Genomic DNA, 111,044 nt, shown 5'->3' on the forward strand with positions numbered 1-111,044 from the left:
CGGCGTCCTCGGCAACATGATCCTTCTCGCGCTGAAACAGGCCGGCATCGAGGCGACGGACCGCCTCCAGCTCGGCGGCACGCCCGTGGTGCGCAAGGCGATCACCGCCGGCGAGATCGACATCTATCCCGAATATACCGGCAACGCGGCCTATTTCTTCTCCAAGGCCGACGATCCGTCCTGGAAGGACGCGGCCAAGGCCTATGAGGAGGCCAAGAAGCTCGACTACGACGCGAACAAGATCGTCTGGCTCGCGCCCGCCCCCGCCAACAATACCTGGGGCATCGCGGTGCGCGGCGACCTTGCCGAGCCGAACAAGCTCGAGACCATGTCGGATTTCGGCAAGTGGATCGCCGGCGGCGGCAAGGCGAAGCTCGCGGCCTCGGCCGAATTCGTCAATTCGGCGGCGGCGCTGCCGGCCTTCCAGACGACCTACGGCTTCAAGCTCAGCCCGGACCAGTTGCTGACGCTGTCCGGCGGCGACACCGCCGCGACGATCGCCGCCGCCGCCCAGGGCACAAACGGCGTCAACAGCGCCATGGTCTACGGCACGGATGGCGGCATCGCCTCCTCCGGCCTCAAGGTGATGACCGACGACAAGGGCGTCCAGCCGGTCTACCAGCCGGCGCCGATCGTCCGCGAGGCGGTGCTGAAGGCCAATCCCAAGATCGAGGAGGCGCTGAAGCCGATCTTCGCCTCGCTCGACCTCACCACCCTGCAGGAGCTGAACGGCCGCGTGCAGGTCGGCGGCGAGCCGGCCAGCGCCGTCGCCGAGGACTATCTGAAGTCCAAGGGCTTCCTGAAATAGGCTCGGAACGCGCGGCCGCGATGGGCTGGCGGGTCGACAAGCTCGGCATCGTGGCGGCGGCGCTGGCCGGCGTCGCGGTCTTCGCGCTGCCCTTCGCCAGCTTTCGCGCCAACCGCATCGTGCCCGGCCTGCCGAAGCCGCTCTGGGAAGCGCTGCCGGCGCCGGCAGCCGGCGCGACGCTTGTCCTCCTGGGCCTCGTCGTCGCCCTGTCGCTGCCACGCCTGCCGGCGCTGGCGCGGCTTCTCGCCGCGCTGATCGGCCTTGGTGCGCTCGCCGTCGCGATCGGCCTCGCGCCGGGCCATCTCACGCCGCCCGGCAATAGCTATGCCCGCGTTGCGCCGGCCGCCGGCTTCTGGCTCCTTTCCTTCGTGCTCGCGATCCTCGTCGCCGACGCGCTGACACGGCTGCGGCCGCGCCCCGCCGCGCGGCTCCTGATCCTCCTCGTCGTCGCCGGCGCGCTCGGCGGTCTCCTCGCCTCCGGCCTCTGGGACGGGTTGTCGATCCTGAAGGAATATTCGACGCGCGCCGCCAGCTTCTGGCGCGAGGGGCGCCAGCATGTCGCCCTCGCCTTCGGCTCGCTTCTCGCTTCCACCCTCATCGGCATCCCGCTCGGCATCCTGTGCCATCGGCTGCGCCCGTTGCGCGATCCGGTGCTGAATCTCCTGAACGTCGTCCAGACCGTGCCGTCCATCGCGCTGTTCGGCCTTCTGATCGCGCCGCTCGGCTGGATCGCGCTCCATGTGCCGGGCGCCACCGCGCTCGGCATCCGCGGCATCGGCGCGGCGCCGGCCCTCGTCGCGCTCTTTCTCTACTCGCTGCTCCCGGTCGTCGCGAACACGGTCGTCGGCCTCGCCGGCATTCCCCCGGAAGCCGAGGATGCCGCCAAGGGCCTCGGCATGACGAGCCGCCAGCGCCTGTTCCGCGTCGAGCTGCCGCTCGCCCTGCCGGTGATCCTGACCGGCATCCGCATCGTGCTCGTCCAGAATATCGGCCTCGCCACGGTGGCGGCGCTGATCGGCGGCGGCGGCTTCGGCATCTTCGTCTTCCAGGGCATCGGCCAGACGGCGATGGATCTCGTGCTCCTCGGCGCGGTGCCGACGGTGGCGCTCGCCTTCGCCGCCGCCGTGATCCTCGACGCCGCCGTCGAGGCGGCGAGCGACATACCGGCCGGAGGTCCCGCATGATCGAGCTGCGCCATCTAGTGAAGCGCTATGGCGGCGAGACGGTGGTCGACGACGTCTCCTTCGTCATCGAGCCGCGCACCATCGCGGCGGTGGTCGGCACGTCCGGCTCCGGCAAGACGACCGTGATGCGGATGATCAACCGCATGACGGAGCCGACCAGCGGCGAGGTCCTGATCGACGGCGCCGACAACCGCTCGCTGCGCGGCTACGAGCTGCGCCGGCGCATCGGCTATGTCATCCAGAATCATGGCCTTTTCCCGCATCGCTCGGTGGCCGAGAATATCGGCACGGTGCCCGAGCTTCTCGGCTGGGAGAAGAGCCGCATCGCGGCGCGCGTCGAGGAGCTGCTCGACCTGTTCGGCCTCGATCCGAAGCTCTTCGCCAAGCGGCGGCCGAACGAGCTGTCCGGCGGCCAGCAGCAGCGCGTCGGCGTCGCGCGCGCCCTGGCGGCGCAGCCGAACATCCTTCTGATGGACGAGCCCTTCGGCGCGCTCGATCCGATCATCCGCATGAAGGCGCAGGCCGATCTCCTGCGCATCCAGAAGGCGACCGGCACGACCGTGGTGATCGTCACCCACGACATGGAGGAGGCGATCCTGCTCGGCCATCGCATCGCGGTGCTCGATGCCGGCAAGCTGCTGCAATATGCCGAACCCGCCGAGATCCTCGCCCGGCCGGCGACGCCCTTCGTCGAGGAGCTGATCGGCACGGCCGACCGGCCCTTCCGCCTTCTGTCGCTCGGCGAGCTGATGCCGCTGGTCGAGCCCGGCGAGGCGGCCGGCCAGCCGATCCCCGCCGGCGCCAACCGGCGCGACGCGCTGGCGGAGCTTCTCTGGTCCGGGCGCGAGGCGGCGCCCGTCACGGGGGCGGACGGCCGCCGGCTCGGCATCGTGCGCACCGCCCGGCTGGTCTCCGACGCGGCGCGGCCGGCCGGATGACGCGCCCCGCTCTGGTCCTGCGCCTCGTCGCCTTCGCGCTCCTCGTCGCCTTTTTGCTGCACCCGCCGCTCTTCGAGCCGCTTCTGGCACCGCTCGCGGAAAACGGCGCGCCGGCGATCTACAACCAGGGCAGCCTTCTCGGCCTGACGATCGCCCATCTCGAACTCGTCCTGGCGACGACGGTGCTTTCCGCCCTCGTCGCCATCGCGCTAGCGATCCTCGTCACGCGGCCGTTCGGCGCGGATTTCCTGCCTTTGTCGCGCAGCCTCGTGAATATCGGCCAGACCTTTCCGCCGGTCGCGGTCCTGGCGCTGGCGGTGCCCGCCGTCGGCTTCGGCGCGAAGCCGACCTTCATCGCGCTCTTCCTCTACGGGCTCCTGCCGATCTTCGAGAACACGCTGACCGGCCTCACCACCCTGCCGCCGGCGGTGACGGAAGCGGCGCGCGGCATGGGGCTGACCGGCACGCAGCGGCTCCTGCGCGTCGAGCTGCCGCTCGCGATGCCGGTGATCCTCGCCGGCATCCGCCTTTCGGCGGTCATCGGCCTGTCCACCGCGACGATCGGCTCGACGGTCGCCGCCCGCACGCTCGGCGAGGTGATCATCGCCGGGCTCCTGTCGAACAATCTCGCCTTCATCGTCCAGGGCGGCTTGATCGTCGCAACGCTCGCCGTCCTTCTCTACGATGCGCTGGCCGCCCTCGAACGGGGGCTGGCGAAGCGCATGGGCCTTGCCGGCCGGCGCGGCTGAGGAGAGGCGGGATGACGGGCCCCTGGCCGGACGAGCCGGAAATCGCCGCCTTCCAGCGCCGCTGCGACGCCTTCTATCCGCCGGACGCGGTGGCGGCGCCGATCGAGCGCCAGCGCGAATGGTACGACGCGCTCTGCCGGGAGTTCGATGCGCCGCGCCCGCCGGGCCTCGCCGTGGAGGACAGCCGGCGCGGCGGGGTCGCGACGCGCCTCTATCGCCCGGCCTCGGTCGCGGCACCGGCGACCATCCTCTATCTCCATGGCGGCGGCTTCGTCGTCGGCTCGCTCGCCAGCCACGACGCCATCTGCGCCGAGATCGCGGCGGAGACGCAGGCGGAGCTCGTCGCGGTGGACTATCGCCTGTCGCCCGAGCATCGCCATCCGGCGGCGGCCGACGATGCGCTCGCCGTGCTGCGCGCCCTTCTGGCGGAGGGCCGCCGCGTCGTCGTCGCGGGCGACAGCGCCGGCGGCACGCTCGCGGCCGGGCTGGCGCTCCGGGCGCGCGATCTGCGGCTCGGCCCAGTGGTCGGGCAAGCCCTGATCTATCCGGGTCTCGGCGGCGATCTCGTCTCCGGCTCCTATGCCGAGATGGCCGAGGCGCCAGGCCTTTCGAGTGCCGACGTGCGCTATTATCGCGAGCTTCAGGGCGCGGCGGAGGACGATGCCCTCGCCTATCCGCTCCGCGCCGCCGATCTCGCCGGCCTGCCGCCCGCCTATGTCACGGCGGCGCGCTTCGATCCCTTGCGCGACGACGGCCGGCTCTATGCCGCCCGCCTCGCCGCAGCCGGCATCGATGTCGCCTTCCGCGAGGAGCCGCAGATGGTGCATGCCTGGCTGCGCGCCCGCCATACGAGCCCCGGCGCCAAGGCCGGCTTCGCGGCGCTCTGCGCCGGCATCGCCATGCTCGCGCGGCGCTGAGGGCTCAGACCCTCGGCGCGTCCTTCAGCGTGTCGATCAGCCGCAGCGCGTCCGGGCTCGCCCATTCGGCCGGTCCTGTGATAGCCGCGCGGGCGCAGCCCTTGGCATCCACCAGAAGGCTGACCGGCAGGCCGATGGTGATGCCCTTGGCCTTCAGGTCGGTGAAGACCGCCATGGTCTCGTCGCGCAGCAGCGGCAGCGCGGAAAGATTGGTCTCGGCATAGAAGCGCTTCGGCTTCTCGCCGTCGCCGAGATCGACATTGACCGGCAGGACGGCGAAATCCGCTCCGCCCTTCTGCCGCTCCAAGGCGTCGAGCGCCGGCATCTCGGCGCGGCAGGGCACGCACCAGGTGGCCCAGAGATTGACGAGAAGGGACTTGCCGGAAAAATCGGCGAGGCGCTTCGGCTGGCCGTTCTCGTCCTTGAAGGCGAGGTTAGAGGCGTCGAAGGGCGCATCCAGCGGGCGCACCGCCGCCACCTCGCCCTGCGCCGCCCGATCGATCGCGGCGGCGAATGCGGCATCGGCCGGACAGTTGGCGCTCGCCGCGTTGCCAGACCGCGTTTCCCCGACGTATATGCCGACGGCGCCCAGAATGCCGCCCGCGACGAGCGCGAGCCCGGCGATCGCGGCGATCCGGCGTCTCGGCTTGCCCTGCCGTTTCCCATCAGACATCGTTCGCAGGAATCCTTCGAGTAGACTTCATGAACGAGATCACGAGACCCGCCGGCAACGAGATGTGGGGTGGCCGCTTCGCCGCCAAGCCCGCCGCCATCATGCAGGAGATCAACGCCTCGATCGATTTCGACAAGCGCCTTTATGCCGAGGATATCGCCGGTTCCAAGGCGCATGCGGCGATGCTGGCGGCGACGGGCATCATTTCCCCCAGTGACGAGGCGGAGATCCAGCGCGGCCTCGACCTCGTGCTCGGCGAGATCGAGGCCGGGACATTCGCCTTCTCGCGCGAGCGCGAGGACATCCACATGAATGTCGAGGCGCGGCTCGCCGAACTCATCGGCCCCGCCGCCGGCCGCCTCCACACGGCGCGCTCGCGCAACGATCAGGTCGCCCTCGACTTCCGCCTCCATGTGAAGCGCGCCTTCGTCGAGACCGAAGCGGCGCTCGGCCGGCTGATCCTCGCCTTTCTCGACCGCGCTGAGGAGCATGCCGACACGGTGATGCCGGGCTTCACCCATCTCCAGGTGGCCCAGCCGGTGACCTTCGGCCATCATTGCCTCGCCTATGTCGAGATGTTCGCCCGCGACCGCTCGCGCTGCCGCGACGCCATCGCCCGGCTCGACGAATCGCCGCTCGGCGCGGCCGCGCTCGCCGGCACGCCCTTTCCGATCGACCGGCATCGGACGGCGGCGGCGCTCGGCTTCGCCGGCCCGACCCGCAATTCGATCGATTCGGTTTCCGACCGCGACTTCGCGCTGGAATTTCTGTCGACAGCCGCGATCGCCGCCACCCATCTCTCCCGCCTCGCCGAGGAGATCGTGATCTGGTCGACGCCGCAATTCGGCTTCGTGCGCCTGTCGGACGCCTTCTCGACCGGCTCCTCGATCATGCCGCAGAAGAAGAACCCGGACGCGGCCGAGCTGGTGCGGGCGAAGGCCGGGCGCATCACCGGCGCGCTCGTCGCCCTCCTCACCGTGATGAAGGGCCTGCCGCTCGCCTATTCCAAGGACATGCAGGAGGACAAGGAACAGGTCTTCGACGCGATCGATTCCATCGGCCTGTCGCTCTCGGCGGCGACCGGCATGGTGCGCGACCTCGGCGTCGATGTCGCGGCGATGCGCCGGGCCGCCGGCCACGGCTATTCCACCGCCACCGACCTCGCCGACTGGCTGGTGCGCGAGATCGGCCTGCCCTTCCGCGAGGCCCATCACGTCACCGGCCGCGCGGTCGCGCTGGCGGAAAGCACCGATGCCCGGCTGGAGGACCTGCCGCTCGACGTGTTGCGCAGCCTCCATCCGCGCATCCACGCGGGCGTCTACGAGGTCCTGTCCGTCGATGCCTCGGTGCGCAGCCGCCGCAGCTTCGGCGGCACGGCGCCGGAGAATGTCCGGCGCGAGATCGCCGAATGGCGGGCGCGGCTCGGCTAGAGCATCGGCGGGTAACGCGCTAAGAGGAAGGCGGGCGGGCCGCCGCCGGCAGGGGAACAAGGCAAGCGATGCGAACGGGATTGAAGCGGATCGGGCTCGCATTCATGCTGGCCCTTCTCGGCGCGGCGGCGCTTACCGGCTGCGGGCGCAAGAACCTGCCTGTCGCCTCGGGCGGCTCGGTCACCGCGCCGATCGGCGCGCCGGGCTCGACCGACCAGAACGCGCCGCAGAGCCTCGCCAATTTCCAGCGCACCAACCGCGTCACCTCCTCCGGCGGCGACGATCTGCGCATCCTCCCGGCGGAAGTGGCCAAGAATCCGGGCGTTCCGAAGAAGCGCTTCCTCCTGGACGGTCTCCTGAACTGATACGATGAACCATTTCCAATATCAGGACGGCGTGCTCCACGCCGAGAATGTCGATCTGCGCGAGATCGCTTCGCGCCTCGGCACGCCCTTCTACTGCTATTCGACGGCGACGCTGACCCGCCATTACCGCGTCTTCGCCGAGGCCTTCGCCGATATCGACGCCCTCGTCTGCTATGCGATGAAGGCGAATTCCAACCAGGCGGTGATCCGCACGCTGGCGGATCTCGGCGCGGGGGCGGACGTCGTCTCGGGCGGCGAGCTCGCCCGGGCGCTGGCCGCCGGCATTCCCGGTGAGAGGATCATGTTCTCCGGCGTCGGCAAGACGGCGGAGGAGATCGACGCCGCGCTCGCCGCCGGCATCTTCTGCTTCAACGTCGAATCCGAGCCGGAGCTGGACCTGCTCTCGGCGCGGGCGGTCGCGGCCGGCCGCACGGCATCGGTCTCCTTCCGCATCAATCCGGATGTCGACGCGCGCACCCATGCCAAGATCTCGACCGGCAAGAAGGGCGACAAGTTCGGCATCGGCTATGGCCGCGCGCCGGCCGTCTATGCGCGGGCGGCCACCCTGCCCGGCATCCGCGTCACCGGCATCGACATGCATATCGGCTCGCAGATCACCGAGCTCGAACCCTTCGACCATGCCTTCGCCCGGCTTGCCGAACTGGTGGCCGAACTGCGCGGCCAGGGGCACGACATCCACCATGTCGATCTCGGCGGCGGTCTCGGCGTGCCCTATCGCCGCGACAACGCGCCGCCGCCGGAGCCCGACGCCTATGCCGCGATCGTCAAGCGCCATGTGCGCGGCCTCGGCTGCCGGGTGATCTTCGAGCCCGGCCGGCTGCTCGTCGCCAATGCCGGCATCCTCGTCGCCCGGGTGATCTACGTGAAGGACACGGGCGACAAGACCTTCGTGATCCTCGACGCAGCGATGAACGACCTCATCCGCCCGACGCTCTACGAGGCCTGGCACGACATCCTGCCCGTGACCGAGACGGACGCGCCCTATGTCACGGCCGATGTCGTCGGCCCGGTCTGCGAGAGCGGCGACTTCATGGCGAAGGACCGCGCCATGCCGCGCGTCGCGGCCGGCGATCTCGTCGCCCTGATGACCGCCGGCGCCTATGGCGCCGTGCAGTCCGGCACCTACAACACCCGCCCGCTCGTCGCGGAAGTTCTGGTGAAGGGCGCGGATTTCGCCGCCGTCCGTCCGCGCCAGACGATCGAGGAGCTCATCGCGCTCGACCGCCTGCCGCCCTGGCTCGCCGAGCCGGCCTGAGCCTGCCGGACACGCGCATATGATCCGCCGCGACCCGTTAAGGACTCGCGGCGCCTCGCCTTCGCCTCAAAAGCTGCTAGGCTTCCCCTTTGAGACGAGGAAGGCGGACGAATGACGGAGGACGAGCGGCCCGGACGAGGCGACGCGACGGAGCACCGGCTGCGCCAGGCCCGCCGGGCGGCGCGCATGGCGCTTGCTGTCGAGGCCCTGTGGCCGACCGTCTTCCGCCTTCTCTGCCTCGCCGCGCTCTTCCTGATCCTCGCCTGGTTCGGGATCTTCGACCGGCTCGGCCTGTTCCGCTTCGCGCTTCTCGCGCTGTTCCTCGGCGGCCTCGGCTGGATCGGCTGGCGGGCGCGCGGCCTCCGCTGGCCGGACCGCGCGGCGGCCGAAGCGCGGATCGAGGCGGCGAACGGTCTCGCCCATCGTCCGATCCGCAGCCAGAGCGACCGGGCGAGAAGCGAGGACCCCTTCGCCGCCGCCCTCTGGCGCGAGCATCAGCGGCGCCTCGCGGCACGGCTCGGCGAGCTGCGCGCCGGGCGGCCCGAAACGCGCACGGAGCGGCTCGATCCCTATGGCCTGCGCGCCGTCCTGGCGCTGCTTCTCGTCACCGCCTTCGCCTATGCCATGGGGTCCGGCGGCGGACGGATCGCCGACGCGCTGACCGCGCCCCCGCTTCCCGTCCAGATCGCCGCCCGCGTCGATGCCTGGGTGACGCCGCCCGGCTATACCGGCCGGCCGCCGCTTTATCTCACCGGCCAGAATGCCGGTTCGGGCACGATCGAGGTGCCGGCCGGCAGCGTGCTCTTCGTGCGCGTGTCCGACGGCTCCGAGGCGGCGCTGAGCTTCACGCCGGAAGGCGGCGCGCCGCGGCCGGTCGCGCCCGGCACGGGCGAGGCAGCGAAATCCGCCGGCGCCGCGACAGAGGGCACGCCCGCCGCGCCGCCGGCCGGCGCCTTCGAGCTGCCCTTGCGTGAAAGCGGCGCGGCGAAGCTCGCCACCACCTTCTCGACGCTCGGCGACTGGCGCTTCGCCGTCATCCCCGACAAGGCGCCGACCATCGCCTTCGCCGGCGAGCCGATGCGCGGGCGCAACGGCGCGCTCAACCTGACTTACAAGGCCACCGACGATTACGGCATCGTGGACGCGGAGGCCCTCGCGGCCCTTCGCGATCCGCAGGCGCCGACGGCCCATCCGCTCTTCGGGCCGCCCGGCTTCAAGCTCGCCCTGCCCCGGCGAGGCCAGGGCGAGGCCACGGCCCGTTCCTCCACCGATCTCATCGAGAATCCTTATGCCGGTGCGACCGTCACCCTGACCCTCCAGGCCAAGGACGATGCGGGCCAGACGGCGTTCTCCGAGCCGAAGACGATCGTCCTACCGGAGCGGGCCTTCCGCAATCCGCTGGCGCGGGCGGTGATCGAGCAGCGCCGCATCCTGGCGCTCGACGCCAACATGGCGCCGAAGGTGGTGGAGATGCTCGATGCCGTGACGCTGCGCGGCGAGGATTACGGCGTCGCGGCGCGCGATCAGGTGGCACTCCAGGCGGTGCGCAGCCGCATCGCCAATGCCGGCGGCAAGGACGAGATCCTCGTCTCGGCCGTCGACTTCCTGTGGCGCATCGCGCTCGGAATCGAAGACGGCAATCTGTCCGAGGCCGAGAAGCGCCTGAAGGACGCGCAGGATGCGCTGTCGGAAGCGCTGAAGAACGGCGCCTCCGACGAGGAGATCGACAAGCTGATGGCCGAGCTGCGCCAGGCGATGCAGCAATATATGCAGCAGCTGGCGGAGGAGATGAAGAACCGCCCGCCGCTCAACCAGCAGCAGCTTCAGTCCGGCAATGTGCAGGAGATCCGGCCGCAGGACCTCGACCGGATGATGGACCGCATCGAGAATCTGGCGAAGTCTGGCTCGAAGGACGCCGCCCAGCAATTGCTCGCCGAGATGCAGCAGATGCTGGAAAATCTCCAGGCCGCGCGGCCGATGGAGGGCGGCCAGCAGCAGAGCGGCCAGAACCCGATGCAGCAGCAGATGGACAAGCTGGGCGAGATGCTGCGCCGCCAGCAGGAGTTGAAGAACCGCACCTTCGATCTCGGCCGCCGCCAGATGCAGAACCAGGAGGGCATGGAGGGGGAGATGCCCCCCGGCACGGAGAACCAGCGCTCGCAGCAGCAGGGCCAGCCGGGCGGCGAGCAGCCGATGTCGCCGGAGGAACTGCAGCGCCAGCTCGGCGAATTGCAGAAGCAGCAGGGCCAGCTCCAGAAGGATCTCCAGGCCCTGCAGGAGGCCTTGAAGGAACAGGGCCTCCAGCCGGGCGAGGGCTTCGGCGAGGCCGGCAAGGCGATGGGTCAGGCGGAAGGCGCGCTCGGCCAGGGCGACGACGGCGAGGCCGTCGACCGCCAGGGCCAAGCGATGGAAGCCTTGCGCCGGGGCGCGCGCGACATGATGCAGCAGATGCAGCAGGCGATGGGCCAGGGCGAGAATCCGGGCCAGGGCCAGGGCGAAGGCCGGCAGGGCCAGATGAATGGCGGCTATGGGCGCGGCGAGCAGCGCTCCGATCGCGACCCGCTCGGCCGGCCGCGTTCGACCAACGGCCCCGATTTCGGCCAGGACACGCAGGTCCCGGACGAGATCGACACCCAGCGCGCCCGGCAGATCCTCGACGCGATCCGCCAGAGGCTCGGCGATCGGCTCTCGCCGCAGATGGAACGCGACTATTTGGAGCGCCTGCTGAAGACCCCGTAAGGCGCCGGGCCGCGAAGCTCCGGGAGGGACGGTCCCGCGGCGGGACCGGACCATCCTTTCGCGGCGGGGGTTCAGAGATAGGACAGCAACCCGCCGCCGGCCGCCGCCCCGCCGCCGTTGAAGAGACTGAGGATGGGGCTGGCGCCAGTCGTCGCGGCGCCGTTATGGACATCGTAGAGCGCCGAGAACCGCGCGATGAACTTGTCGAGCTTCTTCGGGTCCTTGAAATCCTCGAGCTTCAGCTTCCGCTCCAGAAGCGCGGTCTGCTTGTCCGTGCCGATCTGGGCGAAGCTGTCCGGCAGGCTGAGCGCCGCCATCACGACCTTCATCAGCGCCTTGTCAGCGAGGATGCCGGTGAGCGACGTCACCTCCGGCACCATGCGGCGGAAATAGAGCGCGAGACGGACGCCCTCCTGCCCGTCCTCGCTGGCCTTGGTCTCCAGCGCCTGCAACAGGAACTTGTTGTGCGTGGTGAGCTTCGCCGCCCCGCTCTGGCTGTCCGAGGTCTCGCGCGTGATCCGGCCCGCCGGATCGAAGTTGAAGGCCTGCGCGAATTTCACGTAAGTTTCGCCCTCGCCCGAATAGGCGAAGCTCTTCCTGTCGCCGAGATCGCTGGTCAGGATCTTGCGGATGTCGGTGATCGAGAGCTTCTTGTCGGCCAGACCATAGGCCTTCAGCGCATAGTTCAGCGTCTTCTTGTCGGCGAGGAAGTCGTCCAGCGAGGTCAGCGTCTGGATGGCCTCGAGATAGGCCTTGGTGTCGGTCTTGATCAGATCGAGTTGCGCCTTGTTGGGCTTCTCGCCGAAGCTCGCCTTGTATTTCGTGCCGGTCGCGGCCTGCGCCGCCGTCGATTGGACCAGGAGCGGGCTCGCCGCCTTCCCCTCTCCGTCGAAATTGAAGGCGGCGGCGAATTTGACGAAGCGTTCGTCCTTCAGCTTGTTCACGAAGCTCTTCGGATCGGAAAGATCGCTCGTCAGGACGCGGCGCACCTCGTAGAGCGTCGTCGTCTTCGGGTCGATGTCGAAGGCCTTCAGCGCATAGTTAAGAGCGTCGTGTCCCCAGGGACCGTTCGCCGCGAGGAGATCCGTCACCGAGTTGATCTTCAGCATCAGATATTTGAAGCTGCTCGTCTGCTTGGCATCCTTGGAAGTCGTGACGGCGGTGTAGTTCTTGAAATAGGCTTCCGTCAGCTGCTGTTGCTGGCTCGCCGTCTGGGCGCCACCCGCCTTCGAGTTGCCATGGGCGTCGAAGTTGAAGACGTCCCGCAAATGGGTGAACTGCTCCTTGCGGGCCGCGGTCGTCTTCGGGTCCGACATCATCCGCGTATAGGCGTTCGCGGGACCGATCGAGGGATCGCTGGACAGGATGGCCTTGAAATATTCCGGCAGTTCGAGCGAGGGATCGAAGCCGAAGGCCGTCGCGACATATTCGAAGAGGCGTTTGTCGTCGATCAGCTGATCGACGGTCATGGACTGGCCGGCCACGACCTGCGAGGTGAAATATCCGGTATTGAAGGCTGCGGCGGCCGGATTGGTATTGTTGTCGGTCGCGACGTTGTAATTATAGACGGTCTCGTTGACGAAGCTGGCGCCCTGCGCCGGCTGACCAGGGAGCAGCACGCCATTCACCATCGAGGCGAAGTTGAACTTCTGGGACAGCGTCAGCCATTTCGGATTGGTCAGAGCGGGCGTCGCCGGGAGTTGCCCCATCAGAGCCTGCTTCACGTAATCCTTCGAAACGAGCGTCGGATCGGCGCCGATCGAGGAGACGACGACGTCGAACAGGACCGAATTGTCGAGCAGTTCGTCGACGCTGCCGATCGTGCGGATCGTCGCCTGATAGTAGTTCGTCTTACGGGCTGCCTCGACGCCCTGCCGGATGCGCCGCTCGTCATAGGAATCGACCACCCGTTTCTCCTGGGTGGAGGTCTGGGCATCCTTCTTCTTGTCGTCCGACAGCACCGGAAAATTGAAGGCGGCGGCGATCGTCCGGTACTTCTTGTCGGCAAGCTTGTTGGCGAAGGAATTCGGATCGGAAATGTCGCTGAGCAGCACCTTCCGCATCATGCCCTTGGAGGCGATCTGGTCCTCCAGCCCATAAGCCTTCATCGCATAGATGTAGAGGCGCGTGTTCTTCAGGAAGTCATCGACCGACTTCACCTTGCCGATATTGGCGGCATAGTAGTCGGCGTCCTTCTTGTTGGAGCCCATGGCTTCGATGCGATGCATCGATTTCGTGATGTCGGTCGCGTAATGGCGATAGCCGAGAAGGGTCGAAACCATCCGTCCGCAGGCTCCCTGGGCAACGCCCGTTCAAGTAGCGGCGCGACGCTAGGAACTTTTGGTTGTGCGAGCCTGTGTAGGCGGCTAATCATGCCACGGCGCGAAAGGCGGCGCTCACGAAGGCTCTGCTTCTGCTCGAATTCTTCTTGCCTCGGCAACTGCCCTGCCGGAGCCTCGGGAGCGCATCGCCGGGGAAAGCCGGGCCATGCGCCGCGCGGCAGGAGAGCCGCCGCGCGCATCGTCCTTGCCTCGTTTCGGTCGGTCGTCCGGCCGATGGACGGGAATCAGGCTCGGCTCCGACCTATCGCGTCGGAACGGGCGTCTCGCCGCGATAGTCGTAGAAGCCGCGCCCCGTCTTGCGGCCAAGCCAGCCGGCCTCGACATATTTCACCAGCAGCGGACAGGGCCGGTATTTCGAATCGGACAGGCCGTCATGCAGCACCTGCATGATCGACAGGCAGGTATCGAGGCCGATGAAGTCGGCGAGTTGCAGCGGGCCCATCGGATGGTTGGCGCCGAGCTTCATCGAGGTATCGATCGATTCCACCGAGCCGACGCCCTCGTAGAGCGTATAGACTGCCTCGTTGATCATCGGCACCAGGATGCGGTTGACGATGAAGGCCGGGAAATCTTCCGACACGGTCATCACCTTGCCAAGCGTGTCGACGAAGCGCTTGGCCTCCTCGAAGGTCTCGTCATCGGTCGCGATGCCGCGCACCAGCTCGACGAGCTTCATCACCGGCACGGGATTCATGAAATGGATGCCGAGAAAGCGCTCGGGCCGGTCGGTCGCGGCGGCGAGCCGCGTGATGGAGATGGAGGAGGTGTTCGAGGCGAGAATCGCGCTCGGCTTCAGCGAGGGGCAGATCGCGCCGTAGATGCGGCGCTTCACGCCCTCGTCCTCGGTCGCCGCCTCGATCACGAGATCGGCCGGCGCCAGGGCCTCGACCTCCGTCGCGACGCGGATGCGGGCAAGCGCGGCATCCTTGTCCGCGCCGCTGAGATTGCCGGCCGCGATCTGGCGGTCAAAGGATTTGACGACCGTGGCGAGCCCCTTCTCGGTCCGGTCGGCCGAGAGATCGTAGAGCACCACGTCATAGCCGCCGAGCGCCGCCGCATAGGCGATGCCCGAGCCCATTTGGCCTGCCCCCACCACGCCGACCGTCGCGATCCCTGTCGTCATTCTTCCGCTTCCAAGCAGACGGGCCGTTCGAGTGGCGCCCGGCCTGTTTTCGAACGGATCGCGGCCCGGAGTCAAACCGGTTGGAAGACGTCCAGAAAACCGGTCCGCTCAGCGGCTGGCGCCGGGAACCCAAAGCACGTCGGCGCGGCCCTCGTCATTGGCGATCCGGGCGGCGACGAAGAGATGGTCCGACAGGCGATTGATGTAACGCAGCGCCGGGCCGGAGACCGTCTCCCCCGGCTCGCGCGACAGCGCCACCATCAGCCGCTCGGCGCGGCGCGCGACGGTGCGGGCCAGATGGAGATGGGCCGCCGCCGCATAGCCCGCCGGCAGGACGAAGCTCTTCAAGGGCTGGAGCCGCGCATTCATGCCGTCGATCTCCGCCTCCAGGCGCTGGACTTGCGCTTCGGTCACGGCGAGGCGCTCGTAGCCGAGCGGCTCGCCGGTCTCGGGCGTCGCGAGATCGGCGCCGAGATCGAAGAGATCGTTCTGGATGCGCGCCAGCATGGCGTCCGCCTCGCCCGAGACGGCCAGCCGGGCGAGGCCCAGCGTCGCGTTCGTCTCATCCACCGTGCCGATCGCCTCGACGCGCAGGTCCGATTTCAGCCGGCGCGGCCCGGCGGCGAGGCCCGTCGTGCCGTCGTCGCCGGTCTTGGTATAGATGCGGTTGAGCTTCACCATGGCGCGATCTTTCTCACGAGCCGCGCGAACGCGCATAGAGCAGCGCGATCACGATCACCAGAATGGCGAGGCCCTGGAGCATCACGCGGGCGCGCATCAGGCGCTGCGAGGCATTGCCGGGCCCGCTGCGCATCATGTTGACGAGGCCGGCCAGAAGCACGGCGAGCACCGCCACCATCAGGGCCAGCGCCAGGAAGGACAGGAAACCGGACATCGCGACGCCTCGTTGCGGGCGGGACGTTAGAAAGATCCGCCGGCGAAAGCGAGGCCGATCTTCAGGCGCGGACAGGCGATTCCGCCGGCCTGCGGCGCCGGGTCGCGGCGGCGACGCCGAGCCCGGACAGGCAGAGGCCGAGAAGCTGGATGGGCAGCAGCCGCTCGCCGAAGAGCAGGAAGGCCATCACCGCCGTGGTGCCGGGCACGAGATAGAGGAGTGAGGTCACCCTGGAGACCGCGCCTTCGCGAATCATGTAGAGCAGGATGAAGATCGCGCCGATCGACAGGACCAGCACGAGCCAGACGAGCGCGAAGACGAATTCCGGCGTCCAGTCGATCCGGCCCTCCTCGAAGAGGAGCGCGAAGAGCCCGGCCGGCACGAGCGCGCCGAGATATTGCAGCGTGGTGCCGGTGACGAGATCGACGCCCGCGACATGGCGCTTCTGCCAGATCGTGCCGAGAGAGATCGCCGCCATGCCGCCGAAGGCCGCGAGGAGCGCCGGCGCGCCGAAGCCGGAGGCGCCGGCGAGTCGCGGCTCGATCACCAGCACCGTGCCGAGAAGGCCGAGCAGGAGTCCGAACCATTGCCGGGGCGCCACCGTCTCGCCCAGCATGCCGCCGGCGAGAAAGGCGGTGAGCAAGGGCTGGAGCCCGGCGATCAGCGCCGCGATGCCGGCCGGCAGCCCGTGCCGGACGGCGGAGAAGACGCCGCCGAGATAGAGCCCGTGGATCAGCGCCCCGACGAAAGCGGCATGCAGCGCCGGGCCGCGCGCCGGCCAGCGCGCCCGGCGGGCCAGCGCGAAGGGCGCGAGCAGGAGAAGCGCCAGGAAGAAGCGCAGCGCCAGGAAGGTGAAGGGCTCCGAATGCGGCATCGCATAGCGCGCGCCGATGAAGCCGGTCGACCAGAGGAGCACGAACAGGGCGGGAATGACGGAAAGAAGGCGCGGCATGGCCTGCCTATAGGGCCTGGCGCCGCCCGCTCAAAGGCCGACCATGCGGCGAATGTCCTCGGCTGTCAGGCCGGCGGCGCGAAAGGCGGCGAGCGCGGTGTCGCCGGCGCTCTTCGACAGCTTGCGCCCGTCCGCGCCCAGCACCAGATCGTGGTGGCGATAGCGCGGCACGGGCAGCCCCAGCAGCGCCTGGAGCACCCGATGCACCGAAGTGGAGGGAAGAAGATCGCGGCCGCGCACCACGTCGGTGATCCCTTGCAGGGCGTCGTCCACCGTGACGGAGAGGTGGTAGCTCGTCGGCACGTCCTTGCGCGCCAGCACCACATCGCCCCAGAGCGCCGGCTCGGCCTCGACCTCCATGCCGGATTCGACGAAGGACAGAGGGCCGAGCCGCGCCAGCGCCGCCGCCATGTCGAGCCGCCAGGCGAAGGGCTCGCCCGCCGCGATCCGCTGCCGGCGCTCGTCCTCCGGGAGACGCCGGTCGAGGCCTGGATAGAGCGGCGCGCCGTCCGGGTCGCGCGGCCAGGGCCGGCCCTCCTCGTCCTCGAATCGGGCGGCGAAGGCCTTCACCGCGCCGCGCGTCATGAAGGCCGGATAGGCGAGCCCCTCCCCGGCCAGCGCTTCGAGCGCCGCCGCGTAGTCGGCGAAATGCTCCGACTGGCGGCGGGGCACGCCGTCCCAGTCGAGACCGAGAAAGCGGAGATCGGCCTCGATCCCCCGCTCGAATTCCGCCCGGCAGCGTTCGCGGTCGATATCCTCGAAGCGCAGGAGAAAGCGCCCGCCGGCCTCGCGCGCCAGGCGATGGTTGATGAGGGCGGAACGCGCATGGCCGAGGTGGAGTTCGCCATTCGGGCTCGGCGCGAATCGAAAAACGGGTTGCATCACCTTCAGGGAAGCGCCCAACCCGGCGCGGACGCAAGCGGGACGACGATGAGGAGCATGACGGCATGATCGCGACGGAGGCGGATATCGCCCGGGGCCTCGAGGCCCTGCTCGAACTCGATCCGCGCCTGACGAAAGTTGTGGAGATCGCGGGCGAGGTTCCGCTGCGCCGATCGACGCCCGGGCTCGTCGGGCTGGTGGCGACGGTGATCGGCCAGCAGGTCTCGACGGCGAGCGCGCGGGCGATTCTCGGCCGCTTCGCCGCGCTCGTCGACCTTCGGGACCCGCGGGCGATTCTCGCGGCGGATGACGCGACCTTCCGCGCCGCCGGCCTGTCGCGCGGCAAGGAGCGCACCGTGATCGCGATCGCGGAAGCCGTGCGCGACGGCCGGCTGGACCTCGCGCGGATCGACGGGGCGGCGCCGGCGGAGGCGGTGGGCGAGCTGAAAAGCCTCCATGGCATCGGGGTCTGGACGGCGGAGTGCTATCTTCTCTTCGCCGCCGGCCACCCGGACATCTTCCCGGCCGGCGATCTCGCCCTGCAGGTGGCGGTCGGCCATGCCTTCGATCTCGCCGGCCGGCCGAAGGAAAAGGCGGTGGCGGAGATGGCGGAGGCCTGGAGCCCGCATCGCTCCGTCGCGGCCCGGCTGTTCTGGAAATACTATCACGAGGTTACGCGGCGCGACGCGGCGCCGGCCGAAATCGCGGCCGACAGGACCCGCCTCGCCGCCGAGGCGGCCCTGCCGAAGAAAGCCGACGAGGCTTCACAAAGGCGACATGATAGGACACCATAGATTCCAGACAGTTGATGGGTGGTGTTCGGTAGAGGAGTCGGGGCCTTGACGATCGCAGTGGCACAACAACTTCAGCCGGCCCTGGTCCTCAACGCGGACTTCCGACCGCTCAGCTATTATCCGCTCTCCCTCTGGAGCTGGCAGGACGCGATCAAGGCCGTGTTCCTCGACCGCGTGAACATCCTCGCGGAATACGACCAGTCGGTGCGCAGCCCGAATTTCACGATGCGCGTGCCCTCGGTGGTCTGCCTGAAGGCCTATGTGAAGCCGCCGCGCCACCCGGCCTTCACCCGCTTCAACGTGTTCTTGCGCGATCGCTTCGAATGCCAGTATTGCGGCTCGCCGCACGAACTGACCTTCGATCACGTCATTCCGCGTTCGCGCGGCGGTCTCACCACCTGGGACAATGTCGTCGCCGCCTGTTCCTCCTGCAATCTGAAGAAGGGCGGGATGATGCCGGAGGTCGCCGGCATGGTGCCGCATCAGAAACCCTATCAGCCGACGGTGCACGACCTCCACAATAACGGCCGGCTCTTCCCGCCGAACTACCTGCACGAGAGCTGGCTCGACTATCTCTACTGGGATTCTGAGCTCGATCCCGAATAGGCCCGGTCAGGCTTGGCGACGGCCGGGCTTCGACGCCGCGCCGAGGGCGATCGCCGCCAGGATAGCGGAGGCGACGGCGTTCCAGCCGGCGAAGGAAAGGCCGAGAAAGCGTCCGGCCGCCGTGTCGCAGGCGGGCGGATGCACGGCGTCGATGGACGAGAGGAGATCGCCGGTGAGATCGGCGCCGCCGGCCACGGCGCAATCGGTCGGCCCCGCCCACCAGTGCCATTCGACGCCGGCATGGAAGACGCCGAGATAGAGGCTCCACAGCATCACGAGGCCGATCAGGGCGAGAAGCGCCCGCACCAAGCCGTTCGGCGCGCCGCGATGGGCGAGCGCGAATGTGGCGGCGGCGAGCGGGATGGCGATGTAATAGGGCAGCCGCTCCTTAAGGCAGAGGGCGCAGGGGATGTAGCCGAAGCCGTGCTGGAAGACGAGCGCGCCGCCGACGGTGACAGTGGCGCCGAGGAACAGGAGGGCGGCGGCGAGCGCCTGATGGCGGGACGCCTGCCCCAGGACAATCTTCGCTGCGGTCATCGTCGTTCTTCGGTTGGCGCGAATGCGGCCCTGCCTAGCCGATCGCGAAGCGGAGCGGAAGCCGGCCCGGCCGCGCCCCGATCCTTCGCACTGGACAGGCAAGGCCCGATCATGGCATCTGCGCATCGAGGATCGGGAGACCCGTGGCGTGCCCATGGCTCTCCGTCCCTCCAGGCGGGCGTGGCGGAACTGGTAGACGCGCCGGACTCAAAATCCGGTTCTGGTGACAGAGTGTCGGTTCGATTCCGACCGCCCGCACCATGCTTTTCGCCTCTCCACCATCCCCGATGACAAAGCGCTCAGCCGGCGAAGCCGCCGTCGTCCAGGAACCGGCGTTCTTCGGGCGTCGTCTCGCGGCCGAGGATCGGATTGCGGTGCGGGAAGCGGCCGAAGCGCTGGACGATGTCGCGATGCTCGATCGCGAAGGGCAGATTGTCCGGCCCGATCCGCTCCATCCAGGCGACGCAGTCCTCCTGATCCGCGAGATCCTCCGAATGCATCAGCGGCAGGGCCAGGAACTGGTTGAGATCCCTGTCCAGCCGCTCGGCATCGCCGCGCGAGAGCGCCATGCGCGCGACCGCAAGCGCCTGCCCGTCCGTCGCGAAGGCCTGCGGCGTGCCGCGATGGAGATTGCGCGGGAACTGGTCGAAGACGAGCACGAGCGCCAGCGCGCCCTCCGGCGTCGCGGCCCAGCCGTCCAGTTCGCCGCGCGCGGCCGCCGCATGGAGCTCGGCGAAGCGCTCGCGGATCGCCGCGTCGAAGTCCGGATCGGCCTTGAACCAGCGGTCCGGTCCGGCCTCGCGCCAGAAGGCGATCACGGCTTGCGGATCGGCGGGCAGAGCGGGCATGGCTTCCTCCATGAAGCGCTTCGTCGGCCTCGCAGATAAGACAGGGACGTGCCATGACCAAGGCTGAGGACGGCGCGGCGATGCTCGACCTTCGCGGCCTGCGCTGTCCGCTGCCCGTCCTGCGGACGGAGAAGGCGCTGAAGGCGGCGCCGGCCGGGACGACGCTGGTGGTGCTGGCCGACGATCCGCTCGCCGGCCTCGACATTCCCCATCTCTGCCGGGAGAAGGGCTACGAGCTGCTCGCCGCCGAGGCCCGAGACAGCCATCGGCGCTTCACCCTGCGCAAGGGCGCCTGAGGATCAGCGGGCGCGAAAGCCGGGAATGGCGAGCGGATTGTCGGTGAGCGCCGTCTGGTCGGGCGCGTCGAGCCGCGCCTCGCCGGCGAAGGCGCCGAAGAGATCGCGCAGATAGGTGGTGTCGAGCCCGTCCCCGATCACCACGAGCCGCGTCGAGGGCTCAAGATCGGCCGGCCAGGCGGCGAGCCGCGCCGGGGGATGGAGATAGCCGCGCACGCCGTGGAGGACCAGCGGCTGGTTCGGATGCTCCCGCGTCCGGACGATCGCCTTGAGGCGCAGGAGCCGTTCGCCCTGGGTAGCGGCGAGAATGTCCAGGAATTCGAAGATGGCGGCCTCCGGAAGCGGCGCCCGGTGCTCGATCGCGACGGAGGCGATGCCGTCCGGCCCGTGCCGATGGGCATGCCCGTGATGGGTATGATGATCATGATGATGGTGGTGCCCGTCGCCGCAGGCGGCGTGATCCTCGGCCTCCTCCGCCTGCAGCCAGCGCCGCACATCCGCCCGGCGCGTTTCGGGATCGTAGAGACCGCAATCGAGCAGCACCTCCGCGCCCGCCTCGCCCTGTCCGGCATCGACCATCCGGCTGCGCGGATTGAGCACCCGCAGCGCCCGGCGCAGCCCGTCCGTCGCCTCGGCCGAGGCGATGTCGGTCTTGGTGAGGACCAGCCGGTCGGCGATGGCGGCCTGCCGGCGCGCCTCGACATGGGCCTTCAGATTGGCGGCGCCGTTGAGCGCGTCGACCACGGTGACGACGCCGTCCAGCGCATAGGCCTGGACCAGCGCCGGGTGGCCCATCAGCATCGCGAGGATCGGCGCCGGTTCGGCGAGACCCGTCGTCTCGATCACCACGCGGCGCAGCGGCGCCAGCCTGCCGGTCTGGATGCGATCCACGAGATCGGCGAGCGTATCGGCGAGATCGCCCCGGACGGTGCAGCAGAGACAGCCGCCAGACAGTTCGATCAGCCCGTCCTTGGCCGTCTCGACCAGGAGATGGTCGATGCCGATCTCGCCGAACTCGTTGACGATCACCGCCGTGCCGGCCGCCGCCGGATCGGCGAGCAGGCGGTTGAGCAGCGTCGTCTTGCCGGCGCCGAGAAAGCCGGTCAGCACCGAGACGCGGATCGGCGCCGTCAGGATTGGGGATGCCATGGTCTCTGTCCGGTCAGTTGACGTCGCCGCCCTCGCCCGCCGGCTCGGGCGCGGGCACCGGCGCGGCCGAGGCGCGCGACGCCTCGTCGGCGCGGTCGATATCGGAGGACGCGCCGGGCGGCAACGGCGTCTGCGGATCGGCCGGCACTTCCGGCACGGCCGGGTCCGGCCGCGCGGTCGGGATGGGAATGCCATAGGCGGCGATCAGCGTCGCGCCGGGCGGGATGTCCGCCGTGCCGGCGGCGCCGCCGAGGGCGAGCGGCACGACGGAGGGCGGGCGCGCCATCTCGTGGAGGAAAGGCGAGCCGGAATTGTGCTCGGGGCGCTTGGCCTCCGCCTGGCGCTCGACGGCGCGCTCCTTCTGCCCTTCCGCCGAGCAGATCTCGCGCGAGATGTCGGCGGGCGCGCCACCGCCCTCCGGCAGAGCCGTCACCAGCGTCTGGCTCGCCGCCGGATCGGTGCGGAAGCCGGCCTCCAGGAGATCGGCGATGATCCGGTCGCGGACGATCGGCCCGCTGGCGCCGAGAAGCACGGCGACGAGCGTCCGGCCGTTGCGCGTCGCCGAGCCGACGAGATTGAAGCCGGAGGCGCAGATATAGCCGGTCTTCATGCCGTCCGCGCCGTCATAGCGGCCGAGCAGCGGATTGGTGTTGCGGATGGTCGTCGTGCCGGTCGAGATCGCCTCGGTGCCGAAGAGATCGGTGAAGGCGGGAAATTCGGTGCGGATCCTCGCCGCGAGGATCGCGAGATCCTTGGCGCTCGAATGCTGGCCCTCGCCCGGCAGGCCGTTCGGATTGACGAAATGCGTGTCGCGCATGCCGAGCGCGGCCGCCGCCTCGTTCATCCGGCCGACGAAGGCCTCGACCGAGCCGTCGCCGAGCGCCGTCGCGATGGCGACCGCGACGTCGTTGGCCGACTTCACCAGCATCATGCGCAGCGCCACGTCGAGGCGCATCACCGAGCCCGGGGGAAAGCCCATCTTCGAGGGCGCCTGCCCGGCGGCGAAGCGCGTGATCACCACGGGCGTGTCCAGCGAGGCGGCCTTGGTCTCCAGCGCCTTCAGCGCGACATAGGCGGTCATCAGCTTGGTGGTGGAGGCCGGATACCAGCGTTGCGAGGCGGCGCTTTCCGACAGGACCTTGCCCGTCGCCACGTCGACCACGATGGAGGTCATCGCGGCGGCCGGCGCGGCCGCGAACAGACAGGCGGCGATCGCGAGGCTTGATGCTGCCCTCTTGCCGATCCTCACGGGCGATGCTTCCTTATCCTGGCGGTCCGCCGGCGGGGGCGGGCATAAATACGTTGAACGAGGCTTGCGCGATTATCTCGCCTCTGTGACCTTGCCATGGCAAGCGGCGGGTGCGCGCCGATCATGGATATTTGGTGATTTCGTGAACGAGGCGATGCTGTCCGGTTCGGGCGATGCGCAGGAATGGGAAGAGGTCGCGGCCTGGCGCCGCCATCTCCACGAGCGGCCGGAGCTGCAATACGACACGCACGAGACCGCCGCCTTCGTCGCGGCGCGCCTCGCCGAATTCGGCTGCGACAGCGTCGAGACCGGCATCGGGCGCACCGGCGTCGTCGCGGTCGTCGAGGGCCGGCGGGGCACGGGCCGCACCGTGGCGCTGCGCGCCGACATGGACGCCCTGCCGATCGAGGAGGAGACGGGCCTCGCCCATGCCTCGCGCCATCCCGGCCGCATGCATGCCTGCGGCCATGACGGGCATATGGCGATGCTGCTCGGCGCGGCGCGGCGCCTCGCCCGCGCGCGCGATTTCGCCGGGCGGATCGCCTTCGTCTTCCAGCCGGCAGAGGAAGGCGGCGCCGGGGCCAAGGCCATGCTCGACGACGGGCTGGTGCCGCGCTTCGGCATCGAGGAATTCTACGGCATGCACAACATGCCGGGCCTCGAGGTCGGCGGCTTCGCCACCTGTCCCGGCCCGATCATGGCTTCGACCGACGAGTTCTCGGTGACGATTCGCGGGCGCGGCGGCCATGCGGCGATCCCGCAGCTGGCGATCGATCCGGTGCTCACCGGCGCGGCGCTCGTCCAGGCGATGCAGCAGATCGTCTCGCGCAGCGCCGATCCGCTCGACGCCCTCGTCGTCTCCGTCACCAAGTTCCATGCCGGCTCGGCGCATAACGTCATTCCCGAGACGGCCGAGCTCGGCGGCACGGTCCGCACGCTGGAAGAGGCGACGCGCCGCCTCGCCGAGCGGCGCATCCGCGAGATCGCCGCCGGGGTCGCCGCCGCCTATGGCGCGGAAGCCTGCGTCATCTACAACCGCAACTATCCGGTGACGCGCAACGACGCCGCCAAGGCACGCTTCTGCGCCGGGGTGGCGGAACGGGTGGCGGGCGAAGCGGGCGTCGACCCGAATGTCCGGCCGCTGATGGGCGGCGAGGACTTCTCCTACATGCTGGAAGCGCGGCCGGGCGCCTTCGTCTTCCTCGGCAACGGCGCCAGCGCGAGCCTTCATCATCCGCGCTACGACTTCAACGACGCGGCGATCCCCTATGGCATCGCCTATTGGCAGGCGCTCGCCGCGGAGGCGCTCGGCGTCGATTCCGCTCCCTTGCGCGTCGCCTGAGGGCCGTTGGCTGGATAAGCGTGCCGCCGGTCGCATCCGGCGGCGCCCTCCCCTATCTTCCCGGCGCCCCAGCGGAGTCCTGCCCGATGCGCCTTGCCCTCGCCCTTCTTCTGTCGGTGCTGACCGCCGGCGCGGCGCTCGGCGCCGACAGCGGCAAGACCGATCGGCGTCCGGCGAGTTCGGCCGCCACGGCCCCGTCCGAGGCGGAGGCGGATGGCGCGGTCGCGGCCGGCCCCTTTGGCGGCGAGCTCCAAGGCTTCGACTATCCCTTTCCGGTGAAGGATTTCGCCTTCGCCTCGCAGGGGCTCGACCTGCACATGGCCTATCTCGACGTGCTGCCGAGCGGCAAGCCGAACGGCCAGACGGCGGTTCTCCTCCATGGCAAGAACTTCTGCGCCGCGACCTGGGAAGCGGCGATCGGGGCGCTCAGCAAGGCGGGCTTCCGCGTCGTCGCGCCGGACCAGATCGGCTTCTGCAAATCGACCAAGCCGAAGGGCTACCAGTTCTCCTTCAACCAGCTGGCGCTCAACACGCATCAACTTCTCGAAAGCCTGGGCATCCGGCGGGCCAGCGTGATCGGCCATTCGATGGGCGGCATGCTGGCGGCGCGCTTCGCCCTCGCCTTTCCCGAGACCGTCGACCGGCTGGTGCTCGTCAATCCGCTGGGGCTGGAGGACTGGCAGGCCAAGGGCGTGCCCTATCAGCCGATCGACGCGGCCTATGCGGAGGAACTGAAGACCGGCGCCGATTCGATCCGCGCCTATCAGCGGAAGTTCTATTACGGCGGCAATTGGAAACCGGCCTATGACCGCTGGGTGGCGATGCTCGCCGGCCTTTATGCCGGACCGGACCGCGAGGCCGTCGCCTGGAACCAGGCCCAGACCTCGGACATGATCTTCACGCAGCCGGTGGTGCGGGAATTCTCGCGGATCGAGGTGCCGACGACGCTTCTGATCGGCCAGCTCGACCGCACGGCGCCCGGCGCCGCCCGCGCGCCGCAGGAGATCGCCGCGATGCTCGGCGACTATCCGAAGCTCGGCAAGGCCGCGGCGGCGCTCATTCCGGGCGCCAAACTGGTCGAATTTCCCGATCTCGGCCACGCGCCGCAGATCCAGGCGCCCGAGAAGTTCGACGCCGCCCTGCTGAAGGCCTTGGGCACGAGGGGCGAGTAGACCGGGCCGGTTCGAAAGACATGCGGCGATCGAGGCGCGAAACCTCGATCGGCGCGGCCGTGGAACGGATGGACCTCGCTGTCGCTCGCCACCCCCCTCTGCCTGCCGGCATCTCCCCCTCAAGGGGGGAGATCGAAGCTTCGAGGTTTCGCAATTCCTGCATCCGAAGCGATGTCGGACACCACCGTCCGCGCTTAGCCTGATCTTCCCCCTTGAGGGGGAGATGCCGGCAGGCGGAGGGGGGTGCGAAGGCGCAAGCCTTCGAACCGCGCGGCGGCGAAACGAAAGAGACTATTCCGCCGCCTCGCTCGGGCGCACGAGATAGGGATGTGCCGTGCCGGCTTCGAGGCGGCGCAGCCGGGTTTCCAGGGTGGCGAGACGCTCGGCGGCTTCCTCTTCCGGCGTCAGCTCCTTTTCCTTGGCCCCGACGAAACGGCCGAGGGCCCAGCGCAGGAGGCGCGAGAGATCGTCCATGACGAGATAGAAGGACGGGACCACGACGAGGCTGAGGAGCGTCGAGACGATGACGCCGCCGATGACGGCGATCGCCATCGGCGAGCGGAAGGCGCCGCCCTCGCCGATGCCGAGGGCGGAGGGCAGCATGCCGGCGGACATCGCCATCGAGGTCATGATGATCGGCCGGGCGCGCTTGCGGCCCGCCTCGATCATCGCCGCGCCGCGCTCCATGCCGGCGCGCCGCATCTCGATGCCGAAATCGACGAGAAGGATGGCGTTCTTCGTCACGATGCCCATCAGCATCAGGAAGCCGATCATCACCGGCATCGAGATCGGGTTGGAGGTGAGGATCAGGGCCATCGCGACGCCGCCGAGCGCGAGCGGCAGCGACAGGAGAATGGTGAAGGGCTGGATCACGTCCTTGAACAGGAGGATCAGCACCGTCAGCACCAGCATCAGGCCGAGCACCATCGCGTTGACGAAGCCGCCGACGAGCTCGCCCTGGATCTCCGCGTCGCCCGCCTCGGCGAAGCGCACGGTCGGCGGCAGCTCGGTCGCCGAGGCGATCTCCTTGAAGCGGGCCGTCGCCGAATCGAGGGCCGCGCCGGGCGGCAGGTCGGCGCCGATGGCGGCGCGGCGCTGCCGGTTGAAGCGGTCGATGGCGCTCGGGCCTTCGGCGATCTCGAGATCCGCGACCGCCTGAAGCGGCACGCTGCCGCCATCGGCGGTCGGCACGCGCAGGCTCTTCAGCCGCGCCAGATCCTCGCGGAAGCGCAGGTCGAGCTGGACGCGCACCGGCAGGAGGCGGTCGTCGGCGGAAAGCTTGGCGAGCGCCGCGTCGACATCGCCGATCGTCGCGATCCGCACCGTGTCGGCGATGCCCTGCGTCGTGACGCCGAGCCGCGCCGCCTCGGTCGGGCGCGGGCGGATCTGGAGCTCGGGCCGCGCCAGCGCGCCGGTCGCCGCGACATTGGCGAGCAGCGGATCGCCGCGCAGCGCCATTTCCAGCTTGCCGATCCCCTCCTGCAGGTCGCGGTCGTTGGTGGCGAGAAGGTTGAAGGAGATGTCGCGCTCGCCGCGATCGTTCAGCTTGAAGGCGCGCAGATCCGGGATGGTCGCGAGCTTGGCGAAGACTTCCTTCTCGATGTCGGATTGCGGCCGGTGCCGGCCGCCGATCGCCGGGCGCGGCAGATGGAGGCCGAAGCGGTCGCCGAGGCCGGCCAGGGCGTTCAGCACCGTCTTCGGCAGCGAATGTTCCTTGCGCTCCAGGAGCACGGTCATCGCCGCGCGGCGCACGTCGAGGCTGCCCGTCGGCGAGGTGCCGCCGAGCACGAAGACGTTCGAGACGCCCTCGATGCCGGCCAGAAGGCGGCGCGCGCCTTGCGTCGTCTCGTCGGTCTCGGCGAGCGTCGTGCCGGGCGGCAGTTCGGCCGAGACGACGATGCGCGACACGTCCTCCGGCGGGAACAGGCTGCCCGGAATCTGCATCATGAAATAGAGCGAGACGCCGAGAATGCCGAAGGCCGCGACGACGGTGAGATAGCGCACGCGCAAGGTCGCCCGCACGAGGCCCGTATAGGCGCGCATCACGAGCCCGTCCTTGTCCGCCTCGCCATGCGCGTCCTTGTCGCGCATCAGATAGGCGGCCATCATCGGCGTGATCAGGCGGGCGACGAGGAGCGAGAAGAAGACCGCGATCGCCACCGTCAGGCCGAACTGGCGGAAATACTGGCCCGGAATGCCCGGCATGAAGGACACGGGCACGAAGACGGCGATAATGGTGAAGGTGGTGGCGATCACCGCGAGGCCGATCTCGTCCGCCGCCTCGATCGCGGCGCGATAGGGCGACTTGCCCATGCGGATATGCCGGGCGATGTTCTCGATCTCGACGATCGCGTCGTCGACCAGGATGCCGGTCGCCAGCGTGATGGCGAGGAAGCTGATGAGGTTCAGCGAGAAGCCGAGCATGTCGATCGCCCAGAAGGTGGGGATCGCCGAGAGCGGCAGGGCGACGGCCGAGATCAGCGTCGCGCGCCAGTTGCGCAGGAAGAGCAGCACGACGAGCACGGCCAGCACCGCGCCCTCGATCAGCGTGTCGATCGCCGATTCGTAATTGCCGTAGGTGTAGAAGACGGCGTCGTCGACGAGATTGATCGTCACCTGCGGATGGTCGGCGCGCAGCTTGTCCAGCGTCGCGGCCACCGTTTCGGCGACCGAGACCTCGCTCGAACCCTTCGCCCGGAACACGGCGAAGGTGACAACCGGATTGCCGTCGAAGCGCGAGAACGAGCGCTGCTCCTCATAGGTGTCGCGCACCGTGCCGAGATCGCCGAGCCGCACGAAGCGCCCGTTCGGCAGCGCGATCGCCGTCGCCTCCAGCGAGGCGGCGGAGGCCGCGTCGCCGAGCGTGCGGATCGCCTGCTCGCGATTGGCCACCTGGCCGCGCCCGGAGCCGAGATCGGCATTGGTCTTCACCACCTGCCGGCTGACATCGGCCGCCGTGATGCCGAAGGAATCGAGCTTGGCCGGATCGAGCTCCATGCGGATCTCGCGCGTCGCCCCGCCATAGCGCTCGATCTTGCCGATGCCCTTGCGGCCCTGCAATTCGCGCTTCACCGTGTCGTCGACGAACCAGGAGAGTTCCTCCAGCGTCATCGACGGAGAGGAGACGGCGAAGGTCTGGATCGCCTGCCCCTCGACGTCGATCTTGGAGACGATCGGCGGCTCGACGCTGGCCGGCAGGTCGGAACGGATGCGGTCGATCGCGTCCTTGGTGTCCTGCAAGGCCTGATCGGTCGGGATCTCGATGCGGAATTCGACGCCCGTCGTCGACACGCCGTCGGTGACGGTGGAGGTGATGTTCTTCACGCCGACGACGCCGGAGACGGCGTCCTCGATCTCCTTCGTCACCTGCTTTTCGAGTTCCGCCGGCGCCGCGCCACTCTGCGTCACGACGATCGAGATCACCGGCACGTCGATATTGGGAAAGCGGGTGATCGGCAGCGTCTTGAACGACTGCCAGCCGACGACCAGCAGCAGCACGAAGACGAGGATGGGCGCGATCGGATTGCGGATCGACCAGGCGGAGACGTTCATCACTGGCTCCCTAGCGCTTCGCCTGAAGGCTCAGCGGGTCCTCGGCGAGGACCGGCGTGATCCGGTCGCCCTCGCGCACGAAGGCGCCGGCCTTGGCGACGACACGGTCGCCCGGCTGGAGGCCGGCGGTGACGGTGACGAGGCCGGCATCGCGCGCGCCGAGCGTCACCGGCACCTTGCGGACCTTGTCGCCTTCGAGCTTCAGGACGCTCGGCGCCGTGCCGTCCGCCGTGACGGAGGGCAGCGGCACCGTGACGCCGCTCTGCCGCGCCACGACGATCTCGGCATCGGCATAGATGCCGGGCGGCGTCCCGGGGGCCGCGCCGAGCGCGATGCGCACGATGCCGAGCCGCGTCGTCTTGCCGATCGTCGGTTCGACCAGCCGCACCGTGCCGGCGATCGGCTGGCGCGCGCCGATCGGCGTGACACGGGCCTCCTGGCCGGCGCGGATGCGGCCGATATCGGCTTCCGCCACATCGGCGCGCAGTTCCACCGCGCCGTCGCGGATGAGGGTGAAGAGCGGCTGGCCGGTGGCGGAAGCGACGGCGCCGATCCGGGCATTGCGCGCCGAGACGATGCCGGCCACGGGCGCCTTCACCGCCGTGCGGCGCAGCTTCAGTTCGATATCGGCGATCTCGGCATCCGAGACCTTCAGTTCGGCCTGCGAGACGCGGGCGCCCTGCTGGGCCGCGAGCAGGCGCGCATTGGCCGCCGCCGCCGAGGCCTCGGTCTCCTGCACCTGCGCCTGGCTGATCGTGCCGTTGCCGGCGAGCCGGGCCGTGCGCTCGGCGACGCGCCGCGCCTCGTCGGCATTGGCCTTCGCCTCGGCGATCTGCGCCTCGACCTGGGCGATCGTCGCCTCGGTCTTCGCCCGCGAGGCGAGGACCTGGCTCTTCTGGAGCAGCAGCGCGTCGGAGGACAGCGTCGCGAGGACCTGACCCGCCGCGACGCTGTCGCCGACATCGGCGGACAGGTTCTCGATCGCCAGCCCCTCGATCTCGGGCTGGACGTCGACCTCCTCCACCGGCTGCACCAGACCGGAGGCGATGATGCGGTCGGCGATCTCGCCGGTCTTCGCCTCGACGACGACGATGGAAGGCGCGGCGACGGGGGCGACCGGCGCGGCCGCCGGCACGTCCTCGGCGCGGACGGCGGCGATGCCGGAGGCGGCGACGGCGACCGTCGCCAGCGCGACGCGGATGAGGGCAGACTTGATCATGACGCCACCTTCAGGGGCTGCTCGGCGGCGCGGGCCGAGCCGAGCTCGGATTGCGCCCAGGCGAAAAGACGATCCGTCATCCGGCGCGCCTTCGGCAGAAAGCTCGCTTCGTCCTCGAAGGCGCGCTGGCGGAACAGACTGGAACAGAAAAGCAGCAGGAACTCGGCGACCTCCCCGACGACCGCCGAATCTTCCGCGCCGGGGCCGGCGAGACGGCCGACGAGACGGAAGACATTGTCCTCGATGGACCGGTCCATCTCCGCCTTCACCGCCGCGATCTCCGGGTGGACCAGGGCGGCCGCGTCGATCTGAAGCCAGAGCGCCGCCTCGTCGCGGCTCATGGCGAAGAGGTTCTTGTCGAGAATGGCGCGCATGCCTTCCACCGGATCGGCCGCGTCCAGCGCCGCCGCGAAATCGGCGCGGACATCGGAGGCGCATTGATCGACCAGCGCGGTGACGAGGGCGATCTTGGACGGATAATAGCGATAGAAATTGCCGACGCTCATCCCGGCGCTCGCGGCGAGATCCTGCATGGAGGCGCCGTCAAGCCCCTTGCGCGCGACGGTCGTCGCGATGCGGTCGAGGATCTCGCCCGCCTTGCCCTCGCTGCCGTGCCTGCCCTGCATCATGCCCTTCGCATCCGCCGCCATCGCCGCCGACCTCTCGCCCTGGCGCCTTATAATGAATGAACGTTCATTCACACAAGAGGAGATCGCGTTCCGGCTGACGACGGATCGATGGAAAGCGGCGGCATGCGTCTTAATTTCCGCCTGCGGCGCCGTGCGCGCGACTGACGAAAGGGAACGAGACCCATGCGGATCGAGCCAAGTTTCCTGTTCGACCTCGACGGCACCCTGGTCGACAGTGTCTATCAGCATGTCCTCGCTTGGCAGGAGGCGCTGGACGAGGAGGGCATCGACCTGTCCGTCTGGCGCATCCACCGCAAGATCGGCATGAGCGGCGGGCTGTTCACCAACCAGCTTTTGCGCGAGATCGGCCAGCCGATCACCGAGGAGAAGGTGGAGCGGCTGCGCCATCTTCATTCCGCCGCCTATGACCGGCTGCACCGCCGCATCAAGCCGCTGCCCGGCGCGATCGAGCTTCTGAAGACCCTCACCGATTCGGGGATCAAATGGGCGATCGCCACCAGCGGGCGCATGGAGACGGCGCGCTTCAACCTCGAGGCGCTCGGCGTCGATCCGGGCGCCGTGCCGGTCGTCACGCGCGATCTCGTCAAATATGCCAAGCCCGATCCCGATCTCTTCCTCGCCGCCGCCGAGCGGCTCGGCGTCGACATCCGCACCTCGATGGTGGTCGGCGATTCGATCTGGGACATGCTGGCGGCGCAGCGCTGCCGGGCGCTCGGCGTCGGGCTGCTCTGCGGCGGCTACGGGCAGGAGGAGCTGGAGCGCGCCGGCGCCTATCGCGTCTACGAGGACCCGAAGGATCTTCTTGGCCATCTCGACGAGGTGGGCGGCCGCCGCTGATCGGACCCATGTGCAATCTCTACGCGATCACCACACCGCAAAGCGCGCTGCGCGACTTCGTGAAGGCGCAGAAGGACGTGGCGGGCAACCTACCGTCTCTGCCGGGCGTCTTTCCCGACTATGCCGCGCCCATCGTCCGCAACGGCGAAGACGGCATCGAGCTCGCCAGCGCCCGCTGGGGCCTGCCCTCCCCCGCCTTCGCGCTGAAGAATCGCATCGCCGATCCGGGCGTCACCAATGTGCGCAACGCGGCGAGCCCGCATTGGCGGCGCTGGCTCGGCACGGCCCATCGCTGCCTCGTGCCCTTCAACAGCTTTTCCGAATACGACTCGGTGGCGGGGCACAAGGAGCCGGTCTGGTTCGCCCTGTCGGACAAGCGCCCGCTCGCCTGCTTCGCCGGCCTCTGGACCTCTTGGACCTCCGTGCGCAAGGCCAAGGAAGGCGAGGTCACGGTCGACTGCTTCGCCTTCCTCACCTGCGAGCCGAACCGGGAGGTCGGCGCCATCCATCCGAAGGCGATGCCGGTGATCCTGACCGAGCCGGACGAGCGCGAGGCCTGGCTTCGCGCCGACTGGAAGGACGCCGCCGCCCTGCAACGCCCCCTCCCCGACGGCGCGCTGTCCATCGTCGCGCGCGGCCGGCGGGAGGATGGCGGCGAGGCGGCGGACCAGCCGCGCGACCTGTTCTCGGCTTGAAAGATTCGAAACCTCGAAACCGCCTCCTTCTCCCGAGTCGGGAGAAGGTCGCGGCAGCGGGATGAGGGAGCCGTGGAGCTCCGGCGTCCCTGCCCTACGGCTCCCTCACCCGGCCCTTCGGGCCACCCTCTCCCGGCTCGGGAGAGGGCGGGCGCCTTTGCCTGAAGCGTGGCGTCAGGCCGCCGCGCCCGGCAGGAACCGGGCATCCGCCGCGTCGAGTTCGCGGCGGAGGCGGGTGACGAGGAAGCTCTCTTCCGGCACGCAATTCGCATAGGTCAGCTTCTCGCCCTTGGCGATCGGCCGGGTCACCTTGGCCTTCTCGGCAAGGCCGAGCGGCAGGGCCTGCGCCGCGCGCCCGTCCTCCCAGGTCATGGCGAAGCCGCGATAGTCCGTCTCGCCGATCTTGCCGAGCGTGTCGCCGGGGATAAGATCGCGCTTGGCGACGGCCGCGCATTCGGCGACGGGATAGTCGACGGGCTGCATGTCCGGCATGCCGCGCATCACCGCCTTGATGGCGGAGAGCGGCACTTCGAGGCTCGTCAGGTGGAAGGGGCGGCACAGGGTGTAGCAGGGGCCGGGGCCGACCTTCAGGTCGGTGACGCGCTCCAGGACGCGCGGATGGCGGGGGCGGACGATGGCGAAGACGCCGGGCGCGACGCCCTTGCCGATCGTGTAGTCGACGCAGCCCGGCTTCGACAGGATGCCGCCATCCTCCTTCGCGCAGAGCACCTGCGCCAGATTGTCGAGCGTCGCGGCCGGGCCGTGCATGCCCGGCACGTCCGGCTTCAGGCCGGTGGCATTGGCGATGGCCGTCATCTCGACCATCGTCTTCGAGCCGTCGACGAATTCGACGAGGACGCGCGCGTTCATGTTGCGGCGCGCCGCCTCCTCCTCGAACTCGGCCGGCATCGCGTCGAACTTCAGGGCATTGTTCTTGCCCTTGCCGGCGGCGACGACATCGAAGCCGAGCGCCTGGGCGAGACCGATCAATTCCAGCGTCGCGGCCGGCTCGTCGCCGGCGGCCCCCGTATAGACGACGCCGGCCCGCGCCGCCTCGCGCTTGAGATAGCGGCCGATGGTGATGTCCGCCTCGACATTCAGCATCACCAGATGCTTGCCGTTGCGGAAGGCCTCCAGCGCGATCTCCGTGCCGGTATTCGGATTGCCGGTGGCGTCGATCACCACCTGCACGCGGCCCGAGGCCGCCAGCTCGCGGAAATCCGGGCAATAGGCGGTGCGGCCCGCCTCGATCACGCGATCGATGTCGCGCGCCGTCGCGGCGCCGCTCCAGGCGAGCCCGGCCATCGCCATAGCGGCCTCGACACGGGCCGAGGTGCCGGCGCAGATCGCCCCCAGCCGGACGCCCGGCATCAGGGCGCATTGAACCGCGAGATCGGTGCCCATCTGGCCGGCGCCGACCAAGCCGAGCGTGACCGGCCCGTGCGTTTCCGCATAGGCGGCGAGTTCCGCCGCCAGACCGACCGTCGCAATCGTCATGTCGTTTCTCCGCTTCCTCTTGGAACCGGTCTTACATGACTTGGAGGAAGGCGCGAACGGCTTTCGTCGTCCGGCTACCGTTCGCGCGTGTCGCGGCTGCCGTCGCCGCAGACGCCCCGGCGCCAGTAGGACATGACGAGATGATCCTGGCGCGACCGGCCGAGTTCCTTGCGCAGATAGGCGCGGATGGCGCGGAAGGCGGCGAACTCGGCCGCCGCCCAGACGAAGACCTCGCCGTCCCCCGGCCCGACGGCCGCGCGCGCCGCGTCGAGGAGAAGGTCCGTCGTGCCGGGCGCCGCGCCGCCGCGCGCCAACCATTCGACGGCGACGGAGGCCGGGCTCGGCAGCGCCTGACGCTCCGAGGCACCGGCGATCTCGATGAAGGCGCGCGCCTCCCGGTCCGGCCCGATCTCGGCGAGGATGCGGGCGATCGCCGGCAGGGCCGTCTCGTCGCCGAGGAGCACGAGGCGGCGCGCGGTCGGAATGTCGCCGCCGCCCGGCCCGGTGATGCCGACGACGTCGCCGGGCCGCGCCGAGGCGGCGAAGTCCGACCCCGGCATGCCCTCGCCCTCGTGCAGCACCATGTCGACGTCGATCTCGCCCGCCGCGACATCGATGCGCCGGATCGTATAGACGCGCGAGGCGAGCGCGTCCTCGCCCTCCGGCATGGCGAGCCGCCCGTCCGGGCCGAGTTCCGGCCATTTCGGCGCGGGCCTGTCCTTCGGCGGCAGCAGCAGGCGCAGATGGAGGCCGCCATGGGCGAAGCGGTCGAGGTCCGAGCCGACCAGGGTGACGCGGCGCATATGCGGCGTCACCTGCCGCGCCGCCGCGACGCGCATCTCGCGGAAGAAGGGCGGCACGCGCGCCTCGCAGCCGTCGCCCGTCCAGGCGATGGACGGCGCCGGCCGGGCGAATTCGATCACATGCTCGGCGACGGCCATCTTCATATAGGCGAGCGAGGTCTCGTCCCCCGCCTCGACCGTCACATGCAGCCGGTCCGGCGCCGCCCGCATCGCCGCCTCGCCGTAGTCGGTGGAAAGATGCGCCGACGCCCCGTCGCGCGACACGCTCGCATGTTCGACGAAATGGTCGCAGAGCCGGTCCATCAGCGCCGGCGCCTCGGCATAGGCGAGAAGGGCTTCGGCCTTCAGGCGCGGCGCGCCCGCCATCGCGGCGCTCACCATGTCGCATGCGCCTTGAAGAGGACGCCCCGCCCTTCGATGTAGCCGCAGGCATAGTAGTTCTGGCAGCCGGACACGGCCTTCTCGTCGAAGACATTGGTGACGTTGGCGGAGACGCCCCAATTGGCGCGGTCGTAGCGCAGCGCCGCGTCGACCACGGTCGAATCCGAGACCTTCAGGAAATTCTGGTTGTCGGCGAAGCTGTCGCCGACATAGCGCAGGCCGACGCCGCCGCCGAGACCGTCGAGCGCGCCGTCGCGCACGGTGTAATCCGCCCAGAGTGAGGCCTGCACCTCCGGCACCAGCCAGGGCCGGTTGCCGACGAGCGTCGGATCGACATCGCGGGTGATCTCGAGATCGAAAGCCGTGAAGGCGCCGACCAGCTTCCAGTTGCGGTCGAGATTGACATTGGCCTCCAGTTCCAGGCCCTTCGAGCGGATCTCGCCGACCGCCCGGGGAATGAAGAGCGCATCCGTCTGGAGCGTGTTGCGGCGCGTCAGGTCGAAGAGCGAGGCGGTGAAGACGGCGTCGAGGAAGGTCGGCGCGTATTTGACGCCGACTTCGTATTGCTCGCCCGTCTCCGGCGGCACGCCGTTGCCCAAGGCATCCGTGCCGATCTGCGGGTTGAAGAAGCGCGAGACGCTGACATAGGGCACGACGCCGTTCTTGAACTCGTAGCCGAGACCGGCGCGGCCGCTGAAGGCGCCGTCGTCGCTCACGTAATCCGCCTGCTCGGTGAGAAAGGCGGAGAGCGGCCGACGATCGTCGTTGTCGATGCGGACCTGATCGTAGCGCCCGTTGAGCGTCAGGATGAAGCCGTCGCCGAACTTGGCCTGTTCCTGGAGGTAGAAGCCGACCTGGTTGAGATCGGTCGTGCTGTCGTTATAGGGCGCGCCGAGCGCCGGCAGGCTGTTCAGATAGACCGGATCGCGGGCGCTGAGCGGATTGGCGTAGCCGACCGCCTGGGTCTGGTCGATGCGGAAATACTTGTAGTCGATGCCGGCGAGGATCTGATGGCGGATGGCGCCCGCCTCGAATTCCGCCACCATCCGATTGTCGGTGGTGAGCGTGTCGACCGCCGTGTCATGGCCGAAATTGATGCGCCCGAGAAGGTCGCTGCCGGCCGGCGGCGCGAAGAGCGCCGCGTAGTTGTTCGACAGGTTCGTCGGGTCGGCATAGCCGTAGAAATAGGGACCGTATTCGCGGCGCTCGGCATGGCCGTAGCGCGTGTTGGAGGACAGCGTCAGCCAGTCGGTCGCCGCCGTCTCGAATTCGTAGCCGAGGAGCACCTGACGATTGCGGAACCGGTCGAGATCGGGCTCGGAATAGAAGATGTCGCGGTCGATCCGGCCGAAGGGCGCGTCCACTTCCGTGCCGACATAGGGCAGGAAGCCGGTCGTGTGCCGCTGATCGTCATATTGATAGCTGCCATAGAGGTTCAGCCGCGTGTCGGCATCCGGCTGGAAGGTGACGGTCGGCGCGATGAGGCCGCGGAAATTGTCGGCGAACTCGGTATCCGTGTCGCCGCCCTTCACCTTGCCGAGCAGGCGATAGCTCCAGACGCCGTCCGTCGTGAAGCGGTCGCCGATGTCGAAGGCGCCGTAGCCGTTCGGATCGTCGTCGATGCCGCCCTCGACATAGCGGATGCGCTCGCCATTCGCCCGCTTCGACACGGAATTAACGAGGCCGCCCGGATTGCTGCCGCCGTAGAGCACCGAGGCCGGACCGCGCAGCAACTCGACGCGCTCCAGAAGGAAGGGATCGATGATGAAGCCGCCGAAGGCATAGGAATAGAGATTGAGGCCGTCGAGATAGATGCCGGTCTGCGTGGCGTTGAAGCCCCGGATATAGATCCAGTCCGTGTCGCTGTCGGGCCCGTAGGGCTGGGACAGGACGCCCGGCGTGTAGCGCAGCGCCTCGTCGAGCTTCTGGACGCCGCGATCCTCCAGTTCCTCCCGCCCGATGACGGACACCGACTGCGGCACCTCGACGAGCGGCGTATCGGTCTTCGAGCCGGTGGCGGTGCGCTTGGCGACATAGCCGGTGACCGGGCCGGTGGCGCTCTCGCCGTTTCCGCCCGCGCCCGAGCCGGCGCCGTTATTGGCGGCCGCGTCGATCGTCACCGTGTCGAGCTCGATCGCCTGTTGCGCTTCGGCTTGGCTGGCGAGAACGGCGGACACGGCGCCAAGCGCGACGGACAGGAGAAGGCGGGACGACATCGGCGGACCAGGACTCGAAAAGGAACGGTCGAGACCTAGCGATCTTTAATATGACTCTTCAATTCATCTTTTTGAATCAAGGCGCTTTGCGCCTCCCCTTGTGGCGCCACCGCCACAAAACTGGAACCATTCCAATCGCTTAAGAAAAGCGCCTCGTTCGGCCCGGTCAGGTATTCGATGCCGGCAGGGCGGCGACGGTGGAGATCGATTCGGCGGGTCCGAGATAGGTGTCGACGAGACGGGTGACCTCGGCGTCGCGCTCGCGTCCCGTTTTTCCGCCGATCACCACGACGATGACGCGCTGGCCGCGCCGCTCGGCGCTGGCGACGAGATTGAAGCCGGAATCGCGGATGAAGCCGGTCTTCATGCCGTCGACGCCCTGCACCGTGCCGAGAAGATGGTTGGTGGAGCGATAGGCCTTGCCCTCATAGGCATAGCCGGTCATCGCGTAGAAGGAGGTGAAGCGCGGATGGCTGGCGCGCAGCGCGCGGGCGAGCGTCGCCATGTCGCGCGCCGTCGAGATCTGGCGCGGGTCCGGCAGGCCGTTCGGATTGACGAAGCTCGTGCGCGTCATGCCGATCTGCCGGGCCTTCGTCATCATCAGATTGGCGAAGCCCTCCTTCGAGCCGCCGAGATTCTCCGCCACCACCATCGCCGCGTCATTGGCCGATTTCGTCGCGATGCCATGGGCGAGATCGGAAACGCGGACGCGGCTGCCCGGCTTCAGGCCGAGCTTCGACGGCGCCTGGGCGGCGGCATTCGGCGAGACCAGCATCGTGTCGTCGAGCGAGATCTTGCCGGAATCCACCGCGTCGAAGAGCAGGAACAGCGTCATCATCTTGGTGAGCGAGGCCGGATAGCGCAGCCCGTCCGGGTTCAGCTCGTAGAGGACGCGCCCGGTCTTGTAGTCCATCACCAGTTCGGCCGGCGCCCGCACCTCGGCATAGCCGAGCGCGATGTCCTGCGAGATCGCCGTCTTCGGCGGCACGGGCGACAGGCCCTGGGCGGTGAGCTGCGCGCTCTGGCAACCGCCGAGCGCCGCGCTGGCGGCGAGCGCCAGAAGGAGGGCGCGGCGGGCGATAACGAGCCGGGCGGCGGAAGCGAGAGACATGGAGCGGATCGTCCGAAAGGCTCGGGGAAAGACGGTCCTCGAGCTTTAACCGCTTGTCCTTAAGAGACATTCACCATGCCGGGAAAGGGCGTGGCGGCAACAGGCCGTTCCTCGCTTGCGCCTCGCCAAGGATTGCAGTCTTCCGCCGCTGCCCGTAGCTGTGCGGCCATGACGACCAACGAGACCCGCGCGGCCGGCGGAACCGGCCTTTACGGCCTGCCTCCGCAGGAACTGATCGACCTGCCCGCCGGGGCGCGGCAGGTCTCGCCGCTGCTGCCGGGCGCGGAGCGCCTGGAGGACCTCGCCGATACGAGCCTCGACGCCGCGATCGCCCTCGTGCCGCCCGGCACGATCGAGCGGCGCCATGTCCTCGCCCATCTCCTCAGGGCGCTGCGGCCGGGCGGCTCGCTGACGGCGCTCGGGCCGAAGGACAAGGGCGGCAACCGCATCGCGGCCGAGCTGGAAGCCTTCGGCTGCGAGGCGGCCTCCGACAGCCGCCGGCATTTCCGCATCCTGGAGACGGTCCGGCCGGCCGAGCTTTCCGGCATCGCGGCGGCGATCGCGGCCGGCGCGCCGCGCCGCGACGCGGCGCTCGGACTCTGGACGCAGGCCGGCATCTTCGCCGCCGACCGCATCGATCCGGGCACGCGGCTCCTCATCGACCATCTGCCGCCGCTCGCCGGGCGCGGCGCCGATCTCGGCTGCGGCCTCGGCCTCCTCGGCCGCGCCGCGCTGGCGCAGCCGAAGGTGACGAGCCTCCTGTCGATCGACATCGACCGCCGCGCCGTCGACGCGGCCGAGCGCAATCTCGAAGATCCCCGCGCCGCGTTTCTCTGGGCGGACCTGCGCCAGGAGATCCCCGGCCTCGCCCCGCTCGACTTCGTCCTGTCGAACCCGCCCTTCCACGATGCGGGCACCGAGGACCGCCATCTCGGCCAGGGCTTCGTCCGCCGCGCCGCCGCGCTGCTGCGCAAGGGCGGCAGCGCCGTCATCGTCGCCAACCGGCACCTGCCCTACGAGGCGGTGCTCGCCGAGAGCTTCGCCCGCGTCGCGCTTCTCGCCGAAGGCGGCGGCTACAAGCTCTTCGAGGCCCGGCGATGAAACTTCCCCAGGTCCGGCTCGACCGTCTCCTCGCCAATCTCGGCTATGGCTCGCGCCGCGAGATCCAGATGCTGGCGCGCCAGGAGCGCATCCTCATCGACGGCGCGCCGGTGGAGAATGCGGAAGCGCGGCTGGCCGTCGCGCCGGATCTTTCGAGCCGCATGGTGGTCGACGGCGAGGCGCTCGATCCGCTGCCTGGCATGGTGCTGATGCTCAACAAGCCGCTCGGCGTCACCTGTTCGCACAAGGAGGCGGGACCGCTCGTCTACGGGTTGCTGCCCCCGCGCTGGCGTCGGCGCGATCCGGCGCTCTCCACCATCGGCCGGCTCGACAAGGAGACCTCGGGCCTCCTGCTCCTCACCGACGACGGCGCCCTCCTCCATCGCGTCATCTCGCCGAAGCATCATGTGCCGAAGCGCTATCGCGCCCGCCTCGCCCGGCCGCTGCGCGGCGACGAGGCGGCGGCCTTCGCCGCCGGCACCCTGATGCTGGAGGGCGAGGACAAGCCGTTGCTGCCGGCCCGGCTCGACATCCTCGGGCCATGCGAGGCGAGCGTCACCGTCACCGAAGGGCGCTATCATCAGGTGCGGCGCATGTTCGCGGCGCTCGGCAACCATGTCGAGGCGCTGCACCGCGAAAGCCTCGGGCTCCTGGAACTGCCGGGCGATCTCGAAGCCGGCGCCCATCGCCTGCTCGGCGCCGAGGATGTCGCGCGCATCTTCGCCGCGCCGCCCCTCGCGCCATGAGCGACGATCTCCCGCTCGACCGCGCTTTCGAGCCGCGTCACGGCGAACCGGTGGCGGTGGCGCCCGGCGTCCTGCGGCTCACCGCCCGCAATGCCGGACCCTTCACCTTCCACGGCACGAACAGCTACCTCCTCGGCCATGACCGGCTTCTCCTCGTCGATCCCGGCCCGGACGAGGACGCGCATCTCGACGCGCTTCTGGCGGCGACGGCCGGGCGGCCGGTCGAGGCGATCCTTCTCACCCATACCCATCGCGATCATACGGCGCTGGTCCAACGAGCAAAGGCGCTGTTCGGCGCCCCGGTCCTCGCCGAAGGGCCGCATCGCCCCTCCCGGCCGCCGCGCGACGGCGAGGCGCTGCGACTCGACGCCGCCGGCGATTCGAGCCTCGTCCCCGACCGGCGCCTCGCCGACGGCGAGACCATCGCGAGCGATCTCGGCGCGATCGAGATCGTCGCGACGCCCGGCCACGCGGCGAACCATCTCGCCTTCGCCCTGCCGGGCGGCGTGCTCCTGTCGGGCGATCACGTCATGGCCTGGTCCACCAGCATCGTCGCGCCGCCGGACGGGGCGATGGCCGACTACATGGCCTCGCTCGACAAGCTGCTGGCGCGCAGCGACGATCTCTATCTGCCGGGCCATGGCGGCCCCGTTCGCCGGCCGGCCCGCTTCGTGCGGGCGATGAAGACCCATCGGTCGATGCGCGAGGCGGCGATCCTCGCGGCGCTGCGCGCCGGCGACGGCGAGGCGGCGGCGATCGTCGCCCGCGTCTATCGCGGGCTCGATCCGCGCCTCGCCGACGCGGCGGCGCTGTCCGTCCTGGCGCATCTCGAAGACCTGGTCGCGCGCGGCCTCGTCATCAGCGACGGCCCGCCCGCGCTCGCCGCCCGGTTCCGCCCGAGCTGAGCGCTAGCGCGCGGCCGGCGTCACCGTACCGATCATGGCGGTGTCGACCCGAGCCAGAAAGGTCTCGATGAACCGGCGGTTCTGGCCGAAATCGCGCCCGCCGAAGCGCGAGACCGAGCGCAGATCGAGATAGGCCTGATCCTCGTCCTCGGTGATGCGGATCTCGACATCGCTCGGCAGCCGCAGCACCGGCCCCTCGGCGACCGCCGCGACGCGATATTCGCCGGATTCGGGCTGGTCCAGCGGGTCCGGCGCCTCCGCCGTCTCGTCCTCGTCCGGCGCGATGCGGGGCGTCGGCACCGGGATCTGGCCGAAGCGCGGCGCGGGCGCGGCGGGCGTCGCCGCCTCCGGCTCGTCGGGAACGGGCTTCGGATCGGCGGTCTTCACCTCGGCGACGGTCCAGCCGACATCGCCGAGCACGGTGCGGACGGCTTGATAGACCTGCGAGGCGCGCACCGGAAAGGTGCGCCCCTCGATCACCGCCTCGGGCGGCACGGCGACGACGGCGCCCTCGGCCTCGGCGAGCCCGACGGTCTCGGCCATGTTGGTCGGCGGGCTGCCCAGCGCCAGCGCGCCGGCCAGCGCGAAGGGCGTGGCGACGAGGAGCCCGACGAACAAAGCCGCGAGCGCCGCCTGCCCGCCCGCATGGCCCCGCCGCCAGACGCGCCAGAGACCGGCGCCGGCAAGGGCCAAAGCGAGGGCGACGAAGGCGGCGACCAGGGCGGCCAAGATGCGCAGCGTGGAGAAATCGATGCCGCCGCGCCGGAAGATCACGACGGCGACGACGAGGAGGAGGCCGGAAAAGCAGGCAAGGCGCCGCGCGAAACGGGCAAGGCGCAGGTGCTTGCGCAGATAGTGGCCGGCCATCGCTTTCCCGCCCGATCGCAGAATTCCGAAGCGCTGCCATAGCCGAATTCCGTGCCGCGCCAAAGCGCTGTGCCGAGCCCCTCCCTGGAGGGCGCCTTGATGAGGCCCCAATCCGCCGGCCAATTCCCCGGCTGGTCGTCCCGTTCCGGCGGGCCGACCAGCCAAAGAGACGGGGGATCGAACCCATGCTGAACGACATCGCCGCCGGCGCGCCGGCGCCGCTGGAAGGCTTCGAGGCGGTCGAACTGGAACTCGCGCTCGACCTGCAGGAGCCGAGCCACGGCAATTTCGAGAACTGCGTGCGCAGCGCCGCCGAGATGGTGGGCGGCGAGATGCTGTTCGACATGCCAGCGGACGGCTCGCTGGAGGACGCCTCGCGCATCGCGGCCTTCCGCGTGCCGGGCCCGGCCAACGACCCGCGCATCGTCTTCGCCATTCTCGACGAGGCCGAGGAGCAGATCCGCATCGCCGGGCGCGAGGAGATCGGCGAGCGCTTCTACGGCTTCGCGCAGTCCTTCGTCGGCGTTCTGGAGCGCATCCGCGACAGTCTGGCCGGCACCGGCGAGGCCGGCCGGCCGCAGACGCTCTCGTCCTAGCGGCTATTCCCCCGCGCTCGGCAGGCGGGAGCGGGTCTTGAGGCCCGGCCCCTTCAAGGCGCGCGCCAGGCGAATCGTCGCCTGGGCGGCGGCGATGCGGGCGACCGGCACGCGGAAGGGCGAGCAGGACACGTAGTCGAGGCCGGTCTGCTCGAAGAAGGCGATCGAGGCCGGATCGCCGCCCTGCTCGCCGCAGACGCCGAGCACGATCTCGGGCCGGGTCCGCCGCGCCTTCTCGACGCCGAGCGCGATGAGCTCGCCGACCCCCTCGACATCCACCGACTGGAACGGATCGCGGGCGATGATGCCCTTGCGCTCGTAGGTCGGCAGGAAATTCGCCGCGTCGTCGCGCGAGATGCCGAAGACGGTCTGCGTCAGGTCGTTGGTGCCGAAGGAGAAGAAGTCGGCGCCTTCGGCGATCGCGTCGGCCCGGACGATGGCGCGCGGCAGTTCGATCATCGTGCCGACGCGATAGTCGATGGACCGCCCGCGCTCGGCCATCACCAGCTCGGCCACCTCGTCCACCAGGGCCTTCACATAGTCGAGCTCGGCCTTGAGGCCGACCAGCGGCACCATGATCTCCGGCACCACCGTCGCGCCGGAGCGCTCGCCGGCCTCGATCGCCGCCTCGAAGATCGCGCGCGCCTGCACTTCCACGATCTCGGGATGCGAGATCGCCAGCCGGCAGCCGCGATGGCCGAGCATCGGGTTGAACTCCTCCAGCTTGGCGATGCGCTCGGTGAGGACGCGCGGCTCGATGCCGAACTTCGCCGCGACGTCGGCGATCTCCGCCTCGCCCTTCGGCAGGAACTCGTGGAGGGGCGGGTCGAGCAGGCGGATCGTCACCGGCAGGCCGGCCATGATCTCGAAGAGCTCGACGAAATCGGAGCGCTGGAAGGGCAGAAGCTCGGCCAGGGCGGCGCGCCGCCCTTCCTCGTCCGGCGCGAGGATCATGCGGCGCATGACCGGCACCCGGTCGCCGAGGAAGAACATATGCTCGGTGCGGCAGAGGCCGATGCCCTCGGCGCCGAAGGAGCGCGCGGCGCGCGCCTCGGCCGGCGTGTCGGCATTGGTGCGCACGCCCATGCGCCGCGCCCGGTCGGCATAGTCCATGAGAAGCGCCAGTTCGCCGGCGAGGCTCGGATGTTCGAGCTCGGCGCCGCCCCGGATCACCTCGCCCGACGAGCCGTCGATGGTGATGGTATCGCCGACGCGCAGCACCAGGTTGCCGGCCTTCAGAAGGCCCGCCGCCGGATCGAGCCGCAGCGCCCCCGCGCCGGTGACGCAGGGCTTGCCGATGCCGCGCGCGACGACCGCCGCATGGCTCGTCGTGCCGCCGCGAATGGTGAGCACCCCTTCCGCGACATGCATGCCGTGGATGTCCTCGGGATGGGTCTCGTTGCGCACGAGAATGACGCGCCGCCCTTCCGCGACGCGACGCTGGGCGTCGTGCGGGGTGAAGACGATCTCGCCGCTCGCCGCGCCCGGCGAGGCCGGACGGCCGCGGCCGATCACCTCCAGGCTGTCGCGATGGACGATGGCGGGATGGAGAAGCTGGTCGAGCGAGGCGGGATCGACGCGCAGGATCGCCTCGTCCTCGTCGAGAATGCCGTCCTTCACCAGACCCGTCGCGATGCGCACGGCCTCGGCCGGGCTGCGCTTGGCGATGCGCGACTGGAGAAGGAAGAGCTCGCTGTCGCCGACCATGAAGTCGACTTCCACGGCGTCGCCGACATGCGCTTCGAGCCGCGCGACATGGGCGGCGAGCGTTTCGATTTCGGCCGGAAAGACGATCGAGGCGCGCCCGTCCAGAAAGGCGGCGAGGTCGTGGACCGGCCCGATCTCGCCGAAGCGCATGTCCGCCGCCGCCCGGCCGCCGAGCGCGAACTCGCCGGTGAGCCGCGCCCGGCCGGTCGCGAAATCGCGCGAGCGCGCCCGGCCGGTGCCGGAATTCTGGTCGCGCTCGTTGAAGATCATGGCATGGACCGTGACCGAGAGGCCGGTATTTTCCGGGATCGCGTGGAGGGCGCGGAAGGAGCGCGCGATCGGCGCGCGCCAGGAGGCGAAGCTCGCCTCGACGACGCGCATCAGCTGCTCGATCGGCGTCTGCGGCAGGACGGTGCCCGCCGTCGCCTCGATGAAGGCGTGGTAGCGGGCGATGAGCGCGCGCCATTCGGCCGGACCGCCGGGCTCGGCGCCGCTCCAGCGGCTGGCGCGCTTTTCCGCATCCGCCATGTCCTCGAAATCGGCCGCGTCGATGCCGAAGACGAGGCCGGCGAAGGATTCGATGAAGCGGCGATAGGAGCGGAAGGCGAAGCCGGTATCGCCGAGCTCGGCCGCCAGCGTCTCGACCGTGCGGTCGTTCAGGCCGACATCGAGCACCGTTTCCGCGAGGCCCGGAATGGGGGTACGGGCGCTGGTGCGCACGGCGAGGAGCAGCGGCCGCTCGGTTCCATCGAAGATGCGGCCGGTGACGCCTTCGAGCCAAGCGACCGCCGCGCCGATCTCGACGCGCAGGCCCGGCGGCAGCTCGCCCGTCAGCGCCGCCTCGCGCGAGGCGGCGGAGGCGACGGTGAAGCCCGGCGGCACCGGCAGGTCGAGCGCGGCGAGCAGCGCCAGATTCGCGCCCTTGGAGCCGAGCGCCTCCAGCGCGTCGGCCGGCCGCTCCGCCGCTCCCTGCCGGAATGTATGGACCCGCTTCGCCATCGCGCCGAGCGTCACCCTTCCTGGTCGATCGTCCACCCTTCGCCGACAGGACTACGGAATTTCGCGCCGCCCGCCAATTGCTGCGGCGCAAAATTTCCGGTTCCGCGGCTCAGGAGGCGGCGTCGAGAACGGCGGCGAATTCCGCCGCCGGCATCGCGCCCTCGTAGCGCTTGCCGTTGATGAAGAAGGTCGGCGTCGCCTGGACGCCGAATTGCGTCTCGCCGCGCTGCTGCGTCGCGACGACCTTGGCCTGGAGATCCTTGTCGGTCAGGCAGGCCTTGAAGCTGTCCTCGGTGAAGCCGGCGAGCTTGGCGATGTCGAGCAGCGCCTGGGAGGCGTTCTGCGCCCGCGCCCAGGTCTCCTGCTGCTCGAAGAGCACCTCGACCATCGCGTTGCGCCGGCCGTCCGGCGCGCAGCGCGCCAGCATGAAGGCGGCGACGGCGCGCGGATCGAAGGGGAACTCGCGCAGGATCAGCTTGGCCTTGCCGGTGTCGATATAGTCCTTCTTGATCTGCGGCAGGGTGTTCACCGCGAAGTCGGCGCAATGGCCGCAGGTCATCGAGGCATATTCGACGATGGTGATCGGCGCGTTGGCCTCGCCCATCACGATGTCGGGCAGCGGGCCGGGCTCCATCAGCTTGGCGACATCGACATTGCCCTTGGCGGCCGGCGCCTTGGCGGCCGCGCCGGGCAGCTGTGTCGCGCTCTCCTGGGCGGCGGCCGGCGCGACGGCGGCGCCGAGGACCGCGCCCCCGAGGCCGAGACAGAGCGCCAGAGCGAGAGCGGGGCGCGACGGGCGGAGACGGGACATGGCGGATCGGCCTTCCGGGAGGGCTTCGGATTTCCGCTCTGATTAGGAACTGATTGCGGCGCTGCCAAGTCGTATCGCGACCCGGCGCGTCAAGTTTTCGGGGGCAGCCGGGCCAGCATGCTCGCGGCATAGTCGGCGAGCGCCTGGCGCAGCTTCGGGTCCTCGATCCGCTCCACCAGCGTCTCGATCCGCCGCGCCTCGCTCTCGCCGAGGGCGCGCAGCTTCGGCTTGGCGTCGCGCGGCGGCGCGGCGACCGCCTTCTGCACGATTCGCAGCCGGTCCACCGCATGATGGCCGAGAAAGGCGTTGACGCGCTGCACGATCTCGTCCGCCTCGTGCTGGAGGCGCAGCGCCGAGGCGCCCTCGCAGGCGACGACGAGCGTCGCGGGGCGGAAGGCGTCGTTCGAGCCGGCACCGGGCGGCCAGACCAGCTTTTCCGGCCGCGTCACGCCTTCGAGCCTTTGGCCGACGATCTCGGGCCAGGCGCCGATCAGGCCGATCGTCATGCCGGCCTTCTTGCGCAGGACCGGGTCGAGCAGCGCCTGCGCCGTCTCGCCGACCGGTGCCGGCGGCCTCGGCCGGCGGTTCACCGCGCCCGGCCCGGCCCGGGCGCCGGCACGGAGGCGGCGATGAGCGCCACGGCGAAGGCCCAGACCGCGTCGAGAATGTCGTGGAAGAACATGATGTTCGACAGGCCGGGCACGAGAAAGGCGAGGACGAGTACCAGGGCGGCGGCAAGGCGCCGCGTGCCGCCGACCAGCCGCCGCGCCCGGAACGCCGTCCAGAGCGGCGCGAGAATGACGAGAACGAGAGCCGCGATGCCGACGAGACCGGCGCCGATGCCAACGGTCAGGAAGATATTGTGGAGATGGCTGAAGGAGAAGCCGGCGAAGGCATCGGAATCGAGATAGGGCTCGATCGCCGCCCAATGGGCCTCGCGCCCGTAGCCGAACCAGGGACGGGCCCGGAACGCCTCCATCGCCGCCTCGTACATGGCGCGGCGCAGGTTGAGCGAGGTCGCGGTGTCGACATTGGCGCCGATCAGCGACAGGTCGGACAGCATGGCCTCGATCCGCAGGCGCACCACGGGCGCGACGGCCACCGCCAGCGCGACGAGAACGACGAGGGCGAGCCCCGCCACGGCGGCGCGCAGCGTCGGCGAGCCGCGCCGCCAGAGTTCCGCAAGGCTGCGCCGCCGGGCGAACAGCGCGACGAGAAGGATCGCCGGCAGAGCCGGCCAGGCGCCGCGCATGCCGGACAGAAGCACGGCGAGACAGGCGCCGAGACAGCCGCAGGCGGCGAAGAGGGCCTGGCCGCGCCGTGGCCGGTCGGGCAGCGACAGAAGCGACCAGCCGGCGGCGAGAAGCGCGCAGATCGAGAGCGGCCCCGGATTGCCGGCGAGGCCGGCGACCCGGTCGGCCCGAAGCAGATAGTCGACGAGGCAGATCGGGATCAGCAGGATGCCGCCCGCCGCCGCGCCGAGAAAGGCCGGCGGCAAGCTGTCGCGGAAGCTCGAACAGCGAAGGCGCGGAACGAGCAGGACCGGCAGGGCCAGAAGCGCGAGCTTGCCGAGCTCGTAGCCGGCGAGGCCGAGCGAGAAGCCCGTCGCGAGGCCCTGATGGTAGATGTCGGACGAGGCCATGACCGCGACGAAGAGCAGCATGGAAAGGACGATCGGCAGATCGGACCGCTCCAGGCGAAAGGCGAAACGCCGCAGGAGCATGGAGATCAGCGCCCAGGCGGCGAGCACGGCCGCGACCACGGAGGCGGCCGAGCCGCCGCAGGCGGCGAGCAGGAAGAAGGTGAAGTTCGACAGGCGGTTGCGCCGGCCGAGCCCGTAGCGGCCGGGCTCCAGGAGCAGCCGGCGGAGCTGGGCGGCGCGGCCGCGCGGCGCGGCGATCGGCGCCTTGGCGAGAAGGTCGAGGCCGCTGCGCGGCGGCGCGGCGCCCGGTCTCGTCATGCCACGCTCCGGGCTTCGGCCGCCCTTGCCATCCTCGGCCGCATGGGTTTTCTCGACTGTCTCGGCATGAAGCATTCGATCCGGCGCCACCGCCTGCCGGACGGAGGCGCTTCCTCCCCTGCCGATGCGACGGCGAGACATGCAAGTCAAGTTCGAGAACGACCCGACGCCGTCAGCGGCCACCGTCACCCGGCCGCTTCTCGACTGGTACGACCGGCATGCGCGCGACCTGCCCTGGCGCGTCTCGCCCGCCGACCGGCGGCGCGGCGTTTTGCCCGACCCCTATCGCGTCTGGCTGTCGGAAGTGATGCTGCAACAGACGACGGTCGCGGCGGTGAAATCCTATTTCGCGGCCTTTCTCGCCCGCTGGCCGAGCGTCGAGGCGCTGGCCGCCGCGCCGAGCGAGGCGGTGATGGGCGCCTGGGCGGGGCTCGGCTACTATGCGCGGGCGCGCAATCTCCATGCCTGCGCCAAGGCCGTCGCGGCGGAGCATGGCGGCGTCTTCCCGAACAGCGCGGCGGGTCTGAAGCGCCTGCCCGGCATCGGCGACTATACGAGCGCCGCCATCGCCGCCATCGCCTTCGACGAGCCCGTCGCGGTGGTGGACGGCAATATCGAGCGCGTCGTCTCGCGGCTCTTCGCCATCGAGACGCCCCTGCCCCAGTCGCGCCCGCTCATCCGCCATCATGTCGACGCTCTGACCCCGGCGGACCGGCCGGGTGACTTCGCGCAAGCGATGATGGATCTCGGCGCGACGATCTGCACGCCGCGCCGGCCGGCCTGCATCGTCTGCCCGGCGCAGCCCGTCTGCACCGGGCGGCGGGCCGGCATCGCCGAACGGCTGCCCGCCAAGCTGCCGAAGCGCGCCAAGCCGCAACGGCGCGGCGCGGCCTTCGTCGCGGTGCGCCCCGCCGACGGCGCGGTCTGGCTGCGGCGCCGGCCGGCGGCCGGCATGCTGGGCGGCATGGCCGAGCCGCCGAGCAGTGCCTGGAGCGCCAAGGCGGACGGCGCGCTCGGGCCGGCCGCCGCCCCCTTTCCCGGCGACTGGCGGCGGGTGGGCAGCGTCGCGCACGGCTTCACCCATTTCGACCTGGAGCTCGACGTCTGGCGGACGGAGACGGCCGCGACGCCGGCGGCCGAGGGCTGGTGGTCGGCGCCGGACCAGCTCGGCACGGTAGCGCTGCCGACGCTGATGCGCAAGGCCGTGACGCTCGCCTTGAAGGATAGGAAGGCCTCGACATGATCGACCACGTCGTCTTCGACATCGGCCGGGTGCTGATCCATTGGGACCCGGAGATTCCCTATCGCCGCCATATTCCCGACGATGCGGCGCGGGCGCGCTTTCTCGCCGAGATCTGCTCGCCGGACTGGAATCTGGAACAGGATCGCGGCCGCTCCTGGCGCGAGGCGGAGGACGCGCTGATCGCGCGTCACCCGGACAAGGCGGACCTCGTCCGCGCCTTCCGCCGCGACTGGCGGCAGATGGTGCCCCATGCCTACGAGGCGAGCGTCGCGATCTTCCGCGACCTGATCGCCCGGGGCATCGACGTGACGCTGCTCACCAATTTCGCCGCCGACACCTTCATCGAAGCGTCGGAGCTCTATCCGTTCTTCGCCGAAGCGCGCGGCGTCACGGTCTCCGGCCGGGCGCGGCTGGTGAAGCCCGACCGCGCCATCTTCGATCTCCACGCGGCGAGCTTCGGCCTTCGCCCGGACCGCACGCTCTTCATCGACGACAGCGAGGCGAATGTCGCGGGCGCCCGCGTCGCCGGCTGGCAGGCGGTGCGGTTCACCGATGCCGCCCGGCTCGCCGAGGACCTGGCGCGCCACGGCCTCGCCGTCTCGCAGCCGAAGGGCTGAGAGGCCTCAGCCGCCGGCGCGGGCCAGTTCCTCGCGCACCCGCCGGCGCAGCTCGTCGATCAGCGTCAGCGCCCCGCCGGAGCGCAGGTGCCAGAAGGTCCAGCCGTTGCAGGCCTCGAGCCCCTGCACCTTCGCGCCGAGCCGGTGTATGGAGGCCACCTCCCCGCCGACGGCGACCGTGCCGTCCGCCCGCACCTCGGCCGTCCAGCGGCCGCGCGCGTCGGTCAGCTCGGCGCCCGGCTGCACCAGACCGGCCTCGACCAGGCTGGCGAAGGGCACGCGCGGCTCGCTGCGCTTCGACGGCGCGGCGGCGAGCGTGCCGGCCGCGAGCGGCTCGACGGCGGCGATGCGCGCCTCGGCCGCCTCGATATAGGCGGCCTCGCGCTCGATGCCGACGAAATGCCGGCCGAGGCGCTTCGCCACCGCCCCCGTCGTGCCGGTGCCGAAGAACGGGTCGAGCACCACGTCGCCCGGCTTGGTCGAGGACAGGATGACGCGGGCGAGGAGCGCTTCCGGCTTCTGCGTCGGATGGGCCTTGTTGCCCTCCTCGTCCTTCAGCCGCTCGGCGCCCGAGCAGATCGGGAAGAGCCAGTCGGAGCGCATCTGAAGGTCGTCATTCGCCGCCTTCATCGACTCGTAATTGAACGTGTAGCCCTTGGCCTCCTTGTCGCGCGAGGCCCAGATCAGCGTCTCATGCGCGTTCTGGAAGCGCCGGCCCCGGAAGTTCGGCATCGGATTGGCCTTGCGCCAGACGACGTCGTTGAGGATCCAGAAGCCGAGATCCTGCATCACCGCGCCGACGCGGAAGATGTTGTGATAGGAGCCGATGACCCAGAGCGTGCCGTTCGGCTTCAGGACGCGCCGCGCCGCGAGCAGCCAGGCCCGGGTGAAGGCGTCATAGGCCGCGAAGCTCTCGAACTGATCCCAATGATCGTCCACCGCGTCGACCCGCGACTGGTCCGGCCGGTGCAGTTCGCCGCCGAGCTGGAGATTGTAAGGCGGGTCGGCGAAGATCGCGTCGACGGACCCCGCCGGCAGCGCCTCCATGCGCGAAACGCAGTCGCCCCGAATGATCGTGTCGAGCCAGGGAGCGGGCGCCGTCGCGCCGGCCTCGCGGAGCTTGGAAACGGGGCGAAGACGGGAATTGGCCATGAAGCGACACCGAAACGCGAGAACGAAGCAGTGCGATCATGGTTACCGAACGGGGTAAACAATCGATAAAACCGGACGGGTCTCCGTCGCCGGGCGGCGATTTCCTGTCGACCCGCCGCGCCGCATCCTGTAGGCGGCTCGGGTCCCGCCGCGGGCATTCGCTCCGCGCGGGTCCGTCACGGCCCCGGCACGGGGCTTGCCAGAAAATCGCAAGGCGAAGCCCGCATGTCCTCCCTTTCCCTCGTCATGTTCGATTGCGACGGCGTCCTGATCGATTCGGAGATCCTGGCCGCGCGGGTCGAGGCGGAGATGCTGCGCGACTACGGCTGCGAGCTTTCGCCGGAAGAGCTGGCGCATCGCTTCGCCGGCCTGACCTGGGCGCGCATCATGGAGCTTCTGACCGCCGAGACCGGCATCACCTTCCCCGACGACCTGAAGGACCGGGTCGGCGCCGAATTCGACCGGCGCGCCCCGAAGGAGCTCGTCGCGATCGAGGGCGTGAACGAGATGCTGGACGCGCTCGAACTGCCGCGCTGCATCTGCTCGAACTCGTCCTCGGCGCAGCTGAAGTTCATGCTGTCGCATGTCGGCCTCTGGGACCGCTTCCGGCCCTATGTCTATCCGTCCCGCGAGGTGGGCGAAGGCCATCCCAAGCCCGCGCCGGACGTCTATCTCCATGGCTGCGCCGAGTTCGGCGTGAGGCCGCGCCAGGCGATCGTCCTGGAGGATTCGGTCCATGGCGTCGCGGCGGCGGTGGCGGCCGGCTGCCGCGTGGTCGGCTTCACCGGCGCGTCCCATTCCTATCCGGGCCATGGCGAGGCGCTGAGCGACGCGGGCGCCGAAACGGTGATCGCGCGGCTGAGGGATTTCCCGGCCGTGGTGGAGGCCTTTTCGAGCTGGTCGGGCGACTGACGGCGCCGCCGGCCTCGCGCCGGGCCCCTCCCGCGGCGGGAAAGGCCCGGCGACAGGTCACTTCCGCCGGGACTTCGGCTTGCCGGCCTCGTCCGGCGCTTCGTCGAAGCCGACGAAGACCGAGTAGTTCTTGGCGCTGGGTTCCGGCACGCGCACCATCTCGTCGACATAGGCGAAGCGGCCCGTCGCGCCCTGCGCATAGGTGACGCTCTCGTTGCCCTTGTTCGTGTAGAGGACGTCCGGGCCGCGGGTCACGGCGACGCGGATCGGCAGCACCGCCGTTCCCCCCTGCCCGTTCGGCCCGGTGACGACCCGGCCGGCGACGCCCACCTTCATGCGCAGCTCGCCGTCGACGACATGGCATTCGCGCGTCGTCTGGGTGATCGAGGCGATATATTGCATCGCCTCGCCCTGGCCCTTGCGCAGGATCGAGGTGCCCTCGCGCAGCGTGATCCGCGGGCAATATTCGGGCACGACGCCCTCGGCATCGGCGCTCACCGGCCGGCGCGGCGCGTCGCCGAGATCGGCGGCCCTTTGCGTCGGTCCGCAGGCGGACAGAAGGAACGGCGCGGCCAGAAGCGCGGCGAGGCGGCGACGGACGAGGGGCATCGTGCGTGGTTCTTCCCATATCGTGGCGCCGCGTTCTATAACAGTCCGCCGGGCCGGAGGCGACGGGTGCCGGCAAGGTCCCCGGAGGGCGGGAACCAGCGCGCGGCCGAACGCGGAGTGAACAGCGACGTGAGATATGTGAGTTCGCGGGGCGAGGCGCCGGTCCTCGGTTTTGCCGACGTTCTGCTTGCGGGACTCGCCTCGGATGGCGGCCTGTACGTTCCGGCCGAATGGCCACGCTTCTCGCCGGACGAGATCCGCGCCCTCCGCGACCGCCCCTATGCGGAAGCCGCGCTCGCCGTGTTCCGCCCCTTCGTCGGCGACGAGATCGCGCCGGCCGTTCTCGAGCGGATGGTCGCCGACGCCTATGCCACCTTCCCGCATCCGGCCGTCGCGCCGCTCGTGCAGATCGGGCCGAAGGACTTCGTCCTCGAACTCTTCCACGGGCCGACGCTCGCCTTCAAGGACGTCGCGATGCAGATGCTCGCGCGCCTCATGGACCATGTGCTGAAGGAGCGCGGCCAGCGCGCGACGATCGTCGGCGCCACGTCCGGCGACACGGGCGGCGCGGCGATCGCCGCCTTCGCCGGCTCCGAGCGCACCGACATGTTCATCCTCTTCCCGAAGGGCCGCGTCTCGCCCGTCCAGCAGAAGCAGATGACGACGCATGGCGCGGCCAATGTCCACGCGGTCGCCATCGACGGCAATTTCGACGATTGCCAGGCGATGGTGAAGGCGATGTTCAACGATCAGCGCTTCCGGGCCGAGACGGCGCTGTCCGGCGTCAACTCGATCAACTGGGCGCGGATCATGGCCCAGATCACCTATTACTTCACCGCCGCGCTCAGCCTCGGCGCGCCGGACCGCGCCGTGTCCTTCACCGTGCCGACCGGCAATTTCGGCGATATCTTCGCCGGCTATGCCGCCAAGCGCATGGGCCTGCCGATCGAGCGGCTCGTCATCGCGACGAACAGCAACGACATCCTCGCCCGCGCCATGGCCTCCGGCCGCTACGAGACGGCGGGCGTCACCGCCACGGCCTCCCCGTCCATGGATATCGAGGTCTCCTCCAATTTCGAGCGCCTGCTCTTCGAGGCGGGCGGCCGGGACGCGGCGGATATCCGCCGCCTGATGGCGAATCTCTCCCAGAGCGGCGCCTTCACCCTTCCCGAGGCGACGCTGGCCGCGATCCGGGCCGAGTTCGAGGCCGGCCGCACCGACGAGACCGAAACGGCGACGACGATCCGCGAGGTCCTTGCCAGGACCGGCTATCTCCTCGATCCGCACACGGCGGTCGGCGTCCATGTCGCGTCGGGCCGGACGGGGGCGGAGCCGATGGTCACGCTCGGCACCGCGCATCCCGCGAAGTTCCCGGCGGCGGTGGCCGCCGCCTGCGGCACCTCGCCCAGCCTGCCGCCGAGCCATGCCGGCCTGATGGAGCGCGCCGAGAATTTCGACGAGCTGCCGAACGATCTCGCAACGCTTCAGCGCTATATCGTCGCCCGAAGCCGGGCGATCGCGAAAGGCCGAGCCGCATGAGCGTCGAGATTTCCAAGCTGTCGAACGGCCTCACCATCGCCACCGAGGTGATGCCGGAGCTGGAAAGCGCCGCGCTCGGCATCTGGGTCAAGGCCGGGGCGCGGGACGAGGCGGAGGGCGAGCACGGCATCGCCCATCTTCTGGAACACATGGCCTTCAAGGGCACGTCGCGCCGCAACGCCCGCCAGATCGCCGAGGAGATCGAGGATGTCGGCGGCGAGCTGAACGCCGCGACCAGCGTCGAGACGACCTCCTACTATGCCCGCGTCCTCAAGGAGGACGTGCCGCTGGCGCTCGACATCCTCACCGACATCCTGGTCGATTCCAAGTTCGACGAGGCGGAGCTGGAGCGCGAGCAGCAGGTCATCCTCCAGGAGATCGGCGCCGCCGAGGACACGCCCGACGACATCGTCTTCGACCATTTCCAGGAAACCGCCTTCCGCGACCAGATCATCGGCCGGCCGATCCTCGGCACGCGCCAGACGGTGAAGTCCTTCACGCCGGACCGGCTGCGCGCCTATCTCGCGCGCCATTACACGCCCGAGCGGATCGTCGTCTCGGCGGCGGGCGCCGTCGATCACGACGCCGTGGTGAAGCAGATCGAGGCCGCCTTCGGCACGGCGGTTCCGGCCGTTGAGGGCGAGCCGCGACGCCCGGCCGCCACCTATACCGGCGGCGAGTTCCGCGAGACGCGCGATCTCATGGACGCGCAGATGGTGCTCGGCTTCGAGGGCCGGCCCTACTACGCCCGCGACTTCTATTCCTCGCAGATCCTGTCGCTGATCCTCGGCGGCGGCATGTCCTCGCGCCTCTTCCAGGAGATCCGTGAGAAGCGGGGCCTCTGCTACGCGATCTATTCCTTCCATTGGAGCTTCTCCGACAGCGGCATCTTCGGCGTCCATGCCGCGACCGGCGAGGAGGAGCTCGCCGAACTCGCGCCGGTGATCGCGGCCGAGCTGGCGCGGGCCGGCGAGGGCATCACGGCGCAGGAAGTCGCGCGGGCGCGGGCGCAGATGCGCTCCAGCCTGATGATGAGCCAGGAAAGCCCGGCCTCGCGCGCCGGCCAGATCGCCCGGCAGCTGATGTTCAACGGCGCGATCATCACCAATGCCGAGCTGCTCGACCGCCTCGCGGCGATCGATGCCGACCGGCTGGCCCAGCTCGCCGCCGCCACCTTCCGCGGCAAGGCGCCGACGCTCGCCGCGATCGGCCCGGTCAGCCGGCTGCCGAGCGTCGAGGAGATCGGCGCGGGTCTCGGCGATCCGTCCGCCGGCCCCGGCGCCGCGTCGATCCGCCGCGCGGCGCATCACTGAGGCGCCTGCGGATGGATCGGACACGCCCTGCCGCCGGCTCGCCGGCCGCCGTTCCGCTGCGCTGAGTGGCGGGGCGATGGGCCTGTTCGACGTCTTCCTGTCTCCCGTCGGGCCGGTGCTGCATGGCGAGCGGCTGGTGCTGCGCCTGCCGCAGATGCGCGACTACGACAGCTGGCGCGTCGTCCGCGAGGCGAGCCGCGGCTTCCTGAAGCCCTGGGAACCGCTCTGGTCGCCGGACGAGCTGACGCGGCGGGCCTATCGCCAGCGCATCACCCGCTACCACCAGGAAGCCCAGGATCGCAGCGCCTTCACCTTCTTCCTGCTGTCGCGGGCGGACGAGGCCGTGCTCGGCGGCGTCACTGTCGGCCAGGTCCGGCGGGGGGTCGCGCAATCCTGCACGCTCGGCTATTGGATGGGCGAGGCCCATGCCGGGCAAGGGCTGATGCACGCGGCCGTCGAGCTCCTGAAACCCTTCGTCTTCGACATCGAGGGGCTGCACCGGATCGAGGCGGCCTGCCTGCCGACGAATGCGCGATCGATTCGCCTTCTGGAAAGAGCCGGCTTTCGCCGGGAGGGTTACCTGAAGCAATATCTGAAGATCGCCGGCGTCTGGGAAGACCACTACCTCTACGCCCTCCTGGCGGACGACTGGACGCGCGGCCTGGACGGGGAAGCCGCTTCGGCGCGCGAGCCCAATCCGCCGATCGTGCTGCGCTCCTTCGATCCGGTCGGCCCGTGATGAGCCGTCTCGCCCGGCTCGTCCTCCTCGTCCTCCTCTGGACGGTCTCGGCCCTTCCCGCCTTCGCGCTGGAAGCGGTCGGCATCGCGCGCGACGACGTGGCGATCGACCTGAAACCGGCGGTGGAGATCTATCGCGGGCGCGGCGCCAGTTTCCAGGTCTCGACCGCGCCCGGCGCCGACGGCATCGTGCGCCGCATCGAGATCGAGGCGAACTCGCCGAATTCCTCCGGCGACTGGGCCGTCTTCGCCATCGCCAACAATACCGACGTGCAGATCGACCGGCTGGTCGTCGCGCCGAACTTCCGCCTCGCCGGCTCCGGCGTCATCTGGCCCGATCTCGGTAGCCAGCGCATCGCCTCGATCACCCCGTCCGAGGGCTTCGCGCTGGAGCGCCAGCCGAGTTCGGAGGCCGACGTCTTCCTCGTCACCCTCAATCCTGGCTCCACCGTCACCTTCGTCGCCGAGATGGCCTCGCACGACCTGCCGGAAATCCGGCTCTGGGAGCCGAACGCCTACAAGGACACGATCAACGCCTACACGCTCTATCGCGGCATCGTGCTCGGCATCGCCGGCCTGCTCGCGGTGTTCCTCACCATCCTCTTCGTGGTGAAGGGCTCGGCGATGTTCCCGGCGACGGCGGCGCTCGCCTGGGCGGTGCTCGCCTATATCTGCATCGACTTCGACTTCTGGCAGAAGCTCGTGCCGATCATGCCGGGCGAGGAGCGGGTCTGGCGCGCCGGCACCGAGGTCGCCCTCGCCTTCAGCCTCGTCGTCTTCCTGTCCGCCTATCTGCATCTCAACCGCTGGCACGGGCTCTTCTCGGCCTTCACGCTGCTCTGGCTGGCGGGGCTCGGCGCGCTCGGCGTCGCGGCGGGCTTCGATCCGCCGGTGGCGGCGGGCGTCGCGCGCATCTCGCTCGCGGCGACCGGCATCGTCGGCCTCTGCCTCATCCTCTATCTCGCCGCGATCGGCTTCGACCGGGCGATCATGCTGATCCCGACCTGGCTCCTGATCCTCGTCTGGACCTTCGCCGGCTGGATGACGGTGACGGGCCGGCTGAGCAACGACGTGATCCAGCCGGCGCTCGGCGGCGGCCTCGTGCTCATCGTGCTCCTCATCGGCTTCACCGTGATGCAGCACGCCTTCGCGGGCTCGGGCTTTTCCGGCGGCGCCATTTCCGATCTCGAACGCCGCGCGCTGGCGCTCGCCGGCACCGGCGACGCGATCTTCGACTGGGACGTGACGCGCGACCGCGTCTTCGCCGGCGGCCAGAGCGACGGCATGGAAATCCTGCCCTTCGGCGAGCTGACGGGGCCGGCGCGCGACTGGCTGCCGGTGCTCCACCCCGACGATCGCGACCGCTTCAAGCTGACGCTCGACACGATCCTCGAACATCGGCGCGGCCGCATCGCGCAGGACTTCCGCGTGAAGGGCCGCGAGGGCCATTACCACTGGGTGCAGCTGCGCGCCCGGCCGGTGCTCGGCTCGGATGGCGAAGTGGTGCGCTGCGTCGGCACGATCAAGGACGTCACCGACGAGAAGAAGGCCGAGGAGCGGCTGCTGCACGACGCGCTGCACGACCAGCTCACCGGCCTGCCCAATCGCGAATTGTTCATCGATCGCCTGGACGCGATCGGGGCGCTCGCCGCCGCGCGCCAGGACGTGCGCCCCAGTCTGATGGTGATCGATCTCGACCGCTTCCGGCAGGTGAACGACGATCTCGGCATCGCGACCGGCGACACCATCCTCCTCACCATCGGACGGCGCCTGCGCCGCATCCTGAAGCCGCAGGACACGCTGGCGCGCCTGTCCGGCGACCAGTTCGGCCTGATCCTCGTCTCCGAAAACCAGGTCGAGGCGATCGTCGCCTTCGCCGACAAGCTGCGCGAGGCGATCAAGGCGCCGATCGCCTTCGGCGAGAAGGAGATCGTCCTCACCGGCTCGATCGGCATCACCGGCTGGGCCGAGGTGACGACGCCGGACGAGGCGCTGAAGGAAGCCGAGCTCGCCATGTATCAGGCGAAGCGGCTCGGCGGCGACCGCATCGAGCCCTTCCGTCCGGCGCTGCGCGCCAGTGGCTCAGGCCGGCTGGAGCTCGAATCGGATCTGCGCCGCGCCTTCGGCCGCAACGAGCTGTTTCTCGCCTTCCAGCCGATCGTGCGCCTCGCCGACAACAAGATCGCCGGCTTCGAGGCGCTCCTGCGCTGGAACCATCCGAAGCGCGGCCTGATCTCGCCGGCCGAATTCGTGCCGGTGGCGGAAAGCTCGGGGCTGATCGTCGAGCTCGGCCAGTTCGCCCTCGAAGAGGCGGCCATGCGCCTGTCGGACTGGCACAAGCTGACCAATAGCGAGCGCCTGACGGTCTCGGTCAACGTGTCGAGCCGCCAGCTCATCCGCCAGGATCTCGTCAACGACGTGCGCACCGTGCTCGACCGCTATTCGCTGCCGCCGCGCTCGCTGAAGCTCGAGATCACCGAATCCATGGTGATGGACAATCCCGAACGCTCGGCCCATCTTCTCGCGCGGCTGCGCGAGATGGATATCGGCCTGTCGCTCGACGATTTCGGCACCGGCTATTCCTCACTCGCCTATCTGACGCGCTTCCCCTTCGACACGCTGAAGATCGACCAGACCTTCCTGCGCGGCGAGAACCGGCCGCAGCGGCCGATCATCGTCCAGTCGATCGTCACCATGGCGCGCGAACTGGATCTCGCGGTGATCGCGGAAGGCGTCGAGACGCCGGAGGATGCCGCCAAGCTCCTGGCGCTCGGCTGCGAATACGGACAGAGCTATCTGTTCTCGCCGCCGCTCAGCCACGAGGACGTGCGGCGGCGCCTTACCGAACGTTCCGGCCCGCGCCGCCGGGTGAGCTGAGCCCCGGCGGCCGGCGCCGAGGCGACGTCAGGCGTGCCCGGCCTCGCTGGTGAGGAAGGCCGGATCGATGCCGAGCAGGCCGAGCGCCCGGGTATATTTCTCGTCGAGATTGCGGTCGAAGAGCAGCCAGTTCGGCGCCTTGCAGGTGAGCCAGCCATTGGCGGCGATCTCCTGTTCCAGCTGCCCGGCGCTCCAGCCGGCATAGCCGAGCGCCATCAGCGCCGAATCCGGCCCGGCGCCCTGCGAGATCGCCTTCAGGATGTCGAGCGTCGGGGTCAGCGACACGCCGCCGGCGATCGCCACCGTCGATTCGGAAATGTAGTCGCCGCTATGCAGCACGAAGCCGCGGCCGCGCTCGACCGGGCCGCCCATGCAGACGGACACGTCGCGGGCGTTGCGGGGCAGGCGGATCGCATCCTCCTCCTTCACGATGTCGAGCTGCGCCAGGAGATTGGCGAAGGAGATCGGCTGGGCCTTGTTGACGATGAAGCCCATCGCCCCGTTCGCCGAATGGGCGCAGAGATAGACGACCGAGCGGGCGAAGCGCTCGTCCGCCATGCCCGGCATCGCGATGAGGAAATGGCCTTCGAGCGAGCCGGACTCGTCGGCCGCGTCGGAAGCGAGCGCCGAACGCGCGCCATCCATCACCGACTCGCCATCCTCGGCGTCGTGGGAGGAGAAAAACCGCCCGCGCCTGTCGCCGTCCTCGTCCGTCTTGGCCATCTTGTCCACCGCGCGTCCAGAAACCCTCGGGATGCGAATTCGCATTGCATCATTGGAGGGCGCGGACCGCAAGCGATCAAGTGCGCCCGGCGGCAAGTCTCAACTTTTTGAGCGGCGGACCGTGCTTGCGTGACCACGAAACGCGGCCGCGCGGCTGGACAAGACGCGCTCCGGTCCGGCAAATCGCAGGCGATGCTTCGCTCGCTCCCCGCCCTCGCCTTCGCCGCGCTCGCCCTCGCCACCGCGCCGGCCGTCGCCGGTGCCGTCTTCGCCACGGAAGGCCTGTCGCTGCGCCTCGTCGCGGCTCCGCCGGCGGCGGACGGCCACCGGCGGGCGGTGCTTCTCGTCGATCTCCAGCCCGGCTGGAAGACCTATTGGCTGGATCCCGGCGATGCCGGCATTCCGCCGAAGCTCGAACCCGGCGGGGGCGATGCCGCCGGCACGGTCGCGGCGCGCTTTCCGGCGCCCCGTCGCTTCGACGAAGGCGGGTTGCAGTCGATCGGCTATTTAGCCCCCTTCGCCGTCGCGCTCGACATCGCGGCACCGTCCGGCGGCGAGGCACCGGCCCTCAAGGTGACGCTCGGCCTTTGCCGCGACATCTGCGTGCCCGTCGCTGCCGAGCTTAAGGCCGAGCCGCCGGATGCCGCGGGCCCGGCCCGCATCGACGCCGCCTTTGCCGCCCTTCCCCGGCCGAGTTCGCCCGAGCGGGGCATCGCGGCGCTGCGCCTCCTGCCGGACGGCTCGGCGCTCGAAGTCGCGGTCGCGCCGGCGGATCTGGCCACAGGCGCCGATCTCTTCGCGGCCGCGAAGGGCTGGTCCTTCGGTCCGCCGCGCGAGGCGTCCCGATCGGACGGAGGGGCGCGCTTCATTCTGCCGGTTCTCACCAAGCCGCGCCATGCCGGAACGCCCGTGCCGGTCGAGGCGATCCTTGCCGCCCCCCGCGAAAATTGGCGCGCCGAAACGGTTCTTGCCCTGCCGCCCGGCTGACTCCGGGGCGCGGGGCGCCTATCTTGCCGCAGCGCGGATGGCGCGACGACAGGGGCTTTCCATGACGATATCGATCGGCGACCGCATTCCGAGCGCCACGCTCAAGACGCCGAGCCCGGACGGGCCGCGCAACATCTCGACGGACGAGATCTTCTCGGGCCGCAAGGTGGTGCTGTTCGGCGTGCCGGGCGCCTTCACCCCCACCTGCAGCATGAACCACCTGCCGGGCTTCCTCGATCAGAACGAGGCGATCCGGGCCAAGGGCGTCGGCGAGATCGCGGTTCTCGCGGTGAACGACCATCACGTGATGGCCGCCTGGGAAAAGGCGACCGGCGGCCAGGGCAAGATCCTCTATCTCGCCGACGGCAACGGCGACTTCGTCAAGGCGCTCGGCCTCGATGTCGATCTTTCCGTCGCCGGCCTCGGCACGCGCTCGAAGCGCTTCGCCGCCATCGTCGAGGACGGCGTCCTGACGCTGCTCAATGTCGAGGAGGCGCCCGGCCAGCCGACCGGCAGTTCGGCCGAGGCCATTCTCGCGGCTCTGTGATCGGGCGCGGCGCCGGTCACCGCTTTCGCAACGCTTTTCGTGCTATTCGCTAGCCGGCAAGAGAAACAGGGCGCGGCGACGGCTTTCGATGATCAGTTGGACGGACGACTCCGTTCCCGACAGCGCACCGAAGCAAGGCTCGCCCCTTCGGCGGCTCCGCGCCGCCCTGGGCGGGCGCCTGGCGGGCCTCGCGCCCGTCATGGGCATGGTGCGCGCGACCCTGGCCATCGCGCTCGTTGTCTGCGTCCTCGTCGCGGTCGCGATCTACAACCGCACGGAAGGCGAGATCGCCGCCTCCGTCCGGGCGCCGAGCTTCGCGCCGACGCCCCCGCCCCGGCCGGAACCGGTGCGCCTCGCCCCCGAGGATGCGGCACCGGGTTCCGCCGCAACCGGACCCGCCGCGAGCCCCCTCCTCTCCCTCGATCCGCTGCTGCCCGGCGGCCAGGCCTTTCGCGCCATCCGGCAGCCGAAGCCCGGCGATTTCTGCCGCGACCTCGCCGGCTTCGGCTTCGGCAAGGCGCGCTGGGCCGAAAGCCCGGTCTTTCCCGGCGAATGGGAATGCGCCTCGCCGCTGGTCGTCGAGGGGCGGGACGCCGGTCTCGCCTTTCTCGTCATCCGTGGACGCGACAAGGCGACGCTCGGTAGCCTGATGGTGAAGCTCAATCCCCGGACGCCCGAGGAGAAGGCCCAACTGGCGAGCCTCGCCGATGCCGTCCAGTCCGGCTTCGCGGCGGCGAGCGGACTTATCCTACCGGCGGAGGCCGGCGGCGTGCTCGGCGGCTGGGCGCCGGTGGAGATGGCCGGGATCGGCGGCCGCCTGAAGCTCGTCGCCGAGCATGGCCGGCCGGACAGCCGGGTGCTGAGCCTCGCCGTCCAGCCGCTTCTGACGCGGCCGCGCACCGCCTGCGCCATCGACTGCTATCGGGAGACGAGAGTGCTGGCCGGTCTCGTCGATCCCCGCAAGGTGAAGAGCGTCGGCCGCTGAGCGGTCAGGCGCCGGGCTTGCGCTTGAAGGGCGCCATGGCGAGACGCGCCAGTTCGTCGGCGCGCTCGTTCTCGGGATGGCCGGCATGGCCCTTTACCCAATGGAACGTCACCTCGTGCCGCGTCCGCGCCGCGTCCAGCGCCTGCCAGAGCTCGGCATTCTTCACCGGCTTCTTGTCGGCCGTCTTCCAGCCGTTGCGCTTCCAGCCGTGGATCCACTTGGTGATGCCGTCGCGCAGATATTGCGAATCGGAATGGAGGTCGATCGCCACCGGCCGCTTCAGCGCCTCCAAAGCCGAGATGGCGGCGAGAAGCTCCATGCGGTTGTTGGTGGTGAGCGGCTCACCGCCGGACAGTTCCTTCTCCACCTCGCCATAGCGCAGGATGGCACCCCAGCCGCCCGGCCCCGGATTGCCGGAACAGGCTCCGTCCGTGAAGATCTCGACGCGTTCGTTGGTCATGCTCGTTCGGTATCGAGTCCGTAATCGGCCGCGCTCGCGACGCTGCGATGGAAGCGCAGCTTGCGCAGATATTCCTTCGGATCCTTCTTGGTGACGAAGGAGTCGTCCGGCACGGTCAGCCAGTCGTAGAGGCGGGTGAGGAGAAAGCGCATGGCGGCGCCCCGCGCCAGGATCGGCAAGGCCGCGATCTCGGCCGGCGACAGCGCGCGGCGGGCGCGATAGCCCTCGATCATCGCCCGGCCCTTGGTGACGTTGAAGGCGCCGTCGCCCTCGAAGCACCAGGCGCAGAGGCAGATGGCGAGGTCATAGGCGAGAATGTCGTCGCAGGCGAAGTAGAAGTCGATGAGGCCCGACAATTCGCCCTGGAGGAAGAAGACGTTGTCGGGAAAGAGATCGGCATGGATGATGCCGCTCGGCAGGTCCTGCGGCCAGAGCGCCTCGATCTCGGCGAGATCTCGGCGGATCTCGGCGAAGAGACCCGGCTCGACCCGGTCGGAGGCCTCGCCGCATTGCGCCGCGAGCGGCCCCCAGGCCGCGACGGACAGAGCGTTCGGCCGCCTGCCGGCAAAATCCGCCGCCGCCGCGTGAAGGCCGGCGAGCGCCCCGCCGACGGCCCGGCATTCCGCGACGCCCGGCCGGCGCGTCCACATGCCTTCCAGAAAGGTGAAGATCGCCCCCGGCCGCCCGGCAAGCTCGCCCAGCGTCTCTCCCTTCCGCGATTCGACGGGCTGCGGGCAGGACAGGCCGCGCGCCGCCAGATGCCTCATCAGCCCGACGAAGAACGGCAGGTCGCCTTTCGCGACGCGCTTCTCGTAAAGCGTCAGGATGAAGGTGCCGGCGGTGGTGCGCAGAAGGAAGTTCGAATTCTCGACCCCTTCGGCGATGCCCTTGTAGCTGAGAAGCTCGCCGAGATCGTAATCGGCGAGGAAGGCCGAGAGCTGCGGCTCGGTGACGTCTGTATAGACGGCCATCAGCGCGCGCCGTTGACGAAGGCCATGTCGGCGGGTTCGAGCGGCGTCTCGCGCAGGGCGCGCACGACGGGGAAGTTCTCCGTCTCCTCCGCGGTGCGCACCAGCTCGATGCGCAGGTCGAAGCGTTCGCGCAGCGCGTCGACGATCTCGTCGACGATGATCTCCGGCGCCGAGGCGCCCGCCGACATGGCGAGGACGTCGCCGCCCTTCAGGCGATCGAAGGGGATCTCGGCGCCGCGCTGCACCAGGACGGCCTCCTTCGCCCCGGCGCGCTTCGCCACCTCGACGAGCCGCATGGAATTGGAGGAGTTCGGCGCGCCGACGATGAGGAAGAGATCGGCCTCCGGCGAGGCGACGCGCACCGCCTCCTGCCGGTTCGTCGTCGCGTAGCAGATGGAATCGGAGGACGGCGCGGCGAGCGCCGGGAACTTCGCCTGGAGCGCCGCGACGATGCCGGCCGTGTCGTCCACCGACAGGGTCGTCTGCGTGACGAAGCCGAGCGCCTCGCGATCGGCCGGCTCGTAGGCGGCGACATCCGCTTCCGATTCGATCAGCGTCACCGTGCCCTCGGCGAGCTGGCCCATCGTGCCGACCACTTCCGGATGGCCGGCATGGCCGATCAAGAGCACATGGCGGCCGCGCTTCACATGCAGCATCGCCTGCTTGTGGACCTTGGAGACCAGCGGACAGGTGGCGTCGAGATAAAGGAGCTCGCGGCGCTGCGCCTCGGCCGGCACGGATTTGGGCACGCCATGGGCCGAGAAGACCACCGGCTTGCCGTCGTCGGGGATCTGGTCGAGCTCCTTGACGAAGACGGCGCCGAGATTGCGCAGGCCTTCCACGACATAACGGTTGTGTACGATCTCGTGACGCACATAGACCGGCGCGCCGTATTTCTTCAGCGCCAGGACGACGATCTGGATCGCTCGGTCGACGCCGGCGCAGAAGCCGCGCGGCTCGCAGAGGCGAAGGGTCAGCGGCGGTTTGGGGAGCGTCTGGAGCAAGGCGGCCGTCCGTTCGGGGTCGGGGCGAATGAAGGGATCGCGGCCGGGCCTGTCAACCCTTGGCCGCCCCCGGGCGCCACGCGCGCAGGACCTGATAGCCGAGCATCGCGGCGAGAACCAGCGCCAGCCCGTACCAGGTGATGGCATATTGCAGATGGTTGTTCGGGATGTCGATCACGGTCGTGCCGCCCACCGGCCATCCGCCCGGCGCCCGCCCCTCGCCCGCATCGACGATGAAGGGCAGGATCGTCGCATCCGCCGGCAGGCCAGCGCCCTCCGCCATTTCCGGCAGGCTCTTCCAGAAGAATTGGTTCTTCTTGAGATCGTTCGCCGGCACCAGGAAGGAGGGCTTCTCCGCCGCGACGTTGCGGGCGAGGCCCGTGACCGTCGTCTCGCCCGTCACCTGCCCCTCCCGGCGCCTTGCCGGGTCCTTCAGCTCGTAGGGCACGAAGCCGCGATTGACGTAGACGAAGCGGTTGCCGCCGAGATCCATCGGCACATAGACGTTCCAGCCCGGCTCGCCCTGATAGGTGGACAGGAAATAGCGCTCCGCCTCGTTGCGGAAGCTTCCGGTGACGCTGACGGGCCAATAGTCGACATCGCCCGTCTCGCGCGCCAGGCGCTCGATCTCGGCCGGCGGCCGGGGCGCGGCATGGATGCGCTCGTCGATCTGGCGCAGCACGCCTTCCTTCCAGTGCAGGCGCTCCACCTGCCAGGTGCCGAGGACGACGAGCAGGATCACGCCGAGGACGCCGAGGGCGAAGCCGGTGAGCGTCCGGCGGAGCGACGGGGCGGGCGGCGGGAGGGGCTGGTCGAGCATGCGCAACGTCTTATCGCAAATCGCCGGCCCGGACAGCCGGACTCAGCGCTCCAGCCGGCCTTCCGAGGCGCGGTTGCGATATTGGAGGCCGATCAGCGCGCCCTTCATGATCCGCATCGCCGGCAGGGCGAGTAGCACCGTCAAGGGCAGCCAGAGGATGAGATGCACCCAGAAGGGCGGGCTCACCGTGACTTCCAGCCAGAGTGCCAGCCCGACCACGATGACGCTGACGAAGAGGATGACGAAGGCGGCCGGTCCGTCGCCGGAATCGGCGAAGCCGTAATCGAGGCCGCAATTGTCGCAGGCCGGGCGCAGCTTGAGGAAGCCGTGGAACAGCCTGCCCTCGCCGCAGCGCGGGCAGCGCCCGCGCGCCGCCGCCTTGCCGGGATCAATGCCGGGAAAGGAGGTCTGGCGGTCGCTCATGCCGGGCTCCTCGAAGCGAAGGCGCGTAATGGATGCCACACCCTCTAAACGCGAAAGGCGGCGCTGGATAGCGCCGCCTTCGACATTACCGTTCGTGGCTGGACCGGCGATCAGCCGGCATGGACCGGCGCGCCCCAGCCGCCCCAGACATAGATGCAGAAGAAGAGGAACAGCCAGACGACGTCGACGAAGTGCCAGTACCAGGCGGCGGCCTCGAAGCCGAAATGCTTGTGCGGGGTGAAGCCGCCGCGAATGGCGCGGATCAGGCAGACGGCGAGGAAGATGGTGCCGATGATGACATGGAAGCCGTGGAAGCCCGTCGCCATGAAGAAGGTCGAGCCGTAGATCGAGCCGGCGAAGGCGAAGGGCGCGTGGGCATATTCGTAGAACTGCACGTAGGAGAAGATCAGGCCGAGCCCGACGGTGAGCGCGAGACCGGTGATCAGGCTCTTGCGGTCGTCCTCCAGCATGGCGTGATGCGCCCAGGTGACGGTGGTGCCGGAGAGAAGCAGCGTCACGGTGTTGAAGAGCGGCAGATGCAGGGGATCGAGCACCTCGATGCCCTTCGGCGGCCAGACACCGCCGAGCGCCTGGACGCGCGCGGTCTGGATCAGTTCGCCCGGAAAGAGGCTGGCGTCGAAGAAGGCCCAGAACCAGGCGACGAAGAACATCACCTCCGAGGCGATGAACATGATCATGCCGTAGCGCAAATGCATCGACACGACCGGCGTATGGGCGCCCTCCTGCCCTTCGCGGATCGTGTCCGACCACCACGCATACATGGTGTAGAGGACGATCGCGAGGCCGAGGACGAAGATCCAGGGCGTCGCCAGATTGGCGCCGAAAAGATGGAAGGGCTGGCCGAGATGGAAGCGCATCCAGGCGACGGCCCCCAGCATCATGATGAAGGCGCCAAGGCTCGCAAGAAACGGCCAGGGGCTCGGATCGATGATGTGGTAGTCGTGCTGCTTGCCGTGCGCATGCGTCGTATCGGCCATTTCCAGTCCCCCGCGGTCCGCCGACCTGTTCCCTATTCGCTTCTAGCCGAGATGGGCGCCAAGCTCCAGCGAGCCGGCCCGCTCGCGACCGTCAGAATGTCTTCGCCGCCGGCCCCGCCGTCATTCCCTCCGCCACCGGCCGGTCCGGCTGCCTGGCGGTCGGGAAGAAGGTGTAGGACAGGGTGATGGTCGGCAGGTCGCGCATGTCCTCGCTCGTCGCCGCATCGGGCGAGACGAAGAAGATCACCGGCATCGACCGTTCCTCGCCCGGCTGCAGCGTCTGGTCGTCGAAGCAGAAGCAGGCGATCTTGTTGAAGAAGGCGCCGGAGAATTCCGGCGTCACATTGTATTCGGCCCGCGCGGTGATCGCGTGGTCCGAGGTGTTCTTGACGAGATAGGCGGTCTGGCGCACCTCGCCGAGCCGGACGCGGATCTGCCGCTCGGTCGGCTGGAAGGTCCAGGCGAGGCCCGGCGCGACATTCGAATCGAAGCGGACATTGATCGAATGCTCGCTCGCCGCCGTCGGCGCGCCTTCGGCGCGCTGCGTGGTGCCGCCATAGCCCGTCGCCTCGCAGAAGATGCGGTAGAGCGGCACCGAGGCATAGGCGGCGCCGACCATGCCGCAGGCGAAGGCGAGACAGGACAGCGCGATCACCCGGCCGCGCGCCGCGCGGCGATCCCTCCCGGCGTCGAGCATGGTCAGCCTCCCATCTTCGCGATCGTGACGACGTAGAAGATCACGACGAGCGCGGCGAGAAACAGCCCGATGGCGACCGAGCGCCGGCGGCGTGCCGCCTTTTCGGCCGGCGTGAGGGTGACGCGATCCTCGATCATGGTCAGACGAGGCCCGGCCAGCCGAGCCGCGTCGCCACCGCGCCGACCAGCAGCGTCAGGAACAGGGCGAAGAGGTAGAGGATCGAGAAGCCGAAGAGCTTCTTCGCCGGCCGCATCTCCTTATCGCCATCCTTCATGCGATAGGTCGCGAAGGCGAGGCGCAGGAAATTGGCGCCGAGGACCAGCGCCACCGCGCCATAGATCGGTCCGGCGAAGCCGAGGAATGTCGGCGCGAGGCCGACCGGCACGAGAATCAGCGAATAAAGCAGGATCTGGAACCGCGTCGCCGCCTCGCCGGCGACATTCGGCAGCATCGGCACGCCGGCCGAACCGTAGTCGCGCATCTTGAACAAAGCGAGCGCCCAGAAATGCGGCGGCGTCCAGAGAAAGATCAGGAGAAAGAGCGTCACGCTCTCGATCGAGACGGTGCCCGTCACGGCGGCCCAGCCGATCATCGGCGGAAAGGCGCCGGCCGCGCCGCCGATCACGATGTTCTGCGGCGTCCAGCGCTTCAGCCACATCGTATAGATCACGGCATAGAAGAAGATGGTGAAGGCGAGAAGACCGGCGGCGAACCAGTTCACCGCGAGGCCAAGCAGCATCACCGCGAGACCTGACATGGCCATGCCGAAGGCGAGCGCCGCGTCCGGCGTCACGCGGCCGGTCGGGATCGGGCGGCGGGCGGTGCGGGTCATCACCGCGTCGATATCGGCGTCGTACCACATGTTGAGCGCGCCCGCCGCGCCGGCGCCGAGGGCGATCGACAGGATGGCGATGGCGCCGAGCGTCGGATGGATGGCGCCCGGCGCCGAAAGGAGGCCGGTGATCGCGGTCAGCACGACCAGCGACATCACGCGCGGCTTCAGGAGCGCGAAGAAGTCGCGCGGCTCGGCGAGGCTGATGCCCCGCTCCGCATCGGTTCCGAATGTGGCCATGTCGGCGTTCAGAAGGGTCAAGCGAACCTCGATCGCGTCTCGATCGGCGCCCGGAGGCTCCGAATGGAACGGTCCCGCGCGAGGCGGGACCGGAAGGATGGTCGTTCTGCCGGCGCCGTCAGCGGATGCGCGGCAGCTGCTCCCACTGGTGGAAGGGAGGCGGCGAGGACAGCTGCCATTCGAGCGTCGTCGCGCCCTCGCCCCACGGATTGTTGCCGGCGACGCGCTTCTTCTGCATCGCCTCGTAGATCCCGTACAGGAACACGAAGACCGCGATGCCGGAAATATAGGAGCCCATCGAGGAAACGAAATTCCAGCCGGCGAAGGCGTCCGGATAGTCGACATAGCGGCGCGGCATGCCCTGGGCGCCCAGGAAGTGCTGCGGGAAGAAGATGATGTTGACGCCGACGAAGGTCATCCAGAAATGGATCTGGCCGATGCGCTCGTTATACATGTAGCCGGTGATCTTCGGGAACCAGTAGTACCAGCCCGCGAAGATCGCGAAGACGGCGCCGAGCGAGAGCACGTAGTGGAAATGCGCCACGACGTAATAGGTGTCGTGCAGCACGCGATCCATGCCGGCATTGGCGAGCTTGACGCCCGTGACGCCGCCGACGGTGAAGAGGAAGATGAAGCCGATCGCCCAGAGCATCGGCACGCGGAACGAGATCGAGCCGCCCCACATGGTCGCGATCCAGGAGAAGATCTTGATGCCGGTCGGCACCGCGATCACCATCGTGGCGAAGACGAAGTAGCGCTGCGTGTTGAGCGACAGGCCCGTCGTATACATGTGATGGGCCCAGACGACGAAGCCGACGACGCCGATGGCGACCATCGCATAGGCCATGCCGAGATAGCCGAAGACCGGCTTCCGCGAGAAGGTCGAGATCACATGGCTGACGATGCCGAAGGCCGGCAGGATCAGGATGTAGACCTCAGGATGGCCGAAGAACCAGAAGAGATGCTGGTAGAGGATCGGATCGCCGCCGCCGGAGGCGGTGAAGAAGGTCGTGCCGAAATTGCGGTCCGTCAGCATCATGGTGATGGCGCCGGCGAGGACGGGCAGCGACAGGAGGAGAAGGAAGGCCGTCACCAGCACCGACCAGGCGAAGAGCGGCATCTTGTGCAGCGTCATGCCCGGCGCGCGCATGTTGAGGATGGTGGTGATGAAGTTGATCGCGCCGAGGATCGACGAGGCGCCGGCGATATGCAGCGCGAAGATCGCCAGATCCACCGCCGGGCCGGGATGGCCGGAGGTGGAGAGCGGCGGATACATGGTCCAGCCGGTGCCGGCGCCGTGCGAGCCCGGCGCGCCCTCGACGAACATCGAGAGGACGAGAAGCAGGAAGGCCGGGACGAGCAGCCAGAAGGAGATGTTGTTGAGGCGCGGGAAGGCCATGTCCGGCGCGCCGATCATGATCGGCACCATCCAGTTGGCGAAGCCGCCGATCAGAGCCGGCATGACCATGAAGAAGATCATGATAAGGCCGTGGCCGGTGGTGAAGACGTTGTACATCGCCGGGTCGCCGAAGATCTGGAGCCCCGGCTCCTGGAGCTCCATGCGCATCGCGACGGACAGGGCGCCGCCGACGATGCCCGCCATGATGGCGAACATCAGGTAGAGCGTCCCGATATCCTTGTGGTTGGTGGAATAGACCCAGCGCGTCCAGCCTTGCGGCCGGTGGGCGTGATCGTCGTGAACGGCGGCTCCGGTGGCCATCGCGTACCCCTATGATCCTGTCAGCGACCGGCGACGGCGACGTTGTCCGTCGCGGCCTTGATCGAGGCGGTGAGTTGCCGGTTGGCGCCGGCGAGATCGCTCGCGGCCGCGGTCAGCCAGGCGCGGAACTGTTCTTGGGAGACCACCCGCACCGCGATCGGCATGAAGGCGTGGTCGCGGCCGCAGAGTTCCGAGCACTGGCCGTAGAAGAGACCTTCCTTCTGCGGCTCGAAGAAATATTCGTTGTTGCGCCCCGGGACGGCATCGATCTTCACGCCCATCGAGGGGATGGCGAAGGAATGGATGACGTCGCCCGAGGTCGAGAGGATGCGGATCACCGTGTCGACCGGCACGACGAGCTCGTTGTCGACGGTGAGGAGGCGCGGATAGACCGCCTTGTCCTCCTTGCCGGCCTTCGCGCGGTCGCCGTCCTGGAGCATGTAGGATTCGAAGGAGACCGGCTGGACGGCGGCGGACGTGGTCGTCGCCTCCTTGGTGCCGGCGCCCGGACCGACGGTCGGCGCGCCGCTCGTCGCGGCCGGATCGGTCTGGCCGGGCTGGTATTCGTAGCCCCAATACCATTGGTAGCCCGTCGCCTTGATCGTCAGTTCCGGCTCGCGCGGCGGATTGTACTGCTTGGTCAGGAGCTGGAAGGAGGGAATCGCCAGACAGACGAGCACCAGGACCGGCGCCAGCGTCCAGATCACCTCGATCGTGGTGTTGTGGCTGGTGCGCGAGGGCACGGGGTTGCTGCGCTCGTTGAAGCGCCAGACGCACCAGGCGAGCAGCCCGGCGACGAGGATGACGATCGGGACGATGAACCAGAGCGTGTAGTTCGAGAACCAGTGGATCTCGGCCTCGGTCGGCGACAACGCCTCCTGCAGCTGGACGCTCCAGGCATGCGGCTGGCCCGGATGCAGCTCTTGAGCGGCGGCAACCGTCACGGCGGCGAACAGGCTCGACGCTGCGATGCTCAGTCTCTTCACGAAGCCTTCTCCTGTCCCCCGGCGCCGGCCGTCTCGAGCGGATCGAAGCTTTCCGAGGGGCGCGACCAGCGCCCCGCACTCCCGGACGGTCTCCCATGCCGCTTTTACCCGGCGCGCCCGCCCGGTTCAAACCACGAATGCGCCCGATCTGCAACAATTCCAAACTGAGCCCGGCTTGCGACATCTTCACGCCGTCGGTTTGGGGCCGGGAGTGGCGAGGCGCGCCCTCGGCGTGCCATAAGGCCGCCGTTAAGGATTTGTTTTCCATCCTCGCGACAAGATCGTCGGAAGAGCTGATTCGGATTGACACGATGGCGTTTGGCTTCAACCGGGTACTGACGGCGGCGATGGTCGGCGCGATGCTGGCGACGGCCGCCGCGCCCGCGACGGCGCAACCCGCCCCCTCGCCCGCTCCGGCCCAGGCGCCGGCGACGCCCGCCCCCGCCCCCGCCCCCGCCGCCGCGCCGCCCGGCGCCGCCGGCACCAGCGGCACGGTGAAATCGCAGCACGGCGCCTGGAACCTCGTCTGCGACCGGCCGGCGGGAGCCGCCAGCGACCAGTGCGCCCTGCTCCAGAACGTCGTCGCCGAGGACCGGCCGGAGATCGGCCTGTCCGTCGTGGCGCTGAAGACGGCCGACCAGAAGGCGCGCATCCTGCGCATCCTCGCCCCGCTCGGCATCCTTCTGCCGAACGGCCTCGGCCTCTATGTCGACGGCAAGGATATCGGCCGCGCCCAGTTCGTGCGCTGCTTCTCGGACGGCTGCTATGCCGAGGTGATCCTCGCCGACGAGCTCCTGAAGACGCTGTCGGAGGGCAAGAGCGCCACCTTCATCGTCTTCCAGACGCCCGAACAGGGCATCGGCATCCCCGTCGATCTCAACGGCTTCGGCGACGGCTTCAAGGCCCTGCCGTAACGCCGCCCCGGCGCGCCGGATTGGCAGGCGGCACGATCCGGTCCTATCTGGAGGCGACCGACCGACCGCCGCCATCCGGGAGACCATCATGCCAGCATCGCTGATCGAGCGCTTCGACCTGTCGCGCGCCCGGATCGATTCCATCCTCGCCGAGGCGCTCGACGGCGCCGACGACGGGGAGCTCTTCGTCGAATATCGCGAGGCGGAAAGCCTCGTCTTCGACAATGGCCGGCTGAAATCCGGCAGCTTCAACATCGACCAGGGCTTCGGCCTTCGGGCCGTCGCGGGCGAGGCGATCGGCTATGCCCATGCCGGCGAGATGTCGGAAGGGGCGCTGAAGCGCGCGGTGGATGCTGTCGGCGCCGTGAAGGCCGGCCATAGCGGCCGCTACAGCGAGCCGCCGCGCGGCACCAATGCCAAGCTCTACGGCGAGGAGAATCCCATCCCCTCCCCCGCCTTCGAGGACAAGGTGCGCCTGCTCCAGGCGATCGACGCCTATCTGCGCACCAAGGATCCCGAGGTGCGGCAGGTCTCGGTCTCGCTCGCCTCCTCCTGGCAGACGGTGGAGATTCTCCGCGCCGGCGGGCTTCTGGTGCGCGACGTGCGCCCCCTGGTGCGCATCAACGTCTCCGTCGTCGCCGGCCGGGGCGAGCGGCAGGAGACCGGCTCCTTCGGCATGGGCGGGCGCGCCGGCTTCGGCGAATTCCTGACGGAGGCGAACTGGCGGCATGTCGCCGACGAGGCGCTGCGCCAGGCCAAGGTCAATCTCGAGGCGGTGCCGGCTCCGGCCGGCAGCTTCGACATCGTGCTCGGCGCCGGCTGGCCGGGCGTGATGCTGCACGAGGCCGTGGGCCACGGGCTGGAGGGCGACTTCAACCGCAAGAAGACCTCCGCCTTCGCCGGCCTGATGGGCGAACAAGTCGCGGCGAAGGGCGTGACGGTGGTCGACGACGGCACGATCGCCGGCCGGCGCGGTTCGCTGACGATCGACGACGAGGGCACGCCGACCGGCCGCACGGTGCTGATCGAGGACGGCCGGCTCGTCGGCTACATGCAGGACCGGCAGAATGCCCGGCTGATGGGCGTCGCCGACACCGGCAACGGCCGCCGCCAGTCCTATGCCCATGCGCCGATGCCGCGCATGACCAACACGATGATGCTCGGCGGCGACCACACGCCCGAGGAGATCATCGCCTCGGTGAAGGACGGCATCTATGCCGTCTCCTTCGGCGGCGGCCAGGTGGACATCACCTCCGGCAAGTTCGTCTTCGGCTGCACGGAAGCCTATCGCATCCGCGACGGCCAGGTGCGCGAGCCGCTGAAGGGCGCGATGCTCATCGGCAACGGCCCGGAAGCGATGCACCGCGTCTCGATGATCGGCAATGACATGGCGCTCGACACGGGCGTCGGCATGTGCGGCAAGGCTGGCCAGAGCGTCCCCGTCGGCGTCGGCCAGCCGCATCTGCGCATGGATCAGGTGACGGTCGGCGGCACGGAGACGTGAGCCCAGTCTAAAAGGGATCGGTCTGGTTTGGCGGGTCCGCTAGGAACGATAGAGACGGCAGGAAGCGAAGAGCGAGATTTTCGATCCTGCCGCCTTCGATGATCAGATCCGTGGCCTCCCAGGTCGCATCCGTCGGATCATCGATCCGAATGCGCTGCCCGTCTCCCTCCGCGAGGAGATTGACACGGAATCGACTCACTTCCTTCAGGCGGACGGTCTTGATGCTGCCGTCGCTGGCCAGACGCAACGATTGGAGCGCTCCCTCATAACCGATACGTTCGCCATCCTTGCCGATGGACGTCAGAACGAAAGCGACCTTCGGCCTGTCGTCCCTGACATATTCGTAGGCCCAGCCATGCAGGAGCGAGGTCTCGATCGATCCCGCCTCGATAAGTCTGGTGGCCGACCGACCCAGGAGCAGGGACAGTGCGGACAGGCACAGGCTGATTAGGATCGCCACCAACCCTTGGCCCAATGTCAGACCCGAGACGAATTCCTGTTTGTAAGGGCCGCAGAAGCCGCTCGGGATTGGCGGCTCATAACAAGCTCCGACCCAGAACAGCGAGCCGGCCAGCAGATTCAGCAGACATGCTGTTGCGAAAGCGATCGCGAAGGTGAGAGGCGCGGAAAGATTCGACGAGTCGCGATTGACGGTCGGGCTAGCGAATAAGCCGGCAACGAAAGCAATTCCCGGCATCATGAACAAGACGATCGCAAACGCTGCAATCGTCACAGGAAAACCGCCCATCGGCGTTTGATGTCAAAATCAAAGTGCGAAGATCAAATGCGCTCCCCGCTCTCCCGTCTGCTCTCTTGCTGCCGACGCATCTGCCGAATGACTTCCACCGTCTCTTCGATGGTGGACTGATGCCCCTGCCGAGCGCGGCTGCGAACAGTTTCCAATGCCTTTCCGACTAGGACTAGGTCGTTTCCGGCATGCTGTGACAAGGTTTCAAGAATACGCTCGTCACGGGGAGTGATCATTCGCATGAGAATTCTCGCAACCCTATCAGGAACCTGCATTCGGCATGATACTTGATCGCAATATAGGAAGCGATCCCGCTTCTGTCAGGTTTTCATCGTTTCACGGGTAAAGCCGCACCCGCTCCCAACCCTGCGTTTCCGCACCGCCTTTGAACAGGATGCGGTCGTGCAGGCGGAACTCGCCGTCCTTCCAGAACTCGATCTCCTGCGGCAGGACGCGGAAGCCCGACCAGTGGGGCGGGCGGGGGATCTCGCCTTCGCCGTAGCGCTTGTCGAGCGCGTCCACCGCCTCGATCAGCACTCGGCGGCTCGCCAGCGGCCGGGACTGCTGCGAGGCCCAGGCGCCGAGCCGGCTGCCGCGCGGGCGCGAGACGTAATAGGCATCGGCATCCGCCTCCGACACGATCTCGACGGGCCCGCGCACCCGCACCTGCCGCCGCAGTGTCTTCCAATGGAAACACAGGGCCGCCTTTCGCGTCGCGAGAAGCTCCTGGCCTTTTGCACTCTCGAAATTTGTGTAGAAGACGAAGCCGCGAGCGTCGAATCCCTTCAGGAGCACCATCCGGACATCCGGGAGGCCGGAAGTGTCGACGGTGGCGAGCGCCATGGCGTTGGGGTCGTTGATCTCCGCCGCCTCGGCCTCGCGCAGCCAGTCGGCGAACAGGCCGAAGGGCTCCTCGCCGACGACGGTTTCACCAAGGGTTAAGCTTTCGTTCGTCATATTGGAACGTGCTCCGATCGGGCGTCTCGCCCATCGCCGAATCAAGACGCCTGGGCCCGCGAGACATAGGACCAAGATGCAGCCTCACAAAGCCCTGTTTCTCGCCCTTGCCGCAGCCCTTTCCCTGTCGGGCTGCGTCGTGTCGGGAGGCGGCCTCGAAGAGGCGGTGGACCAGACGGCCACGAATTCCATCCATCCGAAGGCCGCCGCGGCTCAGGCTCCGGCGCCGAGCTCCATCGAGCAGTCCGACCAGAACACGGTGCGCAACGCCGTTTCCGCCGCCAACATGCAAGGCGCCGACAGCTCGACCATGGCCTGGGCCAATGCCGACACGGGCGCCAGCGGCGTCATCACCAGCATCCAGGAGCGGCGCGCCGGCAACATGATCTGCCGCCAGTTCCGCACCTCGCGCCAGCGCTTCGACGGCGTCGCGCTCTATGACGGCGAGGCCTGCACCAAGGGCCAGGGCGAATGGACGCTGACCCGTTTTTCCGAGGGAAGCTGAGCGGCACCGCTTCGCTCGCCCTTCATTTCCCGCTTGCCTATCGCCATATGACGGTGTCGGATCGGCGGCCGCGCCGCCGACATGACCGACATCCTTCAGGATTCTGACCCTATGCGCGATCCCTACGCCGTGCTCGGCGTGCCGAAGACGGCGAGCGAGAAGGAGATCAAGAGCGCCTTCCGCAAGCTCGCGAAGAAATATCACCCCGACGCCAATCCCGGCGACAGCCAGGCGGGCGCCCGCTTCAACGAGGCCAACCAGGCCTACGAGATCCTGGGCGACAAGGAAAAGCGCGGCCAGTTCGATCGGGGCGAGATCGATGCCGAGGGCAAGCCGAAGTTCCAGGGTTTTTCGGGCGGCGGCAGTCCCTTCGGCGGCGGCGCGCGCGATCCGTTCGGCGGCGGCTTTGAGTTCCGCAGCACCGGCGGCGGCGCCGGCGGCGGGCAGGACAGCATGTTCTCCGACTTCTTCGAACAGGCCTTCGGGGGGCGCGGCGCCGCGCCCGGCGCGGGGGCCGGGGCCGGCCGGCGCTCCGGCTTCACCTCGGCGCGCCAGGCCTCGCAGAAGGGCGAGGACATCCGCGCGACCTTAAAGGTGCGGCTGGAGGACATCGTGTCGGAGGACAAGGTGGAGGCGGTGTTTCCCTCCGGCAAGCGCCTCGCCATCCGCCTGCCGGACGGCGTCGAGGACGGCCAGACGATCCGCCTGCGCGGTCAGGGCCAGCCCTCCGCCTTCGGCGGCGAGGCCGGCGACGCGCTCGTCACCATCGAATTCGCCGAGCATCCGCGCTTCCGCATCAGCGGCCGCGACCTGCTTCTCGACCTTTCCGTGCCGCTCGACATCGCGGTGCTGGGCGGGCCGCTGCCGGTCGAGACGCTGGACGGGCGCGTCTCGCTGCGGCTGCCCCCCTGGTCGAACAGCGGCAAGACGCTGCGCCTCAAGGGCAAGGGCCTCACCACGAAGACGGGCGGGCGGGGCGACATTCTGGTCTCCGTCCGCATCGCGCTGCCGGCGGAGCCCGATCCGGCGCTGATCGACTTCCTGAAGGCGCGCCAGCCGGCCTCGGCGGCTTGATCGGCCGGACTTTTTCGGCCCTCATCCCCAAGGCACGGCATCCCGGACGGTGCGCGCGCCTTGATGGCGGCGAGGCGCTATGCCATACCGCCGCCGCGACGGCATCGCCGTCCGATCGATCGGCAAGGAAGCGGTTATGGCAGCAACCCAGGGCCTGATGAGCGGCAAGCGCGGCCTCATCATGGGCGTCGCGAACAATCGCTCGATCGCCTGGGGGATCGCCAAGGCGCTGCGCGAGGCGGGCGCGGAGATCGCCCTCACCTATCAGGGCGACGCCTTGAAGAAGCGCGTCGAGCCGCTCGCCGCCGAACTCGGCGCCATGCTGGCCGGCCATTGCGACGTTTCCGACCCCGCGACGATCGACGCGGTGTTCAAGACGATCGAGGAAAGCTGGGGCAAGCTCGACTTCCTCGTCCACGCGATCGGCTTCTCGGACAAGGACGAGCTGACGGGCCGCTATGTCGACACGTCGGAAGCCAATTTCTCGAAGACCATGCTGATCTCGGTCTATTCCTTCACGGCGGTCGCGCAGCGGGCCGAGAAGCTGATGACCGAGGGCGGCTCGCTTCTGACGCTGACCTATTACGGCGCCGAGAAGGTGATGCCGCATTACAACGTGATGGGTGTCGCCAAGGCGGCGCTCGAAGCGTCCGTCCGCTATCTGGCGGTCGATCTTGGCGGCAAGGCGATCCGCGTCAACGCCATCTCCGCCGGGCCGATCAAGACGCTCGCCGCCTCCGGCATCGGCGACTTCCGCTACATCCTGAAGTGGAACGAATATAACGCGCCGCTGAAGCGCACCGTGACGATCGACGAGGTCGGCAATTCGGCGCTCTATCTCCTGTCCGATCTCGGCAGCGCCGTGACGGGCGAGGTGCACCATGTCGATTCCGGCTATCACACGATCGGCATGAAGGCGGTGGACGCGCCGGACATCTCCGTCATCAAGGACTGAGGGTCCGGCCGGACGCGGCGCCATGCTGCCGCATCTCTTTCTCTGCCGCCATGGCGAGACCGCCTGGAACGCCGAGCGGCGCATCCAGGGCCAGGTCGACGTGCCGCTGAACGCGCTCGGCCGCCGGCAGGCGGCCCGCAACGGCACGCTCCTGCGCGAGCGCCTCGGCGCCGGCGCGCCGGGCTGGGATTTTCTCGCCAGCCCCCTCGCCCGCACGCGCGAGACGATGGAGATCATCCGCGAGGCCCTCGGCCTGCCGCTCGGCGGCTATCCGACCGACGCCCGCCTGATGGAGCTGAATTTCGGCGACTGGCAGGGCTCGACCCTCGCCGAGATCGAACGCCGCACGCCCGAGGCTCTCGCCGAACGCGAGCGCGACAAATGGAACTACGTGCCGCCCGGCGCCGGGGCCGAAAGCTATGCGATGCTGGCCCGGCGGATGGCGCCGGTCTTCGCCGCCCTCGCCCGGCCGACGATCGTCGTCGCCCATGGCGGCATCGCCCGCTGCTTCCTCGTCCGCCATGCCGGTCTCGCGCCGGCCGAGGCCGCCCATGCGCCGATCGCGCAGGACCGGATCATCGAGACCCGCGACGGCGTGGTCGCCTGGGTCTGACGGAGCGTCCTTACTGCGCGGCGACCTCGCCGAAGATGACATGGGCTTCCATGCCGGGCGTCACAGCCGCATAGTTGAAGCCCGTGGGCACCTTAAAGCTCGTGCCGTCGGCGAAGGTGATGAGGCCGCCATCGCGATCGACGGCGGCGACGACGCCGGTCTTCTCCTCGGCCTTGGCCGGGATGCTCAGGGAAACGCAGAGGAACGAGCTGGCGAAGAAGGCGATGATCTGCTTGCTCATGGGTCTCGTCTCCATCGACGCCGCGCGAGGGTCCGCGCGCCGGGATTCGCGCGGACCTCTCGATGAGGCGTCGCAATTGTGTCTTTTTGCGATCGCGGCCTGGGAGGAAACCGCGATTTGACCGCACCGTTGCTCGGCGTCTACATCCCGCGCCAGAGCTTTCCACCCGGTTAATGCGGTTAACGACTTCGTCATGTCTCACAACAGTTTCGGCCACCTCTTCCGCGTGACCACCTGGGGCGAGAGCCATGGGCCGGCCATCGGCTGCGTCGTCGACGGCACGCCGCCGGGGCTCCGCTTCTCCGAAAGCCTGATCCAGACCTGGCTCGACAAGCGCCGTCCCGGCCAGTCGCGCTTCACCACGCAGCGGCGCGAGCCGGACGAGGTGCGCATCCTTTCCGGCACGATGCCGGGCGAGGCCGAGGGCGAGCTGATCGCCACCGGCACGCCGATCGCGCTGGAGATCCAGAATGTCGACCAGCGCTCGAAGGACTATGGCGACATCGCCCGGCGCTACCGGCCGGGCCATGCCGACGTCACCTACGACCTGAAATACGGCATCCGCGACTATCGCGGCGGCGGCCGCTCCTCGGCGCGCGAGACCGCCTGCCGCGTCGCCGCCGGCGCCATCGCCCGGCTGGTGGTGCCGGGCGTGCGGCTGCGCGGCGCCCTCGTCCAGATCGGCGAGAAGCGGATCGACCGGACGCGCTGGGACGATGCCGAGATCGACCGCAATCCCTTCTTCTGCCCCGACCCCGTGATGGCCGCCGAATGGGAGGACTATCTCGACGAGATCCGCAAGGCCGGCTCTTCGGTCGGCGCGGTGGTCGAGATCACCGCCTCCGGCGTGCCGGCGGGCCTCGGCGCGCCGCTCTACGGCAAGCTCGACGCCGAGATCGCGGCCGGGCTCATGTCGATCAACGCGGTGAAGGGCGTCGAGATCGGCGACGGCTTCGCGGCGGCGGCGCTGACCGGCGAGGCCAATGCCGACGAGATGCGGATGGGCAACGACCGCCGGCCGCTCTTCCTGTCGAACCATGCCGGCGGCATTCTCGGCGGCATCTCGACCGGCCAGGACATCGTCGCGCGCTTCGCGGTGAAGCCGACCTCCTCCATTCTCACGCCGCGCCGCTCGATCGATGCCGAAGGCAACGAGGTGGATGTGATGACGAAGGGCCGCCACGACCCCTGCGTCGGCATCCGCGCCGTGCCGGTCGGCGAGGCGATGGTCGCCTGCGCGCTCGCCGACCACGTCCTGCGCCACCGCGGCCAGACCGGCCGGGACTGAAGCCGGGAATTGATTTGACGGCGGAAGAGCTTACTTCGCGGCCATGGTCACCCGTCTCTACCGGCATCCGGTCTTCGCCGAGCATCTGACCGGCCTCGGCCATCCCGAGCGGCCGGAACGGATGGCAGCCGTCGAGCGGGCGCTCGACGATGCGCGTTTCGCCGGCCTCGTGCGGATCGAGGCGCCGGAGGGCACGGTCGAGGCGGTCTGCCGCTGCCATCCCGAACAGCATGTGCGGCGCGTCGCCAAGGCCGTGCCGGCGAGCGGCCTCGCCCGGATCGAGGCCGACACGCTGCTGAGCCCGAGGAGCTTCGCCGCCGCCTTCCACGGGGTCGGCGCCGCCTGCGCCGCCGTGGACGACGTGGCGGCGGGTCTCGCCGACAATGTCTTCGTCGCCTCGCGGCCGCCCGGCCATCACGCGACGGCCGAGGCGGCGATGGGCTTCTGCCTCTTCAACAATGCCGCGATCGCCGCGCGCCACGCCCAGGCGGCGCACGGGCTCGAACGGGTGGCGATCGTCGACTGGGACCTGCATCACGGCAACGGCACGCAGGATATCTTCTGGTCCGACCCGACCGTCTTCTACGCCTCGACGCACGAGATGCCGCTTTATCCCGGCACCGGCGGCCGGCACGAGACCGGAACCGGCAATGTCGTCAACGCGCCGCTCGCCGCCGGCGACGGCGGCACGGTGTTCCGCGAGGCCTTCGAAACCCGCATCCTGCCGGCGCTCCGCGCCTTCCGGCCGGATCTCGTGATCGTCTCCGCCGGCTTCGACGCCCACCGCCTCGATCCGCTCGGCCATCTCGAACTGACGGAAGCGGATTTCGACTGGGCGACGGGGCGGCTGATGGAAATCGCCGACCGCCATGCCGGCGGACGGCTGGTCAGCCTGCTCGAAGGCGGCTACGACCTCGACGGACTGGGAGGCTCGGTCGCCGCGCATGTGGCGCGTCTGATGGCCGGCTGAGAACGAATCGGAAGACAGATCATGGCATCCGACACCGCCGCCGCGTTGCCCGCGGACGATTCCGACATCAAGCGAATGAGCTTCGAGGAGGCGCTGGACGCCTTGGAGAAGATCGTCTCCGATCTCGAGCGCGGCGAGGTGGCGCTGGACGTGTCGATCCGCATCTACGAGCGCGGCGAGAAGCTGAAGAATCACTGCGAGCGCCTGCTTTCGGCTGCCGAGGACCGGGTGGAGAAGATCAAGCTCTCGCGCGCCGGCAAGGTCACCGGCACGGAGCCGCTGGACCCCGCCTGACCGGTGTCCGCCGATCCGGCAGCCATGCGACGACCGGGCGGCTTGATGGACAGCGGACCGTGATTAGGTTTTAACCATTCTGAGTTTCAGGTGCCGGCGTTCTCCGGGTGCGGCCCCTCCCCAACCCTCGAAGGCATTCAGCGCCAGTGTCCAACAAGCCCGATACACCGCTTCTCGACACGATCGCGACGCCAGAGGACCTGCGCCGGCTGTCCGCCGCGCAAATGCGGCAGGTGGCGGACGAGTTGCGCATCGATCTCGTGGACGCGGTGTCGAAGACGGGCGGCCACCTCGGCGCCGGTCTCGGCGTCGTGGAACTGACCGTCGCGCTCCACTACGTCTTCGACACGCCGAACGACCGAATCATCTGGGATGTCGGCCATCAGGCTTATCCGCACAAGATCCTCACCGGGCGGCGCGAGGCGATGCGCACCGTGCGCCAGGAAAATGGCCTGTCGGGCTTCGCCAAGCGCAGCGAGAGCGCCTATGACGCCTTCGGCGCCGGCCATTCCTCCACCTCGATCTCGGCCGGCCTCGGCATGGCCGTGGCGCGCGATCTCGACGGCGGCACGCGCAATGTCGTGGCGGTGATCGGCGACGGGGCGATGTCGGCCGGCATGGCCTACGAGGCGATGAACAATGCCGGGGCGCTCGACGCGCGGCTCATCGTCATCCTCAACGACAACGACATGTCGATCGCGCCGCCGACCGGGGCGATGAGCGCCTATCTGGCGCGCCTCGTCTCCGGCAGGACCTATCGCGGCCTGCGCGACCGCGCGAAGAATTTCTCTAGGCACCTGCCGGACTTCATGCGCGAGGGCGCGCGGCGGACGGAGGAATATACGCGCGGCTTCCTCACCGGCGGCACGATGTTCGAGGAGCTCGGCTTCTTCTATGTCGGGCCGATCGACGGCCACGATCTCGACCATCTTCTTCCCGTCCTGAAAAACGTGCGCGACGCGCGCAACGGGCCGATCCTCGTCCATGTCGTGACCAAGAAGGGCAAGGGCTACGGTCCGGCCGAGAACTCGGCCGACAAGTATCACGGCGTGTCCAAGTTCGACGTCATCACCGGCACGCAGGCGAAGGCCAAGGCCAATGCGCCGAGCTATACCAGCGTCTTCGCCGAGGCGCTGATCCAGGAGGCGCGCGAGGACGAGAAGATCGTCGCCGTGAATGCCGCGATGCCGAACGGCACCGGGCTCGACCTCTTCGGCGAGGCCTTTCCGACACGCAGCTTCGATGTCGGCATCGCCGAGCAGCACGCCGTCACCTTCTGCGCCGGCCTCGCCGCCGAGGGCTACAAGCCCTTCTGCGCGATCTATTCGACCTTCCTCCAGCGCGCCTACGACCAGATCGTCCACGATGTCGCGATCCAGCACCTGCCGGTGCGCTTCGCGATCGACCGGGCCGGCTTCGTCGGGGCGGACGGGCCGACCCATGCCGGTTCCTTCGACACCGGCTTCCTCGTGCCGCTGCCCGGCATGGTGGTGATGGCCGCCGCCGACGAGGCGGAGCTGAAGCACATGGTGCGCACCGCCGTCGCCTATGACGAGGGTCCGATCTCCTTCCGCTATCCGCGCGGCAACGGCGTCGGCGTCGAGATGCCGGAGCGCGGCGAGGTGCTGGCGATCGGCAAGGGCCGCGTGGTGAAGGAAGGGGCGAAGGTCGCCATCCTGTCCTTCGGCACGCGCCTCGCCGACGCGCTCGCCGCCGCCGAGGAGCTGGAGACCTTCGGCCTGTCGACCACCGTCGCCGATGCGCGCTTCGCCAAGCCCCTCGACACCGAGCTCGTCACCCGCCTCGCCCGCCATCACGAAGTGCTGGTGACGGTGGAGGAAGGCGCGGTCGGCGGCTTCGGCTCGCAGGTGCTGCAATTCCTGGCGATCAATGGCCTGATGGACGAGGGGCTGAAGGTGCGCCCGCTGGTGATGCCCGACGCCTTCGTCGATCATGCCGCGCCGGAAGTGATGATCCGCCGCGCGAGTCTCGATCGCGCCGGCATCGTCGATGCCGTGTTCAAGGCGATCGGCACCGGCGTCAAACGGGTCATGCAGGCCTGACATAGGCAGGATCGATTGGTAGAGGACCTGACGATCGCGTCGCTCGGCGCGAAGGGCGACGGCGTGGCCGAGGCGGAGGGCAGCCCCGTCTTCGTGCCCTTCGCGCTGCCCGGCGAAACGGTGCGCGTGGCGCCCCGCGGCCAGAACCGCGCCGATCCGGTGGAAATTCTCGCGGCCAGCCCGGAGCGGCAGGCCCCGCCCTGCCCGCATTTCGGCACCTGCGGCGGCTGCGATCTCCAGCACGCCTCGGACGGGCTCTATCGCCGCTTCAAGCGCGATCTCGTGGTGGAAGCCTTCGCCATGCGCGGTCTGGCGCCGGAGGTCGGCGAACTCGTGCCCTGCGCGCCGAGGAGCCGGCGCCGCGCCGTCTTCACCGCCAAGCGCGGACCGGAGGGCGTCGCCTTCGGCTTCCACGCCCGGCAGAGCGAAAGCATCGTGCCGATCGAGGTCTGTCACGTCGTGGTGCCGGCGATCGAGACCCGGCTCGGCGCGCTGCGCCGGCTGGCGAATCTTCTCGTCGGCCGCAAGGACGAGCTGCGCCTCACCGTCGCCGCCACCGAGACCGGCCTCGACATCGCGGCGGAAGGCGCGGCGAAGATCGAGGAGACCCGGCGCAAGGAGATCGTCGCCTTCGCGCTGAAGCAGGATTTCGCCCGGCTTTCCATCGGCGGCGAGATCCTGGTCGAAAGCCGCCGGCCGAGCCTCACCCTCGGCGCGGTCACGGTGGAGCCGCCGCCGGGCGCCTTCCTTCAGGCGGTCGTTTCCGCCGAGGAGGCGATGGCCGAGCGCGTTCTTGCCCATCTCGCCGGCGCCAAGCAGGTGGCGGATCTCTTCGCCGGCCTCGGCACCTTCGCCCTGCGCCTCGCGCGAAAGAGCGCGGTGCGGGCCTTCGAAGCGGAAGCCCCGGCGCTCGCCGCCCTCGATCGGGCGCGCCGCGCCAGCCCGGGCCTGCGGCCCGTCGCCATCGAACGGCGCGACCTCTTCCGCCGGCCGGTGACGGAGCGCGAGCTCGCCGCCTTCGGGGGCGTCGTCTTCGATCCGCCGCGCGCCGGCGCCGAGGCGCAGTCGCGCCAGCTCGCCGGCTCGAAAGTGGCGCGGATCGCGGCGGTGTCCTGCAATCCCGCGACGCTGGCGCGCGACTGCCGCATCCTCGTCGACGGCGGCTATCGGCTGCTCGCCGTCACCCCGATCGACCAGTTCCTCTGGTCGCATCACGTCGAAGCCGTGGCCCTTCTGGAGCGCTGACGCCGCATGCTCGACAGGATCATGGAATGGATCGCCGATTACGGCACCGTGATCGTCTTCGCGACCATCCTGATCGAATCCTCGGGCCTGCCGGTGCCGGGCGAAAGCATGCTGGTCGCGGCGGGCGTGCTGGCCGGCCAGGGGCGGATCGGCTTCTGGGAGATTCTCCTCGCCGCCTGGGCCGGCGGCGCGCTCGGCGACAATGTCGGCTATGCGCTCGGCCGGCGCTACGGACGCGGCTTCGTCTATCGCTACGCGGGGCGCTTCGGCATCTCCAAGAGCCAGGTCGCGCGGCTCGAACAGCGCTTCCTGAAGCGCGGGCCGCCGATCATCCTCTTCGCCCGCTTCATCTTCATCCTGCGCCAGCTCGCCGGCTTCCTGGCCGGCACGGCGCGCATGCCCTATGGCCGCTTCTCCTTCTACAACGTCCTCGGCGCCGGGCTCTGGCCAGCCGCCTATTGCGGCGGCGCCTATCTCCTCGGCGCGGCGGTCGAGCAATATCTCGCCATGGGGCGCTGGGTCTTCGCGGCGGTCGGCCTCTGCTTCGTCGTGGCGCTCGGCCTCACCATCCACCGTTTCCTGCGCGAGATCCGCAGCGAGGCGGGCAAGGAGGACGGCGGACTGCCGCCGGAGCCCGACGCATCCAGCCAATGATCGAGGCCAAGCTTCTTCTCGGGGGCGACTTCACGAACGGCTCGCCGGGATTAGATGCGCCTTCCTGAGGCGTCGAAGGACGCTGCGCAGGAGAACGGGCATGCGACTGGTGAGGTTCGGCAAGAGGGGCGCGGAGCGGCCGGGCCTGCTGGATGGCGCCGACCGCATCCGTGATCTGTCCGACCATGTCGCCGATCTCGCCGGCGCCGCGCTTTCCCCCGCCGCCATCGAGGCGCTGGCGGCGCTCGATCCCGAATCGCTGCCCCTCGCCCCGGAAGGCGCGGAGCTGCTGACGCCGATCGGCGGCATCGGCAAGGTGATCGGCGTCGGGCCGAACTTCCACGAAAGCGCCGAACTCGCCGGCTTCCGCATCAATCCCGAGCCCACCGTCTTCATGAAGGCGCCGACTTCGGTCTCGGGGCCCTTCGATCCCATCGAACTGCCCCGCCTCTCGACGCGCACCGACTGGGGCGTCGAGCTCGGCGTCGTGATCGGCTCGACGGCGAAATACGTCAATGTCGAGCAGGCGATGGACCATGTCGTGGGCTTCACGCTCGCCAACGACCTCACCGAGCGCAGCCTGCAATTGCAGCGCGGCGGGCAATGGTTCAAGGGCAAGTCGCATGACAGCTTCGCCCCGCTCGGCCCCTGGCTCGTGACGAAGGACGAGTTGCCCGGCTATGGCGAGATCAATCTCTGGCTGGAGGTGAACGGCCAGCGCCAGCAGGACTCCTCGATCGCCGGCATGATCTTCAAGGTGCCCTATCTCGTTTCCTACATCTCGCGCTTCACGCGGCTGGAGCCGGGCGACGTGATCCTGACCGGCACGCCCGGCGGCGTCGGCCTGTCCTACGACCCGCCGCGCTTCCTCGCCAATGGCGACAAGGTGCGGCTCGGCGGCGACGGGCTCGGCGTCCAGAGCCATGTCTGCATCGCCCCCTGGGGCGATCACGAGCGCTGAGCCGGCCGAGCCGCCGCCGTCAGGACGCGGCGGCGCCGATCGCCCGGTGGCCGATATCGGAGCGGAAGAAGCTTTCCGGCCAGTCCACCGCGCCGACGAGGCGATAGGCGGAGGCGACCGCCGCCGCGACATCGGCGCCGAGCGCCGTCACCCCGAGAACGCGGCCGCCATCGGCGAGGAGCCGCTCGCCCTCCCGCCGCGTGCCGGCGTGGAAGACCACGGCGCCCGCCTCGTCCGCCGGCAGATGCCGGATCTCGGTGCCGCGCCGATAGGCGCCGGGATAGCCTTCCGCCGCGACGACGACGCAGACCGCCGCCTCGTCCCGCCATTCCGGCGCGAGGCCGGACAGATCGCCCTTGGCGACGGCGAGGAGGATCGGCAGGAGATCGCTCTTCAGCCGCAGCATCAGGGTCTGGCATTCGGGATCGCCGAAGCGGACATTGTATTCGATGAGCTTCGGCCCCTCCCGCGTGATCATCAGCCCGGCATAGAGGATGCCGGCAAAGGGCGTGCCCGCCTCGCGCATGCCCTCCAGCGTCGGGCGGACGATCCGCGCCATCGCCGTCTCGACCAGTTCGGGCGTCAGCGCCACGGCCGGCGAATAGGCGCCCATGCCGCCGGTATTCGGCCCCTCGTCGCCGTCATGGGCGCGCTTGTGATCCTCCGCCGTGCCGAAGACCAGCGCCTCCTGGCCGTCGCACAAGCAGAAGAGGCTCGCCTCCGGCCCTTCGAGATAGTCCTCGATCACGACCTCGGAGCCGAGCGCCGTCTCGCCGGCGAAACAAGCCTCGACCGCGCCGAGCGCCTCGTCCAGCGTCATCGCGACGGTGACGCCCTTGCCGGCCGCCAGCCCGTCGGCCTTCACGACGATCGGCGCGCCCCTCTGGCGCAGATAGTCCTTCGCCGCCTCCGCTTCGCCGAACCGGCCATAGGCGGCGGTCGGAATGTCCTTCAGCGTGCAGAGATCCTTGGTGAAGCCTTTCGAGCCTTCGAGCCGCGACGCGCCGGCCGAGGGGCCGAAGACCGGTATGCCGGCGGCCCGCAGCGGATCGGCGAGACCGGCGACGAGCGGCCCTTCCGGCCCGACGACGACGAGGCCGATCCCTTTCGCCTTCGCGAAATCGACGACGCCCGCATGATCGGCCGGATCGAGCTCGACCAGCGTCGCGACGGTCGCGATGCCCGGATTGCCGGGCGCCGCGTAGAGCGTGCCGAGCTCCGGCGACTGCGCGATCTTCCAGGCCAGCGCATGTTCGCGGCCACCGGAACCGATGAGAAGAACGTCGATCGCCATGAAACCGTCCGCGCGAGGAAACCACCTGGATGGCGAGCGATTACGGGGGGTCCGTGGAACGGGTCAAGGCGAAATCGGCACGGGTGCGGGCTTGACGGCGCGCGCGCGGGGCTCGAAGGCTCTTCGGCGATGGCACATCCGGAATCACGCCCTCTCGATCCGACCCTTGGCGGCCGCGTTTCCGACGCGCCGAGCAGCAATTGGGTCTATCGCGCCCTGCCGCGCTGGCTCTGGCCCTATGCGCAGTTGGCGCGCTGGGATCGGCCGATCGGCTGGCAGCTCCTGCTCTGGCCCTGCTGGTGGTCGGCGGCGCTGGCGCCGCAGGCGATCGGGCCGTCCGCCCTCGCGACGGGCCTGCCGCCGCTCTGGCACCTCGCTCTGTTCCTGATCGGGGCGATGGCGATGCGCGGCGCCGGCTGCACCTATAACGATCTCGTGGACGAGGGGATCGACGCGCGCGTCGCCCGCACGCGCTCGCGCCCCCTGCCCTCCGGCCGGGTCACGCGGCGCCAGGCGAAGCTCTTCCTGGTGCTTCAGGCCCTGGTCGGCTTCCTGGTCCTCATCCAGTTCAATCTCTTCACGGTCGCCCTCGGCATCGCCTCGCTGGGCGTCGTCGCGATCTATCCGTTCCTGAAGCGCGTGACGGACTGGCCGCAGCTCGGCCTCGGCCTCGCCTTCTCCTGGGGGGCGCTGATGGGCTGGGCGGCCTATTGGGGCGCGCTCGCCCTGCCGGCGGTGCTGCTCTATCTCGGCAGCGTCCTGTGGACGGTCGGCTACGACACGATCTACGCCCATCAGGACAGAGAGGACGACGCGCTGGTCGGCGTGCGCTCGACGGCGCGTCTCTTCGGCGCGCGCACCAAGGCGGCGCTCGCGATCCTTTATGGCGGGACGATCCTCTTCTTCCTCGCCGCCTGCCTGGCGATGGCCACCGAGAGCGGCGGCCCGGCCTGGCCGGCCTATGCCGGTCTCGGCATCGGCGCCCTGCAGATGCTCTGGCAGGTCCGCACCCTGCGCATCAACGACCCGGCCGACTGCCTGAAGCTCTTCCGCACGAACAACCTCTTCGGCTGGATCGTGTTTTCGGGCTTCGTCCTGTCGGCGCTCTGGCTCCTGTCCTTTCCGCTGCCGCGCTAGGACGGGCTCAGTCGCGGGCGACGATCTCCTCGCCCGCCACGATCATGCGCAAGCCCAGACCGCCCGGCTTGCGGCGGGCGAGAAAGCGCGGCCGGCGATGGCGGCTGCCGCTGGCGCCGGCGCGGCGGGGCGCCGGACCGTTGCTGCGCACGCCGCCGAGCGTGTCCTCCAGCGCGCTGACGCTGCCATCGGCCTCGATCATCAGCATCGGCAGGTGGAACATCTCCGACCAGCCGCGCCAGTCGGCCGCGACGTCGAAGAGATCGGTGGCGACGAGCAGCGGCACGCAGAATTTCGGATCGGCGTGAAGCAGTTCGAGCGTCACGGTGACGACGCCGTCCTCGGCCTCCATCGCGCGGGCGGCGACGCCCTGGAAGGCGGTCGGCGGCAGCGCGATCGTCATCGGCAGGTCGGCCCGTTCGAGCCGGCGCTGGATCGCGACGCCGCGTTTGTCGATGCGATAGACGACGGGCTCGCCGCCATCGGTCGTTTCCAGGATTTGCCGCCGGTCCAGAAAGGTCGGATCGATGCGGATCGGCGCATTGGCCCATTCGGGACGCGGACCAGCGGATGACGTTGCCTGCTGCATTGTCGTGACCTCTGCTTTTCGGAGCCCCAGCGGGGCCCCTTGAGCGGCCGTTGTTTCCCGGCCTTGATGACACGACACTATCCCCGCCGTCTTGCAGGCAACCTAAGAAAGGCAGTTAAGTGTTGATGACGAATTCCAAGGTTATCAATTCGAAAACATGAAAAGAAGTCTAAACAAGCTTTCCCGGATTCAGGATACGGAAAGGATCGAAGGTCGCCTTCAGGGCGCGCATCAATTCGATCTCCGGCCCCTGCTTCACGCGGGCGAGCTCGTCGCGCTTCAGCTGGCCGATGCCGTGCTCGGCCGAGAAGGTGCCGTTCATGGAAAGGGCGATGCCGTGGACGAGTTCGTTGATCTCGCCCCAGCGGTCCAGAAACGCCGCCTTGTCGGCGCCGACCGGCTGCGAGATGTTGTAATGGATATTGCCGTCGCCGAGATGGCCGAAGGCGACGATGCGCGCGCCGGGAACGGCGTTCAGCACCGCCGCGTCGGCCTCACGCAGGAAATCCGGTACCCGCGCCACCGGCACCCCGACATCGTGCTTGATCGAGCCGCCTTCCGGCTTCTGCGCCCAGCTCATCTCCTCGCGCATGCGCCAGAAGTCGGCGGCGTCGCCGAGCGACTGGGCGATGGCGGCATCCTCGACGATCCCCTCCTCGAAGGCCTCGCCGAGCAGCGTTTCCATCGTCTCGCGCGCATCTTCCGCCGAGCGCTGCGAGGAGATCTCGACGAGGACGTACCAGGGATGGGGGGCGGCCAGCGGATCGCGCGCGCCTTGCGTATGCTTCAGGGTGAATTCCATGGCGATCCGCGCCATGAACTCGAAGCCGGTGAGCTGGCCCCCCGCCCGGTCCTGCGCGCGGCCGAGAAGCCGCAGGGCCTGAGCCGGCGAGGCGAGGCCGACATAGGCGACCTCGCGCCCGGCGGGCTTGGGAAACAGTTTCAGCACCGCCGCCGTGATCACCGCGAGCGTGCCTTCGGCGCCGATCAGAAGATCCTTCCAGTCATAGCCGCGATTGTCCTTGCGCAGCCGGCGCAGGCCCTCGATCACCTCGCCGGAGGGCAGCACCGCCTCCAGCCCGAGGCAAAGGTCGCGCGCATTGCCATAGGCGATCACCGCCGTGCCGCCGGCATTGGACGAGAGATTGCCGCCGATCTGGCAGGAGCCTTCCGAGCCGAGCGACAGCGGCAGGAGGAGACCCGCCGCGTTCGCCGCCTCCTGCGCCTTGGCGAGGACGACGCCCGCCTCGGCGACGAGAACCCGCCCGACCGGATCGACCTCGCGGATGCGGTCGAGCCGCGACAGGGACAGAAGCACTTCCGCCGGCGAGCGCGGCGACTGGCCGCCGACGAGACCCGTATTGCCGCCCTGCGGCACGACGGGCGTGCGCGTCTCGCTGGCGAGCCGCAGGATCGCCGCCACTTCCTCGGTCGATTTCGGGCGCAGCACGAGCCGCGCCGCGCCGCGATAGAGATCGCGCGGCTCGGTGAGATAGGGGCGGATGAGATCGGCGTCGGTCAGGGCATTGGCCGGGCCGACGATCGCGGCGAAGCGCGATGCGAGATCGGGCGCGAGGGAAAGCGGCGCGTCGTCCATGGTCAGTCTCCGAAAGCCTCGTCCCTGTCGTCGCCGCGCGGCGCGGCGGCGCGGCGCAGACGGTCGTTGATCGCCGCGCCGAGCCCCTCTTCCGGGATCGGCATCACGGCGATGCGCGCGACATCCGGCCGGTCGAGTTCGGCGAGGATCGCGAAGAGATTGGCGGCGGCCTCGCCGAGATCGCGGCTTCGGCTGAGCTGGCGCGTGCCGGCGGCGGCCGCCTCGCCGGGCACCGGCGCCTCGCCGAAGCGCACCAACCATTCGCCGGGCTCGACGTCGCTTATATCGAGCCGCACGGCGCCGTGCGGCGCGTAATGCGAGCGGAGCTGCCCCGGCGCCTCGATCCGGCCGGCGCCAGGCCCCTCGACGGCAAGGCCCGCAAAGGCCTCGACCTCGGCGGCGGCGAGCCCGCCCGGCCGCAGCAGGATGAGGCGCCCCTCCTCCACCTTCAGGATGGTCGATTCGACGCCGACCGGCGCCGCGCCGGCATCGAGCACAAGGTCGACGCGAGGCCCCAGCGAGCGGGCGACATGGGCGGCGGTGGTCGGGCTGACCTTGCCGGAGCGGTTGGCGCTCGGCGCGGCGACCGGCCGGCCGAGCCGCGCCACCACGTCGCGCGCCGCGCCGCGCGGCATGCGCAGCGCCAGCGTCGGCAGGCCGGCCTGGACCAGGGGATGGATGCCGCTTGCCTCCCTCGCCGGCACGACCAGCGTCAGCGGCCCCGGCCAGAAGCGCTCGGCGAGGCGGCGGGCAAGCGGGTCGAGCCGCCCGTGCCGCTCCGCCATGGCGAGATCGGCGACATGGGCGATCAGCGGATTGAAGCGCGGCCGGCCCTTGGCGGCATAGATCGCCGCGACGGCCGCGCCGGATGTCGCGTCGGCGGCGAGGCCGTAGACCGTCTCGGTCGGCAGGGCGACGAGCCGGCCCTCGCCGAGGAGGCGCACGGCCTCATCGATCGCCGTCTCGTCTTCGATGGGCAGGATGCGCGACATGCCGCTCCATACATCGCGGAACGGGCTTCGGCAAAGCGGCGGCGATCGGCGAAAACAAGGGGCTGAAACGAAGAGAGCAGCGGCTCGAGGGGGCGGCCGCTGCTCTCGAAAATCGTCCAGAGGGGTGCTGGACGTTTGCCTTCGCAATCCCATCCCCCATCTTGAACGCGGGGCCTCGAGGGGGCTTGGCCGGGGCGTTCATTGAAGCGACGAGCGATGTTGCTTGAAAAATGCGCCAACCGGGACAGGGTTCCCGGCTTTCGACGATTTTTTTGGGCGGCTCGCGAAAAACCGCTTGGCGGGGTCAGCGCGTGGCGATGAAGGCGCCGTCGATCCGGCTGTCCGGCGAGGCGCCGATGCGGCTGGCGAGCCGCGCGGCCCGGCCCGGCGAGGCGGCGGGCGAGAGGGCCAGCACCGACTGGCGCGCCCGGTCCTCCGAGGCTTCCAGCCAGGCGCGCAGCTTCGACCGGTCGCCGGCGGCGAGCGCGGCGGCGGATCTGGCCACGGATTTCGGCGCCACGGATTTCGGCGCGGCTTCCGGCAGCGGAACGATGGCGAGCGCCGGCTCGGCGACGGGCTTGATCTCCGGCACGATCGCCGCCACCTTTTCCATGCCCTCGATGCCGGCAAAGGCATTGGCCTCCTCCGCCGGCTTCGCCGGGGCGGCATCGGCGGCGCGCTCGGCCGCGGCCTCCTTCTCGCGCCGCGCCGTCTCCGTCAGCAGTTGCAGCGGATCGATCTTCGGCTTGTGCGGCGCGGCGGCCGGGCCGTAGGCGGAAATGAGGCTCGACGCCACCGGCGCCGTCGGCGCGGAAGCCGGCTGGACCGGGGCCGGCTGCGGCAGCTTCACCTCGCCGGCGATCACCTTCTCGACATGGCGCACGCTCGGCTCGGCGATCTCGGCGACCTTGTCGGCGAAGGCGGAGAACATCAGGCCGGCCTTCTGTCCGAGATCGGCGACGAGGCCCTGATCCTCCGGCGCGGCATCCAGCGGCCGCACCAGCTCGTTGAACGGCCAGGCGGCGCGCAGCTTGTCCGGCCCCAGCGGCGAGACATTCACGTCGATGTCGTTCTTGGCGCCCTTCACCCGGTAGGGGCATTTCCTAGTCGAGCAATTGTGCATCGAGGAGAATTGCCAGAGCGCATAGGTCGGCCAAGTGGATTCGGGGAACTTGCCGCTGATGTCGTCGCGATAGCGCGCGTACCAGAGCGGCAGGCGCGACAGGAGCTTGTACTTGTCCTTGTAGTCGGAGATCCACTTGGCGGTGGAGCCGTTGGTATAAAGGACGGGATAGCGGCCGGTGCGGATGAAGATCTGATTGGCGAAGATCTCGGCATCGGCGAGCGACATCCATTCGGACGTGTTGTCCTCGATGTCGAGGGCGATCAGCTCGTCCGGCTGCGGCTCGGCGAAATCGATGAAATGATCGGCCTGCTCGCGCGGATTGCCGGGGCGGCCGAGATGATAGGCGCCCCATTTCAGGCCGAGCTCCTTCGCCATGGCCCGGCGCGTCATGTAGAGTTCCTTGGTGACGGAATATTTCCACCACCGGTTCTTGCAAAGAAGCTGCTCGTCGCCGCCCTTGCCGCGGCAGTTCCAGTCGGGCGCCAGACCGTCCGAGGCCTTGTTGATGAAGCCGACGATGCGCTTGTCCGCCGTCAGTTCCTTCCAGTCGATCGGATTGAACTCGTAGGCGTCGATCACCAGCGCCCGGTCCTCCGACTGCCAGGGCTTATCCCAGGCCGCCTGGGCCGGAACGCTTCCCCAAGCGAGCCCGACGCCGATCAGCGACAGGCCAAGCCGAATGGCAGCCGAACGAACGGCGTCGAATGTCCGCATTCACCCAGTCCCCTCGAAGTCGCCTGGCCCTCGCGAAACCTCTTGCGGTTTCAACCCCTTGCCGGCGTCCGACGGGAGGTTTCTGAAGGCTTAATCGGGCTTGTTCCGGGCAGAGACGATCACATCACATCACAGATTGTAATGTTGCGAGAATTCCCCCGACAAGTCCTTGAAATAGCTTGCGGTTAGCGGCTTGCGTGAAGCTTGAGGTCTGCGCGGTGAGCTGATCGCGCGCGTCTCGAACGGCCGTCCTGGGCGCAATCAAGGCGATCGCATGGCGAAAAATGACGGGATCGGAGGCCTTCGCCCTCGATCCGGCGTCGGCCCTGGAAGGCCGCGTCACCGCCGGTCCGGTCGTCCCGGGACACGCCGGGGACGACGACGGGACGCTAAAGGCGACGGGCGCGCCGGAGGCTATCCGGCGATCTTCGAGAAGTCGGCGACGCGGTGCATCGCGCCGCGAATGCGGGCGAGGAGCGCCAGACGATTGGCGCGCAGCCCCTCGTCCTCGGCATTGACCAGCACCTTGTCGAAGAAGGCGTCGGCGGGAGCGCGCAGCCGCCCGAGGGCGGCGGTCGCCTTCTCGTAGTCGCGCGCGCCCATGGCACTCGCGAGTTCCGCTTCCGCCCGGTCGACGGCCTCGGCGAGAGCGCGCTCCTCCGCCTCCACCAGACGCCCGGCATCGAGCGCGGCGGCGATGCGCGTGCCCTTCTTCTCCTCGATGCCGAGGATGTTGGCCGCGCGGCGATAGGCGGCGAGAAGGTTGCCGCCATCCTCGGTGGCGAGGAGACGGCCGAGCGCCTCGACGCGATGCGCGACGTCCAGGAGGTCGTCATTGCCCGCCGCCGCGCCGCCCGCGAGGACGGCATCGACGAGATCGTGCCGGGCGCCCTGGTCGCGCAGCTGGCCCTTCAGCCGGTCGTGGAAGAAGGACAGAAGGTCGCCCGCCGGCACGAGCGTGCCGAGCCGCAGCGCCAGCCGGTTTTCCAGAAGGATGCGGATGACGCCGAGCGCTGCACGCCGGAGCGCATAGGGGTCCTTCGATCCGGTCGGCTTTTCGTCGATCGACCAGAAGCCGACGAGCGTGTCGAGCTTGTCGGCCAGCGCGACGGCGATGGCGACGGGATCGGTCGGCACGGCATCGGAGGGGCCGAGCGGCTTGTAGTGATCCTCGATCGCCGCCTGGACGCCCGGCGCCTCGCCCTGGAGCGCGGCATAGCGCCGGCCCATCAGGCCCTGGAGCTCCGGGAACTCGCCGACGGCCTCGGTGGTGAGGTCGGCCTTGGCGAGGAGCGCGGCGCGGCGGGCGAGCGCCGGATCGGCGCCGACGAGCGGCGCGATCGTTTCGGCGAGCGCCGCGATGCGCCGCACGCGCTGGCCTTGCGTGCCGAGCTTGGCATGGAAGGTGACGCCGAGCGCGTCGAGCTTCGCCATGCGCTGGTCGAGCGGCTTGGCGAGATCGAGGCCGAGATCGGCGGCCGGCGCCTGCAATCCGCCGAGATCCGGCAGGTCGCCCTGGTCGGTCTGCCAGAAATAGAGCGCGTCGGAGAGGCGGGCGCGCACGACCTTGCCATTGCCGCGCGCGATCTCGGCGCCACCGTCGCTCGCCTCGATATTCGACACAAGCAGGAACTTGTTGGAGAGCCCCTCGCCGCCGACCGCCCGCGTCACGAAGCACTTCTGGTTGGCGCGGATGGTGAGACGCACCACTTCCGGCGGGATGGCGAGGAAGCTTTCCTCGAAGCTGCCCATCAGCACGACCGGCCATTCGACAAGGCCGGCGACCTCTTCGAGAAGACCCTCGTCCGCCACCACTTCCAGCCCCTGCGCGAAGGCGAGATGCTCGGCATCGGCGCGGATGATCTCCTTGCGCCGGTCGGCATCCAGCACGACATGCGCCTTCTGGAGCTTGTCGGCATAATCCTCGAAGCGGCGCACGCGGAACGGCTCCGGCGCGTGGAAGCGATGGCCGACGGTGGTGTTGCCGGAGCGGATGCCGCCGATCTCGAAATCGACGGTGACGGGCTCCTCGGTTTCCGGCCCGAAGGTGCAGAGGATCGACTGGAGCGGGCGCACCCAGCGCAGGGCGCCGGGCTGGGCCGAGGCGCGGCCCCAGCGCATCGATTTCGGCCAGGGGAATTCGCGGATGACGGCGGGCACCAGTTCGGCGATGATCTCCTCGGCCGGACGGCCGGGCTTGCGGAGCATCGCGACATAGAAGTCGCCCTTCTTCGCATCGCTGCGCACTTCCGCCTCGGCCAGCGAGGCGAGGCCGGCGCCGCGCAGGAAGCCTTCGATCGCCTTCTCGTTGGCGTCGGTGCGCGGTCCCTTGCGCTCTTCCACCGTGTCGCGCGAGCGCGCCTCCAGGCCGCGAATGTCGAGGGTGAGGCGGCGCGGCGTCCAGTATTCGCGGGCGCCCTCGTAGGTGAGACCGGCCGCGACGAGACCGTCCGTCACGGCCTTACGCAGATCGCCCGCCGCCTTGCGCTGCATGCGGGCGGGAATTTCCTCCGAGCGGAGTTCGAGCAGAAGATCGGGCATGGTGATCCGGCGCAACGTCGTTTGGCGCGAAACACCATGGCCGCGACGGGAATGCAAGACGAGGCCCAAGCGCGGCGGCCGCCGCCGCGCCCGGACGGGACGGTGCTAGCGCGAGGCCTTGTAGAGCTTCGTCGCGATCTCGAACATCTCTTCCGGCGCGTAGTCCGGCGCGAAGGCGGAGGGGACGCCCGTCAGCTGGTGGATCTTACCGCCGTCCGGGAAGCCGTCGACCACTTCGAGCTCGCCCGGCGGATCGTCGGGCAGCGCCACCTCGCCATTGCCCCAGATGCCCGCCATTTCCCTGTAGTCGTCCGGGCTGAACGTATAGAGGCGGCGATGCGAGCCCTCGTCCAGATATTTCTGGCACTCGGGGATTTTCGACAGGGGAATGTTCGGCGTCGGCAGGAACTTGTCGAGATCGACGCCGGTGATCTTCTTCAGCGCCAGCGCATAGGCATGGGCATGGACCGAGCCGCGCACCAGGAGATAGCCGCAGACCTCGCGGCCCGTCGGATCGCTCAAGGTCTCGTAGACGCGCAGCTTGTGCAGCCGGGCGCCGCATTCGAGATGGAAGTTGTGCAGGAGATCGACGACGACATTGCCGGTCGAGGTGATGAAGTCCTTGTTCCAGGACAGGCCGTTGGAATCGACCGGCATCGCGCCGCCGGCGCCCGACAGGAAGGCGGCGGCCGAGCGGATGTCCTTCATGTCCTCGAAGGGCGCGTCCGAGAGATCGCCGCCGTCGCCCGCATCCCCGTTCCGCTTGTCCGGCCCGTTGGCCAGCATCGCGACGCCGTTGGACACGAGCTCGACATGGCCGAGCTCTTCCGCCGTGATGGAGGCGACGAGGCTGTAGAAGGGCCTCAGCTTCGACTTCGAGCGGAAGTTGAAGCTCTGATACATGTAGTTGCCGAGGGTCGACATCTCGCCATACTTGCCGCCGAGCAATTCCTGGAGCGCGGCGGCGGCGTTCGGATCAGCGCGTTTGGGCGCCGGCAGCTCCGCCTGGAGCTTGTCGATGCGAAGGAACATGAGGTTTGTCGTCCGTGCGGTTGACGCTCCAGTCCGAACGGAGGGCGGCGGGGGGCGTTCCTGACCCCCGCCCGCCTTCAAGCTTGCCTCCCTATCGAAACCTCGCCGTCAGAGGCTGCCGCCGAACGTGTCGCAGGCCCGCATGTCGCCGGTGTCGAAGCCCTTCTTGAACCAAGAGACGCGCTGCTGCGACGTGCCGTGCGTGAAGGAATCCGGCACGACGCGGCCCTGGCTCTCCTTCTGTAAGGTGTCGTCGCCGATCTGGCTGGCGGCGTTCAGCGCCTCGTCGATGTCGTCGGGATCGAGATAGCCGGCATTCTTGTCGTCATGGGCGAAGATGCCGGCATAGCAGTCGGCCTGAAGTTCGACGCGCACCGAGACGGCATTGGCCTCCTCCTGGCTCGACGCCCGCTGCCGCAGCGCGTCGGTCTTCGGCAGCGTGCCGAGCAGGTTCTGGACGTGGTGCCCGACCTCGTGCGCCACGACATAGGCCTGCGCGAAATCGCCCGGCGAATTGAGCTGGCCGGCGAGCTGTCGGAAGAAGGAGAGATCGATGTAGAGCTTCTGGTCGCGCGGACAGTAGAACGGCCCCATGGCCGACTGCGCCGAGCCGCAGGCGGAATTCACCTGCCCGCTGAAGAGGACGAGCGTCGGGTCCTGATAATTGCGGCCCATATCCTGGAAGCGCTTGTTCCAGACATCCTCGGTATCGGCGAGGACGGTGGCGACGAAGTCGTCCGTCTTGTCGGGCGTGCCCTGGACGCCCGGCCCCTGCGAGGTCTGGGAGGTCTGGTAGTTGCCGCCGTCCTCCATCATGCCGAGGAGCTGGAGCGGATTGATGCCGAAGCCGAGCCAGAGGACGAGCGCGAGGATGATGAGGCCGATGCCCCCGCCCCCACCCGCCCGGATGGGGATGCGCATGCCGCCGCCGCCCAATCTGCCACCGCCGCTGCCCCGCATGTCCTCGACATTGTCGGACTGCCGTCGCCCTTCCCACCGCATGGCTCGCCTCGCTCGCACCGATATCCTCTTCACGGGGATATGGCGGAGCCGGCCGGGAAGTCAGGCAGCCGTGGCGGGAAATCGTCTTATCTGTCAGGCCGCCGCCTTGCCGCCGGCTTCCGTCTGGAGGAAGGCCTCGCCGCAGGCCTTGGCGAGGGTGCGGACGCGGAAGATGTAGCTCTGGCGCTCCGTCACCGAGATCACGCCGCGCGCGTCGAGAAGGTTAAAGACGTGGCTCGCCTTGATCGCCTGGTCATAGGCGGGCTGGGCCATCAGGTGCCGGCCGTGATTGGATTGCGGGCTCGCCGCGCCCGCCGCGAGCAGCGCGTTGCACTCGGCCTCCGCCTCCTCGAAATGACGCAGCAGCACCGCCGTGTCGGCATGTTCGAAATTGTAGCGCGAATATTCCTGCTCGGCCTGGAGGAAGACGTCGCCATAGGTGACCTTCTCCTCGCCTTCGCAGCCGTTGAAATTGAGGTCGTAGATGCTGTCGACATTCTGGACATACATCGCGAGCCGTTCGAGGCCATAGGTCAGCTCGCCCGCCACCGGCGCGCATTCGATGCCGCAGACCTGCTGGAAATAGGTGAACTGCGACACTTCCATTCCGTCGCACCAGCATTCCCAGCCGAGGCCCCAGGCGCCGAGCGTCGGGCTTTCCCAGTCGTCCTCGACGAAGCGCACGTCGTGCAGGCCCGTGTCGATGCCGATCGCCTTCAGCGAGCCGAGATAGAGGTCCTGGAGGTTGGGCGGGTTGGGCTTCAGGATGACCTGATACTGGTAGTAATGCTGGAGCCGGTTCGGGTTCTCGCCGTAGCGGCCGTCCTTCGGCCGGCGGGAAGGCTGCACATAGGCCGCCTTCCAGGGCTTCGGGCCGAGGGCGCGCAGCGTCGTCGCCGGATGGAAGGTGCCGGCGCCGACCTCCATGTCATAGGGCTGAAGGATGACGCAGCCCTGTTCCGCCCAATAGCGGTGCAGGGTGAGGATCAGTCCTTGGAAGGACTTTTCCGGGCTCAGCGAGGCCTGGCGGTCGGACATGGGCTAGCGGCTTTCTTCGAACGGTCCCGGCCGGTTGCCATGGCGGGGCGCGGCCCGTCAAGGAAGGGCGCCGCTCAGTCCTGCTTCAGCCGGTAGACGCCGTCGTCGCCGCGCACCAGCGTGCCGTGGCTGCGATTGCGGCTCTCGGCCTCCATCCGGCGGGTGCGCTCGGCCGTGCGCTGGGCCTCGCCCTTCAGCTGCTTGAAACCGAGCCACGCCGCCGCGCCCACCAGACCGAAGAAGAGAAGTTGCGGCATGAGATCGATCACCTCGAACGACGTCACCGATTATGCGCTCCCCGTCCACGGGCGTAAAGCGCGCCTCGCCGGCATCCGTCACAGACCATAGCGCGACCAGAGCATCCGTTCCTCGGCGGCCGAAATAAGGCCGCCGGCGAGATCTGCGCCGAGCCGCGCCGGATCGAACGCGCCTTGGCCGATCGCGGTTCCGGAGGCCGGGCGCCGCCCGAAAAGGCCGCGATGGGCGTGGAGGAGCTGCGGGCGCACCGTCTCGCCATAGCGCTCGACGAGGACGCCGCGCAGGTCGCCGAGCCGGTCGGCGAGGCCGAGCTCGACGCCGCGCCCGCCTTCCCAGAAGAGGCCCGAGAAGAGATCGGGATGGTCGGACAGGCGCGCGCCGCGCCGCGCCTTGACGAGGGCGATGAAGGTCTCGTGCACATGGCGCTGGAGTTCGAGGAGATGGGCGACATCCTCCGGCCGCTCGGGCCGGAAGGGATCGAGCACCGCCTTGTTCTGGCCGGCCGTGTGGACGCGCCGCTCGATGCCGAGCTTGGCGAGCGCGTCGACGAAGCCGAAGCCGCCCGAGACGACGCCGATCGAGCCGACGATGGAGGACGGATCGACGATGATCTCGTCGCCGGCGCAGGCGATCATGTAGCCGCCGGAGGCCGCGACATCCTCCACGAAGACGAGGACCTCCTTCTTCTTCTCCAGCGCCAGGTCGCGGATGCGCTTGTGGATGAGCCGCGACTGGACTGGCGAGCCGCCCGGCGAATTGACGACGAGCGCGACGGCCGGCGCCTCCTTCATGCCGAAGGCGCGGTCGAGCAGCGGCGCGATGCCGGCGAGCGACAGAGCCGGGCGCAAGGGGCCGGACTGCGCCATGATCGCGCCCTGGAGGCGCACGACCGGCACCACCACGCCCTCCTTGCGGAAGCGCTTGGGAAGATAGGAGCGGAGGGAGAACGCCAAGCGGAAGAGCCTTTCGAGAAGGATGCGGTCCGCCTGCATGTAGTCGCGACCCTTCGCCGCGCCAATGCGGCACGCGCGTCAGACGCCGCCGAAATCGATCCGCGCCGTTCCGGCCCCGATCGCCGCCTCCAGCGGCAGGGGCCGGCCGGCGGCGTCGCGCAGCGTCACGGGCGGCAGCAGCGACAGGCGCGCGCGCGAGCCGCGCCGCGCCTGGACGAGGATGCGCTTGGCCGCCCGTCCCGCCTGGCTGTGGACGGGCACGATCCGCAGATCGCCGAGCCGGTTCTCGGCCGCGGCCAGGATCGCGCCGAGATTGTCCGGCCGGGCGACGAGGGCGAGGCGCCCGCCATGGACGAGCAGCGCGGCGGCGCTGGCGATCCAGCGCCCGAGGAAATCCGGGTCCGGCATGGCCAGCGCCGCGCCGCGCCGCGCATCCGGCGAGACGCGCCCGCCGGCCGGATGGAAGGGCGGATTGGTGAGGACGAGATCGAAGGCGCCGTCGGAAAGCCCGGCCGCCTCGCGCAAGGGGCGCGGCGCGACGACATCGGCTTGCGCGACCGAGAGACGCAGGGCGAGCGCGGCGTTCTCGACGAGCGTCAGCGAGCGGCGGGCGAGCGCCGCCATCGCGGGGTCCCGCTCGACGAGAAGCACGCGTGCCGTGGCGCAGCGCGCGGCGAAGGCGAAGCCGGCCGCCCCGGCCCCGGCGCCGAGATCGGCCGCCCGTCCGTCCAGGTCGTCGGGCAGGCTGGCGGCGAGAAGCAGCGCGTCGAGCCCCGCCCGATAGCCCCAGCCCTTCGGCTGAAGGAGATGGAAGCGGCCGCCCTGGAAGGCGTCGAGGCTCGTGGCGCCCTCGCCGTCAGGACAGTTCATGGCCGAGTTCGGCATCGCGCAGGAGCCGGCGCGCCTGCTCGATACGCTCCGAATCGACGAGGACGCGGCGCGGCAGCGCGCCGATCGAGCCGTCGAGGATGCTCATATGCGTGTCGGCGACGAAATGCTCGATGCCGGCATCCTTCAGGAGCGCGTCGACGAAGGAAATCAGCACCGGGTCGTTGGACCGCATGAGTTCGCGCATGAAAGGACTTCGATCCGGCCGTCTCGCTCGGGCGGATCATCGCATCGCCGCTCCCTCGCCGCAATCGCATGGCCGGATGCGGCCGGCCGGCTTCTTCTTCGCGCGTTTCGGCTCATCTTCCGCTTGTCGCTGGCCTCGCGGCCCATTAGTGCTCGCCGGAACGCCGAAGACGGCTCGGCGGCCCGAGGCTCGGCAGCACAAAGGAGCGCTCTCTTGAGTTTAGCCAGCCCCGCACGGGAAGGCCGGCAGACGGCTTCCATCGAGGCGATCGTCGCGCTGACCCGCGCCGACATGGAGGAGGTCAATCGCCTGATCCTCGCCATGGCGGGCTCGAACGTGGAGCTCATCCCGCAGATCGCCGATCATCTGATCTCGTCGGGCGGCAAGCGCCTGCGGCCGATGCTGACCATCGCCTCGGCGCTCGCCTGCGGCTATGCCGGCGAGAAGGGCCATGTGAAGCTGGCGGCCAGCGTCGAGTTCATGCACACGGCGACCCTCCTCCACGACGACGTGGTGGACGAGAGCGATCTCCGGCGCGGCAAGAAGACGGCCCGGATGATCTGGGGCAACCAGGCGAGCGTCCTCGTCGGCGACTTCCTGCTCGGCCAGGCCTTCAAGATGATGGTCGAGGTCGGCTCGCTCACCGCGCTCGACATCCTGTCGCGCGCCTCGGCCGTGATCGCCGAGGGCGAGGTCTGGCAGCTCGCGGCGGCCAAGAAGCTGACGACGACGGAGGCCGACTATCTCGCGGTGATCGAGGCGAAGACCGCCGCGCTCTTTTCCGCCGCCACCGAGGTCGGTCCGGTCCTGGCGGCTTCCGGCGACGAGATCCGCGCGGCCATGCGCGCCTATGGCCTCAATCTCGGCCGCGCCTTCCAGCTCGTCGACGACGTGCTCGACTATCGCGGCACGGCCAAGGCGCTCGGCAAGAATGTCGGCGACGACTTCCGCGAGGGCAAGATCACGCTGCCCGTCATCATCGCGCATGAGCGCGGCACGCCGGCCGAGCGGGACTTCTGGCGCCGCGCGCTGGAGGAGAACGGCAGCGACGACGCGGCGCTGGCCGAGGCCTGCCGGCTCCTGGAAAAGCACGGCGCGCTCGAGGCGACGGTCGCGAGGGCGCGCGGCTACGGCGAGGCGGCCTATCGCGCCGCATCCGTGCTGCCGCGTTCCGAGGCCCGCGATTCCCTGCTCGACGTCGTCGAGTTCTGCATCGATCGGATCAATTGACGGGGACGGCGAAGTCCTTCAGATTCTTCGCCTGACCTAGCGACGCGCCCGGCCGCATTCTCGCCAATCGGGCGCGCCAGAAATCCGGCAGCGGGTGCCGGGCCGCCGCCATGCCGGCGGCCACGCCCCGGCGGCGCCTCGGTGCCCGCCGGAATGGGTGTTTTGCCAAGAGGAATGCCGCGTGCAGAAGACGCCGATGAGCCGGATCTCCTTCGCCCTCGCCCTGGCGGCGGCCGTCGCGCTGCCGGGCGCGAGCCTTGCCGCGCCGAGCGGCGAGGCGCCGAAAGCCGCCGAACGCCCGGCGCCGGGCATCGCCTCGCAGACCCTGTCGGGCGCCTATCTCGCGGCGAAATCGGCCCAGCTCGGCGGCGATCTCGACGCCGCCACCAGCTATTTCGAGGAGGCGCTGCGGATCGACCCGACGGCGCAGCTCCTGCAGCAGGACGCGATGTTCGCCTTTCTCGCGAACGGCCAGTTCGCCAAGGGCGTCGAGCTCGCGGCCAAGCTGCGCGACGACGCGGAGGCCGGCAAGGTGGCCCGCATCGCGCTCGGCATCGACGCGCTGGTCAAGGGCGACTGGGGCGGGGCGATCGAACAGCTCGACATTCTCGACCCGAGCGATCTCGACGCGCTGCTGCTCGGCCATCTCTCCGCCTGGGCCGACCAGGGCGCGGGCCGCACCAACGATGCGCTGTCGCGCATCGGCGACCTGAAGAAGGCGAGCTGGTATCCGGTCTTCAACAACTATCAGGCCGGCCTCGTCGCCTTCGTCGCCGGACGGCAGGATTCGGCGCGGCGCCTGCTCGGCAAGGTCGTGGAGGACCGCGGCAGCGCCCAGACCTCGCCGGACGCCTTCATGGGCGCCGTCGAGGCTCTCGCCCGCATCGACGCGCGCGCCGGCAAGAAGAAGGAGGCGCTCCAGACCATCAACAAGGGTCTGGCGCTTGCCGAGAACTACGAGCCGCTGGCCTTCCTGAAGTCGCAGATCGAGAAGGGCGTCGCGGTGGAGCCGCCCGTCACCTCCGTTCAGGAGGGCGCGGCCGAGACGCTCTACATCCTCGGCCAGGCGATCAATCGCGGCGAAGGCCAGCAGGTCGCCATCCTCTATTTCCAGCTCGCCCGCGCCCTCGACGCCCGCAATCCGCAGCTCCTCGTGGCGCTCGCCGGCATCGCCGAGCGCGCCAGCCGCTATGACGAGGCGATCAACTACTATCGCGACGTGCCGGAAAGCTCGGCGTTGCGCCGCACCGCCGATCTCCAGATCGGCCTCGATCTCTGGTCGGCCGGCCGCAAGGACGAGGCGAAGGCCCATCTCGAAAAGGCCGTCGCGACCTATCCCGACGATCTCCAGGCCTATCTCGCCTATGCCGACATCCTGTCCTCCTCGAAGGACTACAAGGCCATGGCCGATACGCTCGACAAGGCGGTGACGCTCGCCGCGCGCAGCAATCGGGAAACCTGGAACATCTACTATCAGCGCGGCATCGCCTTCGAGCGCATCAAGGAATGGCCGAAGGCGGAGGCCGATTTCCGCAAGGCGCTGAAGCTCTCGCCCAACCAGCCGCAGGTCCTCAACTATCTCGGCTATTCCTGGGTCGACATGAACCTGAATCTCGACGAGGGGCTGAAGTTCATCAAGACCGCCGTCGATCTGCGGCCGAACGACGGCTACATCGTCGATTCGCTCGGCTGGGCCTATTACCGCCTCGCCCGCTTCGACGACGCGGTGGAGCAGCTGGAGCGCGCCGTCCTGCTGAACCCCGCCGATCCGACGATCAACGACCATCTGGGCGATGCCTATTGGCAGGTCGGGCGCACGCGCGAGGCCCGTTTCCAGTGGCAGCGGGCGCTGGTCGGCGATCCGAAGCCCGAGCCGGCCGACATCGCCCGCATCGAGGCGAAGCTGAAGGACGGGCTGCCCGCCGCCGGCCGCAAGGCCGAGGCGACGGACAGCGCGCCGGTGCCCGCCCAGAACCGCGCCGAGACCGCGCCCGCCGCCGGCCACGGCGCCAAGCCCTCGAAGATCCGCTGAGCGCCGCGGCCGAGACCGCGCGCGAGCGGATCGCCCTGCCCGCCGGCGCGGTCCTCGCGCCGGCTAAGGTCAATCTCGCTCTCCATGTCACCGGACGGCGGCCGGACGGCTATCACATCCTGTCGAGCCTCGTCGCCTTCGCCTCCGGCGCGGCAGGCGACCGGCTGACGGCGCGCTCAGCCGCAGAGGACGCTCTCGACCTGACCGGCCCCTTTGCCGCCGCGCTGGCGGCGAGCCTGCCGGATGGCGGCGCGAACATCCTGGCGGAAACCCTGGCGCTCGCCCGCCGCGTCGCGGCCCGTCAGGACGCCGAGCTTCCGCCCCTTCATCTCGTTCTCGACAAGCGTCTGCCGATCGCCTCCGGCATCGGCGGCGGCTCGGCCGATGCCGCCGCCCTCCTCCGCCTCGTCGGCGAGGCCTGTCCGAGGCTCGCGGCCCCGCTCGCCGAGGCCGCGCTCGCGCTCGGCGCCGACGTGCCGATGTGCCTTGCCGGTCGTGCGGCGCGGATCGGCGGCATCGGCGAAAGCATCGAGCCGCTGCAAGACTTCCCGAGCGTCGCGGCGGTGCTGGTCAATCCGGGTGTGCCGGTCGCGACGCCGCTGGTCTTCGCCCGGCTGGAGCGCCGCGACAATCCGCCGATGCCGCCTCTGCCGAAGCTCGCCGATCTCGGCGCTTTGCTCGCCTATCTCGAAGACACGCGCAACGATCTGGAGCCGCCGGCGGTGGCGCTCGCCCCGGCGATCGGCGCGGCGCGCGCCGCCCTCGTTTCGGGTGGCGCCGGTTTCGCCCGCATGTCCGGCTCGGGCGCGACGGTCTTCGGCCTCTTCGGCGACGATGCGGCGGCCGCGCGCGCGGCGGCCGCGATCCGCGCCGCCGAGCCCGGCTGGTGGTGCGTCCCGACCCGGCTCGGGGAGGCACAGCCGGCATGAGCGAGCGCGCCTTCGTTCCCCTCGGCATCGCCGTCCTCACCATATCGGACAGCCGCAGTTTGGCGGAGGACCGGTCCGGCGCGACCCTCGCCGAGCGGATCGTCGCGGCCGGCCACCGGCTCGCCGACCGCCGCATCGTGCCGGACGACATTCCGGCGATCCGCGACACGGTGCTCGCCTGGTCGAAGGACGCGGCGATCGACGCGATCGTCACCACCGGCGGCACCGGCTTCACCGGCCGCGACGTGACGCCGGAGGCGCTGGAGCCTTTGTTCGAGAAGCGGATGGACGGCTTCTCAGCCGTCTTCCACCGCGTCTCCTTCGAGAAGATCGGCACCTCGACCATCCAGTCGCGGGCGACGGGCGGCGTCGTGAACGCCACCTTCGTCTTCGCCCTGCCCGGCTCGCCCGGCGCCTGCCGCGACGGCTGGGACCTGATCCTGAAGGACCAGCTCGACTACCGGCACAAGCCGTGCAACTTCGTCGAGATCATGCCGCGCCTCGACGAGCATCTGCGCCGCGAGGGCCGCGCCCTCTGATCGGGCGCGGGTGTCAGAGCGGACGGAGCGACGGCCCGATCTCGCGCCGGTCGATGATCCGGTCGATCAGCCCCCATTCCAAGGCTTCCTCCGCCGTCATGAAGCGGTCGCGGTCGAGCGTGCGCTCCACCTCGTCGTAGGAGCGCGCGCAATGCTCGGCATAGAGCCGGGTCATGCGGTGCTTGGTGCGGCGCATCTCGTCGGCATGGATCAGGAAATCCGAGGCCTGGCCCTGGAAGCCGCCGAGCGGCTGGTGGACATGGAGGCTGGCATTGGGCAGCGCCGCCCGGCAGCCCGGCTCGCCGCCCATCAGAAGGAACGAGCCCATCGAGCGGGCGGTGCCCATGCAGAGCGTGTGCACCGGGGCCGTCACGTAGCGCATCGTATCGTACATCGCGAGGCCGCTGGTGATCACGCCGCCATAGGAATTGATGTAGAGATAGATCGGCTTCTGCGGGTTCTCGGCTTCGAGGAACAGGAGCTGCGCGCAGACCAGCGCCGCGATCCCGTCATTCACCTCGCCATTGAGGAAGATGATCCGCTCGCGCAGCAGCCGCGAATAGATGTCGAAGGATCGCTCCCCCCGGCTCGACTGCTCGACCACCATGGGGACGAGTTGCATCGCTTCGCGCATCGGCGAACTCCCTGCCTGCAAAGATGTGAGGGTCGAGGCGGCTTAGGCGGCGCGCCGCGCGGCCGGCCGGTTGCCGTTCGCCGCCATGAGCGCCCGCCCGGCCCCGGCTTCGGCCAGCCGGTGGACGATGCGCAGATGCGTGCCGCCCACGGCATTGGGGGAAAGCTCGAAGGTGACGACGCTTTCCGCGAAGGGCATGTCGCGGTCCCGCAGCCGGTAGCACGCCTCGCGGCCGGGCGTCGCCGCGACCGGCTCCGGATCGGCGAGCACCGCCTCCGGCAGCCAGCGCTCGCGATAAGCCGGGATGCTGATCGCCCGCCAGACCTTGTCCGGCGCGGCATCGAGCTCGCATTCGAAGACGAGGGCGTCCTGGTCGGTCTCGGCGGTCGGCTCGGTCATTGATCCATGTCCTTCAAGACGTCCTGCAAGGCCGCAATCCGGGCGGGCCAGAAGGCGCGATATTTCCGCAGCCAGCCGAGGACGAGGAGCAGCCCTTCCGGATCGACCTCGTAGAGCACGAACCGCCCCTGCCGCTCCTCCCGCACCAGCCGCGCGGCGCGCAGCACCGCCAGATGCTGCGACATCGCCGGCTGGCTGATCGCCATGCCCTCGCGTAAGGCGCTGGCATGCGCCCCGCCCTCGGCGAGCTTCTCGAAGATCGCCCGGCGGGTCGGATCGGCCAGCGCCTTGAAGACCTCGTTCTCCATCATGGAAGACAGATAAGCAAATACTTATGCGATGCGCAAGCGTGGCGATGCGTTCGGCGGGTGGAATTCAGCGATGGGCCGCTCGAATGGAGAGAAAGCTCGCGCGATCCCAGGCAAGGGCGGCGCCGATACCCAATGCATAGGCAAGAATGTTCCAGGGCGAGAAGATGCGGCCGAATAGTAAGGCACCGGCCGTCGTCAGCCGAAAAGCGTCGAGCCAGGGAGCATGATAGAGGCGGAACAGTTCGACGGCGATGGCCGTGCCCATGGCGGCGGCGGCGTTGACCGTCCGCGGCCGGCGGGGAGCGAGAGCGGCCAGAAGCAAATAGACCATGCTGCCCCAAAGAAGGGAGCCGCCATATTTGACGATGAGGAAGGGCAAACCAAGCCGATAGCCGCCGATCCGCAAGGCGAGACCTGCCAGGATCACCGCGCAAGCCGCCGCGAGCCGCGAAAGGCGACGACGGTTCGTCGCATGAGGGCTGTGCGGTTTCGCCGAGGTTGCATTATGCTCCAGCGAATCTCGATCCATCCCGTCTTCCTTCGAGTTCGAACGGCTCACCCATTCCCATGTCCTCTTTCACCGGCCGGCGAGCCACTTTGCTGGAGACGATCGACCACGGCCTGCTTGTCACAGAGCCGCGCCCCGATCTTCGCGGCCTGCATCGCATCCTCGTCGAGTTGCTTTTCTTCGGACTGAAGGAGGCGCGAGCCTGCCTGTTCGCCGGACTCTTCTTCCTCGCGATCTTCATCGTCCCGCGCCACGGACTGTCGGGCATACCGCGCTACGATCTGCTGCTCGCGATCGCGCTCGCCATTCAGGGCTGGATGCTCTGGAGAGGTATCGAGACCTTAGACGAAGCGAAGACGGTTCTCCTGTTCCACATCGCCGGTTTCGGGCTCGAAGCCTTCAAGACGTCCGGCGCGATCCAGTCCTGGTCCTATGCCGATTTCGCCTAGACGAAACTCTTCGGCGTGCCGCTCTTCTCGGGTTTCATGTATGCGGCCGTCGGCTCCTACATCATCCAGGCTTGGCGTCTTCTGGATCTCAGGATTCGGCATCATCCGCCTTATAGGCTGGCCGTTGTCGTAGCGGTCGCGATCTATGCGAATTTCTTTCTGCACCACTATCTCGGCGATTATCGCTGGTACATCGCCGCCGCCGTGCTGGGGCTCTATGCCCGAACCACTGTCGTCTTCCGCCCTTACGACCGGGATCGACGCATGCCGCTCCTGGTCGGTTTCCTGCTCGTCGGCTTCTTTATCTGGCTGGCCGAGAATCTCAGCACGTTGTTCGGCATCTGGCGCTATCCGAGCCAGCTGCACCATTGGTCGCTCGTCCATCTCGGGAAATGGAGTTCATGGTCGCTTCTCGTCATCATGTCCTTCACGATCGTCGCCAATCTGAAGCATCTCAAGGAACGCATCCATATTCCCGAATAAGGCGCAGGCGAACGGGCCGGGCAGACGCGTAGCGATCGACCAGGCCTTCGAACGCCGCAAGGGATCGGCGGCAAGCCGAGACCATAGGGCCCACAGACCGAGCGAACATCCGATCCTGTGCAGAAATCCCGGCGCGGCGATTGCAATCCTTCGCCCAGAGGGTCTGATGGGACCGACTTCGACCCGTGAGCCAAAGCCCTTGCCGGACATCGCCGCCCTCGCCCCGCATGCCCATCAGGTCCTGAAGGAGGCCGAGATCGCCGGCCTGCCGAACCGCTATCGCGGCAAGGTGCGCGACAATTACGATCTGCCGGACGGCCGGCGCATCCTCGTCACCACCGACCGGATCAGCGCCTTCGACCGGCCGCTGGCCGTCATTCCGTTCAAGGGCGAGGTTCTGACGCGCATCGCGCGCTTCTGGTTCGAGCGGACGGAGGCGATCTGTCCGAACCATGTCCTCGCCTATCCGGACCCGAATGTCGTGGTCGGCCGCCGGCTCGACATCCTGCCGGTCGAGATCGTCGTGCGCGGCTATCTGGCGGGCACGACCTCGACCTCGATCCTCACCCGCTACCGGCAGGGCGCGCGCGAAGTCTACGGGCATCGCCTGCCGGACGGCCTGCGCCCCAACGAGGCGCTGCGGCAGGCGATCATCACGCCGACGACGAAGGCGGCGGATGGCGGGCATGACGAGCCGCTGACCGAGGCGATGATCCTCGACCAGAGCCTCCTCACCGCCGACCAATGGCACACCGTTTCCGAAGCCGCCCTCGCGCTCTTCGCCGAGGGCCAGAGGCTCGCGGCCGAGCGCGGCCTGATCCTGGCGGATACGAAATACGAGTTCGGCACCGATGCCGAGGGCCGGATCGTGCTCGCCGACGAGATCCACACGCCGGACAGCAGCCGCTACTGGTTCGCGGCGAGCTATGCCGAGCGCTTCGCGGCGGGCGAGCCACCGGAAAGCTTCGACAAGGACTTCGTGCGCAACTGGGTGGTGGCGCGCTGCGATCCCTATCGCGACCCGATCCCCGAAATCCCGGCCGAGGTGGTGCTGGAAGCGGCGGCGGTCTATCTGCGCGCCTTCGAGCTCATCACCGGCGAGACCTTCGTCCTGCCCGACCCGGCCGAAGACCCGCTCGACCGCGTGCGGCGCAATCTGGCCGGCTATCTGGGCATGGCTCTTTAAGTCGAAAGACTTCCGGGCTCCGTCGCCCATCCCGATAGACGCCGGCCTCTCGATTCCGCCTGTCCTGTCACCGATCGCTCGATAGGCCTTCTCGGACGGGCGGAAGGCGGCCGGCCGCTTCGCCTCGCTCTCAATGCGGGCGCGGCCGGATCGTCGCGGCGAGGCGGGTCGCCGCCACGCCCTTCGCCAGATCCGCCAGCGCCCTGCCCGGCCGCAGGCGCGCAAGCGCTTCCGTCTTCGGGAGCAGGAGCCCCAGCCGCAGCGCGCCCGGGCGCCGGAACAGCTGCGCGGCGAAGGCGCGCGCCCCCTGGCGCGGCGGCGCGAAGCGCGCGGCGCGCGGCATGGCGCCGGCCGCGACATCGCCGAGATGCGTCGCGATGGCCTCCACCCATTCGGGCGCGAGGCGGGCGCCGGGCTCCAGCAGCATCAGCCAGTCGCCCTTGGCGCCGGCGAGAAGCTCCGGCAGCGCGCCGGCCCCGGCGATCCGGCAGCCGGCATGATCGGCGACCTTCCGCGCCGCTGTGTCGAGGCCGCAATCGACCACCACGACCTCGCGGACCAGACCTTCGATCGCGCCGGGCACCAGCGTCGCGAGGCTCGCCCCGAGCGGAGAGGCCTCCGCGCCACATTCGATTATCACCGTGATCATATTACGCGCCCGGTGTGAGAGTTCCCAGATGCTTAGCCGAGCGCAGCGG

107 protein-coding genes, 1 tRNA gene and 1 pseudogene (1 of these 109 only partly in view) are annotated in these 111,044 nt (G+C 69.2%); 51 read left to right on the top strand and 58 right to left on the bottom strand.

Translation table 11 applies throughout. The features are described from left to right. The 5 genes in view from osmF to IEY14_RS18120 are tightly spaced (at most 20 nt apart) and all read left to right on the top strand, a layout consistent with a single transcriptional unit that may run on beyond the window. A protein-coding gene (gene osmF / locus IEY14_RS18100; protein ID WP_505625265.1) for a glycine betaine ABC transporter substrate-binding protein OsmF crosses the window boundary here: on the top strand, positions 1-808 show its 3' portion. 101 nt of this gene lie to the left of the window's left edge; 808 of the gene's 909 nt are visible here — the last part of the coding sequence; the start codon falls outside the window, past its left edge; it ends in the stop codon at positions 806-808. 20 nt (positions 809-828) lie between these two features. Continuing rightward, positions 829-1,992: an ABC transporter permease gene (locus tag IEY14_RS18105; protein WP_188911011.1), complete on the top strand. Its 1,164-nt coding sequence runs from the start codon at positions 829-831 to the stop codon at positions 1,990-1,992. Beyond that, on the top strand, positions 1,989-2,930 hold the full coding sequence (locus IEY14_RS18110) for an ABC transporter ATP-binding protein (protein WP_188911013.1): 942 nt from the start codon (positions 1,989-1,991) through the stop codon (positions 2,928-2,930). Before IEY14_RS18105 ends, IEY14_RS18110 begins: the two co-directional genes overlap by 4 nt. Continuing rightward, positions 2,927-3,679: an ABC transporter permease gene (locus IEY14_RS18115; RefSeq protein WP_188911015.1), complete on the top strand. Its 753-nt coding sequence runs from the start codon at positions 2,927-2,929 to the stop codon at positions 3,677-3,679. The genes IEY14_RS18110 and IEY14_RS18115 overlap by 4 nt, the downstream gene beginning before the upstream one ends. An 11-nt stretch (positions 3,680-3,690) precedes the next feature. Then, entirely contained in the window at positions 3,691-4,596 is a 906-nt protein-coding gene (locus IEY14_RS18120) for an alpha/beta hydrolase (RefSeq protein ID WP_188911017.1), read from the top strand. Positions 4,597-4,600: 4 nt separating this feature from the next. On the opposite strand, the gene tlpA is transcribed toward IEY14_RS18120, so the two are convergent. Next, a complete protein-coding gene (gene tlpA / locus IEY14_RS18125; RefSeq protein ID WP_188911018.1) occupies positions 4,601-5,269 on the bottom strand; it encodes a thiol:disulfide interchange protein TlpA in 669 nt (222 codons plus the stop codon). 29 nt (positions 5,270-5,298) lie between these two features. Here tlpA and argH point away from each other — a divergent pair, with 29 nt between their 5' ends. From argH to IEY14_RS18145, 4 genes are all read left to right on the top strand, one after another. Then, positions 5,299-6,699 (top strand): argininosuccinate lyase, encoded by a 1,401-nt coding sequence (gene argH, locus IEY14_RS18130; RefSeq protein WP_188911020.1) that lies wholly within the window; start codon positions 5,299-5,301, stop codon positions 6,697-6,699. A 68-nt stretch (positions 6,700-6,767) separates the two neighbouring features. Further along, positions 6,768-7,064, top strand: coding sequence for a hypothetical protein (locus IEY14_RS18135; RefSeq protein ID WP_188911022.1), 297 nt, complete (start codon positions 6,768-6,770; stop codon positions 7,062-7,064). Between the two features lie 4 nt (positions 7,065-7,068). Next, a complete protein-coding gene (gene lysA / locus IEY14_RS18140) occupies positions 7,069-8,340 on the top strand; it encodes a diaminopimelate decarboxylase (protein WP_188911023.1) in 1,272 nt (423 codons plus the stop codon). A 111-nt stretch (positions 8,341-8,451) separates the two neighbouring features. Continuing rightward, positions 8,452-11,079, top strand: a complete 2,628-nt coding sequence (locus IEY14_RS18145) for a TIGR02302 family protein (protein WP_188911024.1) — start codon at positions 8,452-8,454, stop codon at positions 11,077-11,079. 71 nt (positions 11,080-11,150) lie between these two features. On the opposite strand, the gene IEY14_RS18150 is transcribed toward IEY14_RS18145, so the two are convergent. The 6 genes from IEY14_RS18150 to gluQRS form a co-directional block, all read right to left on the bottom strand. Continuing rightward, positions 11,151-13,361, bottom strand: coding sequence for a DUF1217 domain-containing protein (locus IEY14_RS18150; protein ID WP_188911026.1), 2,211 nt, complete (start codon positions 13,359-13,361; stop codon positions 11,151-11,153). A 301-nt stretch (positions 13,362-13,662) separates the two neighbouring features. Beyond that, a complete protein-coding gene (locus IEY14_RS18155; RefSeq protein ID WP_188911028.1) occupies positions 13,663-14,544 on the bottom strand; it encodes a 3-hydroxybutyryl-CoA dehydrogenase in 882 nt (293 codons plus the stop codon). 108 nt (positions 14,545-14,652) lie between these two features. Beyond that, the gene (locus tag IEY14_RS18160) at positions 14,653-15,225 is read right to left on the bottom strand and encodes a cob(I)yrinic acid a,c-diamide adenosyltransferase (RefSeq protein WP_188911030.1); all 573 of its coding nucleotides are present in this window, start codon (positions 15,223-15,225) and stop codon (positions 14,653-14,655) included. A 13-nt stretch (positions 15,226-15,238) separates the two neighbouring features. Continuing rightward, positions 15,239-15,439: a twin transmembrane helix small protein gene (locus tag IEY14_RS18165; protein WP_188911032.1), complete on the bottom strand. Its 201-nt coding sequence runs from the start codon at positions 15,437-15,439 to the stop codon at positions 15,239-15,241. Between the two features lie 61 nt (positions 15,440-15,500). Next, positions 15,501-16,391, bottom strand: a complete 891-nt coding sequence (locus tag IEY14_RS18170; protein ID WP_188911033.1) for a DMT family transporter — start codon at positions 16,389-16,391, stop codon at positions 15,501-15,503. Between the two features lie 30 nt (positions 16,392-16,421). Beyond that, positions 16,422-17,273 carry a tRNA glutamyl-Q(34) synthetase GluQRS gene (gene gluQRS / locus IEY14_RS18175; RefSeq protein ID WP_188911419.1) on the bottom strand — a complete coding sequence of 284 codons (852 nt, stop codon included), beginning with the start codon at positions 17,271-17,273 and terminating at the stop codon, positions 16,422-16,424. Between the two features lie 65 nt (positions 17,274-17,338). On the opposite strand from gluQRS, the gene IEY14_RS18180 reads away from it, so the two are divergent. Next, a complete protein-coding gene (locus tag IEY14_RS18180) occupies positions 17,339-18,067 on the top strand; it encodes a DNA-3-methyladenine glycosylase family protein (RefSeq protein WP_188911035.1) in 729 nt (242 codons plus the stop codon). 45 nt (positions 18,068-18,112) lie between these two features. After that, positions 18,113-18,673: an HNH endonuclease gene (locus IEY14_RS18185; protein ID WP_188911037.1), complete on the top strand. Its 561-nt coding sequence runs from the start codon at positions 18,113-18,115 to the stop codon at positions 18,671-18,673. Between the two features lie 6 nt (positions 18,674-18,679). Here the strand turns inward: IEY14_RS18185 and IEY14_RS18190 are convergent, their stop codons facing one another. Next, positions 18,680-19,210 carry a disulfide bond formation protein B gene (locus tag IEY14_RS18190; RefSeq protein ID WP_188911039.1) on the bottom strand — a complete coding sequence of 177 codons (531 nt, stop codon included), beginning with the start codon at positions 19,208-19,210 and terminating at the stop codon, positions 18,680-18,682. Positions 19,211-19,384: 174 nt separating this feature from the next. Here IEY14_RS18190 and IEY14_RS18195 point away from each other — a divergent pair. Further along, positions 19,385-19,471 (top strand) — tRNA-Leu (locus IEY14_RS18195). A 38-nt stretch (positions 19,472-19,509) separates the two neighbouring features. Here the strand turns inward: IEY14_RS18195 and IEY14_RS18200 are convergent. Continuing rightward, entirely contained in the window at positions 19,510-20,058 is a 549-nt protein-coding gene (locus IEY14_RS18200; protein ID WP_188911040.1) for a DUF924 family protein, read from the bottom strand. A gap of 53 nt (positions 20,059-20,111) precedes the next feature. Between IEY14_RS18200 and IEY14_RS18205 the strand changes: the two genes are divergently transcribed. Continuing rightward, positions 20,112-20,354 carry a sulfurtransferase TusA family protein gene (locus tag IEY14_RS18205; protein ID WP_188911043.1) on the top strand — a complete coding sequence of 81 codons (243 nt, stop codon included), beginning with the start codon at positions 20,112-20,114 and terminating at the stop codon, positions 20,352-20,354. 3 nt (positions 20,355-20,357) lie between these two features. Here IEY14_RS18205 and IEY14_RS18210 read toward each other — a convergent pair whose 3' ends face one another. Next, positions 20,358-21,488 carry a CobW family GTP-binding protein gene (locus tag IEY14_RS18210; RefSeq protein WP_188911421.1) on the bottom strand — a complete coding sequence of 377 codons (1,131 nt, stop codon included), beginning with the start codon at positions 21,486-21,488 and terminating at the stop codon, positions 20,358-20,360. Positions 21,489-21,516: 28 nt separating this feature from the next. After that, entirely contained in the window at positions 21,517-22,752 is a 1,236-nt protein-coding gene (locus IEY14_RS18215; RefSeq protein WP_244639567.1) for a D-alanyl-D-alanine carboxypeptidase family protein, read from the bottom strand. 154 nt (positions 22,753-22,906) lie between these two features. On the opposite strand from IEY14_RS18215, the gene IEY14_RS18220 reads away from it, so the two are divergent. Together IEY14_RS18220 and IEY14_RS18225 are read left to right on the top strand one after the other, a co-directional pair. After that, positions 22,907-24,094 (top strand): M20 aminoacylase family protein, encoded by a 1,188-nt coding sequence (locus IEY14_RS18220; protein ID WP_188911424.1) that lies wholly within the window; start codon positions 22,907-22,909, stop codon positions 24,092-24,094. An 86-nt stretch (positions 24,095-24,180) separates the two neighbouring features. Continuing rightward, positions 24,181-25,266 carry an alpha/beta fold hydrolase gene (locus tag IEY14_RS18225; protein WP_188911045.1) on the top strand — a complete coding sequence of 362 codons (1,086 nt, stop codon included), beginning with the start codon at positions 24,181-24,183 and terminating at the stop codon, positions 25,264-25,266. 291 nt (positions 25,267-25,557) lie between these two features. Here the strand turns inward: IEY14_RS18225 and IEY14_RS18230 are convergent, their stop codons facing one another. The 3 genes from IEY14_RS18230 to IEY14_RS18240 are packed head-to-tail and all read right to left on the bottom strand — an operon-like array spanning position 25,558 to position 30,687. Then, positions 25,558-28,818, bottom strand: coding sequence for an efflux RND transporter permease subunit (locus tag IEY14_RS18230; protein ID WP_188911047.1), 3,261 nt, complete (start codon positions 28,816-28,818; stop codon positions 25,558-25,560). Positions 28,819-28,828: 10 nt separating this feature from the next. Beyond that, on the bottom strand, positions 28,829-30,037 hold the full coding sequence (locus IEY14_RS18235; protein WP_188911049.1) for an efflux RND transporter periplasmic adaptor subunit: 1,209 nt from the start codon (positions 30,035-30,037) through the stop codon (positions 28,829-28,831). Further along, entirely contained in the window at positions 30,034-30,687 is a 654-nt protein-coding gene (locus IEY14_RS18240; protein ID WP_210318490.1) for a TetR/AcrR family transcriptional regulator, read from the bottom strand. The genes IEY14_RS18235 and IEY14_RS18240 overlap by 4 nt, the downstream gene beginning before the upstream one ends. Before the next feature lie 162 nt (positions 30,688-30,849). On the opposite strand from IEY14_RS18240, the gene IEY14_RS18245 reads away from it, so the two are divergent. Both IEY14_RS18245 and IEY14_RS18250 read left to right on the top strand, forming a co-directional pair. After that, positions 30,850-31,524 carry an HAD family hydrolase gene (locus IEY14_RS18245; RefSeq protein WP_188911053.1) on the top strand — a complete coding sequence of 225 codons (675 nt, stop codon included), beginning with the start codon at positions 30,850-30,852 and terminating at the stop codon, positions 31,522-31,524. Positions 31,525-31,532: 8 nt separating this feature from the next. Then, on the top strand, positions 31,533-32,219 hold the full coding sequence (locus IEY14_RS18250) for an SOS response-associated peptidase (protein WP_188911055.1): 687 nt from the start codon (positions 31,533-31,535) through the stop codon (positions 32,217-32,219). Between the two features lie 174 nt (positions 32,220-32,393). Here IEY14_RS18250 and IEY14_RS18255 read toward each other — a convergent pair whose 3' ends face one another. The 4 genes from IEY14_RS18255 to IEY14_RS18270 form a co-directional block, all read right to left on the bottom strand. Further along, the gene (locus tag IEY14_RS18255; protein WP_188911057.1) at positions 32,394-33,716 is read right to left on the bottom strand and encodes an NAD(P)H-dependent oxidoreductase; all 1,323 of its coding nucleotides are present in this window, start codon (positions 33,714-33,716) and stop codon (positions 32,394-32,396) included. Positions 33,717-33,790: 74 nt separating this feature from the next. Continuing rightward, positions 33,791-34,900, bottom strand: a complete 1,110-nt coding sequence (locus IEY14_RS18260; protein WP_244639568.1) for a siderophore-interacting protein — start codon at positions 34,898-34,900, stop codon at positions 33,791-33,793. Next, complete coding sequence (locus IEY14_RS18265; RefSeq protein WP_188911059.1) at positions 34,894-37,116, bottom strand: TonB-dependent siderophore receptor; 2,223 nt, start codon at positions 37,114-37,116, stop codon at positions 34,894-34,896. The genes IEY14_RS18260 and IEY14_RS18265 overlap by 7 nt, the downstream gene beginning before the upstream one ends. 166 nt (positions 37,117-37,282) lie before the next feature. Further along, complete coding sequence (locus tag IEY14_RS18270; protein WP_188911061.1) at positions 37,283-38,227, bottom strand: D-alanyl-D-alanine carboxypeptidase family protein; 945 nt, start codon at positions 38,225-38,227, stop codon at positions 37,283-37,285. 168 nt (positions 38,228-38,395) lie between these two features. Between IEY14_RS18270 and IEY14_RS18275 the strand changes: the two genes are divergently transcribed. The 3 genes from IEY14_RS18275 to IEY14_RS18285 are packed head-to-tail and all read left to right on the top strand — an operon-like array spanning position 38,396 to position 40,979. Beyond that, entirely contained in the window at positions 38,396-39,328 is a 933-nt protein-coding gene (locus tag IEY14_RS18275) for a class I SAM-dependent methyltransferase (protein WP_188911063.1), read from the top strand. Further along, the gene (locus IEY14_RS18280; RefSeq protein ID WP_188911065.1) at positions 39,325-40,074 is read left to right on the top strand and encodes a pseudouridine synthase; all 750 of its coding nucleotides are present in this window, start codon (positions 39,325-39,327) and stop codon (positions 40,072-40,074) included. The genes IEY14_RS18275 and IEY14_RS18280 overlap by 4 nt, the downstream gene beginning before the upstream one ends. Then, positions 40,071-40,979 carry an MBL fold metallo-hydrolase gene (locus IEY14_RS18285; RefSeq protein WP_188911066.1) on the top strand — a complete coding sequence of 303 codons (909 nt, stop codon included), beginning with the start codon at positions 40,071-40,073 and terminating at the stop codon, positions 40,977-40,979. Before IEY14_RS18280 ends, IEY14_RS18285 begins: the two co-directional genes overlap by 4 nt. A 3-nt stretch (positions 40,980-40,982) precedes the next feature. Here the strand turns inward: IEY14_RS18285 and IEY14_RS18290 are convergent, their stop codons facing one another. Continuing rightward, on the bottom strand, positions 40,983-41,846 hold the full coding sequence (locus tag IEY14_RS18290) for a DUF1499 domain-containing protein (RefSeq protein WP_188911068.1): 864 nt from the start codon (positions 41,844-41,846) through the stop codon (positions 40,983-40,985). Positions 41,847-42,031: 185 nt separating this feature from the next. Here IEY14_RS18290 and IEY14_RS18295 point away from each other — a divergent pair, with 185 nt between their 5' ends. Beyond that, positions 42,032-42,442 carry a hypothetical protein gene (locus IEY14_RS18295; protein ID WP_188911070.1) on the top strand — a complete coding sequence of 137 codons (411 nt, stop codon included), beginning with the start codon at positions 42,032-42,034 and terminating at the stop codon, positions 42,440-42,442. A 3-nt stretch (positions 42,443-42,445) separates the two neighbouring features. Here IEY14_RS18295 and ppdK read toward each other — a convergent pair whose 3' ends face one another. The 4 genes from ppdK to IEY14_RS18315 form a co-directional block, all read right to left on the bottom strand. Further along, on the bottom strand, positions 42,446-45,148 hold the full coding sequence (gene ppdK, locus IEY14_RS18300) for a pyruvate, phosphate dikinase (protein ID WP_188911072.1): 2,703 nt from the start codon (positions 45,146-45,148) through the stop codon (positions 42,446-42,448). Positions 45,149-45,257: 109 nt separating this feature from the next. Next, a complete protein-coding gene (locus IEY14_RS18305) occupies positions 45,258-45,959 on the bottom strand; it encodes a DsbA family protein (protein ID WP_188911073.1) in 702 nt (233 codons plus the stop codon). A gap of 89 nt (positions 45,960-46,048) precedes the next feature. After that, a complete protein-coding gene (locus IEY14_RS18310; RefSeq protein ID WP_188911075.1) occupies positions 46,049-46,549 on the bottom strand; it encodes a DUF721 domain-containing protein in 501 nt (166 codons plus the stop codon). Continuing rightward, positions 46,546-47,919 (bottom strand): O-antigen ligase family protein, encoded by a 1,374-nt coding sequence (locus IEY14_RS18315; protein WP_188911077.1) that lies wholly within the window; start codon positions 47,917-47,919, stop codon positions 46,546-46,548. The genes IEY14_RS18310 and IEY14_RS18315 overlap by 4 nt, the downstream gene beginning before the upstream one ends. 139 nt (positions 47,920-48,058) lie before the next feature. Here IEY14_RS18315 and mutY point away from each other — a divergent pair, with 139 nt between their 5' ends. Next, positions 48,059-49,162: an A/G-specific adenine glycosylase gene (gene mutY / locus IEY14_RS18320; protein ID WP_188911079.1), complete on the top strand. Its 1,104-nt coding sequence runs from the start codon at positions 48,059-48,061 to the stop codon at positions 49,160-49,162. Next, complete coding sequence (locus IEY14_RS18325) at positions 49,159-49,779, top strand: HAD family hydrolase (protein WP_188911081.1); 621 nt, start codon at positions 49,159-49,161, stop codon at positions 49,777-49,779. The genes mutY and IEY14_RS18325 overlap by 4 nt, the downstream gene beginning before the upstream one ends. Before the next feature lie 6 nt (positions 49,780-49,785). Here the strand turns inward: IEY14_RS18325 and IEY14_RS18330 are convergent, their stop codons facing one another. After that, the gene (locus tag IEY14_RS18330) at positions 49,786-50,931 is read right to left on the bottom strand and encodes a site-specific DNA-methyltransferase (protein ID WP_188911083.1); all 1,146 of its coding nucleotides are present in this window, start codon (positions 50,929-50,931) and stop codon (positions 49,786-49,788) included. A 225-nt stretch (positions 50,932-51,156) separates the two neighbouring features. On the opposite strand from IEY14_RS18330, the gene IEY14_RS18335 reads away from it, so the two are divergent. Further along, positions 51,157-51,843 carry an HAD family hydrolase gene (locus IEY14_RS18335; protein ID WP_188911085.1) on the top strand — a complete coding sequence of 229 codons (687 nt, stop codon included), beginning with the start codon at positions 51,157-51,159 and terminating at the stop codon, positions 51,841-51,843. A gap of 57 nt (positions 51,844-51,900) precedes the next feature. On the opposite strand, the gene IEY14_RS18340 is transcribed toward IEY14_RS18335, so the two are convergent. Further along, entirely contained in the window at positions 51,901-52,452 is a 552-nt protein-coding gene (locus tag IEY14_RS18340; RefSeq protein ID WP_188911087.1) for a hypothetical protein, read from the bottom strand. A gap of 129 nt (positions 52,453-52,581) precedes the next feature. Here IEY14_RS18340 and thrC point away from each other — a divergent pair, with 129 nt between their 5' ends. The 4 genes from thrC (at position 52,582) to IEY14_RS18360 (ending at position 58,919) form a co-directional block, all read left to right on the top strand. Next, on the top strand, positions 52,582-53,991 hold the full coding sequence (gene thrC / locus IEY14_RS18345) for a threonine synthase (protein ID WP_188911089.1): 1,410 nt from the start codon (positions 52,582-52,584) through the stop codon (positions 53,989-53,991). Beyond that, entirely contained in the window at positions 53,988-55,304 is a 1,317-nt protein-coding gene (locus tag IEY14_RS18350; protein WP_188911091.1) for a M16 family metallopeptidase, read from the top strand. The genes thrC and IEY14_RS18350 overlap by 4 nt, the downstream gene beginning before the upstream one ends. 76 nt (positions 55,305-55,380) lie before the next feature. Next, positions 55,381-56,043 carry a GNAT family N-acetyltransferase gene (locus tag IEY14_RS18355; RefSeq protein WP_188911093.1) on the top strand — a complete coding sequence of 221 codons (663 nt, stop codon included), beginning with the start codon at positions 55,381-55,383 and terminating at the stop codon, positions 56,041-56,043. Next, the gene (locus IEY14_RS18360) at positions 56,043-58,919 is read left to right on the top strand and encodes an EAL domain-containing protein (protein ID WP_188911095.1); all 2,877 of its coding nucleotides are present in this window, start codon (positions 56,043-56,045) and stop codon (positions 58,917-58,919) included. The genes IEY14_RS18355 and IEY14_RS18360 overlap by 1 nt, the downstream gene beginning before the upstream one ends. Before the next feature lie 27 nt (positions 58,920-58,946). Here the strand turns inward: IEY14_RS18360 and IEY14_RS18365 are convergent, their stop codons facing one another. After that, the gene (locus IEY14_RS18365; RefSeq protein WP_188911428.1) at positions 58,947-59,564 is read right to left on the bottom strand and encodes a YqgE/AlgH family protein; all 618 of its coding nucleotides are present in this window, start codon (positions 59,562-59,564) and stop codon (positions 58,947-58,949) included. A 270-nt stretch (positions 59,565-59,834) separates the two neighbouring features. Here IEY14_RS18365 and IEY14_RS18370 point away from each other — a divergent pair, with 270 nt between their 5' ends. The 3 genes from IEY14_RS18370 to IEY14_RS18380 all read left to right on the top strand — a co-directional run bounded on the left by IEY14_RS18370 (position 59,835) and on the right by IEY14_RS18380 (position 62,161). Next, positions 59,835-60,629, top strand: coding sequence for a protein-disulfide reductase DsbD domain-containing protein (locus tag IEY14_RS18370; RefSeq protein ID WP_188911097.1), 795 nt, complete (start codon positions 59,835-59,837; stop codon positions 60,627-60,629). 61 nt (positions 60,630-60,690) lie between these two features. Continuing rightward, positions 60,691-61,176, top strand: coding sequence for a peroxiredoxin (locus tag IEY14_RS18375; protein WP_188911099.1), 486 nt, complete (start codon positions 60,691-60,693; stop codon positions 61,174-61,176). A gap of 88 nt (positions 61,177-61,264) precedes the next feature. Continuing rightward, complete coding sequence (locus IEY14_RS18380) at positions 61,265-62,161, top strand: DUF6030 family protein (protein ID WP_188911101.1); 897 nt, start codon at positions 61,265-61,267, stop codon at positions 62,159-62,161. 4 nt (positions 62,162-62,165) lie between these two features. Here the strand turns inward: IEY14_RS18380 and rnhA are convergent, their stop codons facing one another. The 11 genes from rnhA to coxB form a co-directional block, all read right to left on the bottom strand. Beyond that, positions 62,166-62,621 carry a ribonuclease HI gene (gene rnhA / locus IEY14_RS18385; RefSeq protein ID WP_188911103.1) on the bottom strand — a complete coding sequence of 152 codons (456 nt, stop codon included), beginning with the start codon at positions 62,619-62,621 and terminating at the stop codon, positions 62,166-62,168. Then, a complete protein-coding gene (locus tag IEY14_RS18390; protein WP_188911104.1) occupies positions 62,618-63,592 on the bottom strand; it encodes a homoserine kinase in 975 nt (324 codons plus the stop codon). Before IEY14_RS18390 ends, rnhA begins: the two co-directional genes overlap by 4 nt. Beyond that, a complete protein-coding gene (gene ispH / locus IEY14_RS18395; protein WP_188911106.1) occupies positions 63,592-64,596 on the bottom strand; it encodes a 4-hydroxy-3-methylbut-2-enyl diphosphate reductase in 1,005 nt (334 codons plus the stop codon). Before ispH ends, IEY14_RS18390 begins: the two co-directional genes overlap by 1 nt. Before the next feature lie 52 nt (positions 64,597-64,648). Next, positions 64,649-65,416, bottom strand: coding sequence for an SURF1 family protein (locus IEY14_RS18400; protein WP_188911108.1), 768 nt, complete (start codon positions 65,414-65,416; stop codon positions 64,649-64,651). Positions 65,417-65,458: 42 nt separating this feature from the next. Beyond that, complete coding sequence (locus IEY14_RS18405) at positions 65,459-65,839, bottom strand: DUF983 domain-containing protein (protein ID WP_188911110.1); 381 nt, start codon at positions 65,837-65,839, stop codon at positions 65,459-65,461. A 110-nt stretch (positions 65,840-65,949) separates the two neighbouring features. Beyond that, positions 65,950-66,837: a cytochrome c oxidase subunit 3 gene (locus IEY14_RS18410; protein WP_188911112.1), complete on the bottom strand. Its 888-nt coding sequence runs from the start codon at positions 66,835-66,837 to the stop codon at positions 65,950-65,952. Between the two features lie 91 nt (positions 66,838-66,928). Beyond that, the gene (locus IEY14_RS18415) at positions 66,929-67,534 is read right to left on the bottom strand and encodes a cytochrome c oxidase assembly protein (protein WP_188911114.1); all 606 of its coding nucleotides are present in this window, start codon (positions 67,532-67,534) and stop codon (positions 66,929-66,931) included. A 2-nt stretch (positions 67,535-67,536) separates the two neighbouring features. Continuing rightward, positions 67,537-67,671: a cytochrome c oxidase system small membrane protein gene (locus IEY14_RS26185; protein ID WP_280515054.1), complete on the bottom strand. Its 135-nt coding sequence runs from the start codon at positions 67,669-67,671 to the stop codon at positions 67,537-67,539. Positions 67,672-67,673: 2 nt separating this feature from the next. Continuing rightward, complete coding sequence (locus IEY14_RS18420; RefSeq protein WP_188911116.1) at positions 67,674-68,606, bottom strand: heme o synthase; 933 nt, start codon at positions 68,604-68,606, stop codon at positions 67,674-67,676. A gap of 118 nt (positions 68,607-68,724) precedes the next feature. Next, positions 68,725-70,326 (bottom strand): cytochrome c oxidase subunit I, encoded by a 1,602-nt coding sequence (gene ctaD, locus IEY14_RS18425; RefSeq protein WP_188911118.1) that lies wholly within the window; start codon positions 70,324-70,326, stop codon positions 68,725-68,727. Positions 70,327-70,346: 20 nt separating this feature from the next. Beyond that, positions 70,347-71,312, bottom strand: coding sequence for a cytochrome c oxidase subunit II (gene coxB / locus IEY14_RS18430; RefSeq protein ID WP_188911120.1), 966 nt, complete (start codon positions 71,310-71,312; stop codon positions 70,347-70,349). A gap of 311 nt (positions 71,313-71,623) precedes the next feature. Between coxB and IEY14_RS18435 the strand changes: the two genes are divergently transcribed. Both IEY14_RS18435 and tldD read left to right on the top strand, forming a co-directional pair. Next, positions 71,624-72,226, top strand: a complete 603-nt coding sequence (locus tag IEY14_RS18435; protein ID WP_188911122.1) for an invasion associated locus B family protein — start codon at positions 71,624-71,626, stop codon at positions 72,224-72,226. A gap of 88 nt (positions 72,227-72,314) precedes the next feature. After that, positions 72,315-73,730, top strand: a complete 1,416-nt coding sequence (gene tldD, locus IEY14_RS18440) for a metalloprotease TldD (protein WP_188911124.1) — start codon at positions 72,315-72,317, stop codon at positions 73,728-73,730. A 7-nt stretch (positions 73,731-73,737) separates the two neighbouring features. On the opposite strand, the gene IEY14_RS18445 is transcribed toward tldD, so the two are convergent. Both IEY14_RS18445 and pdxH read right to left on the bottom strand, forming a co-directional pair. Then, positions 73,738-74,478: a hypothetical protein gene (locus tag IEY14_RS18445; RefSeq protein ID WP_188911126.1), complete on the bottom strand. Its 741-nt coding sequence runs from the start codon at positions 74,476-74,478 to the stop codon at positions 73,738-73,740. Positions 74,479-74,814: 336 nt separating this feature from the next. After that, positions 74,815-75,435, bottom strand: coding sequence for a pyridoxamine 5'-phosphate oxidase (gene pdxH / locus IEY14_RS18450; RefSeq protein ID WP_188911128.1), 621 nt, complete (start codon positions 75,433-75,435; stop codon positions 74,815-74,817). Positions 75,436-75,511: 76 nt separating this feature from the next. Here pdxH and IEY14_RS18455 point away from each other — a divergent pair, with 76 nt between their 5' ends. The 4 genes from IEY14_RS18455 (at position 75,512) to IEY14_RS18470 (ending at position 78,582) form a co-directional block, all read left to right on the top strand. Continuing rightward, positions 75,512-75,940, top strand: coding sequence for an RT0821/Lpp0805 family surface protein (locus tag IEY14_RS18455; protein WP_188911130.1), 429 nt, complete (start codon positions 75,512-75,514; stop codon positions 75,938-75,940). A 111-nt stretch (positions 75,941-76,051) separates the two neighbouring features. Next, positions 76,052-77,014, top strand: coding sequence for a DnaJ C-terminal domain-containing protein (locus IEY14_RS18460; protein WP_188911132.1), 963 nt, complete (start codon positions 76,052-76,054; stop codon positions 77,012-77,014). 136 nt (positions 77,015-77,150) lie between these two features. Continuing rightward, positions 77,151-77,969, top strand: coding sequence for an enoyl-ACP reductase FabI (gene fabI, locus IEY14_RS18465; RefSeq protein WP_188911134.1), 819 nt, complete (start codon positions 77,151-77,153; stop codon positions 77,967-77,969). 22 nt (positions 77,970-77,991) lie between these two features. Continuing rightward, the gene (locus IEY14_RS18470) at positions 77,992-78,582 is read left to right on the top strand and encodes a histidine phosphatase family protein (RefSeq protein ID WP_188911136.1); all 591 of its coding nucleotides are present in this window, start codon (positions 77,992-77,994) and stop codon (positions 78,580-78,582) included. A gap of 10 nt (positions 78,583-78,592) precedes the next feature. Here the strand turns inward: IEY14_RS18470 and IEY14_RS18475 are convergent, their stop codons facing one another. Further along, the gene (locus tag IEY14_RS18475) at positions 78,593-78,823 is read right to left on the bottom strand and encodes a DUF1344 domain-containing protein (RefSeq protein ID WP_188911138.1); all 231 of its coding nucleotides are present in this window, start codon (positions 78,821-78,823) and stop codon (positions 78,593-78,595) included. A gap of 193 nt (positions 78,824-79,016) precedes the next feature. On the opposite strand from IEY14_RS18475, the gene aroC reads away from it, so the two are divergent. The 7 genes from aroC to IEY14_RS18510 all read left to right on the top strand — a co-directional run bounded on the left by aroC (position 79,017) and on the right by IEY14_RS18510 (position 86,298). Beyond that, positions 79,017-80,111, top strand: coding sequence for a chorismate synthase (gene aroC / locus IEY14_RS18480; RefSeq protein ID WP_188911140.1), 1,095 nt, complete (start codon positions 79,017-79,019; stop codon positions 80,109-80,111). A 43-nt stretch (positions 80,112-80,154) separates the two neighbouring features. Next, on the top strand, positions 80,155-81,081 hold the full coding sequence (locus IEY14_RS18485; protein WP_188911142.1) for a histone deacetylase family protein: 927 nt from the start codon (positions 80,155-80,157) through the stop codon (positions 81,079-81,081). A 21-nt stretch (positions 81,082-81,102) separates the two neighbouring features. Then, positions 81,103-81,375: an exodeoxyribonuclease VII small subunit gene (locus tag IEY14_RS18490; RefSeq protein ID WP_188911144.1), complete on the top strand. Its 273-nt coding sequence runs from the start codon at positions 81,103-81,105 to the stop codon at positions 81,373-81,375. A gap of 146 nt (positions 81,376-81,521) precedes the next feature. After that, complete coding sequence (dxs, locus tag IEY14_RS18495) at positions 81,522-83,438, top strand: 1-deoxy-D-xylulose-5-phosphate synthase (RefSeq protein ID WP_188911146.1); 1,917 nt, start codon at positions 81,522-81,524, stop codon at positions 83,436-83,438. Positions 83,439-83,453: 15 nt separating this feature from the next. Further along, positions 83,454-84,683: a class I SAM-dependent RNA methyltransferase gene (locus tag IEY14_RS18500; RefSeq protein WP_188911149.1), complete on the top strand. Its 1,230-nt coding sequence runs from the start codon at positions 83,454-83,456 to the stop codon at positions 84,681-84,683. A 6-nt stretch (positions 84,684-84,689) separates the two neighbouring features. Further along, entirely contained in the window at positions 84,690-85,337 is a 648-nt protein-coding gene (locus tag IEY14_RS18505) for a DedA family protein (RefSeq protein WP_188911151.1), read from the top strand. Between the two features lie 100 nt (positions 85,338-85,437). Further along, positions 85,438-86,298, top strand: a complete 861-nt coding sequence (locus IEY14_RS18510) for a fumarylacetoacetate hydrolase family protein (protein WP_188911153.1) — start codon at positions 85,438-85,440, stop codon at positions 86,296-86,298. Positions 86,299-86,317: 19 nt separating this feature from the next. Here IEY14_RS18510 and purD read toward each other — a convergent pair whose 3' ends face one another. Beyond that, positions 86,318-87,586, bottom strand: a complete 1,269-nt coding sequence (purD, locus tag IEY14_RS18515; RefSeq protein ID WP_188911430.1) for a phosphoribosylamine--glycine ligase — start codon at positions 87,584-87,586, stop codon at positions 86,318-86,320. Between the two features lie 135 nt (positions 87,587-87,721). Between purD and ubiA the strand changes: the two genes are divergently transcribed. Then, positions 87,722-88,729 carry a 4-hydroxybenzoate octaprenyltransferase gene (gene ubiA, locus IEY14_RS18520; RefSeq protein ID WP_188911155.1) on the top strand — a complete coding sequence of 336 codons (1,008 nt, stop codon included), beginning with the start codon at positions 87,722-87,724 and terminating at the stop codon, positions 88,727-88,729. A 7-nt stretch (positions 88,730-88,736) separates the two neighbouring features. On the opposite strand, the gene IEY14_RS18525 is transcribed toward ubiA, so the two are convergent. From IEY14_RS18525 to IEY14_RS18580, 12 genes are all read right to left on the bottom strand, one after another. Beyond that, positions 88,737-89,318: a DUF6101 family protein gene (locus IEY14_RS18525; RefSeq protein WP_188911157.1), complete on the bottom strand. Its 582-nt coding sequence runs from the start codon at positions 89,316-89,318 to the stop codon at positions 88,737-88,739. A gap of 169 nt (positions 89,319-89,487) precedes the next feature. Further along, entirely contained in the window at positions 89,488-90,915 is a 1,428-nt protein-coding gene (locus IEY14_RS18530; protein ID WP_188911158.1) for an FAD-binding oxidoreductase, read from the bottom strand. A gap of 2 nt (positions 90,916-90,917) precedes the next feature. Next, on the bottom strand, positions 90,918-91,907 hold the full coding sequence (locus tag IEY14_RS18535; RefSeq protein WP_188911160.1) for an L-threonylcarbamoyladenylate synthase: 990 nt from the start codon (positions 91,905-91,907) through the stop codon (positions 90,918-90,920). A 304-nt stretch (positions 91,908-92,211) separates the two neighbouring features. Beyond that, on the bottom strand, positions 92,212-93,747 hold the full coding sequence (locus tag IEY14_RS26250; RefSeq protein WP_210318492.1) for a glycoside hydrolase family 25 protein: 1,536 nt from the start codon (positions 93,745-93,747) through the stop codon (positions 92,212-92,214). A 414-nt stretch (positions 93,748-94,161) separates the two neighbouring features. Further along, the gene (glyS, locus tag IEY14_RS18545; protein ID WP_188911162.1) at positions 94,162-96,288 is read right to left on the bottom strand and encodes a glycine--tRNA ligase subunit beta; all 2,127 of its coding nucleotides are present in this window, start codon (positions 96,286-96,288) and stop codon (positions 94,162-94,164) included. Between the two features lie 105 nt (positions 96,289-96,393). Further along, entirely contained in the window at positions 96,394-97,320 is a 927-nt protein-coding gene (locus tag IEY14_RS18550; protein ID WP_188911164.1) for a manganese catalase family protein, read from the bottom strand. A gap of 108 nt (positions 97,321-97,428) precedes the next feature. Further along, positions 97,429-98,322 (bottom strand): KPN_02809 family neutral zinc metallopeptidase, encoded by an 894-nt coding sequence (ypfJ, locus tag IEY14_RS18555; protein ID WP_188911166.1) that lies wholly within the window; start codon positions 98,320-98,322, stop codon positions 97,429-97,431. Between the two features lie 93 nt (positions 98,323-98,415). Next, positions 98,416-99,360: a glycine--tRNA ligase subunit alpha gene (locus IEY14_RS18560; RefSeq protein WP_188911168.1), complete on the bottom strand. Its 945-nt coding sequence runs from the start codon at positions 99,358-99,360 to the stop codon at positions 98,416-98,418. Positions 99,361-99,434: 74 nt separating this feature from the next. Continuing rightward, positions 99,435-99,644 (bottom strand): hypothetical protein, encoded by a 210-nt coding sequence (locus tag IEY14_RS18565; RefSeq protein WP_244639569.1) that lies wholly within the window; start codon positions 99,642-99,644, stop codon positions 99,435-99,437. Between the two features lie 51 nt (positions 99,645-99,695). Beyond that, entirely contained in the window at positions 99,696-100,571 is an 876-nt protein-coding gene (locus IEY14_RS18570; protein ID WP_188911170.1) for a S49 family peptidase, read from the bottom strand. 78 nt (positions 100,572-100,649) lie between these two features. Then, positions 100,650-101,441: a methyltransferase gene (locus IEY14_RS18575; protein WP_188911172.1), complete on the bottom strand. Its 792-nt coding sequence runs from the start codon at positions 101,439-101,441 to the stop codon at positions 100,650-100,652. Then, a complete protein-coding gene (locus IEY14_RS18580; protein WP_188911174.1) occupies positions 101,428-101,646 on the bottom strand; it encodes a putative signal transducing protein in 219 nt (72 codons plus the stop codon). The genes IEY14_RS18575 and IEY14_RS18580 overlap by 14 nt, the downstream gene beginning before the upstream one ends. 213 nt (positions 101,647-101,859) lie before the next feature. Between IEY14_RS18580 and IEY14_RS18585 the strand changes: the two genes are divergently transcribed. From IEY14_RS18585 to moaB, 4 genes are all read left to right on the top strand, one after another. Beyond that, complete coding sequence (locus IEY14_RS18585; RefSeq protein ID WP_244639570.1) at positions 101,860-102,876, top strand: polyprenyl synthetase family protein; 1,017 nt, start codon at positions 101,860-101,862, stop codon at positions 102,874-102,876. Positions 102,877-103,072: 196 nt separating this feature from the next. After that, a complete protein-coding gene (locus IEY14_RS18590; protein ID WP_188911436.1) occupies positions 103,073-104,908 on the top strand; it encodes a tetratricopeptide repeat protein in 1,836 nt (611 codons plus the stop codon). Between the two features lie 29 nt (positions 104,909-104,937). Then, on the top strand, positions 104,938-105,837 hold the full coding sequence (locus tag IEY14_RS18595; RefSeq protein ID WP_188911438.1) for a 4-(cytidine 5'-diphospho)-2-C-methyl-D-erythritol kinase: 900 nt from the start codon (positions 104,938-104,940) through the stop codon (positions 105,835-105,837). Continuing rightward, positions 105,834-106,376, top strand: a complete 543-nt coding sequence (moaB, locus tag IEY14_RS18600) for a molybdenum cofactor biosynthesis protein B (RefSeq protein WP_188911176.1) — start codon at positions 105,834-105,836, stop codon at positions 106,374-106,376. The genes IEY14_RS18595 and moaB overlap by 4 nt, the downstream gene beginning before the upstream one ends. Before the next feature lie 13 nt (positions 106,377-106,389). On the opposite strand, the gene IEY14_RS18605 is transcribed toward moaB, so the two are convergent. From IEY14_RS18605 to IEY14_RS18620, 4 genes are all read right to left on the bottom strand, one after another. Continuing rightward, positions 106,390-107,010, bottom strand: coding sequence for an ATP-dependent Clp protease proteolytic subunit (locus IEY14_RS18605; protein ID WP_188911178.1), 621 nt, complete (start codon positions 107,008-107,010; stop codon positions 106,390-106,392). 42 nt (positions 107,011-107,052) lie between these two features. Then, entirely contained in the window at positions 107,053-107,409 is a 357-nt protein-coding gene (locus tag IEY14_RS18610; protein WP_188911180.1) for an SRPBCC family protein, read from the bottom strand. After that, the gene (locus tag IEY14_RS18615) at positions 107,406-107,720 is read right to left on the bottom strand and encodes an ArsR/SmtB family transcription factor (protein ID WP_188911181.1); all 315 of its coding nucleotides are present in this window, start codon (positions 107,718-107,720) and stop codon (positions 107,406-107,408) included. Before IEY14_RS18615 ends, IEY14_RS18610 begins: the two co-directional genes overlap by 4 nt. Positions 107,721-107,784: 64 nt before the next feature. Continuing rightward, entirely contained in the window at positions 107,785-108,279 is a 495-nt protein-coding gene (locus IEY14_RS18620; RefSeq protein WP_244639571.1) for a ribosomal maturation YjgA family protein, read from the bottom strand. Positions 108,280-108,287: 8 nt separating this feature from the next. Between IEY14_RS18620 and IEY14_RS18625 the strand changes: the two are divergent. Next, a pseudogene (locus tag IEY14_RS18625) lies at positions 108,288-109,160 on the top strand (DUF817 domain-containing protein). A 166-nt stretch (positions 109,161-109,326) separates the two neighbouring features. Further along, positions 109,327-110,346 (top strand): phosphoribosylaminoimidazolesuccinocarboxamide synthase, encoded by a 1,020-nt coding sequence (locus tag IEY14_RS18630; RefSeq protein ID WP_188911183.1) that lies wholly within the window; start codon positions 109,327-109,329, stop codon positions 110,344-110,346. Between the two features lie 130 nt (positions 110,347-110,476). On the opposite strand, the gene IEY14_RS18635 is transcribed toward IEY14_RS18630, so the two are convergent. After that, positions 110,477-110,995 (bottom strand): glycosyltransferase family protein, encoded by a 519-nt coding sequence (locus tag IEY14_RS18635; protein ID WP_188911185.1) that lies wholly within the window; start codon positions 110,993-110,995, stop codon positions 110,477-110,479. Positions 110,996-111,044: the final 49 nt, after the last annotated feature.

Origin of the sequence: Aureimonas endophytica, from assembly GCF_014642635.1 — a bacterium.
GTDB lineage: Bacteria > Pseudomonadota > Alphaproteobacteria > Rhizobiales > Rhizobiaceae > Plantimonas > Plantimonas endophytica.

What these genes read in the sequence shown, in the direction of transcription:
- IEY14_RS18330 (WP_188911083.1), bottom strand. Translation starts at nt 50,931, where the DNA reads ATGGCCAATTCCCGTCTTCGCCCCGTTTCCAAGCTCCGCGAGGCCGGC.
- IEY14_RS18470 (WP_188911136.1), top strand. Translation starts at nt 77,992, where the DNA reads ATGCTGCCGCATCTCTTTCTCTGCCGCCATGGCGAGACCGCCTGGAAC.
- fabI (WP_188911134.1), top strand. Translation starts at nt 77,151, where the DNA reads ATGGCAGCAACCCAGGGCCTGATGAGCGGCAAGCGCGGCCTCATCATG.
- IEY14_RS18420 (WP_188911116.1), bottom strand. Translation starts at nt 68,606, where the DNA reads ATGGCCACATTCGGAACCGATGCGGAGCGGGGCATCAGCCTCGCCGAG.
- IEY14_RS18260 (WP_244639568.1), bottom strand. Translation starts at nt 34,900, where the DNA reads ATGGTGAGCGCCGCGATGGCGGGCGCGCCGCGCCTGAAGGCCGAAGCC.
- IEY14_RS18200 (WP_188911040.1), bottom strand. Translation starts at nt 20,058, where the DNA reads ATGCCCGCTCTGCCCGCCGATCCGCAAGCCGTGATCGCCTTCTGGCGC.
- IEY14_RS18630 (WP_188911183.1), top strand. Translation starts at nt 109,327, where the DNA reads ATGGGACCGACTTCGACCCGTGAGCCAAAGCCCTTGCCGGACATCGCC.
- IEY14_RS18530 (WP_188911158.1), bottom strand. Translation starts at nt 90,915, where the DNA reads ATGGACGACGCGCCGCTTTCCCTCGCGCCCGATCTCGCATCGCGCTTC.
- IEY14_RS18505 (WP_188911151.1), top strand. Translation starts at nt 84,690, where the DNA reads ATGCTCGACAGGATCATGGAATGGATCGCCGATTACGGCACCGTGATC.
- IEY14_RS18255 (WP_188911057.1), bottom strand. Translation starts at nt 33,716, where the DNA reads ATGACGATTGCGACGGTCGGTCTGGCGGCGGAACTCGCCGCCTATGCG.
- ypfJ (WP_188911166.1), bottom strand. Translation starts at nt 98,322, where the DNA reads ATGCGGTGGGAAGGGCGACGGCAGTCCGACAATGTCGAGGACATGCGG.
- IEY14_RS18245 (WP_188911053.1), top strand. Translation starts at nt 30,850, where the DNA reads ATGCGGATCGAGCCAAGTTTCCTGTTCGACCTCGACGGCACCCTGGTC.
- IEY14_RS18275 (WP_188911063.1), top strand. Translation starts at nt 38,396, where the DNA reads ATGACGACCAACGAGACCCGCGCGGCCGGCGGAACCGGCCTTTACGGC.
- IEY14_RS18435 (WP_188911122.1), top strand. Translation starts at nt 71,624, where the DNA reads ATGGCGTTTGGCTTCAACCGGGTACTGACGGCGGCGATGGTCGGCGCG.
- IEY14_RS18615 (WP_188911181.1), bottom strand. Translation starts at nt 107,720, where the DNA reads ATGATGGAGAACGAGGTCTTCAAGGCGCTGGCCGATCCGACCCGCCGG.
- IEY14_RS18325 (WP_188911081.1), top strand. Translation starts at nt 49,159, where the DNA reads ATGATCGACCACGTCGTCTTCGACATCGGCCGGGTGCTGATCCATTGG.
- IEY14_RS18365 (WP_188911428.1), bottom strand. Translation starts at nt 59,564, where the DNA reads ATGGATGGCGCGCGTTCGGCGCTCGCTTCCGACGCGGCCGACGAGTCC.
- IEY14_RS18340 (WP_188911087.1), bottom strand. Translation starts at nt 52,452, where the DNA reads ATGCCCCTCGTCCGTCGCCGCCTCGCCGCGCTTCTGGCCGCGCCGTTC.
- IEY14_RS18360 (WP_188911095.1), top strand. Translation starts at nt 56,043, where the DNA reads ATGAGCCGTCTCGCCCGGCTCGTCCTCCTCGTCCTCCTCTGGACGGTC.
- IEY14_RS18120 (WP_188911017.1), top strand. Translation starts at nt 3,691, where the DNA reads ATGACGGGCCCCTGGCCGGACGAGCCGGAAATCGCCGCCTTCCAGCGC.
- IEY14_RS18380 (WP_188911101.1), top strand. Translation starts at nt 61,265, where the DNA reads ATGATCAGTTGGACGGACGACTCCGTTCCCGACAGCGCACCGAAGCAA.
- argH (WP_188911020.1), top strand. Translation starts at nt 5,299, where the DNA reads ATGAACGAGATCACGAGACCCGCCGGCAACGAGATGTGGGGTGGCCGC.
- rnhA (WP_188911103.1), bottom strand. Translation starts at nt 62,621, where the DNA reads ATGACCAACGAACGCGTCGAGATCTTCACGGACGGAGCCTGTTCCGGC.
- IEY14_RS18355 (WP_188911093.1), top strand. Translation starts at nt 55,381, where the DNA reads ATGGGCCTGTTCGACGTCTTCCTGTCTCCCGTCGGGCCGGTGCTGCAT.
- IEY14_RS18410 (WP_188911112.1), bottom strand. Translation starts at nt 66,837, where the DNA reads ATGGCCGATACGACGCATGCGCACGGCAAGCAGCACGACTACCACATC.
- IEY14_RS18460 (WP_188911132.1), top strand. Translation starts at nt 76,052, where the DNA reads ATGCGCGATCCCTACGCCGTGCTCGGCGTGCCGAAGACGGCGAGCGAG.
- IEY14_RS18390 (WP_188911104.1), bottom strand. Translation starts at nt 63,592, where the DNA reads ATGGCCGTCTATACAGACGTCACCGAGCCGCAGCTCTCGGCCTTCCTC.
- IEY14_RS18350 (WP_188911091.1), top strand. Translation starts at nt 53,988, where the DNA reads ATGAGCGTCGAGATTTCCAAGCTGTCGAACGGCCTCACCATCGCCACC.
- IEY14_RS18205 (WP_188911043.1), top strand. Translation starts at nt 20,112, where the DNA reads ATGACCAAGGCTGAGGACGGCGCGGCGATGCTCGACCTTCGCGGCCTG.
- IEY14_RS18475 (WP_188911138.1), bottom strand. Translation starts at nt 78,823, where the DNA reads ATGAGCAAGCAGATCATCGCCTTCTTCGCCAGCTCGTTCCTCTGCGTT.
- mutY (WP_188911079.1), top strand. Translation starts at nt 48,059, where the DNA reads ATGCAAGTCAAGTTCGAGAACGACCCGACGCCGTCAGCGGCCACCGTC.
- IEY14_RS18285 (WP_188911066.1), top strand. Translation starts at nt 40,071, where the DNA reads ATGAGCGACGATCTCCCGCTCGACCGCGCTTTCGAGCCGCGTCACGGC.
- IEY14_RS18405 (WP_188911110.1), bottom strand. Translation starts at nt 65,839, where the DNA reads ATGAGCGACCGCCAGACCTCCTTTCCCGGCATTGATCCCGGCAAGGCG.
- IEY14_RS18560 (WP_188911168.1), bottom strand. Translation starts at nt 99,360, where the DNA reads ATGTCCGACCGCCAGGCCTCGCTGAGCCCGGAAAAGTCCTTCCAAGGA.
- IEY14_RS18290 (WP_188911068.1), bottom strand. Translation starts at nt 41,846, where the DNA reads ATGGCCGGCCACTATCTGCGCAAGCACCTGCGCCTTGCCCGTTTCGCG.
- IEY14_RS18230 (WP_188911047.1), bottom strand. Translation starts at nt 28,818, where the DNA reads ATGAACGTCTCCGCCTGGTCGATCCGCAATCCGATCGCGCCCATCCTC.
- IEY14_RS18150 (WP_188911026.1), bottom strand. Translation starts at nt 13,361, where the DNA reads ATGGTTTCGACCCTTCTCGGCTATCGCCATTACGCGACCGACATCACG.
- IEY14_RS18575 (WP_188911172.1), bottom strand. Translation starts at nt 101,441, where the DNA reads ATGAACTGTCCTGACGGCGAGGGCGCCACGAGCCTCGACGCCTTCCAG.
- IEY14_RS18165 (WP_188911032.1), bottom strand. Translation starts at nt 15,439, where the DNA reads ATGTCCGGTTTCCTGTCCTTCCTGGCGCTGGCCCTGATGGTGGCGGTG.
- IEY14_RS18335 (WP_188911085.1), top strand. Translation starts at nt 51,157, where the DNA reads ATGTCCTCCCTTTCCCTCGTCATGTTCGATTGCGACGGCGTCCTGATC.
- IEY14_RS18525 (WP_188911157.1), bottom strand. Translation starts at nt 89,318, where the DNA reads ATGCAGCAGGCAACGTCATCCGCTGGTCCGCGTCCCGAATGGGCCAAT.
- gluQRS (WP_188911419.1), bottom strand. Translation starts at nt 17,273, where the DNA reads ATGCAACCCGTTTTTCGATTCGCGCCGAGCCCGAATGGCGAACTCCAC.
- IEY14_RS26250 (WP_210318492.1), bottom strand. Translation starts at nt 93,747, where the DNA reads ATGCGGACATTCGACGCCGTTCGTTCGGCTGCCATTCGGCTTGGCCTG.
- IEY14_RS18110 (WP_188911013.1), top strand. Translation starts at nt 1,989, where the DNA reads ATGATCGAGCTGCGCCATCTAGTGAAGCGCTATGGCGGCGAGACGGTG.
- IEY14_RS18295 (WP_188911070.1), top strand. Translation starts at nt 42,032, where the DNA reads ATGCTGAACGACATCGCCGCCGGCGCGCCGGCGCCGCTGGAAGGCTTC.
- tldD (WP_188911124.1), top strand. Translation starts at nt 72,315, where the DNA reads ATGCCAGCATCGCTGATCGAGCGCTTCGACCTGTCGCGCGCCCGGATC.
- IEY14_RS18635 (WP_188911185.1), bottom strand. Translation starts at nt 110,995, where the DNA reads ATGATCACGGTGATAATCGAATGTGGCGCGGAGGCCTCTCCGCTCGGG.
- IEY14_RS18590 (WP_188911436.1), top strand. Translation starts at nt 103,073, where the DNA reads ATGAGCCGGATCTCCTTCGCCCTCGCCCTGGCGGCGGCCGTCGCGCTG.
- lysA (WP_188911023.1), top strand. Translation starts at nt 7,069, where the DNA reads ATGAACCATTTCCAATATCAGGACGGCGTGCTCCACGCCGAGAATGTC.
- IEY14_RS18485 (WP_188911142.1), top strand. Translation starts at nt 80,155, where the DNA reads ATGGTCACCCGTCTCTACCGGCATCCGGTCTTCGCCGAGCATCTGACC.
- IEY14_RS18270 (WP_188911061.1), bottom strand. Translation starts at nt 38,227, where the DNA reads ATGTCTCTCGCTTCCGCCGCCCGGCTCGTTATCGCCCGCCGCGCCCTC.
- IEY14_RS18160 (WP_188911030.1), bottom strand. Translation starts at nt 15,225, where the DNA reads ATGGTGAAGCTCAACCGCATCTATACCAAGACCGGCGACGACGGCACG.
- IEY14_RS18240 (WP_210318490.1), bottom strand. Translation starts at nt 30,687, where the DNA reads ATGGCGGCGGATGCGAAGGGCATGATGCAGGGCAGGCACGGCAGCGAG.
- IEY14_RS18445 (WP_188911126.1), bottom strand. Translation starts at nt 74,478, where the DNA reads ATGGGCGGTTTTCCTGTGACGATTGCAGCGTTTGCGATCGTCTTGTTC.
- IEY14_RS18370 (WP_188911097.1), top strand. Translation starts at nt 59,835, where the DNA reads ATGCTTCGCTCGCTCCCCGCCCTCGCCTTCGCCGCGCTCGCCCTCGCC.
- IEY14_RS18155 (WP_188911028.1), bottom strand. Translation starts at nt 14,544, where the DNA reads ATGACGACAGGGATCGCGACGGTCGGCGTGGTGGGGGCAGGCCAAATG.
- IEY14_RS18250 (WP_188911055.1), top strand. Translation starts at nt 31,533, where the DNA reads ATGTGCAATCTCTACGCGATCACCACACCGCAAAGCGCGCTGCGCGAC.
- IEY14_RS18315 (WP_188911077.1), bottom strand. Translation starts at nt 47,919, where the DNA reads ATGACGAGACCGGGCGCCGCGCCGCCGCGCAGCGGCCTCGACCTTCTC.
- pdxH (WP_188911128.1), bottom strand. Translation starts at nt 75,435, where the DNA reads ATGACGAACGAAAGCTTAACCCTTGGTGAAACCGTCGTCGGCGAGGAG.
- moaB (WP_188911176.1), top strand. Translation starts at nt 105,834, where the DNA reads ATGAGCGAGCGCGCCTTCGTTCCCCTCGGCATCGCCGTCCTCACCATA.
- IEY14_RS18415 (WP_188911114.1), bottom strand. Translation starts at nt 67,534, where the DNA reads ATGCTCGACGCCGGGAGGGATCGCCGCGCGGCGCGCGGCCGGGTGATC.
- IEY14_RS18610 (WP_188911180.1), bottom strand. Translation starts at nt 107,409, where the DNA reads ATGACCGAGCCGACCGCCGAGACCGACCAGGACGCCCTCGTCTTCGAA.
- IEY14_RS18235 (WP_188911049.1), bottom strand. Translation starts at nt 30,037, where the DNA reads ATGATCAAGTCTGCCCTCATCCGCGTCGCGCTGGCGACGGTCGCCGTC.
- glyS (WP_188911162.1), bottom strand. Translation starts at nt 96,288, where the DNA reads ATGCCCGATCTTCTGCTCGAACTCCGCTCGGAGGAAATTCCCGCCCGC.
- IEY14_RS18115 (WP_188911015.1), top strand. Translation starts at nt 2,927, where the DNA reads ATGACGCGCCCCGCTCTGGTCCTGCGCCTCGTCGCCTTCGCGCTCCTC.
- IEY14_RS18400 (WP_188911108.1), bottom strand. Translation starts at nt 65,416, where the DNA reads ATGCTCGACCAGCCCCTCCCGCCGCCCGCCCCGTCGCTCCGCCGGACG.
- IEY14_RS18305 (WP_188911073.1), bottom strand. Translation starts at nt 45,959, where the DNA reads ATGTCCCGTCTCCGCCCGTCGCGCCCCGCTCTCGCTCTGGCGCTCTGT.
- IEY14_RS18280 (WP_188911065.1), top strand. Translation starts at nt 39,325, where the DNA reads ATGAAACTTCCCCAGGTCCGGCTCGACCGTCTCCTCGCCAATCTCGGC.
- IEY14_RS18510 (WP_188911153.1), top strand. Translation starts at nt 85,438, where the DNA reads ATGCGACTGGTGAGGTTCGGCAAGAGGGGCGCGGAGCGGCCGGGCCTG.
- IEY14_RS18535 (WP_188911160.1), bottom strand. Translation starts at nt 91,907, where the DNA reads ATGTCGCGCATCCTGCCCATCGAAGACGAGACGGCGATCGATGAGGCC.
- IEY14_RS18105 (WP_188911011.1), top strand. Translation starts at nt 829, where the DNA reads ATGGGCTGGCGGGTCGACAAGCTCGGCATCGTGGCGGCGGCGCTGGCC.
- IEY14_RS18490 (WP_188911144.1), top strand. Translation starts at nt 81,103, where the DNA reads ATGGCATCCGACACCGCCGCCGCGTTGCCCGCGGACGATTCCGACATC.
- IEY14_RS18605 (WP_188911178.1), bottom strand. Translation starts at nt 107,010, where the DNA reads ATGCGCGAAGCGATGCAACTCGTCCCCATGGTGGTCGAGCAGTCGAGC.
- ppdK (WP_188911072.1), bottom strand. Translation starts at nt 45,148, where the DNA reads ATGGCGAAGCGGGTCCATACATTCCGGCAGGGAGCGGCGGAGCGGCCG.
- ctaD (WP_188911118.1), bottom strand. Translation starts at nt 70,326, where the DNA reads ATGGCCACCGGAGCCGCCGTTCACGACGATCACGCCCACCGGCCGCAA.
- IEY14_RS18135 (WP_188911022.1), top strand. Translation starts at nt 6,768, where the DNA reads ATGCGAACGGGATTGAAGCGGATCGGGCTCGCATTCATGCTGGCCCTT.
- IEY14_RS18170 (WP_188911033.1), bottom strand. Translation starts at nt 16,391, where the DNA reads ATGCCGCGCCTTCTTTCCGTCATTCCCGCCCTGTTCGTGCTCCTCTGG.
- aroC (WP_188911140.1), top strand. Translation starts at nt 79,017, where the DNA reads ATGTCTCACAACAGTTTCGGCCACCTCTTCCGCGTGACCACCTGGGGC.
- ubiA (WP_188911155.1), top strand. Translation starts at nt 87,722, where the DNA reads ATGGCACATCCGGAATCACGCCCTCTCGATCCGACCCTTGGCGGCCGC.
- IEY14_RS26185 (WP_280515054.1), bottom strand. Translation starts at nt 67,671, where the DNA reads ATGATCGAGGATCGCGTCACCCTCACGCCGGCCGAAAAGGCGGCACGC.
- IEY14_RS18190 (WP_188911039.1), bottom strand. Translation starts at nt 19,210, where the DNA reads ATGACCGCAGCGAAGATTGTCCTGGGGCAGGCGTCCCGCCATCAGGCG.
- IEY14_RS18225 (WP_188911045.1), top strand. Translation starts at nt 24,181, where the DNA reads ATGCGCCTTGCCCTCGCCCTTCTTCTGTCGGTGCTGACCGCCGGCGCG.
- IEY14_RS18265 (WP_188911059.1), bottom strand. Translation starts at nt 37,116, where the DNA reads ATGTCGTCCCGCCTTCTCCTGTCCGTCGCGCTTGGCGCCGTGTCCGCC.
- IEY14_RS18220 (WP_188911424.1), top strand. Translation starts at nt 22,907, where the DNA reads ATGCTGTCCGGTTCGGGCGATGCGCAGGAATGGGAAGAGGTCGCGGCC.
- IEY14_RS18550 (WP_188911164.1), bottom strand. Translation starts at nt 97,320, where the DNA reads ATGTTCCTTCGCATCGACAAGCTCCAGGCGGAGCTGCCGGCGCCCAAA.
- IEY14_RS18455 (WP_188911130.1), top strand. Translation starts at nt 75,512, where the DNA reads ATGCAGCCTCACAAAGCCCTGTTTCTCGCCCTTGCCGCAGCCCTTTCC.
- IEY14_RS18580 (WP_188911174.1), bottom strand. Translation starts at nt 101,646, where the DNA reads ATGCGCGAACTCATGCGGTCCAACGACCCGGTGCTGATTTCCTTCGTC.
- tlpA (WP_188911018.1), bottom strand. Translation starts at nt 5,269, where the DNA reads ATGTCTGATGGGAAACGGCAGGGCAAGCCGAGACGCCGGATCGCCGCG.
- IEY14_RS18375 (WP_188911099.1), top strand. Translation starts at nt 60,691, where the DNA reads ATGACGATATCGATCGGCGACCGCATTCCGAGCGCCACGCTCAAGACG.
- IEY14_RS18180 (WP_188911035.1), top strand. Translation starts at nt 17,339, where the DNA reads ATGATCGCGACGGAGGCGGATATCGCCCGGGGCCTCGAGGCCCTGCTC.
- IEY14_RS18145 (WP_188911024.1), top strand. Translation starts at nt 8,452, where the DNA reads ATGACGGAGGACGAGCGGCCCGGACGAGGCGACGCGACGGAGCACCGG.